Genomic DNA, 115343 nt, shown 5'->3' with positions numbered 1-115343 from the left:
CATGCCTATTTGCCTGGCTTGACTTACTGGTTTTCTCCTACTTGAACTAATCAATTCATCAGTAGAAACTTTAAAGAAATCTGACACTTTATTAATAACTTGTGCTGGAGTAACAACTACTCCAACACTATTCGGATCAAGCATTGGCGCAATTGATTGGACTGTCATTGGCAAGCCTGTTATTGATGCAAATGCAACAGCTCTTGTAAATGCTCCTTCCAACTCTCGAATATTCGAAGTGAATCTTCCTGCTATAAATTGAATTAAATCTCTGGGAAGACTCATCCTCTCTTGTTCTGCCTTTTTCTGAAGAATGGCTGTCCTCGTCTCGAGGTCAGGTGGTTGAATATCTGCAGTCATACCCATTGAAAACCTAGAAATTAATCTCTCTTGAATTCCCGATAATTGATTTGGGGGTCTATCACTTGCAATAACTATTTGACTTCCCGATTCGTGAAGAGCGTTAAAAGTATGGAAGAATTCTTCCTGTGTATACTCTTTGCCTTCTAAGAACTGTATATCGTCTATTAAAATCAAATCTACATTTCTATATTTATCTCGAATAGCTGTCATTCCGTCTCTACGAATACCACTAATAACATCGTTAGTAAAAGTCTCAGTGGATACATATTTAACTTTTGCTTCTGGATCTATTTCTACTCGATAATGGCCGATTGCTTGCATTAAATGAGTCTTCCCAAGACCGACTCCACCACAAATAAATAATGGATTGAATTCTCTCCCAGGAGATTCAGCAACGGCTAAAGCTGCGGCGTGAGCCAACCTACTATTTGGACCTACAACAAATCTTTTAAATACGTAACGTAAATTTAAACCATTAGGATTTTTGAATTGATTTTTTGAAGGATTATTTTGATTAACACTAGAAAAAGATCTTGTTTTATGATTAGAGTTCTGTTCGCTAGGTTTCTCTTCATTTGTTAAATCGCTGTTGATATTTGTTTCAGATTTAAAAACAACTTTTACATCATGGCCGCAGATTTCTTTTGCAGCTTTTTCAATAGTTTCACAATAATTCTTTCTTAACCAATCACTGGAAAATGTATTCGGAGCGATTAAGGTCAATATGCCATTTTCAAAACAGTTAAATTTAGCAGGCCTTATCCATGTCTCAAATGAAGGCTTACTTAAAGTTTTTTGGAGTAATTGTTGAACTTCCGCCCAAATAGGATTTGTTACTTGCAAAGTTTTATTATCTAGATTATTAATCTAGTTGGAATTTAATAATTGGCCATTATCAAATCACAAGATCACGACAAATTTAAAATTACTTAACAAAGCATAAACTAAATTTATAAAGAAAAATTTTATATTTTTTAATAGGCATATAATTATTTTAAATCTCACTAAAGTCTTGGATAAAGCATTACTTGTTATCATGGCAAAATGGCATGGTTTTGGAAGATGCAAAACAAGATTATCAAAAGATATAGGTAAAAGTAATTCTGCAAAAGTACAAAGTGTGATGACCAAACACACTATTTCAGTCGCAAAATTTCTCCAAGAAAATAAACTACTTGATATTTCTATTGCTATATCTGGTTTGGGGGTAGGTAATTGTAAAAGGTGGTCTAGAGAATTAGGCATCAAAAAATTTAATTTACAGGGTAAAGGGTGCTTGGGAGAAAAAATGAAAAGGCAAATAATTATCAACAAAAAATTTTTTGCTAGAAATAAGATCAAAAATATTATTTTTATTGGTACTGACCTTCCAGATTTATGCCATCAAGATTTATTGAATACTCTAAAAGAGCTTCAACAAAATGATCTTATTTTAGGACCATCTAATGATGGAGGATATTGGCTTATTGGTTTATCAAAAAAAATAATGTCATCGCATATATATTTACCTTTTATCAACATTAAGTGGGGGACAGAAAATGTTCTTCAAAATACAATTGATAATTTTGCTTCTACAAAATTGAAATTTAAGTTTTTAGATAAAAAAATAGATATAGATACAATTATTGATATTGAAAATAGAAAGTAATCGACTTGTCTAAAATCTCAATTATCATCCCAACTATCAATGAAGCTAATAATTTGCCATTATTACTTTCAGACTTGTCGACTATTCATAAAGACGGAGAAATTATTATTGTTGACTGTGGTAGTGAAGATAAAACTATTGATATAGCAAATATTTATGGAGCGAAACTATTTATATCCAAAGAAAGGAATCGAGGTTTACAATTAGATATTGGAGCTAGGAATTCAAAAGGAGACTGGCTCATATTTTTGCATGCAGACACAAGATTAACTCATGATTGGTTTAGAAAAACAAATCTACTTTTAAAGGGAAATAAGAATAGTATTTACTATTTTAAATTTAAAATTGATCACAAAAAGAAAATTTATAGAGTCCTCGAAATTCTTGTAAATTTTAGAAGTAAATATTTTAAACAACCTTATGGTGATCAAGGTTTAATAATTCATAGAACTACCTATTTCAAGAATAATGGTTTTAGAAAGATACCTTTGATGGAAGATGTAGATTTTTTAAGGAGATTAAATAATAAAAAAGATTTAAAAGAATTAAATTCACCTATTTTTATAAGTTCAAGGAAATGGGAAAAAACTAATATTTTTCTCCAAGCAATTAAGAACTGGCACTTTAGAAGAAGATGGTTAAAAGGCGAATCATTAAAATCTATATATTTTGACTACTACAAAAAATGATTAATTTGCATACCAAAAAGCGCATTTAGAGCCTCTTGGTTCTAAAACCCAACCTTGTCTTTTATAAAATGAAACCACTTCAGCATCAGCAAAAAGGGTTACTTTAGAAATCCCAACATTTTTTAATTCTTTCAGGATATATTTCATTAGCTCTTTCCCTAATCCAAGTCCTTGATAGACAGGGTTAATAGCCACATCCCAAACTGTTGCTTCTAAAATTCCATCACCAGTGCATCTCGCAAATCCTACTAATCTGGGGAATTTATCATCATGACGCCATAACCCAACCACCAAAATACTGTAATCCAAAGCTCTTTTAACTCTTCTTATAGGTCTTCTACTCCAACCAACAGTTTGCAAAAGTTGATCTAGTTCTATTAGATCTAAATCTTTATTTTTACTACATACAAATATTTCTTCCTTTTTTGTTTGAGTAAACTCATAAGTATTTAAACCATAGAGATCTATCAGCTCTTCGTTTGATATGCTGTTTGATTGTTTTGTTAACGATCCTTGGTTTCTAAAAATCATTAAAAATTGGCGAATCCTTTTTGTTGAAGCTCAGAAAGCTGAAAATACAAACCCTTTTTCATTCTCAATTCACTATGTGTTCCCTCTTCAACTAATGATCCCGCTTTTAAGACTAAAATCTTATCAGAACTTTCAATAGTTGCTAATCTGTGAGCTATTACTAATGCCGTTCTTTTTGACAGAATTCTCTCAAGATCTTTCTGCAATGTAGCCTCTGTAGAGGGATCCATAAACGCTGTTGCTTCATCCATTATTAAAACAATAGGATTTCTTATCGCTACTCTAGCTACTGAAAGAAGTTGTCTCTCTCCAGAAGAGAGATTCCCCCCTCTTTCTCTTAGTAAGGTGTTCAAACCTTCTGGTAATTTTTTCAACAAATTGTCTAATCCTAATTCGTGGCAAATATTTTCTAATTCAAGATTGTCTATGTTGGAATTTAGTTTCAAATTATCAGCAACATTGCCACTAAAGATAAAGGTATCTTGTAGAACTACTCCCAACATATTTCTAAGGGTTGCTATAGGAATATCTTTTATATCTATATCATCGATTAAAATCTGACCTGATTGAGGTTCATATAATCTACATAAAAGTCTTATTATGGTAGTCTTACCTGAACCAGTTGGTCCTACGAAAGCCACATGCTCTCCTGGATTGATCATGAAAGATAAATTTTTTATAATATGTTCTCCCTCGTTGTAGAAAAAATTAACATTCTTGAACTCAATTTTGCCCTTAAATTTCTTATTTACATTTTTAGCATTTTCTAAATAACGTTTTGCAGAAATAGTGTCCTTAATCTGTATTTCTTCATCCAATAATTCATTTATTCTTTCTACAGCTGTTAAACCTCCTTGGATCTGAGTAAATCTTTCTGCAAGCTGCCTTAAAGGTTCAAAAAGTCTTTGGGAATATAAAATAAAAGTTGTTAATGTTCCTAAACCAATATTTCCAGAAGTAACAAGATATCCTCCAACTGCCAAAACCAAGGAAACTGCGGCAAGAGAAATCCATTCTATAAACGCCGAAATACTACTGTCATAAAATATTGTTCCATTTACTGCTTTCTTGTAAGCAACTCCAGTATTGGAAAATTTCTTGCTATTGAAAGCCTCTCTTCTGAACATCTGAACGACTTCTAAACCTTGAAGATTCTCTTGAAAATCAGAGTTGAGTTGAGACAATTCTTCCCTTACTTGATAATTGGCTCTTCTATAACGTTTTTGAAGCCAAATAATAAAATATGAAACTGGGATTTGAGTCAAAAGTAATAAAATGGCAAGCCCTCGATCAATTGACAGCATTGTCAAAGAAATTACTATCAGACTAACGAAGTCAGCAATGACTCCTACTGCCCCACTCCCAAAAACCTCGGCTAAAGCATCAACATCATTTGTTAATCTCGTTAATAATTTACCTACAGGCATTTTATCGTGATACCTAAGAGATAAAGATATTGAATGATCAAAAAGTTCTCTTCTTATTCTCGCTGTCAAACGTTGTCCAACTGCTTGGATATTGTAAGTTTGATATCCCTGCAGAACTAATCTGAATAATACAGTTATAAATAAAGTTAGGATTATGGCATTTATTGACTGCCCAAAGATAGTTCTACTTAGCCAAACATCTGTTGTTTCGTTCTTTAGAAGAGTAATTGCTTGACCAACTAATAATGGTTGAATAGCTCCAGAGAAAGAAACAGGTAACAAAACTATCAAGATTAGATAGATTGTTTTTTTATCTTTAGTTAAATATTTACCTAACTTTTTAATCCTTCTAAAATCTTTAAAAAACATTTAGTTAATCTTTTATAAAGCATTAGTTGATTCTATTGATAAAATTGTATCTCTGAGATGATTATCATCTAACCTCATAGATAAAGGATTTCCAATTAGTCTTGCAGTCGAGTAATAAAGATCATCTATTTTAACTAAACCATTCTCTTTAAGAGTCTTTCCTGTTGCTACCAAATCAACAATTGCCTCTGCCATACCTGTAATAGGACCAAGCTCGACTGATCCTGTCAAATGAACTATTTCTACAGGAATATTTAATTCTTCAAAATAAGATCTTGCTGTTTTTATAAATTTACTTGCTACTTTACAATTCGCTGGAAGATCAGTTGGTTTTGAATAATTGCTATTTTTCTTAACCGCTAACGACATATGACAACCACCAAATCCTAAATCTAATAACTTTGCGACTTTTAATTCAGATTCTCGTAAAACGTCATACCCAACAATACCCAAATCAGCCTGACCATAACTTACATAAACAGGCACATCTCCATTCCTTACTAATAAAGCTTTTGCCCGTTTGCAATTTGATTCAAAGGTTAATGATCTATTATTTTCGTCCAACGCATCAGAGAAATCTAACCCAGCTTTTTTAAAAGTTGAAATTGAATCTTTTAACAGAGCTCCTTTTGGTAAAGCTATAGTAAACATAGATCAATTTCTTCCAAGGATTATTCATTCTAAGTTAACAATGGAATTTAATAAAGCTAGAAAAATAATCGGACTTAAAGTTTTAAGTGATAACGTCATTTGGTTGTTGGTAAAAGATAAATCCGTTGTGGTTGTAGATCCATCTATTCACGAACCAGTTATTAAATACATAAATGAAAACAATTTTCACTTAGAAGCTATTTTGCAAACTCATCATCATTCAGACCATATTGGAGGGACGAAGTCTCTTATTGAAAGATGGCCAAATGTAAAGGTGATTGCTTCCTCCAAAGAAAAAAAGCGAATACCTTTTCAGAATGTATCTGTAGAAGATGAAGAAACTTTGAATATTTTAGGTGAAGAAATAAAAATAATTGAAGTATTAGGACATACAAACTCACATATAGCCTTCTTTTTGAATGGGGAAAATCCCGTTCTTTTTATTGGTGACACATTATTTTCTGGAGGCTGTGGAAGAATTTTTGAGGGAACTTATCAACAAATGTATTCTTCACTAGAAAGAATCAAATCTTTACCAAAAAATACTCTCATATATTGTGCACATGAATATACAAAGGCAAATATATTGTGGGCATTGAATCTCAAGCCAAAAGATCAAGCAATAAAAAATAAACTTTCGGAAGTTGAAAAAAAACTTTCTATTAATGAATTGACAATTCCATTTTTACTTAATGAAGAGATGAAAATAAACCTTTTCTTAAGAGCAAAAAATTTAGAAGAATTTACTTTTTTAAGAGCAAATAAAGATTTATGGGTTTAAATGGATAGGTATCTTTTTAAACAAATGTCCCCAAAACAAGTAATTAAAACATCAAAGGCTCCAGATCCAGTAGGACCTTATAATCAAGCGATAAAAGCTGGGGATTTTATCTATTGTTCTGGTCAAATTGCTATAGACCCAGCTTTAAATGAAATAACATGTTTAGGTGACATAGAGAAGGAAACTATTCAAGTTTTAAAAAATCTCGCAGAGGTTCTTAAAGCTGGTGGAGCAAAAATAGAGGATGTGATAAAAACAACTATTTACTTAACAGACTTAAGTAATTTTCAAATTGTCAATAAAATATATAGTGATTTTTTTAATATAGAGAATCCTCCTGCAAGGGCCTGTGTGGAAGTTTCATCTCTACCAAAAGGAGTTTTAGTTGAAATAGATTGCGTCGCATTTTTAGATTAATTTCTAATTATTGAGAAATTTAAAAAATGAACCAATTGTGCACCATGGTTGTATAGATTATTAGTTGATAATTCATCTTTGATCTATGTCAGCAGCAAAGCTTAATATAGATGAACTAGAAGCAGGTTATCCTTTATTTTGCAAAGCGCTTAGACTATTAATTTTAAAAGGGAACTCAGTGAAAGATATAGAAAAGACAGTGTGTTGGAGTCATCTTGAAACTTTAAATAGATGTCTACCTGGTAGATATAAAGCACCTACATATTTAATGGCTTTAATCAAAAGAGATATTGCAAAGCCAAATAATTATTAAAAAGGACTAATCTTCTAAATAAAATTTATCAATATCCATTGAGAAGTCTTTTTCCTTGTCTGATATTTCTTTATTATCTAAAAATATTGAAAGACTTACAAAATTCTTACCGAAGCTGATATTTGGATAGATATCCCTTTCTTTACATAATTTCTCAATCTCCCCCATGAATTTACTAATTTTTGAGTATTGATCAAATTCAAATCTTTTTTCAATCCTTAAAGGTGATTCTCTTTCATTCCACATTACATTCTTTAATCAAGACTAATTACACTATACCTTCAATAAAGTTTCACAATAAATTTTGAAGTTAAAATTTTTAGTCACTCTCCCAATAATCAATAATACCGCCAATTGTTAAATCGGTTTGAACTTCTGGATTAGGGCATGCAAATCTTGCAGCAGAGCCACTAGAAGTGAAAACCCAGTTACCTTCTCTAGCTCCAACAGGATCAACAGCAACTAATTTCTTTCCTTTATTATTTTCTAAAATTCGTAAATTCATATGACCTAAGCCAGCGACTCTTTGAGTGCATACCATCCTTCCTAATACCTTCATAATTTCCACAATTTATATCCTCCTTTTTTATGACTTGTCAGGATCCCAATGATCAATTATTCCAACAATCGTTAAATCGCTTGGATAAGATTTACTTCCCGCTGCTTCCCTAGCAGCAGAACTTCCTACACAAATAACCCAATCTCCTGGCTTACAGCCAACAGCATCAACTGCAACTTTATTAGAAGAACCATCTAATACAACCTGCAGATGTTTATGTTCAAAACCAGGAATCCTATTGGTAGAAACAAGTGGTTTTACAACCTTGCAAATTAACATAATTAGTGAGCCTCCTCTGTTTTTTTATCTAAAGACATTCCAATAATTTGGGCGGAATGAATATTGTCCCTATCTCTAATAGTAGAGCAAGTATGTACCAACCCTTGATCAACTAAATTTTTATATCTAATTGATATCGCATTATTAACTCTTTCACAATCATTTATTGCCCTCTCTTTTGCGCCAGGTACTTTGCCAGAGTAATCAAATCTTATTACTACTGGAATAGGTAGATCTTGAGAAACATTTAATCCAGTAAAAATCTTCACTCCTACATCTAAATCTGGGGCCCCTTCTTCGACTGTATCTAAATGAGCAAAATAAGTTAAATTTCTGAGATGTACTTCTTTAAAACCTATACCTACTCCAATAAACCTCTCTGCATGTCCAATGTCTTCATAAGAACCATTATGAAAACTCTTAACATAATCAATTTGAGAAATATTATTGACAATTAATTTATACGTAAATTTTTCCAGTCCACTAAGTTTATCTTTTGAAGATTGCTTAGCAATTGTCTGGCAAATTTCTCTTTCCGCATCCTCTTTTGAAAAATTTATTGTTGAATTGTAAATTTCTAATGTAGAAATAGTTTTTTCTAAATCTATACGGCCATCGCTAGTTGATAAATGTATTTTTAATGAATCAGTGTCTGTATCAAGTCCAATTAACATTAAATCCACAGAAGCTCCGCAGCAAAAGCTGTTTTCTACAGCTTCTTTGAAAGCATATAATTTGTTTCTACCTTCTTTTGCAGCTAACTCGTCATTACTCCCATGAGCTGCGCATCCCTGATGCAAAGGATCTACAGAACTAAAATGATAAGTTACAACTTTTAAGTATCTGGTATCTTTATGCGCTTCATTAGGGATATTCTCTCTATATCTTTTATGTTCAGTTTTTACCCAACGATTAACGGTATTTTCAATATCAAACAGTGCTCCAGCATGGGATCTTCTTCTTACTGAACTAAAAGGTATTCTCATTACATAAGCAACTGAATGAGCTAATCGCCCATCTGAACAAGGAGTTATATCAAGTAAATGTATTCCACAATCTAAAAGAAATTTTTCAAAATCTTCCGCACCTCTACTTCCTGAAGCACCCTCAAGTGGATCATTTTTAAAAAAATTATCACTAAGCTTCTCATGTTGTTTAAAAGCACACCATGCATATAGAGCTCTCATATCGAGAGGTTTAACCCAAGATTTATCTAATACATGATGGGGCAGATCTATTCCCAAATTTTTTCTTGATATTATCTGAGCTTTAGTTATAAAATCTTCATGATGTTGTATTCGAGCAATTTCCTTTAGAGTTGGAACAATTTCGTCAAAATCACTTTTTATTTTGCTTTCATACTTATATAAATTCTCATTTTGGATATTATTAGTTAATTTATGAGATTTTCCAGAATTTGCGAAATTATTTGATTCTTTAGTTTGTATATGAATATTTTCCGTAAAAGTTTTCATTGGAGCTGTAGGCCCCAATGTAAAGTTCTTGGCTTTTGCCAGTCCTCTTAAAGGCATTAATTAACCTCGTGCACCACCTGAAAAGGTAACAAGTTGACCTTCACGAGTATTACCACTTGATCCGGTTATCAAGAAATCTGGCTTTTCTGTCTCGTCATTTCTTTTTACTTCCATAGGGGGCATTGCACTCATGAATCCTGCTCTTGATGGATTTCTCTTTCTAGAAGAAGCTCCCTCTGTACCTGTTACCTTATCACCGCGATCCCAATCGTCACCAGTTACGTTTCCCACTGATTGTCCTTCACCAGTAATCCTTGATGCGACTCTTTTTTCTGGTGTCTTTGCAGCCCGGTCTGCCTCTTCAATTTCCATTTTTTGTTTATAAGTAATATTTTTATTCGGTTCAAATCTAAATTTTTCAGTACCAGTGACCTTATCAACTGCCATATCAAAAGGTCCTGTCACCTTCGAACCATTTTCATATTCATTACCAGTAACACCTTGAGTATTTTTTTCAGAGTATTTATCTCTTGATGGTGATTTAACAGAGAATTCCTTCCAAGAGTTACCTGCTGACTTTTCCGGATTCGCATAAGCCGTATCATGTGGAGGATTATCACAAGCTTGTGAGAGCTGATCTCCACCAACATAGGGAGTACCAGTTAGATTTTTACAAGCACCTTTCTTAGCACCTGTCATTACTCCGCCAATTCCTGGCTGCTGTCCTGTAAGTCTGGCATTTGAATTATTTCCAGAATTAACTGTTGATCGGGATTTCATATCTTCAGAAATTTCATTACTACAATTTTCATTAATCTGATCTAAGCCTGCGTATGGTGTTCCTGTTAACACTTTGCATGAACCTGGTTCATCTCCAGTTACTATTTCTGATCTTCCTGTCATAGTGCCGCTTATTAAATTTGACTTTGAAGAAAGACTTAAACCTACTTTTCTAGCTTCTGGTTTTGGTTTTGAACCGCAAAACTTCTCGTATTGTTGAGATCCTATGTACTCATCGCCAGTTACATTCTTACAACTCCCATGTTCATTGCCTGTCATATGGTCTGATCTTCCAACTCCTGTACCAGTTACATTATTCCCATTAAGAGTGTTGTAAGTACCTACTTTTTCAAATGCTTTACCTTTTGGATTTGGCTCAGAGCCAAGATATTGATCTCCAGTTAACTGATGTCCAGAACCTGATTCATCTCCAGTAACTAGGGTTGATCTACCAGGAAGTGATCCAGATACTTTTAATCCATCGGTTGTTGTACTGTGTTTAACCTTTGAAGGATTTTTTGGAACATCACCACAATACTTCTGTGATTGATTAGAAGATACATATTCAGTACCTGTAAGGTTTTTACAAGTCCCTGGCTCATCGCCTGTGACCCTATCAGATCTACCAACTTCATTCCCAGTCACTTTATTTCCTGATGTTGTTGCAGTAACAGTAGATCTAAGTGGCTGTTTATAACTTGGTCTATCTTGACAAAATTGATCAACAACTTCTGCTCCCATGTATTGGGTGCCAGTAACTGTTCTGCATGTACTTGCTTCATTACCAGTAGTTTTTACAGATCTATTAGCTTGTGTTCCAGTCACTATTTGACCTGAATCAGTTTCACTTTTACCAACTTTCCAGCTAGCATCTGCAATATTTTGTTTGGCGCCATTTTTATTTGGACCACATGGTCTACATTTACCATTACCTTTTTTGCCTGTAGCACCAGTTTTACTTCTTAGCTCTCTCACTCTCTGAGAAATTTCTCTACTACTTAAATCTGGGTCTCCCCTTCTAGCTAAAGAAGCGGCACTGGTATTTTGTTTAGTTGCTGATTTACCATGCTTAGATTGAGCTTCTCTTCTCGCTAAAACAATATCTCTGCTTGTATTAGTAATAGGCTTTCTCTTCTGATTAATTCTTCTCTTAACATTGGGTTTTAGAGACTTAGATTCTGTACTAGTTGAATCCTGACTTTCTTGATTTTTATTTATGGTTGATTTAACTATGTTTACAGGACTTTCTTTTTTAACATCAGTACGGGTTCTATCGGATGAAGTTATAGCTGATTTCCCATGGGTAGACATTGCTTTTCTTCTCTCTATTACTAACTCTTTACTAGATAAAGTTGTTGAAGAATTGCTGTTTACCTGAGTTTTTGGAATATGTTTTGTAGCTGTTTTAGAAATATTATTAAGAGAAGACTGAGTCCCAGAAATGTTTATATCTTGAGAAGATCGAACTCTATCTTTGGTAGTTGAAGAATAAGCAGCAGCTTTTTTACCGCTATCACTCATAGCCTTTCTTCTTTCAAGTGCAATCTCTCTACTGGTTTTTTTTGACATAATCTTCAAGTTTGAAATTCTTTAAAAACTTTTTTGAAAAACTTTCTCCAAAAAATTTTTTGGAGAAAGATATTAACTACAATAAGTAGCTTTAACGTCCTTGGAAAACTACAAAAGCTGTTCCTTGACTTTGAGTGTAAGCATCGTATCCGATGATTCTTACATGATGATCAGGGTATGCTCTATGGCATGCCTCTAATTCGCTCACGATCAAGTTAAGATCTTTTTCCCCAAAGAATGGGAGTTTCCAATAAGACCAATAAGTTTGCATACATCCACTTGGATGAACATGCTCAATAACTGGACTCCAACCTTGAGCAATTATGTACGCAATTTGGTCATATATTTCTTCCTGGGTCATCGGTGGTAAAAAACCGAATGTTTCCAGGGTTGCAACTGTTTGATAGTCGCTTACTGTGCTCTGGAAAGGCATAATTAATCAAAATGTGAATGTAATTACTCGTAAAAACGAGATTTTAATAAGTTTGAGGAGAATTAATCTCCTCAACTTCGAAACTTGAGTTAACCCTGAACATCAAGCTTGTCGACAGTGTCAAACTCGAACTTAATTTCCTTCCAAGTTTCTAGAGCAATAGCTAATTCAGGACTATGCTTAGCAGCTTCCATAAGAATGTCTCTACTCTCTTTTTCGATTTCGCGACCAGCATTACGGGCTTTTACACAAGCTTCTAAAGCAACTCTATTAGCTGCAGCTCCAGCAGCTGAACCCCATGGATGACCATGTGTTCCTCCACCGAACTGAAGGCATGAATCATCCCCAAAGATCGCTAGAAGTGCAGGCATATGCCAAACATGGATACCACCTGATGCGACTGCAAATACTCCAGGCATTGAACCCCAATCTTGATCAAAGAAGTTACCTCTAGATCTATCTTCAGGAACAAATGACTCTCTTAAGTTGTCAATATAACCAAGAGTTGTTTGACGATCACCTTCTAGTTTTCCAACCACGGTTCCAGTATGTAATTGGTCTCCTCCAGATAGTCTCAAACATTTTGCAAGAACTCTGAAGTGAATTCCATGCTTTGGATGTCTATCAATAACAGCATGCATAGCTCTGTGAATATGCAGAAGCATGCCATTTTTACGACACCAATTAGCTAATCCAGTATTTGCAGTAAAACCACCAGTTATATAATCATGCATGATGATTGGCATATCTAGCTCTTTTGCAAATTCAGCTCTTTCATAGAGTTCTTCAGGAGTGTTAGCAGTACAATTTAGATAGTGACCTTTAACTTCACCAGTTTCTCGCTGAGCAAGCTTAACTGCTTCTGCAACAAACTCAAATCTTTCTCTCCAACGTTGGAATGGTTGAGAATTAATATTCTCATCATCCTTCGTTAAATCAAGACCGCCTCTAAGACATTCATATACAACTCGACCATAGTTTTTACCAGATAATCCTAATTTAGGTTTGATGGTACAACCAAGTAGAGGTCTTCCATATTTGTTAAGTCGATCTCTTTCAACTACGATTCCGTTTGGTGGACCACCGCAAGTTTTAATGAAAGCAATTGGGAATCTAATATCTTCTAGACGGAGATGTCTTAGAGCTTTAAATCCAAAAACGTTTCCTACAAGAGATGTTAATACGTTTGTAATTGAGCCTTCTTCAAAAAGATCTAAAGGATATGCAATAAAAGCATAGAAAGCTTCAGGATCTCCAGGAACGTCTTCGATTCGATAACAACGTCCTTTATAAAATTCTAAGTCTGTAAGTAACTCGGACCAAACTGTTGACCAAGTACCTGTTGAAGATTCAGCGGCAACAGCTGCTGCAACTTCTTCTCTTGGAACACCTTCCTGACCTGTACATTTGAAACAGGCTAGTAAATCGGTGTCTAGGGGTACATATTCTGGAGTCCAGTAGGTATCTCTGTACTCCTTTACCCCTGCGTCATACTTCTTACTCATAAGGATAAATTTAGGTCTGTATAGGGAAAATAATTATTGTGCAAAATTTATAAATCTTGCTTTAATTAATTAGTCCTTTTGACCAAGAAATTCACCGTTACCTAAAGCAGGTTCAACTTCTCTATGAGGACGAGCAATAATGTGAGCTGCAACTAAACCGTCACCAACTCTTTCACAAGCATCAGCACCAGCTCTTACAGCTGCGTTAACTGCGCCTGTTTCGCCTCTAACTAATACTGTGACATAACCGCCACCAACGAATTCACGACCAATAAGGCGAACTTCTGCTGCCTTTGTCATTGCGTCTGCTGCTTCGATTGCAGGTACAAGTCCGCGTGTCTCGATCATGCCGAGAGCGATACCCATTGTTTCTGTAGCCATTGTCTACTAAATACTAAATGTGGAATGTTCAATTCGAAGAATGCTTCATTAAGTACTTATAAGTCAAGCGTTTTCGACAAAATCTCCATTAATGTTTTTTCTATCATTCATAAGTTAAACTTATCACCCTTGGTACTATTGATATGTCAATACTTATGCGAATTAGTTAGTGCATCAAAACATACTGTTGTGTTAAGAAAAAATTTACATTATGTTATTTCCGTACGAGACAGGCCCTGTCTACACAGGTGTGGAATGTTCAACCTTTCCTGTCTCCGTATCAAGCTTTGAAGTAAGATAATATTCACAATAAATTTTTTATATTATTTTGAACCTTCCAGTTCTAACTATTGCAAGTGGCAACCTAAGAAAGGTATCTGAAATTTCAGAGATGCTGGATGTTTTATCTTTAAAGGTTGAGAAGCAACCAGAATATTTAAATATCGAAGAAACTGGGGAAACATATTTTGAGAATGCACTACTTAAAGCCAAGGCAGCTTCTTTAGAGACAAAAACTTGGGCATTAGCTGATGACTCGGGTCTTGAAGTAGATGTTTTAGATGGTCGACCAGGAATTTATTCTGCTCGATATGCCAAAAATAATGATGAGAAAATTAAAAAATTAATTAATGAACTTTCTGATAGTCCTTATAGGAGTGCAAGATTTATAAGTTGTATGGTTTTGTGCGATCCCTCAGGAAACTTAGTTAAAGATACAACAGGAATATGCTGGGGAGAAATTCTTAAGAACCCCAAATATCCTAATGGGGAATTCGAATCTATTTTTTGGGTTAAGGAAGCTAATTGTGTTTACGGTGAGCTCTCACAATCACAACTAAATAAATTAGGTAGTAGAGGTAAAGCTGCAAAAATTATGTCTCCTTTTTTAAAAAAAGAGATAGGTTTAAGTTAAAAAAGGTTTAAATAAAAAATTCTCAATAATTTGAAATTTCTTCAATTGCTCTTATAGCAGCAGCTGCGGCTTCTTCTACATCTCCTTCTTTCCCGGCGAGAGTTAATCTACCAAAAGCGCCAACTGCCTTTACATCAACAACAGTTATATTAGATGCTTTTTCAGCTTCATTTGCTGCTTTTAAAACATAACCAGCAGGTTCAGTTTCCAATATAAACATACTCATTCCAGATTGAATCATTGATCCACTTCTGTTTTGTCTATTTATTAAAACAGCATGGTCTGGAGTAATCGCGCGAATGACTTCAGTCCAACTTGTTGCAGGTTTTGTTCTTTTTCTAACTTCACTTCCAATAGCATCTAGAACAACATCTCCAGAATGTAAAACAGTGCTTTGATCTTTATGGTACAGAGCAAGTGAACCAAATGCTCTTTCTACAATCATCTGACCAAGTCTTACATTACTTGCTTTTAAGGCAATATCAGTGACTCTATGAACGGCCATCCCAGGCGAAACTTCCATCCAAAGACATGAATCACCAGGAATAGGTAAAAAACCTCTACTAACCGTACCCATATATGCAGCTAATTGAGGTTGAAGAGAATCTAAAAAAACATATGTTCTTAACTCAATTTGCTCAACTTGACTTGCTTGTCTGGATACCAAAGACTTTTCTGAATCAGTTGTAATAAAACAGCTAGCACCACTGGCCTGAGATTGCACCTCAGATCCTGTGACAAGAGAACTCCCTTTTTTTCGGTTCCCTCTGTTTAAACTAGAAGTTGGTTCCATTCACGCGACTATAACTGATAAGGGTTCATTTTTCTATTAAATTTACTTGCATGCTTCCCACAAAACGATAACTTCAAGTATAAAGATATGCATTTTTATGGGAACTTCTCAAAAAAAAGAACCAAATGTTTCTGGGACTGAAAAAGAATTAACTCCTGATCAAACTCTTGGATTAGTTAGCCTAAGTTTAATGCAAAAACTATCTCAGAAAGACCCATCTTTTAGTTGGTTAGAAGAAGATAAAATTGAAAAAGTAAATCTCAAAAACCTTAGAGATAGATTGGAGTTAACGCAATTAGCTATAAATACAGGAGCACCTTTAACTACTTCAGAAGTGACAGCTTTAATTGGAGCAAAACCCGGGAAATCTAAGTTAGAAAGAGCAGGATTATTAGCTACCAAAATAGCTAGAAATGTATGGAAGATTTCAAAAACAAGTCAAGGAAATTCCTTCTACAGAAATTAAAATACGCCCCAAAAGTTTTTTTTTATAATTCTCATTTAAGTATTTAAACATTCATATAAGTTTTTTAAATGTGTACGTTTTGTAAGAGAACTTATTAATTACTTTCTTAAATTTAAAAGTTTATGCAAGCTTGAAATATAAGCTCTTGAAAATTATTAATGAGTAAAGTTGAATTTGATAAGGAAACTGGGCCCAGGGAAGTTTTTTGTGGCTTAACTTCAATAGTTTGGCTCCACCGAAGAATGCCTGATGCTTTTTTTCTGGTAGTAGGCTCGAGGACATGTGCTCATTTAATTCAAAGTGCTGCTGGAGTTATGATTTTTGCTGAACCAAGATTTGGGACGGCTATTCTTGAAGAAAAAGATCTTGCTGGTCTTGCTGACGCTCATGAAGAATTAGATCGAGTGATTAATGATCTTATTTCAAGAAGACCAGAAATAAAAACTCTTTTTCTAGTTGGATCTTGTCCGAGTGAAGTAATTAAACTAGATCTTGCAACAGTCGCAGAGAAATTAAATAAAAGATTTTTGGGCAAAGTAAGATTCGTTAATTACTCTGGCAGTGGGATTGAAACAACTTTTACCCAAGGAGAGGATGGCGCCTTAAAAGCTTTAATTCCATTAATGGAGTCTTCAAATGAGGACAAATTATTATTAGTTGGGACTCTCGCAAATAATGTAGAGGATCGTTTTAAAAAGATTTTTAGAAATTTAGGGATTTCAAATGTTGAGAGCTTTCCACCAAGGCAATCAACAGAATTACCAAAGATTGGCAAAAACACAAAAGTATTATTAACTCAGCCCTATTTAAGTGATACGGTTCGAGACCTTAAACATCGCGGTTGTGAAATAATTTCGGCTCCATTTCCTCTAGGTATCGAAGGAAGTACTAAATGGTTTTTAGCTGCAGCCAAAGCTTTCAAAATTAGTGAACTTAAAGTTCATGAAATTATTTCGCCATTTATCAATAGAGCAAAACTTGCTCTTGAACCTCATAAAGAAATACTTAAGGGGAAAAGATTATTTCTTCTTCCTGAATCGCAACTAGAGATATCTTTGGCAAGATTTTTGCATAATGAATGCGAAATGGATCTTATAGAGGTAGGCACTCCTTACCTAAATAAGGATTTAATGAAAGAGGAGATTAATTTATTACCTGATAATACAAAAATTATTGAAGGGCAACATGTAGAAAAACAATTAGATCGAGTGAGAGAATCTAATCCAGACTTAGTAGTTTGCGGAATGGGTTTAGCTAACCCGCTTGAGGCGGAGGGGATTAGTACTAAGTGGTCAATAGAAATGGTATTCAGTCCAATTCATGGAATTGATCAAGCCGCAGATTTAGCTGGTCTCTTCTCCAAACCTTTAAAAAGGAATCAAATACTAACTTCAAAAACTTTAGTAACGCATTAAAAAAGTATGGAATTAACTCTTTGGACATATGAAGGCCCACCGCATGTAGGTGCGATGAGAATTGCCTCCTCAATGAAAGATATACATTATGTGCTTCATGCCCCTCAAGGAGATACATATGCAGATCTTCTTTTTACAATGATTGAAAGGAGAGGGCAAAGGCCTCCAGTTACATATACAACTTTTCAGGCCAGAGATCTAGGAGGAGATACAGCCGAATTAGTGAAGAAAAATATTAAGGAAGCCGTAGATCGATTCAAACCAAAAACTCTTTTAGTTGGAGAAAGTTGTACAGCAGAACTTATCCAAGACCAACCTGGAGCTCTTGCGAAAGGAATGGGGTTTGATATGCCAATTGTTAATCTTGAATTACCTGCTTATAGCAAGAAAGAAAATTGGGGAGCTTCAGAAACCTTTTATCAATTAACAAGAACTCTTTTAAAAGAGAAAGTAAGTTCTTCAGAAAAAATAAGTGCTCTAAGGTGGAAGAAATTAGGTCGCAGACCAAAAGTCAATATATTGGGTCCTTCATTACTAGGATTTAGATGCAGGGATGATGTTATTGAAATCCAACGTATACTCTCAGAACAAGGAATAGATACAAACGTTGTTGCTCCATTAGGTGCTAGTCCAGATGATATTAAAAGGTTAATTGATGCTGAAATAAATATTTGTCTTTATCAAGAAATTGCTGAAGCATCATGTGAATGGCTTAGACGGAACTTTGGAATGGAATATACAAATATTATTCCAATTGGAATAAAAAATACAATTGAATTTATAAATGAAGTTCATAATAAGTTGGATCTCCCTTTGACAAATAAGGAAGAATTAGAACACAAGTCAAAACTTCCATGGTACTCGAAATCAGTTGATTCTAATTACTTAACTGGCAAAAGAGTTTTTATTTTTGGTGATGGAACACATGCAATTGCGGCTGCAAAAATTGCCAAAGAGGAATTGGGTTTTGAAGTAGTTGGTCTTGGTACATACAGTAGGGAGATGGCAAGGCAAGTAAGAGCTACTGCAAAAGATCTAAATGTAGAAGCTCTAATAACCAACAATTATCTAGAAGTAGAAGATGCCATGAAAAAAGCCGCTCCTGAACTAGTTTTAGGAACCCAAATGGAAAGGCATAGCGCAAAAAGACTCGGTATTCCATGCTCAGTAATTAGTACTCCAATGCATGTACAAGATGTTCCGGCAAGATACAGCCCTCAAATGGGTTGGGAAGGAGCAAATGTGATTTTTGATGACTGGGTACATCCCCTAATGATGGGCTTAGAAGAGCATCTTATTGATATGTTCAAACATGATTTTGAGTTTGTTGATGGTCATCAAAGCCATTTAGGACATACAGCTACGCAAACAAAGGACTTTTTAAATTCTCACGAAAAAAAAGAAAAAAATAGTAAAGAAGGAATTATCTGGACTGAATCTGGTAGAGCTGAATTAACAAAAGTTCCATTTTTTGTAAGAGGTAAAGTCAAAACAAATACTGAAAAATACGCAATCTTGAGAGGAATTCCAGAGATAAGCGATGAAACCCTTTACGACGCCAAAGCATATTTCAGTTAATTTTTACTGATAAATTGTAATTAAGTCATGAGTATTTTCACTCATAATTCAAAAGATTTAATCCTAAAAATCCAGTTATAAGAACATATTTCCCACTTTTAATACAATTAAATACATATTTGTTTAGAAACATATTTCATGTGTATTTACGCTGCAAGAATATAAATAATAATGTGTTTTAAACTTTAAATGACAAGTACTATAAATAGACCTCTTGATGGAGAAGGAAGTGTTCAAGTAAAGCAAGATCCAAAAATAAATATTGAAGAAGGGGCTTTAGTTATTGCCGTGTATGGGAAGGGTGGTATCGGAAAATCAACTACATCATCAAACCTTTCTGCAGCATTCTCAAAATTAGGTAAAAAGGTTCTACAAATTGGATGTGATCCTAAACACGATAGCACTTTCACTTTGACGCACAAAATGGTTCCTACAGTTATCGATATTCTCGAAGAGGTAGATTTTCATAGCGAAGAATTGAGGCCAACCGATTTCATGTTTGAAGGTTTTAATGGCGTAATGTGCGTCGAAAGTGGAGGCCCTCCTGCTGGAACAGGGTGCGGGGGATATGTAACCGGTCAGACAGTTAAACTGTTAAAAGAACATCACTTATTAGAAGATACTGATGTTGTTATTTTTGATGTCCTTGGAGACGTCGTTTGCGGGGGATTTGCAGCTCCATTGCAACATGCAAATTACTGTCTAATTGTTACTGCTAATGACTTTGATTCAATATTCGCTATGAATAGAATAGTCTCTGCAATCAAAGCAAAAGCAAAAAATTATAAAGTCAGATTAGGTGGTGTAGTCGCAAATAGATCAAAAGATACAGACCAAATTGATAAATTCAATGAAAGAACAGGTTTAAAAACTATGGCTCACTTTAAAGATGTCGACGCCATCAGAAGATCAAGACTAAAAAAATGCACCATTTTTGAAATGGAACCAACTGAAGATGTAATTGAAGTTCAAAATGAATATTTATCTCTTGCTAAAAATATGCTTGAGAACGTAGAACCTTTAGAAGGCAATCCACTTAAAGATAGAGAAATTTTTGATTTATTAGGATTTGATTAGTCTAAATTAATCTAATCCTACCAATTGGCTTGTTAAATCATAAGTTTGTTGAGAGGTCTTCGTATCAATTATTCTTTTTGACAACTTTTGAGAAAAAGCTTTTCTGCCAGTTTTTTGACGATTTCCCCAGCTCCAATGGACTGATGGTTTAGCAAATTCTTTATAGGTAGCAACTTGAGCGACCCTCTCTCCTGCCAATCTTTGTGAGACATATCCTTTTGTTATGAATTTTTGAAATATCGGGAAAAGTAATCTAAATAACCAAGGTGTATCTCTAAAAAGTTTTGTATCAGCAACACATCCAGGATATAGAGAATTTACAATAATCCTATCTGCAGGATATCTTTTTGATAATTCCTGAACGGTCACCATATTGCAAAGTTTGCTATCCTTGTAAGCCTTACCAGGTTTAAATTTCTTTCCATTCGCCATACTTATCGGAGATAAAAAACCATTTTTGAATCCAGATAAATCTCCCAAATCAGCTGGGGCAGGGATGGGGATCCTTCCTCCAAGTTCTGAATAATTAGCCGTAACTGTCCCTAATACTGTAATTCTTGGCTTGAATAAAGTTGATTTACCATTTAAAACAATTTCTCTTTCAGAAGATAAAATATTTTCTATAAGAAGGTTTATCATAAGAAAATGGCCAAAATGATTTACTGCCATAGAGTTTTCAAACCCCTGGGGAGACCTTTCAGGTCTCTTTAATCTCGGCTTATAGACTGCTGCATTACAAATAAGAGAATTTATTGGTTTTTTAAATCTTTCTAATATTTCATGGCAACCTTTTCTCACATCGTCCAAGTTAGAAAGATCTACTTCTATAAAATGAACATTTTTAACTTCCTCTTTTGTCAAGAATTCTTCAGCTATTTTTATAGCTCTTTTATTTGATCGATTAACAGCTATAACCTCCCATCCAAATCTTAATAGAGGTTTTAGAGTATTTAATCCAACTCCTGAAGTTGTTCCAGTTATTAGGACTAAACCCTTAATGTTCTTACTCACTAGCAAAAAAGTTAATAGAAAAATGAAAAGTAGAATGATTCTAGATCATCCCTATCAACGCCATATTACTCTGATAATGTCCCTAGAAATTATTTGATCCTGATCCTTCATAAATCTTTGCTCACCTTCAGAAGAAAATAAATCATCAAACTTATTTGTTAAAACATTAAATCTATATTTTTCGTATGAAAATGAGTCTTGAATTTCCCTTAATCTTGTCAACCTGACTTTGGAGCTGTAACCAAGTTTAATCAAGCTTATTATTGCTAAAAGGGAAAAGCAAATTTTTATAATAAAAAAAATTAAAGATACAAAATTGTCCTGTTTTTGTTGTCTTTTTATAAATACAGGACATAAGTATTTTTTGTAAAAATAACTATTTTTATAAAAAGATTTTGACAAATTTAGCACTAGTAATTTTCTGAATCAATCAATTCAGTGTTAATTATATTATTACCTTATAAATTTAAATTTTCTAATAGATTTTAATTCCTACCTAAACTAATTCCTAGTCTTAGGGCTAAAACTCCTGCATGCATAACTACTATGAGGCTTAATGCAATTAGATTTATTGTTTGAGTTGGCTCCATGATAAAAAAAATATTTCCTATATTCTCCACCGAAAAGAGGGGATTTGAAACACTATTACAAAATGATGTTACGTAATTAACAAATTGAAAGAAAAAATTTTTTGAAAATTATTATAAATAAATCTATACAGTTAATTTTGGGAATAAAGAATCAGGCCGTAATTTTTTCGACAAATAATTTATCTGGATTTGATCAAATGGCTTTAGATTTAAATTCTTTAGATCAGACAATTTCCAATCCTGAAATAATTCTCACATTGAGGTTCTACTATTGGACTGGCAATTGGGTTTCAATTGGCTATCACCAAAAGGAAATTCCTGTTCATTGGGAAAATTTATTATCAAATGGGGAAATTAATATTGTCAGGCGTCCTTCTGGAGGGGGAGCTGTTTTGCATTCTGGAGGCATAACATATGCATTAACATTTAAAAAAACTTACTATAAAGTCTTAAGTTATGAAATGGTTAATAATTGGTTAATTAAAAGTTTTAGAGAATTAGGTCTAAACTTAAGATATGGTCATTTACGAAAATCACGCATTAAAACAAATTGTTTTGGGACTTCATTAATTTCTGATTTAGTTGATCAAAATGGATTTAAGAGAATAGGCAGTGCCCAATTTCGTAAAAAAGGGGCATTCCTTCAACATGGTGAGATTCAAACAAACCCTTCAAAAGATTTGTGGTTCAAATTATTCAAAGAAGAAGCTCCTCCAAAAATAAATTTAGGACTAACAAATGATCAAATAATTCAACATTTAAGAAATTCATTCCTTAAGAATAAATCAAATATAAATTTCAAAAATATTGCCATAGATAGTAAAACTATTAGAAAACTTCATGATACGAATTACTAAAGATCTCCTTTCTGCTTCATTGAATTAATTATTCTTGGCAATTCAATTCCTAAGGGATAATGATTTTTAAAGTTTAATTTGTTAACAATTTCTGAAGGCAAATTAAAACCTAATTTATTCAATACAAAGTTTCCAATTTTTGACCTATCAATTATCCCCAAAGGGATGCCTGCAGCATTGAGAACCAATAAAAAACCTTCATTTGTTTCTTCAAGTCTTTCTATAGTTATCCATAATTTATCGTTATAAGATACACTTTCAAAACTATCGATTGGTTTCTTAAAATCTCCAACAAAGTTCCGTTCCCATTTTTTTAAGGAAACAGTTTTTAAAATATTCTCATCAACAAAACCGGTCCATCTACCATTATTCGTAACAAAAAAATATTTATTAGATGCATCATTATTATTTTTAATTAAAGTATTAAATTCTAATAAATTTGAATCGTATTCAATTTTCCTCAAAGGCTTTAGTTTGATCTCAGAAACTTTACTAAATTTAAGTATGTTTTCAATTTTAAAAAATTGACTTTCAGATTTTGAAGAATTAACTCCAAACAAGCCCAAAAAAGAAAGAATAAAACCAAAGTAAAAGTTAAATCTAAATAAACAAACTATCCCAAAAAATAAAACAAAAAAAGATAATAATAAATTAACTTTATTGAGGAAATTTCTTCCTTTATTTTTACTCCCTGAAAAATGCCAAATAATACTTTTTAATAAATTCCCCCCATCTAAAGACCCAATTGGAATCATATTTAAGAAGCCTAAGAATAAATTAAATATACCTACTCTAGAAATTACATTAACTGATATTTGTTCTTGAGATACAATGTTATTACTAATTAAAAGTAGGATAAATGCTGTAGCGAAACATAAAAGAGGTCTAACTATTGCAATTTTTATATTACCTAAGGCAGTTTGACAATGCTTATCTATTTGTAAAATTGCTCCTAAAAAATAAAAAGTAATTTTTTTTATTTTTACACCCTGATTAAGTGAAACAAAAGTACGAAATACCTCATGAACAATAATTGAAAATAATAAGAAAAAAGAAGTAAAAAATCCTATAATCCAAGATTCTTTAATATTATAAATATCACCTGAAGTTAAATTAACCTGGTTACTTATACTCCATGAGAATAAAAAGAGAATAGCAAACCAATAAGGATGAACTTTAAAGGGAATTCCCCATATTTTAAAAATTTGCCAACTTCTCAAAAATAATCTCCGCTATATTTAGCAATATTATTAATTTTACATAAAGGCTAATTATATGCCCAAGAGCAATACTTTAATTAAAATTTGTGGCTTAACGTCAGAAGAACAAGCTCTTCAAGTAGCAAAATTAGGAGCTCATGCTATCGGCATTATTTCCGTGGAAGAGTCACCAAGATATATATCAGCTGAAATTAAGAAAAATATTTTTACAACCTTAGAAAGGTTGTATCCAAAAATCGAGAGGGTATCAGTTGTACAAAATTGTCCAATAGACTTAATTATTAAAAATTTCTTAGGAAATCCAAGTGAAACTATAATACAATTACATGGAGATGAAGATATTGATTATTGCAAAAAAATAAGGGAAAAAATTCCCAATATTGGCCTATGGAAAGCTTTCAGAATAAAAACGGAAAAGGACATAGATAAAATAAAACCTTTTGAGGATTTTGTAGATGCGATACTTCTTGATTCTTGGAATAAAGAAACTTATGGAGGTTCAGGGAAAAAAATAAATTCTATTTATTTAAAGAATTTGCAATTTAGCAAGCCATGGTGGTTGGCAGGTGGAATATCAATTGATTGGATTGATGAAATCCTCACTGACTTCAAACCAGATGGATTAGATATTTCAAGTAGTATTGAAATATCTCCAGGTTTAAAAGATATTAAAAAAACAGAAGATCTTTTTAAGTTTTTAAAAAGAAATTAGTAATTATTAGTAGCGGACTGTTGTTTTACAAGCTCAAAAAATTCTTGTTTTAAACTCAAATCGTGTCTAAAATCCCCTCTAACCACAGAATTAATCATACTTGTATTTGGTTCTTTTACTCCCCTCCACTTCATACAATAATGTTGGGCTTTCACAATAATGCCTAAACCTTTAGGTTCACACAATTTTTCAATTTCATCTGCAAGGATCATTACAGCTTCTTCCTGAATATGAGGTCTTGAAAAAACCCAATCAGCAACTCTCGCAAATTTTGAAAGTCCTATGACTTTATTTCCAGGTTTAATACCTATCCAACACTCTCCTAGAATTGGTACTAAGTGATGTGAACATGCAGATCTGACTGAAATTGGACCAACAGTATAAATTTCATCAAGATTCTTGTCATTAGGGAAACTTGTAACTTTAGGTTGTTCATGATATCTGCCTTTAAAAACTTCATTTAGATACATTTTTGAAACTCTTTCAGCAGTTTCTTGAGTATTATGATCATTTTCAACATCAATTATTAAGGACTTTAGTAAGTCTTTAACTCTTGAGGCAACTTCTTTTTCTAAAATTTCTAATTCACCAGGATTTATAAAGTCAGAAATATTATCGTTAGCACTAAATCTTGTACCAGAATTCTTAATTCTGTCTCTTATAATTTCAGAAATTAGTTTATTAGTAATCTGTTCGTCAAAGTTTCTAATATTATCGTTGGGTAATGTAGAGGTCATAAAATTCTAAACAGAAAATTGTATGCAACTTAATTTACTGTATCTTCCAAAAGCTTAATTACTCATATACTATATCACATTCCCTTGTTCAATCGGGTTCAAATAGCAGTAAAAAAAAATCATTTTTTTAAGATTAAGCAGATAAACAGAATGTTTAAAAGGCTCCGCCAGAAGGCATCAAAGTTAAGTCTTCGATCAATTGTGATTCAGGTTTTTGAGCCATGTAGAGAATAGTTTCTGATACCTCGCTTGAGGAGAGCATAGAAGTTCTATCAAAATCAGAATTGATTGATTCGGAGTCCCAAAGAGGAGTATTTACTGAACCAAGAGTTATTGTGCACGCTCTTATTGAATTAGATCTCTCCTCCTCCCTCAAGCATTTAGTAAACATAGCTAGTGCAGATTTTGAAACACAATAAGCTCCCCATTTGGGGAATGCCTTATAAGAGGCATGACTACTAACATTAATAACTAAACCACCATTTTTTCTCATTTGAGGAATTATTGAACTACAAATTTGAAAAACACTTGTGAGGTTTATTTGAATAGTTTGTTCCCATTGACATAATTCCATTTCAACTAAAGGGCCATTAAATGCACATCCGGCATTATTTATCAATACTGAAGGGCACCCATACTTCTCAATTGCCTCTTCAACACAATGCTCTATTTCTAGAGGATTAGATAAATCACATTTTACTAGGTTAATTTTTGATTTAGTTGTCAACAGTTCGCTCTTTAGTTTCTCCATTAAATCCATATCCCTGGAGAGTAAAATTAAATCCCAGCCAGCATTAGCAAAAGTTATTGTGGTAGATCTACCAATACCTTTCGTAGCACCCGTTATAAAAGCTAGTTTCAAGTTATTCAGTTTTTTGGGGGATTTCACTATAAATCTCCTCAATATTATTTACTTCGATAAATTTACCTAAAACCCTAAACTTTTTGTATCTTTCCTCAATTAATTCGTCTTCAGGCATTTGGAGTAAAGCATTAAGATGTTTCTCAATAGCCTCTTTTAGTGTGTTACCAGCATCTAAAGGAGACCAATTATTCCCACCAGAAGGTTCTGGTAATACCTCATCAATTATACCTAATTTAAGTAAATCTTTACCTGTAATTTTAAGTGCTGATGCAGCTTCTGGTGCCTTCGCAGCATCTCTCCACAAAATTGAAGCACATGCTTCCGGACTAGCAACTGTGTAAACACTGTGTTCAAACATTAGTAACCTATCGGCAACACCTATTCCAAGTGCGCCTCCTGAACCTCCTTCTCCAATTACAGTAGCCACAATTGGAACTTTCAATCCAAACATCTCTCGAAGGTTTCTTGCAATCGCTTCCCCTTGACCCTGTTCTTCAGCTTTTAAACCAGCATAAGCTCCAGGAGTATCAATAAATGTAAGAATTGGCAAAGAAAATCTATTTGCATGCTGCATTAATCTTAGAGCTTTTCTGTAACCTCCTGGTTTTGCCATTCCAAAGTTTCTTACTACGTTTTCTTTTGTGTCCCTTCCTTTCTGATGTCCTAACATCAAAACTGGTCTATTATTTATCGAACCTATCCCCCCAATTAGTGCCATATCATCGCCTCCATTTCTATCTCCATGTAGTTCTATCCAGTCATCACAAAACATTTGAACATAATCTAAAGTGCTAGGCCTTTGAGGATGTCTAGCTACCTGAATCTTTTGTGCAGGAGTGAGAGAGTTGAATATTTCTTCTCTCCTTCTAGCAGCTAAAGTTTCAAGCTGTAGAAGCTGTTGGCTAACATCAACTTCTGAATCTCGAGCTAATTCTTTAATTTGCTCTATCTGTTTCTCTAGTTCAACAAGAGGCTTTTCAAAATCAAGAAGGTAACGTTTCGCCATAATTTAGACAGTTAGTACTTTGGGCTGCTTATCAAGTCCAATCGCAGAAAAACCATGTTTTAAAGAAGCTGCTCCAATAAATTCCATCTTTTCAAGAGAAATGTTATTTCTTCCCCAACTAAAATTTGTATGACAATTTTCAAATTCTAAAATCATAGCTTCTGCAAAGCAAGCAAACATCTCACGCTGAGGGTTTTGCATTTCCGCAAGTTCCATCATATTCCAACCAATATCGTTGAAAAACTCCACTATACCTCCTTTTAAAACATGAATATTTTCACCCTGAAATTTCTCATCAAGATTTTTGGGGTATCCACCATCAATCATTAAACATGGTTTTTTTAAGTTATCAGTATCAATTTCAATAGTTTTAGGCATACTTGCAACCCATACAACAATATCCGCCTGAGGCAATGCCTCATTTAAGCTTGTTACGGTGCCACCATCTAATTCTTTTTGTAACAGCGCTAGTGGTTCTTGTTGTCTTGCTACCATAAGAAGTTCTGAAATCCCAGTTTTATTGATTAGCCATCTACAAACAGCACTACCAATATCACCTGTAGCACCAATTACAGCGACAGTTGCTTTTTTAAGATCTATCCCAATGCGAGGCGCATTTATTTCTAGTTGCTTACAAATAACCCAGGCGGTATGAGTATTGCCAGTAGTAAACCTTTCCCACTCTAATGAAGTATTTCTAATTTGTTTATGCTGTAGAAGATTAAAATTCTCAAAAATAATAGAAGTAAATCCTCCTAAAGCGGTAATGTTAATCCCTTTTTTCTGAGCTAGCTCCATAGCATTTAGTACTTTTCTTCTGGCCGTTTTAAACCTAGAAAGCATTTCAGGAACAAAGCACGAATCTATATAAGAACCTTCAATAGATATTCCAGTAGCACTCTTAACTTCTACATTTTCAACAAGCTGAGGAGGAGCAGTACACCAAACATCCAAGTCGCCATCAGCAATATGATCAAAGCCTAGCATCGAAGCTTTTCTTTTTGCATCTTCAAAACTGGTTGAGTGGCCTATTAACCCAAACATTTAAAATTTATAAATGGTTTCTATACGATGTTATGAACAATAGCATATAGGTAACTCTTAAATAGGATTGATTAATTATAAAAATCCTTAATTTATTATAAATGTAATTAGACGATAGCTGCCATTGCCATTCTCGCAATTTCTCTATTATCTAGACCTATTTCCATCAATGTATCTTGATAAGCAATCATGAATTCTTCCATTAATTCTTCTCTGTCCATAGCTAAAACTGATGCGTCATCTGCTACTTCATCTAACATCTTTTTAATTAACGGAAGATTAACCTTATTAGCTTCCATTAATTCCTCTTTACAAGTAGATAAGTTCTCTTTAAGCCACTCTTGACCATAATTTAAATGAAGATATTCATCTTTAACCACTCCCTCTGTTATTTTTTTTGCGAAAGGATCCGCAACTCTTATGTAGACGTTGTAAGCAGAGATTGCAAATGCTTCAATTAAGATAGCTTGTATTAAAAGACATGTTGTTAAATTTCCTTTTTCAAGAGCAACTTGAAAATTACCATGTAATTTAGAAAAGAATTTTTTAGCAAATTCCATATCAGCAACTACACCTAAATTTCTTCCACATGCAGTAAAGCCTTTTTTATGCTTCATTTCCATTCTCGCCAATTTAGTTAACTCCTCTAACTCATTTGGAATTAACGTTGCTATTGAGATGTAATTATCATGAGCCTCTTGCTCTCCCTCTATAACAATTGCATTTATTCTGCTGTATGCATCCTTATAAGAATCTGTAGTAAAGTCGGGCAAATCTAAAGAAATCGGATTAGTCGATTCTTCAATAGTTTTTTTATTTGATTCTAGAGTTTGCATGTCAGTAATCTTTTGCTCATTATGCATGAATATTACACGATTATAGAGAGTTTATTTAAATATCATGAAAATAGTTTCAATTGTTAAGTCACATTTTTTACTTGAACTTGTTTAAGAATTATTTGGCCAATCTGATTGCATCAGATTCATAATCAATTTGAACCAATGATTAATCAATAATTCCTTTAAATTTTGCCCTAAAGACTCATTCGCTCCTCTACTATCTCCTATAACACCTGATTTACTGAAGTCGTCAGTAAGCCAAGCAGTAGGCGCATTGCCCTCTAAACTCCAGCCTTCTGGGATTTGTCCTTTAATACACTCATTTGGGCGTTCATTACCTACTAATTCTGGTTTTAAAGCCAGCATCAAACTTGTTTCAGCTAAAGAAGCATGGAGCCCATCCTCGATCTCAGTTTTTGTTAACAATTCACTTAATCCATTAATACCGCTCCATAAGAAACAAGGGAAAACTGCCATTTCTGGTGAGAAACTTCTTAGTTCTCTTGCAGCTGTATTTAATAGTGAGATTTGACCTCCATGACCATTAATCAATATCAATCTTTTAAAACCCATTTCAGATAATTGACTTCCGACTTCCTTAATCATTGAGGTTATTAAATTTGAGGAAAGTGAAATTGTCCCAGCAAAACCCTTATGTTCTGGAGAAAAACCAATATATTGAGTTGGAAGTTTTTTTAATGGAAAATCAGCAGGGAATAATTTAAAAACTTCGCTAATAATTTCATCAACAAAAATACTATCTGTAGCAAGAGGCAAATGTGGCCCATGTTGCTCAACAGCACCGAATGGCCAAATCACTGTAGATCTTTTGTTTTTTGCAACACTCTCAATTTCTTGCCAATTTAAATATTCAAATTTATTAGGTATTGGTTTAAAGTTCATTAATTTTAATTTTGAGTACTAACATTTAGAGTATGTTAATAATAAATTATTCTTATTTTACCTACGATGGGAGTCAATAATAAAAATGCCCAAGATAATATCCAGACAAAGGGCAATAAAAAACCTCTTCAGGTACTTCACATAAGCAAGAAAGATACTCAAAAAATAGATAATGAGCAAACTAATTCGCAAGAAGAAATTAAAAAAGAAAATATAGCAATCAAACCTCAAATCATTAAAGATGATTCAGTAAAAGAAAGTGATGACATTAGTGAAAACACTAAAGATTTTGATATTTCTAAACAAGATTTAACTCAACAAGACTTAAATAGACCCCTAAATTTTTCTGACCAAAACACAGAATTTGTAATAGAAAGAACTGTTGATGAATTCGATTTTGATGAAAGTGCTTTTTTGGAGGCTTTAAATGAAAATGAGCCAATTGGGGCTACAGGAGAAACAATTTCCGGTAAGGTTATAGCAATTGAAAGTGATGGACTATATGTTGACATTGGTGGGAAAGCACCTGGATATATGCCTAAAAAAGAATGTGGTTTGGGTGTCATAACTAACTTTAAAGAAAGATTTTCTTTAGGCCTTGAAATGGAAGTTTTGGTTATCAAAGAACAAAATGCTGATGGAATGGTAACAGTGAGTGCTCGGGCATTAATTCTCAGGCAAAGTTGGGAGAAAGTATCAAGTTCGGCAAAAAATGGAGAATTAATTGACGTTTTAGTTAATGGATTTAACCGAGGTGGACTTACATGTGATGTAGATGGATTGAGAGGATTCATCCCAAGATCCCAACTTGAAGATGGTCAAGATTATCAATCTTTTGTTGGCAAAACTTTAAAAGTAGCGTTTCTTGAGGTAAATCCAGAATCTAGAAAATTAGTTCTCTCTGAAAAGAAAGCATCATTAGTCTCTAAACTTACAAGTCTAGAATTAGGCCAATTAATTGAAGGAGAAGTTTTAGCTGTAAAACCATATGGCTTTTTTATAGATTTAGGGGGAGCAAGTGGACTTCTTCATCAATCCTCACTAACAAATGGATCGATTCGTTCTTTACGAGAAGTTTTTAGAGAAGGGGAAATTATAAAAGCTTTAATATCTGAAATTGACCTCGAAAAAGGGCGCATTGGTCTAAATACAGCACTCCTAGAAAACTCTGCGGGAGAATTAATTATTGATAAGCAAAAAGTTATGCAAGAAGCTACAGAGAGAGCACTAAAAACCAAAGCACTTTTCGATAAAAAAGAACAAGATAAATGAACATTAACAAAAAAATGGAGTCAAGTCTTAAATTAAAAATTTCAAATTGGGAATTAGACTTTTACTCAAGACCAATTATTGAATCAAATGGAAAAAAAAGATGGGAGTTAATTATTTGCTCTACAAGAAGTTATAAGACAGAAGATATTTTTCTTTGGAATAAAAAATGTCCTGCCAATGAAGTTAATTCAGTATGGCTTACAAAGGCACTAAATGAAGCAATAAGTGAAGCAAGAAAACAAGGGTGGGCGAAACCTTCAATAGTTCGATTCTGGAGATCGTCAATGAAATCGATCATTAAGAAATCTCTAGAGGCCTTGAGTATTGAGGCTCTTATAAGTAGGAGAACTTACGATTTATTAGATAGAATCGAATTTATTGAAAAAGAAATTTATCCAAAGGAAAAAGGTTATGTAAGAGGTGTATTAGCTCCAACTTTTACTTCTAAAAGTGAAAACCCTGCTCAACCTCTACCAGAAGCAGTAAGGGGTGATGCATTAACTATATCTGAAATATCAATTGGCGAATTAAAATCAGCAGAAAATTGGCCTATGGAATTTGGAGATATTTTCCCAATTCAGCAGGATTTAGATGATAATTACTTAGTTCCAGGATTAAGACTTTTTAGCAAAGATAGATCTTTAGCACTTTCTGCATGGTTCAGTTGTTTAGAACCTATTAAATTAGTCATCAGTAAGAAACAACTCATCCTTGAAGCTTCAGAAGACGATAAGTGGCTGGTGACTGATTTACCAGAAAAAGATGCAAACATTTTGAGTACAAAGTTTTTAGAGAATAAAAAAACTTCTTTTGGTTATCAATTTATTTCCATACAGTCAACGCCATACATCGAAAAATTTGCAGGATTCTGGATCTTGAGAGATATTGAATTAATTTCATAATTTCAGTTTAGGAGCAGGAATTATTCCATACAAAGAAATATATTTCTCAAAAGGTGAAATTTTTATTCAAAACAAAAAATTTGAGTATTATTCATCACCTATCCTTAGTCAAAATAATTTCAAACATGCATACTTTACGAAGTCAAGCTCTGAGGAATTTCTTCAATTATTAGGGAATCACTTTAATGAAAATTATATAAATTGTATTTCCAATCAAATTCACAGTAATTTGATAGTGTCTGGATCACATTTGGAAGAAGGGATTAAGACTGATGCAGATGGTATTGTTGGTGATAAATGCAACCAAAACTTATGGGTTTACACAGCTGATTGTATGCCAATATTTTTTGCCGATAAAAGGACAAGAAATGTAGCAACCTTGCATTGTGGAAGAAAAGGTTTAGAAAAAAAAATAATAAAAAATTTGGTTAAAATTTTCGATAATTTTGGCACATCTAGAGATAACTTACTTGTTGCAATAGGACCAGCGATTTCGAAGGAACATTATCTAGTTGATAAAATGACACTCAAAGAATTTTATAGAAAGGCCGAAAACAAAAACATAACGGTCAATCTGACTAAAGCTGAAAAAAATCTTTGTTTTAGTGATTCAAATCACTTCAAAAAGCAAAACTTAAATCAACTCGATCTTAAAAGATCTGCCTATAAACAACTTTTAAATGAGAACATCCCTAATACAAATATAGATATCTCAAATTTATGCACATACAAATTAAAAAATGAATTTAATTCCTGGAGAAGGAGCAAAACATTCTCGAGACAATGGAATTTTATTTGTTCATAGAGATAGTTAACTTGGACAAATTTCACTAGTTAAGTCTTTAGCGACTAATAATTCGGTCATCTCCTTATTACCTTTAATATTAAAAACTTTGGCTAACAAAACATTCTCTTTGAAACCAAAAGGTTTTATTTTCACTTTACTTCCCCTTGGGAATTCACTCTTAAGTATATTAGTGGCTTCAAACTCATCATTTTCATTTACATCTACACAAAATAGTCCTATCGTTAAATTTCTATTTTGATCCCCCACCAAAATAGTATTTGAACTTTTAATTTGAAGAATTTCAGCCGAGTTAACTATTACAGGATTAAGTACAATCAAGCAGATTATGATAAAAATTTTTGATAATTTTTTCAATTCAGCGATATCTAAGTTTTAAAATTATCTTAAAGTTAAATTTTTAAAATGACGAATTTTTAAAAAAATTAGTCTTCACAATTAACATATCCAACCATTTGAGCATTACTTTTACCAGGAGGAACCATTGGATAACAATTTTCACCTCTTCTGACAAGGATATTAATCAAGGCAGGGCCGTCATGATCAAGCGCATTTTTAAGTTCATTTTGTAATTGTTTTCTATCAGAAATTAAGTATCCTTTAACTCCAAAAGACTCAGCAAGTTTCACAAAATCAGGTTCACCACAACTCATATCAGATGAGGAATATCTTTCATCGTAGAAACTTTCCTGCCATTGTCTTACCATCCCTTGCCAGCGATTATTTATAATAATCACTTTCACCTTTAGACCATATTGAGATAAAGTTCCTAATTCTTGAACATTCATTAAGACACTTGCATCTCCTGCAATACAAATTACATCTGAATTAGGTAAGGCTGCTTTTACTCCAATTGCCGCTGGCAATCCAAAACCCATAGTTCCTAAGCCTGCACTACTAATCCATTTTCTTGGAGAATTCCTAAGATATTGAGCAGCCCACATCTGATGTTGTCCTACATCTGTAGTTACATAAGCTTCTGGTGAAAGTTCCCTCACTTTTAAAAGAACCTCCTGAGGATAAATTTCTCCTTCTTTAGGCGGGTCATATAAAGGGTGCTTATTTTTCCAAAAATCAATTTTTTCTAACCAGTTTTTCGTCTGACAAGTAAATTTGTTATTAAGAGATTGTTCATTAATTTTGAGAACAGCTTTTGAAACATCAGAAACAATTGCAACATCTACACGTCTATTTTTATTAACTTCTGCTGGGTCGATATCTATATGAATTACCTTTGCATTAGGTGCAAAAGTATCTAATTTTCCTGTCACCCTATCATCGAATCTAGCTCCAATAGCAATTAAAAGATCGCATTCTGTAACCGCGAAATTTGCGTAAGCAGTTCCATGCATTCCTAGCATCCCTACTGATAAATTGTCTTTTTCATCAAAAGCGCCTTTCCCCATTAAGGTTGTGGTAACAGGTATTTGATAATTCTTTGCCAAAGTTTTTATTTCATCATGAGCCCCTGAAGATATTGCCCCACCTCCTACGTATAGGAGAGGTTTTTCAGAATCTTCTATTAATTTAATTGCTTTATTGATATCGCAATCATTAATTTCTCCATTCCTTTTAAATCCTTTAGGGATAATCTCACCAGGCAAAACTCTTTGGTAATTAAAGAACTCCTGACCTACATCTTTGGGTATATCAATTAAAACGGGGCCAGGCCTTCCAGATGAGGCTATAAAAAAAGCTTCAGAAACTACTTTCGCGATATCTGAAGGATCTCTTATTACCCATGAATGTTTCACTATTGGAAGAGTTATACCAAAAATATCAGTTTCTTGAAAAGCGTCTGTACCTATGGCAGGTCTTGGGACTTGACCTGTAACTACAACTAGGGGCACTGAATCCATTTGCGCAGTGGCAATTCCAGTTACCAAATTTGTAGCACCTGGGCCTGAGGTCCCAAAACATACTCCTACTTCACCAGTAGATCTTGCATATCCATCAGCCGCATGTGAACCACCTTGTTCATGCCTAACCATATAATGCTTTAACCAACCTTCTTGTTCCGCCTTATGAACAGCATCATATATTGGTAATATGGCTCCTCCTGGATATCCAAATATAACTTTTACCCCATGAATTTTTAAAGAATCCATTAGTGCATCTGCACCAGTTATCCAAACTGGATTTTCATGTTTTGAACTACCCTTTGAAAAGGATCTCGAAGTAAGGGTCACTAAAAAATTCAATATTTAATATAAATATTAAACTTAATTAAATACTTTTGCCTCATTTAGAAATGTAATGTCAGAAATGAATTCAAAAAAATCTTTCAATAAATTTAAAATTTTCAAATAAATTTGAATTGTTCTTTATAAAATGCCTAATTTATGTAGAGGTCCAGAACCTGAAATAAGTTCAATAAAAAGCACAAGAAAAATAATCATTGCAACCCTTCCGTTCCAAACTTCTGAACTATTATTCCAACCCCATTGCCACTTCTCTTGGGGATAAAGTTTAACTTTTTCGGGCAACTGAGAAGCCTCCTCTAGATTAACAAGAGGTCCTTCCAAGCAGGAAATCACTAGATCACTAAGGCCTTCAATAAAAGTAGGATGAGTATTTAAAGCCTTAACTCTCCGAAAGTTTTTAATACCCGCCTTTTCAGCAATTTCTTTATATTCAATATCAATTTCTTGCAATGTTTCGATATGCTCTCCAACGAAACTTATAGGGACAACAATCAGATCATTAACATTTGACCTTCCAAGATCAGCTAACACTTCTTCTGTATAAGGTTTCAACCATTCAACAGGACCAACTCTACTTTGATAAGAGAGTGTATGAGGATTACTATGCCCTAAAAATTTTTCCAGCTCATTTATGATTAACAAAGAACAATCTTCAATTTGTTGTTTATAAGGGTCTCCAGCTTCCTCTACGTAACTCTTGGGAACTCCATGAGCAGTAAAAAATATATGGGCTTTTAAAGGTGATTCACAAAGTGAAATTTGTTCAGAAATTAATTCGACCATAGACTTTAAATAACCTGATTGACTAAACCAACTCCTTACACATCTCATTGGAACCTTCTTAAATTCATTATCAGAATCTCGCAATTTTTTTAATTCCCTAAAGCTCGAACCACTAGTACTTATCGAAAAATGTGGATACAACGGTATTACAACAACTTGATCTATACCATCTGCTTTCATATCAGCAATTGCTGATTCGGTAAAAGGATGCCAATACCTCATAGCGATATAGGTAGTGGCGTTTAATCCTTTGTCCCTTAATTTAGATTGTAATTCTCTTGCTTGTTGTTCAGTTATCCTTCTGATAGGTGAACCTCCACCTATAGAGAGATACGCCTGTTGTGAAGTAGTACTCCTAAGAGTACTAATTAACCAAGCTAGGGGCTTTTGAAAAACAGGGAAGGGAGTCCTGATTATTTCTGGATCAGAGAAGAGATTGTATAAGAATGGGCCGACATCAGTAATGCGTTCAGGCCCTCCTAAATTCATTAGTAAGACGCCTATTTTATCCATTTAAAATTTATGGAGATTGAAAATCAACATTTAAAACGTCATTATATGGACAATTATATAAGTAAATGAACGTAATTCAGGAAATTAATAATGTCAATGATAAATTTGCTACTCAAGGCAGCAAGCTTAAAATTGAGAAAAGAGGAGAGAAATTAAATATCCGTGGTTCACTACCCTCTAAAGAAGATAAAAATAACTTTAAGATTCAAAGAATATCTCTCGGTTTGAAGGCTAATATTTCTGGATTAGAGGAGGCCAAAAAAAAATTACAATTAATCAATTTGCAATTGGAATTGAATCAATTTGATTGGATTAATTGGATAGGCAAACCTTATAAAAAGGAAATAAAAGATGGTTTTGAATTACCAAATAGATTAAATCAATTTGAGGAATTTTTTTTTAAAGAAAATAAAAGTGATTTTCGAACCAGCACTAGAAAAACTACTTGGAAAAGTTCTTACAAGCCATATATGAAAAGACTCCAGAATATTTACAATGATTATGAAAATGAAGCTTTAGAAAAAATATTTCAAAAAACACTTGAAAGTTATAAAGAAGGTACTAGAAGTAGGAAACAATGTGCAACTTCTTTAAGTGTTCTGGCTAAGTTTTTGGACATCAAACTACCTGAAGATTGGAAATTAAATTCTAGAGGATATGGTCTGAACAAAGCAGGCTTTAGGGATCTCCCTAAAGACGAATTAATAGAAAAACTGTGGGAGAAGATACCGAACAAGTCTTGGAAATTTGTTTTTGGTTTGATGGCTACATATGGATTGAGGAATCATGAAGTATTTTTTTGTGATTTAAGTTCTCTTACTAATTCTGGTGACAAAATTATTAGAGTTTTACCTACCACTAAAACTGGGGAACATCAAGTTTGGCCATTTCATCCTGAATGGGTGGAAAAGTTTGAATTATCAAAACTTGGTGAAAATCCAGAACTTCTACCAAATATCAATAGAGACCTTAAAATTACAACCTTACAAAATATTGGAAAAAAAATAACAGACCAGTTTAAGCGTTACTCTTTACAAATAAAACCCTATGATCTAAGGCATGCCTGGGCAGTAAGAACAATTTTTTATGATTTACCTGATACTGTGGCTGCCAGAATGATGGGACATTCGGTTAGTTTACATACTCAAACTTATCACCACTGGATTACTAAAAGAGATCAACAACAAGCGGTAAATAATGCACTTTTAAAAGTTAAAAGAGTTAAAAATATTTAAAGATTTATAATAAATAAATAAAAATAAATGTCATATGCAAGAAAAACCTTCATCTTCCCAGGAAATATTTAACCTTGATAATCAAGCCAATAAACTTGGAATGGGAGGTAAATTATCACCGGATAGCGATGAAAGCTCATATAAAAAAAGAATGCAGCAAAGAAAAGATATTCAAGCAGAAAGACTACAAATTAGAAAAACAAAAAAAGGATTATTGATTGTTTTCACAGGAAATGGGAAGGGCAAGACAACTGCATCTTTAGGTATGGCTTTAAGGACGATAGGGCATGGCTATAAAGTAGCAATAATTCAATTTATCAAAGGAGGCTGGACCACTGGAGAAGAAAAAGCACTTGAGAACTTTTCTTCAAACCTATCTTGGCATTCATTAGGAGAGGGATTTACTTGGGAAACGCAAGACAGAATAAGAGATGAAAAATTAGTTCAAGAGGCGTGGCAATTAGCCAAAAAATACATAAAAAACGAATCTTATAAACTTATCATTCTTGATGAAATTAATATTGCGACAAAACTTGGTTATCTTGCACCCGAAGAAATAATCACTTTTTTAAAAAGCTTAAATAATAGAAAAAATCATATTGTTTTAACTGGAAGGGGAGCATCTGATTCAATTATCAATTACGCTGATCTAGTTACAGAAATGAAACTAATAAGACATCCATTTAAAGAACAAGGAATAAAGGCACAAAAGTGTGTTGAATTTTAGTTGAAGTAAATTATTATTTAAAATTTCCTTTAGGCAGGTTTAGAAATGTTTAAAGACGCAAGCAATATCTGAACAAAAAATTAATTTGGTGCATTTACTTGCTAAGGTCTTAAAAGTACAATTATTGAATGACTTACAAAAGAGTTCTCTTAAAACTTAGTGGTGAAGCACTAATGGGTGAAAAACCTTATGGTATCGATCCAGCTATAGTTCAGTCAATTGCAGAGGATGTTTCAAAAGTAGTCGAAAATAATGTGCAACTTGCAATAGTTGTTGGGGGCGGGAATATTTTTAGGGGGCTTAAAGGGTCTGCAGATGGCATGGATAGAGCGACAGCTGATTATGTTGGGATGCTCGCAACGGTAATGAATGCTATTTCACTTCAAGATGGTTTAGAAAGAGTAGGAGTTGCAACCAGAGTTCAAACTGCAATAGAAATGCAGGAAATTGCCGAACCCTACATTAGAAGAAGAGCAATGAGGCACCTAGAAAAAGGGAGAGTTGTAGTTTTCGGAGGTGGATGCGGAAATCCATTTTTTACAACTGATACTACAGCAGCTTTGAGGGCAGCGGAGATAAACGCTGAAGTTGTTATGAAGGCTACTAAAGTTGATGGAGTATACGATCGAGATCCTAATCAATTTAACGATGCAAAAAAATATTCCTCTCTCAGTTATCAACAAGTTCTTAGTGATGAAATTGCAGTAATGGACAGTACTGCGATCGCACTTTGCAAAGATAATAATATACCAATTATGGTTTTTGATATATTCAAAAAAGGGAACATTTCAAAAGCTGTTGCTGGTAAGCCAATAGGCTCTTTAATTAGTTAAAGATCATTTTATTTTTTTAATTATGAAAGAAAAAGAAATTCAAGAAAATATGAATAAAAGTATTGAAGCCACACAAAGAAACTTTAATACAATTAGAACAGGCAGAGCTAATGCTTCATTGTTAGACAGAGTAAATGTTGAGTACTACGGAGCAGAAACACCAATCAAATCACTTGCCACAATAAGCACTGTTGATTCACAAACAATTTCAATACAACCATTTGATATTTCATGCTTACAAGCGATTGAGAAATCTATTTCTATGAGTGATTTAGGTATTACACCAAATAATGATGGGAAAGTAATAAGAATAAATGTTCCTCCCTTAACAGAAGAAAGAAGAAAAGAATTCTGTAAATTAGCCTCTAAATATGCAGAGGAAGGAAAAGTAGCTTTGAGAAATATCAGAAGAGATGCTGTTGATAAAGAAAAAAAAGACGAAAAAGATGGTCTCATTTCTATTGACGAATCGAGAGATAATCAATCTGAAATTCAGAAAATTACTGATAAATATATTGCCTTAATAGAAACTAAATTATCTGAAAAAGCAAAGGAAATTCTAAAAGTTTGATAGGATTTGACGTCGTAATAATAGGTGGAGGCTTATCAGGATCTGCCACGGCTCTTAACCTATCAAAGAAAGGATATTCAGTTTTAATTATCGAAAAAGAAAATTTCCAAGATTACAAACCATGTGCAGGTGGGATGGCATCTTCAATGCAAAGATTTCTTCCCTTAAATATAAAAGATGCCATGGAATCAAAAATTAAGAATGTTGAATTCAGATGGAAGGCTTCAGATAATGTAACTGCTGATCTGACTGGTGAATCACCATTTTGGATTATTAGAAGAGAGAAGCTTGATCAATTATTACTAGATGAGTCCTTGAGTAATGGAGCTCAGATAATGAGACCATTATTGATAGAAAAAATCATAAAAAAAAATGATAAATGGGAAATTACTTGCAATAACAAAATAAAATATATTACAGAATTTCTTGTGATTGCAGATGGGTCTCAATCGAAATGGGCTGGTTATTTCAATTTAGGGGCAAGAAAACCGAAATTTGCGAACACAATCTCATTAAGATTGAAAGGGTTAGGAGAAATACCTAGAGATACAGTTAGATTTGAGTTTGGATTTATAAAATATGGTTTTGCATGGGCATTTCCTCTAAGAGAAAGCTTAAATATTGGTCTAGGTACTTTTATAAATAATGGTCTCCTAGAAAATCAGGCTATAAATAAACAAGTAATCAGAAGCTTCGGTTTTGATGATTTTCCTAATATAACAATTAGTAAGAAACTGAGAATATGGAATGGCTTCCACTCAATTAATGGTGACAAAGTTCTAGCGGTTGGAGATGCAGCATCTCTATGTGATCCATTTTTAGCGGAAGGAATAAGACCATCTTTAATTAGCAGTTTTTATGCTGCAGAATATATAGATCAGTGCTTAACAGGAAAAGTAGATAATTTAAATCTTTATACGAAAAAAATTAACAACATTTGGGGGAAATCAATGGCTTGGGGGAGGAGAATAGCCCAGGTATTTTATAGATTTCCTAGAACTGGATACCAATTAGGTGTCAAAAGAAAAACAGCACCTAAACGTATTGCTCAAATATTATCAGGAGAAATGAGTTATGAGGATATTGCAAAAAGAGTTATTAGAAGACTTTTAACAAAAAGTGGTACTTAATTCTTTTTTCAATTCAAACTTAAATTTAGTTAGCAGAAATCAATTTATGATTTTTAATTTCTGAATATCTCTTGAGTAGCAGCTCTTCCAATTCTTCTATAGCATTACTGAATCCAGTGATGCCCTCACTGAGCTTTTCACTTGCCATTTGATCTTCTAACATGCTTAATCTGAAATCTTTTTCTTCAAATTTGTAGTCAATAGAATGATTTATTTGGGTACTTACATCTAATTTTCTAACTAACTCTCCTTTCTCTTTCTTCAGTTCCTCAAGAAATTTTGGTGCAATTGTTAAAAGATCGCAACCTGCTAATTCTTTTATTTCATCAAGATTTCTAAAACTCGCTCCCATTACTTCTGTCTTGAATCCCTTTTCTTTAAAGTACTTGTATATTTGTGTAACCGAAATAACACCAGGGTCTTCAGGACCAACAAAGCTAGTTTTACCAGTTTTTGCTTTATGCCAATCCAATATACGGCCAACGAATGGAGAAATTAGAGTTATCTTTGCATTGGCACAAGTTACCGCTTGGCAGAAGTTAAAAAGTAAAGTTAAGTTGCACCTAATACCCTCTTTTTCCAAAATTTCAGCTGCCTTAATTCCCTCCCAAGTTGCAGCAATCTTAATCAAAATTCTTTCCTTTTCAATTCCAAAATTTTTGTAAAGATTGATCAATTTTCTCGCTTTTTCTACCGTAGCTTCGGTGTCAAAGCTCAATCTTGCATCAACTTCTGTAGATACACGCCCTGAAATAATTTTCAATATTTCTTTTCCAAAAAATACTGAAACTTGGTCAACAGTTTCTTTGATTAATTCAATTTCGGAGAATTCTTTGGGCAATACATTTTCTGAACTTTCTAAAGCTTTATCAATTAATTTCACATAATCAGGATTCTTAGCAGCGGCAAGTATTAGCGATGGATTGGTGGTGGCATCCCTTGGTTGAAATTTTTTTATCGAATCTAAATCTCCTGTATCGGCAACAACAACGGTCATTGAGGACAATTGTTCTAAAATTGATTTCATATCTAGATAATCATATATATACATAAACTAGCTTTTATTCCTGATGAAATCATCAGATAATGAACTAAATATCTATAAAATTGGAAAATTTTAGGGTTTTTTAACAATCATTTCATGATCTTTAATCTTTGGAGGTATTTTTTCAATTACTATCAAACTCTCGATAATTTCTTTAGCAACTGGTACAGCAACAGTTGAACCATATGCATAAGATTTAGATGGCTCATCAACGACTACAAGGACAACATATTTCGGATCATTAACTGGTAAGGTCGCCACAAAACTGCAAACTTTTTTACTTGTATAGGAACCATTTAAGGCTTTTTGGGAAGTGCCCGTTTTCCCCGCTATCCTATAACCCTCAATTTTCACTCCAGATCCACTACCTTTATCAACTACGCTCTCCATCCATTCAAGAACAGTTTTAGAGACCTCGTGTGAAAAAAATTGTTTCTTTAGATTTTTATTAACTCTTTCTCTGAAAGTTGAGGTTACATGAGGAGTCACTTCAAAACCACCATTTGCTAGAGCCGCATGAAGTTGAACCAATTTAAGTGGCGAGATTGAGAACCCTTTACCAAAAGAAGTTACGGCAGGCTCAATTGATTGATTTACAAATAAATCTTTTTTCTTTAGTTGGCCAGCAGTTGATTCAAATAAGTCAGTCTCTAAATTTTTGTTAATACCTAAATTTTTTAGCCAATCCCAGTAAATTTTAGGATCTAAATTTTGCATTATTTTTACCATCCCAACATTACTTGAAACCTGCAATACTTTTGGATAGTCGATGTATCCATTACCTTTTTTATCCCAATTAGAAAGTGTCCATCCTCCAACATTAATCTCTCCAATATCTTCAACTAATCCATCTTTCTGGATAATTTTTTCTTCTAAAGCTAAGGCAAGATTAATAGGTTTAAAAGTTGAACCAGGCTCAAATAAATCTTGAGAATACCAACCTCTAAAGAGTTCAGAATCATACTGCCAAAATTTATTTGGATCGTATGACGGAAATGTAACCAAGGAAAGGATCTGACCATTATTAATATCCATAACTATGGCAAATCCCTTCTTTGCTTTCCATTTGCTTACTTGCTTTGATAATGCATTGAATGACGCTTTCTGTAATTTTGAATCTAAAGTTAGGCCTAAACTTTTGTAATCAGAAATAAAATCACCTGGTGCTGAATTATCCGGTAGAGGAGTTCCGTCTCCTCCTCTTTTTATTAAATTACTTTTATTAAAAACTTTAATTTGATTATCTAAATGAAGCTCTAAACCTGCTGAAGCCTTATTCTCATCATTAACAAAACCGACAAGATTAGAGTAAAGCTCCCCTTGTGGATAATATCTCTGCGAATATTTAAACAAATCAAGTCCGCTTATTTGAAGTTTCTTAATCTTTTTTGCCTTTTCTTCAGAAATTTTATCCAAAAGCTTGATGCCATTCATTTTTTTATTAAATTTCCCTAAGATTATTTCTTCATTAATATCCAAGATAGGTGACAATTTTTCTGTAACTTCTTTAATACTGCGAACTCTATTTATTGAATCACCAGGAAAATTAAAGTATTTTGGATGGGCCCATAATTTATAGAGCGGTTTATCGTAAGCAATTAGTCTATTATTTCTATCAACAATTGATCTCCTTTTTTTTAAGGAGTTAGTTTTAGAGGATTGTATTAATCTAGCTTTCCTTTGCAAATCAGAAGCGTTAAAGACTTGCAATTTAACCAACCTACCAAACAAACAAAATATTAATAACAAACTAAAAATATAGAGAAATTTAAATCTTTTTTGATCAAGGGGTATTAGACGAACAATTTTTTTGTATTTTTTCATCAATATCCCCTTTGATATTTACTATCACTAAAACCTTCAATGAAACTATTTAAATTTTTCCTGAATAAACTTTCTTTTTTTTCTACAAGTTTATCTAGATAGATTAAATCTTCAGGTTTAGTTTTTTTATAAATATTGTGAGACTCAAGTTCGCTAATATAAAATTCTTCAATTTTAGAAATATAATCTATGAGGTTATGATTGATAGCTCTTGTTTTAGATAAGGTTTTATATGTATTTGACCATTTCCTTTGGCTATCAAAAGATAAGAAAAATAAGGTGAAAATTAATACCAAAAGAGAGATATTAATGGTGTCGAAAATTTGGTGTATTAATTTGATATTAAGAATGAATATTTTTTCGAAATTTTTTTTACTTTCATTTAAAACTTTTTTTTTTAAATTAAGTTGATTCCCATAAGGTTTCATCTATGATTTATTTTTTAAATGAAAGAGGTGTTATTAATTAAATAAACATCTTTTTGTTTGATTCGCAAGTAAAAAATTAAATTCTTTATGTCCTCAATAAGAACAAATTTAAGAACGTCAATCCATTCCATAAAGAATGCATAATCACTGAAGAGAACAAACTTCCTGAAGCAATTCTTGTAATTCCTAATCCAATCCCTAGAACAAATAATGGTGGCATTTCTCCCAAACTTAAATGAGCTAATGCAAAAATAAAGGCTGAGACTATGATGCCTGAAATTACTCCAAAATCTCTTGAAAGAGTTGGTAGTAAAATACCACGAAATATAATCTCCTCGAATAGAGGAGCTAATAGAGTTGTTGTTACAAATAATAGAAAAAATGATAAGTAATTATTATTATTTAGAACAATTTCCAGCAAAGGGTTACTACCATTCTGATTATCGATCAGACTATTCATAATTAAAGAAATCAATAAAACAAAAGGAACGATAGTTAACCAACCTTTAATTCCCTGAATAATTGCATATTTTATTGGCAAGAAATTGAATTGTAAATAATCCTTTTTGAAAGTAAATTCACCATTCAAAGATTTAATTTGATAGTAAACTATTCCTAATGGAGGAATAGCCATAAAAAGATATCCAAAGAATATTTTTAAAGATTGCGTCAATTCATTAGAGATATTTTTAGAAAAAATTTCAACTAAACCGATAGAAAACAAAGGTGATACCACTTCTCCTAAAACAACAAATCCACCTGCAATTAATAAAACCATATCAATTAATTCCAAATCTAAGGATTTAATTTCTTGCCAACCAAACTTTTTCAAAGATATAGTAGTCCATAATATTTTCAAAGCCAGAATAGAGCCAATAAGTATTGTTAAAAGTGGTATTAGTCTGATGGCTAATATTTTTAAAAACATTTTGTTTGAAAAAGATTTTGTTATTAATGAACTATCGTCAAAATCAAACTTCTGGCTTAAAAGGTGATATAAAAATCTATCCCCTTTAAATAAATCAAATTTATCAGAATTAGGTTTATATGAGTTATTATTGAATTTTTTTTCTATCTCATTAATCAGTAATTTAAAGTTTTTATTTTCAAAATCTTTGGATATATTTTTATAGATCATAGGGTCATTTGATTCTGAAGAAATTATTCGAATTAATTTATTTCTTTCTGTTAGTTCTTCAAATGAAACCTCAGAGAGTGATTTATTTATTTGATCAACAGGATCATTAATGATAAAAAATTTTTTAAGATTTACAGGTATTGATTGGACCGATAATTCAGCAATTTCTTGCTCTTTTTGACTTATATCAAATGAAACAGATGGTCTATTTAAACTATCTCTTAAGCCTTGCTGCCATACAAAAAAAGTTATGACTACAGAAATAAAAGCTAAAGTGAGTTTTGACTTAGAAATATTTTTAAAGTTCATAACTACTTATTATATTGTTGAAAACTATACTTAATTATCATTGAATTTGCTTATATTTATGTATCTATTTTAATCACGCCATGAGATGATTAAATTATCTTAATTTTCAAATTTATATAATGGCTATACGATTAGTTTTAGTTAGGCATGGACTAAGCAGTTTCAATGCAAAAGGATTAATTCAAGGAAGAACAAATGATTCATTATTAACTGATGAAGGATACGAACAAGCCCGAAAAGCAGGAAAAGCATTATCAAAAATAAACTTCGATAAAATCTATTCCTCCCCACTTGTGAGAGCTGCAGAGACTGCAAAAACAATTAAAAAAACCTTCAATAAAGAACAAAATATTGTATTCGATGATAATTTGCTAGAGGTAGATCTTAGTGAATGGTCTGGTCTAAAAATTGATGAAATAAAAAAGAAATTTCCAGAAATTTACCCTATATGGAAAAATGATCCAGAAAAACTAATCTTAAAAAGAAATGCCAATAAATCTTATAAGCCAATTCAAGAGTTATTTTCTCAAGCAACAAATTTTGTAGAGGAAATTTTAAAAATTTATCTAGACAAAGATGATGTAAATATTTTAGTTGTAGGACATAATGCGATTCTCAGATGTTTAATCCTCTCGTTATTAGGAAAGCCTAAGCAAGGTTTTAGGAAAATAAGATTAGAAAATGCTTCTTTTTCGATACTCAATATTTCTAGGAAAGATAACTCTTTTAAGACCCAAATTGAATGCTTAAATCAAACTTCCCATCTTAATAAAAATATTCCAAATCAAATTGGAGATTCCAGAATATTTTTAATAAGGCATGGTGAAACTAACTGGAACAAAGAGGGTAGATTTCAAGGCCAAATTGATATCCCTTTAAATGAAAACGGAAAAGACCAAGCTAGAAAGACTTTTGAATATTTAAGAAATATTTCTTTCAATAAGGCATTTTCAAGTTCAATGCATAGGCCTTATGAGACTGCACAAATAATCCTTCAAAATAGCAATGATTTAAAAATAGAAAAAATAGATTCACTTGTAGAAATTAGTCACGGATTATGGGAAGGTAAACTGGAGGCAGAAATCAGAGAAGAGTGGCCCGTTTTACTAAAAAATTGGCATGATAAACCTGAAGAAGTAATAATGCCCGAAGGTGAATCTATAAAAGATGTATCAGAAAGATCTATAGATGCTTTTGAAAAAATTTGTTTATCTCAAAAGGATAATGATCTAAGCCTTCTGGTCGCGCATGATGCAGTCAATAAAACTCTAATTTGCAACATCCTTGGGATTAATTATTCAAATATTTGGATGATAAAACAAGGCAATGGTGGCATAACTATAATTGACCTTTTTAATGATCCCCAAAAGACCCCTGTGATTAGCGCTCTAAACATTACCACCCACCTAGGTGGAATAATTGATTCAACTGCTTCAGGAGCACTTTAAATTAAAACCCTTTTTGAAAATCTATCTTAATAACGTCAGAGTCAGAAAAAGGTTTTATTTATTAAAAAAGCCAACTTGACTAAGAGGCCAAAACCTGAAATATGCTCTACCAATTATCTCCTTTTTATGAAGAAATTTACTTCCAGGCCAATATCTTCCATCCCAGCTATTTGCCCTATTATCGCCTAAAACTAAAAAATGATCTTCTGGAACTCTAATATTTTCAAATTTACCACAATTGTTAAAGAGGGATAATGAGCACTTATAAGAGAGATAAGGTTCAGAGATTAATTTATTATTTATTATTAATTCACCCTTAGTGTTTACACTTACAATTTCCCCTGGGAGTGCCACCACTCTTTTAATATAAGCATCGCAAGCTTGATCCCTCAAGCCAGGAATAAAAGATATTGGAGGAAAACTCATAAAAAAACAATAACTTTTTTTTGGTAAAGGCTTAGATCTTGATGAAATTAATTTTTTGTCGAAGGAGTAAGGTGAGTTAAAAACAACAATATCTCCTCTTTTTGGTAAAGAGTTTCTTAACGAAAATTTTTCAATAATTAACCTATCATTTATTTTCAATTCTGGGAGCATGGAACCAGAAGGGATATAACGTGGTTCTGCGAGAAATGATCTACAAGAAGAAACAAAAAAAGTTAATAGAATTAGTAGACCCCATTCTTTTAAAAAACTTTTAATAGAAGTAGACATAAAATTAATATAGTCTTGTTTTTTGAAACTTATATAAGTTTTTTGGCATATTCAATTTCGTTAAAACCTAATATTACTTTTTTCCCTTCGTAAATCAAAAATGGTCTTTTTATTAATTTGCCGTCACTTAAAAGGAGTTGAATAATTTCTTCCCTTGATAAATAATCAATATCATGATTAAGATTTTTAAAGGCTTTACCCCTTGTATTAAAAATCCTTTTCTTATCATAAGAGTATTCTTCTAAGGCTAGATTTAAATAATTAACAAGTGGTGGTTTTTTTACAATATCAATTAATTGGAATTCGAAATCTTTGCTTTCAAGCCACTTTGAAGCTTTGCGGCATGTAGAGCATTTTAAATAACTATAAAAAATTATTTTTTTCAATTTAATTTACTAATATTTGACTTCTTGAGTACTTTAAATTTTTTCTTTTTTAGGGGTATACAACTTTTCAATAAATTTTCAACCACATCAAAATCTCTCCAACCATTAATTTGAATTGTTCTTCCATCAAGTCCTTTACTAGTTCTAAAAAATTCAGCAACATCCTCAAGCTGATTAGGAGCAATTTGATTAATACTCACTATATTAGCCTGCCTAGGGTTAGCCATAGGCACACATAAAAGTTTTCCATCATATGCACCACAATCATGCATATCCAAAACTCCAATAGGTCTAGCCTTAATTAGACAACCAGCAAAAGTAGGCTCATCCATTATCACCATTGCATCAAGAGGAGCTCCATCATCAGCAAGAGTATTTGGGATAAAACCATAATCAAAAGGATACCTCACTGAAGAATGCAAAACTCTGTCTAAGGCCATTATTCCTGCATCAGAGCAATATTCATATTTATTCCTACTACCTGCAGGTATTTCAACAACAATATTTACTATTCCCTTCATTGGAGATGGAGGTATTGAACTAAGGTCCATCCTTTTTAAAATCGTGATTATGAATTATCTCATTTCCTTGGGATAAAGGTCTACCAATTAAAATGCTTATTGAAGGTAATAAAATTGTCAAAAAGGCAAAAATAATACCTAAAGATGTTATTGATAAACTCCTTATACTTAAGGGGTCATCATCATCTCTTTCAAAATCACTTCGAGCAGAATCAAGAGAAGATTCTTCGCTTGATTTACTTTGAATAAACTGCTTTGATTTCGTGTAACTCAAGAACTCTTAATTGGAAAAGATTAAGGAGATAATTAAACATAATTATCCTACATTCAAAATGTCAATAAATCAAAACATTGATTGGGAACTTTTTAATTGCTCTTTTCTAGCAAAGACCTAATAGATTTTAGTTCGTCTAATATTTGTACTAGTATATTTTGAGCAGCCGAAGAAGGCGTATTAAAGACCTCTACAGTAACTTCCTTAATTCTTAAAATATCTTTTGCAAATCTTGCTACTTCATTAGGATGGAATTTTAAAGGATCTTTTTGATCAGTTCTAAATTCGGGATTTAATTTTCTTGGATTAAAGCTTGGGTTTAGATTTCTTAAATCTGTATTTGTATACCTATAGACAGAAGCTCTTGATCTGTTTAGGAATTTTTGAACTTCATCAATACCTACTAATTCCTCTTCGCTAGAAATATTGGAATCTATATTTTCCATAAACTTAAGAAAATGTTTTAGTAATAATGAATTTTTAAAAGAATTTGAACTTCATTACTGAAGAAGTTAGCAGAAAGAATATTTTTAGACTAGCCGCGTTGAGGGACTCAAGACACTTTAAATTCTTTTTTCCTCTTAATTGATAAAATTAAATATTATTAAGGATTTTTTTGTATGCGCGTGACAACCTCATTTCCTCTGGGGACACTTCGTGACACACCTTCTGAAGCTGAGATTATTTCACATCAATTACTTTTAAAAGCTGGGTATATTCGCAGAGTTAACAGCGGTATTTATGCATACATGCCCATAATGCTAAGAGTCATTGAAAAAATATCCGCAATAATAGAGAGAGAACTTAATAGTATTGGCTGCACAAAATTACTATTACCCCAACTGCATCCTGCAGATTTATGGAAAAAAAGTGAAAGGTGGGAAGGATATACTGCAGGGGAAGGAATAATGTTTAATCTCAAAGATAGGCAAGGTAAAGAATTTGGTTTGGCTCCAACTCACGAAGAGGTGATCACAAGTATTGCATCCGAGACAATCAACTCTTATAAGCAATTACCTCAATGTTTTTATCAAATTCAGACAAAATTTAGAGATGAAATAAGGCCAAGGTTTGGATTGATGAGAAGTAGGGAATTTATAATGAAAGATGGTTATTCTTTTCATTCTTCAGCAAACGATTTAACTTCTTTCTATGAGAAGGTGGGCAATGCTTATGAAAATATTTTTAAATCTTGTGGACTGCAGACAGTAGGAGTTGAAGCTGATAGTGGAGCAATTGGAGGTGCCTCCTCTAAAGAATTCATGGTCACTGCTGATGCTGGGGAAGATTCCATTTTGTTTACTCAAAGTGGTTCTTATGCTGCAAATATTGAAAAAGCTATTTCTCTACCCTCTCAACCTATTCCACTAAAAGACAATATTGCAGAGTGGTTGGAAACACCTCAACAGAAAACAATCCTCGAAGTTTGCGATAATAATAATTTAGACCCTAGTCAGATTATTAAAGTAGTAGTGTTCCTTGCACAGTTCGAAGGTAAATTTGAGTTCCCAATTCTTGCATGCATAAGAGGCGATCAACACATTAATGAAGTAAAGCTTTTTAACTTAATAAATAAACTTCATAAGTTTAATCTCCTTAATCTTAAAAAGATTGAAGATAAAAATACTATCGAAAAAAATTTAATTAATTTTCCCTTAGGTTTTATCGGGCCAGATTTAGATAATACAACTATTAAAGCTAGTTCTAATTGGGACAAAAAATGGACCAGAGTAATTGACTGTTCTGCAAGTAGCCTTTCAAGGTTTGTAAGTGGTGGAAATAAAGTTAATTTCCATAAAGTTTTTCAAGAGTTTTCTTTTGCTTCGAAAGATTATCTAATTGGGGATATCAGGAATGCCAAAAAAGGAGACAAAATAAGTATTGATAATAATGAGGAACTTAAAGAAAAAAAAGGCATCGAGATTGGACATATTTTCCAACTAGGTCAAAAATATAGTGAAAAATTAAATGCAAAGTTCTCTGATAAGGATGGTCAGTTAAAAAATTTATGGATGGGTTGTTATGGAATTGGAGTGACAAGAATAGCTCAAGCTGCTATCGAACAGAATCATGATCAAAAGGGAATTTGTTGGCCTATCCAGATTTCTCCTTTTGAGGTTGTTATTATTCCAACAAACCTAAAAGATCCTTTTCAAAGTGATCTTACTGAGCAAATCTATAACAACTTTTTAATTAATAAAATTGATGTCCTTCTTGATGATAGAAACGATAGAGCTGGCGTTAAATTTAAAGATGCGGAATTAATTGGTATTCCTTTTCAGATAATTATTGGCAGAGATTCTGTCAATAAAGAAGTAGAACTTTTATGCAGAACAAACAATACTAAGTTTAAAATTAGTACTGATAAATTGTTGGAAACATTTATTTCCGAATCAGAAATAATGTACAATGGAAAATCTTAAGTCTTATTTTTTTGGGAGCTAAGTTATGTTACTGAAATGGACATCAAAATTATTTTTAAAAAATCTTACTAAAACTATATCTTTTTCAATATCCTTAATTGTTGTTTTTACACTATTTAGTTCTCCTTCCATAGCTGCAAAAACCTCTATGACAGGTGACTATACAAAAGATACAATTTCAGTCGTTAAAGTATTACAAACAGCAGTTGATACTCCAAAAGATTCACCAAATAAAGATGAAGTAAGAAGTGAGGCTCTTACACTTATAACTGACTATATCTCCAGATACAGGAATAGAGGGATGGTCAATAAAACTCAATCATTTACCACCATGCAAACAGCATTAAATGCTATGGCAGGTCATTACAAAAACTTTGCAACTAGACCTTTACCAGATAAACTTAAGGAGCGTTTAACGAAAGAATTTTCTCTTGCTGAAAAAATGGTCCTAAGAGAAAGTTGATACAATTCATTTACTTTTTAATAGTAAATCAAGATTTTTGAATATATTAAATATTCGCACAAAAATAATGCTCTTCTAAAATTGGCCAATGTTGTTGTAATCGGAGCCCAATGGGGTGACGAAGGAAAAGGTAAAATAACGGATTTACTTAGTCGTTCGGCAGATGTTGTCGTACGCTACCAAGGGGGAGTAAATGCAGGACATACCATAGTAGTAGATGATAAAGTCTTAAAATTACATTTAATTCCCTCAGGGATACTTTATAAAAATACTTCTTGTCTAATTGGTTCTGGAACTGTTGTAGATCCAAAAATCTTGTTGAAAGAAATTGACATGTTAATTGATAATGGAATTGATATCTCAGGATTAAAAATTTCATCAACATCACATGTAACAATGCCCTACCACCGAATACTAGATGAAGCCATGGAGGCTGATAGAGGTTTAAACAAAATAGGGACTACAGGTCGTGGGATTGGCCCAACTTATGCGGATAAATCACAAAGAAATGGTATTAGAATAAGAGATTTGCTCAATAAGGAAAGGCTAAGTGACGTGATCGAAATTCCATTAAAGGAAAAAAACGGTCTATTAGAAAAAATCTATGGAATTAAACCACTTAAATTAGAAGACATTGTTGAAGAGTATCTTGACTATGGGAAAAGATTATCAAAGCATGTAGTTGATTGCACGAGGACTATACATGCAGCCTCAAAAAACAAGAAGAATATTCTATTCGAAGGTGCTCAAGGTACTCTACTTGACTTAGATCATGGTACTTATCCTTTTGTTACCTCATCAAACCCTATATCAGGAGGGGCATGTATTGGGGCTGGAGTTGGTCCCACATTAATTGATAGAGTCATAGGTGTCGCTAAAGCTTATACAACAAGAGTAGGTGAAGGGCCATTCCCAACGGAACTACAAGGGAGTATTAATGACCAACTCTGTGATAGAGGCAGTGAATTTGGAACCACTACTGGAAGAAGGAGAAGATGTGGTTGGTTTGATGGAGTTATTGGTAAATATGCTGTATCTGTAAATGGTCTCGATTGTTTAGCCGTTACGAAACTAGATGTGTTAGATGAATTAGATGAAATTCAAGTTTGCATTGCATATGATCTCGATGGAGAGGAAATAGACTACTTTCCTACAAATTCAGATGACTTAAAAAAATGTAAGCCAATCTTCAAAAAGTTAAAAGGTTGGCGATGTTCAACTGCAGATTGCAGAAAACTATCTGATCTCCCAGAGAATGCTATGAATTATCTCAGATTTTTAGCTGAATTAATGGAGGTTCCAATTGCTATTGTCTCGTTGGGGGCGAATAGAGATCAAACGATAGTAATTGAAGACCCAATTCATGGTCCTAAAAGAGCACTTCTAAGGTAATTTAGTTTCAAATAAATGAAGGGATCCTTTAGACATTTTGAACATAATAAAAAGTTTGATCTCATTGGTCTGGGCAACGCAATAGTAGATATTATTGTAAATATTGAAGATAAGTTTCTTGAGATAAATAATCTGGATAAAGGATCAATGAATCTCATAAATTCTAATGAATCTCAGAGATTGTTAGAAAATTGCAAAGTGATCAAACAAATATCAGGGGGATCCTCAGCAAATACAGTTGTTTGCTTAGCAGAATTAGGTAATCATGTTCAGTTTATTGGAAGGGTGAAAAATGATCAATTTGGGAATTTTTTTTCTGACGATATTAAAAAAAGTAAAACTATATTCAATACTCCACCAACTATTGAAGGTGCTTCAACAGCTCATTCAATCATTTTGGTTACACCGGATGCACAAAGAACTATGTGCACTTATCTAGGAGCATCTATAGAGTTTGAACCGAAAGACATAGATTTTAGTGTACTCAAAGAAAGTAAATACTTGTATTTAGAAGGGTATTTATGGGACAGCGAATTAGCCAAAAATGCTTTTCTTAAAGCAGCTCAAATTGCAAAACAATCTAATACAAAAATAATTCTTTCATTGTCTGATTCATTTTGTGTAGATAGACACCGAGACAGTTTCTTGGAATTAATTGATAATTATGTAGATATAGTTTTTTGTAATGAATCCGAGGTGTTGAGTCTATTTAAAAAGGATAAATTAGCAAATTGTCAAGGAGACCTGTCTTCCTTATGCGAATTAGTCGTAGTAACTTTAGGTAGCAATGGTTCTCTCATAATTAACAAAAATGATATCGAAGTAATTAAGTCAATTACAAAAGGCAAGATTATTGATACAACCGGGGCGGGAGATATTTATGCAGGAGGATTTATTCATGGATTAATAAAAAATTATCCCCTAAAAAAATGCGGAAAGATAGGTTCAATTTGTGCCGGGCAAATAATTACACAATTAGGATCTAGATCTAATATCGATCTTAGAAAGTTAATAATAGAAATTTAATCAAATAGTCTTGTTGATCCAATCATAATATTTCATCTCAGAATAGTATTTTTTGTAAATAATTTGTGGGACATCATATGTAGAAATTTTATTTAAGAACTCAATTAAATAATCTTTAAATTCTGGTTTACTTTTTATTGTAATTTCAAACTCTTTAGTTTCCTCAATATCATCATCCCACTTATAAATTGAAAAAATTTGCTTTATTGAAACACAAGCTGCAAGTTTATTTTGTATTAGTAATTTAGCCATTCGCAAAGCATTTGCTCTACTTGATTCAGTTGTGATCATAACTAATAGTTCCATAATGAATTAAACATCAATATTTTTTTTTAATTATGTGATTTATCAAATTATGGTATTGATTAAAAGAGTAAGAATAATCATTTTTAACTTTCGGCCTTTTAACCAAAAACAACTTCATTTTACTTCCAGAAACTATACTCTCCCAGTTTTTCTGAGAATAACTTCCAGATTCTCTGCATAGAACATAATCTATCTCCCAAAAATCACAAAGTTTTTTTTCTAAAATGATTTCATTATTTTTACTCGGTTCAAGTATCGCTATATTTGAATTTTTAATACATGATCCAAAAGCTTTAGTTATGCTCTCATAAGTTGGAAGTACCCTTGTAAATACATTTGCTTTACAATTCATATAATATTTAGCTGTATCGTTAAGAAATCGTGATCCTATTGCCAGAAGAATATTCTTATTTTCTAGATCAACGTTATTTATATCCTCTAAATCATCAATATAAAAAAAATTATTATTGTTATTTATTAGAGATTTCCTCTCAAATAGTAATAGAGGTATATTAATCTCCTTACATGCATTATTAAGATTTTTAGAAATTATCACGGCAAACGGATGAGTGGCATCGACAACGCATTTGATTTGATTTTTTTTTATGAAATTAATTATTTCATCTTTATTATTTAATTTACCCGTAATGATATGTAACTTTGGATTTTCAATATAAGCTTGCCCTGCTTTATAAGTTAAAACACTTGCAAAAACTGAGTAATTAAGTTGAAGAAGCTTATTAGCTATTACAGGTCCATCCGAAGTTCCTGATAGGATCCAAACATTTTCGTGGCATTTTTCTTGATTCTGCATCAGTATGTCTTTAATTAAATAGTAAGTAATGAATCATTGTTTAATTCAGGCGGTAATTAATAGCGCTCCCCAAATGAGGTATACCAAAGAAAACCAAACTCCAATTGCAGAAATGATTGTTAATTTTAAAGGATTACGTAGTGAAGATCCAACCAGAGATCTCAAAATCATAGGATGGGGCAATATTGCCCAAGAAATGGTAGATCAACTAAAGGAGGGGCAAAATATTGTTATTGAGGGACGTTTAAAGATGAATTCTGTCACTAGAAAAGACGGAACAAAAGAAAAGCAACCAGAACTAACAGCTTCAAAGATTCATCAAATATCGCCAGTTGACTTTATGAAGTCTGATAAAAAAGAAAATAATGAGTCATTTGAAAATAAAGAAAGCAACAAAAAATCTAGTTGGGATAGTTCACCCTTAGTACCCGAAGTAGACGAAATACCTTTTTAAATCAAATATCAACATTATTTTCTTGAACACTTATAATTAGTTTGCTTATTTTTCTTTCAAGCGCGGCAAGTTCGCTTCTAATTTCTGGCCATTTACCCTTATCAAGATTTTCTAAAAGCCATGCTCTATCTTGATCAAGTTTAAAAATTAAATCTCCTTGATTTGCAGTATTAGGATCTTGCATAATACTTATTAGCACATTTAACTCATTCTACTAAATTAAAATGAAGAAATATTTATCGCCTGGAAACTTAATCGTAACCGCTGGGGGTATATTAGCTTTTGTTGGAATGACTGCTTATTTTACAGACTCAGTAAATTTAAGTGTACCTACCTTTTTTTATGGAGTACCTATTTTTCTTATTGGATTAGGTTTAAAGACTTCCGAAATACCTCCTGTAGAGTTGTGTGACAAGATAAATTTTGCGACAAATAAATTTAACAGACCAAAAGAATTAACAGCACTAGTTAAAGATGTTACAAGATGGAGGTATGGGATAAAAGCTCATCTTGAATCGTCATTAGAATCTTTAAATTTGTGGGACGAGGATAATCCCCCTCAACTAAAAGAAATAGAAGAAATTACAAAAGAAGAAAAAAATGGTCTCAGAATGCGTTTCGAATTAAACGCTGTCCCTCTAGAGAAATGGATTGAAAAACAAGAAAGATTAAACAGGTTTTTTGTCAAAGGTCTTGAATCAGAATTTATTATCGACGATAATAAAAAAGAATTTGATTTTATTCTCTTTTATTGAATATAGGGATATATTTGTAAAAACCTAATTCCCCAATTCAATCAAGTTTTAATGATTTTTAATAATGAATGATTCTCAAAGAGTATCAATATTAAGCGAAGCACTTCCATATATACAAAGTTTCTCAGGTAGAAAAATTGTTATCAAGTATGGTGGTTCTGTTATGGAGGATGATAATTTAAAAAATGCTTTTTTTAGAGACGTAGCACTTTTATCAACCGTGGGGGTTTGTCCGATAGTAATTCATGGAGGTGGACCCGAGATTAATAATTGGTTAAAGAAATTAGAAATATCTCCTAAATTCGAAAATGGATTAAGAATTACTGATCAAAAAACAATGGAAATTGTCGAGATGGTCCTAATGGGTAGAGTTAACAAACAAATTGTAAAAGGCATTAATAAAACTGGATCCTTAGCTGTGGGAATATCAGGTCTTGATAGCAACTTAATTCAATCTAGAGAACTAGGAGATGGGAGCCATGGGTTAGTGGGAGAGGTTACAAAAATCAATCCTGAAATATTAGATCCTCTTATTTCTAAAGGATATATCCCTATTATTTCTAGTATTGGATCAACCTTAGAGGGTATCTCCCATAATATTAATGCTGATTTTGTTGCTGGAGAAATTGCTGCTGCAATAAATGCAGAAAAACTTATTCTTCTTACTGATACTCAAGGGATTTTAAAAGAAAAAGATAACAAAAAAAGTCTTGTTGAAAAAACGAATCTCAAAGAGGCAAGAGATTTTATTGATAAAAAAATTGTGACTGAAGGTATGATTCCAAAGACAGAATGCTGCATAAGAGCTCTAGCACAAGGAGTAAAAGCAGCTCATATAATTGATGGAAGAATAGAACATTCATTACTTCTTGAGATTTTTACAAATTCTGGAATAGGTACAATGATAGTCGCCTAAGCTATGAAAACTTATGAGCAAGTTTTAGAAAAAGTAGAACTTGCTTTAGCTAAAGGTGAGTATCATTACTGTATTGAATTTCTTTTGCCTTTAATCGAATTATTTCCTTTGTCATGTAAAGAGGGAGTGAATTTAAGAACAATCTTAATTACTGCTCTTTGTGGAATCAATAAAAAGGAGGAGGCTAAAAGTTTTTGTAAAGAACTTCTAAAATCTTACGATAATAAGACGAGAGAAAATGCAAAATATTTGATGGAAGTTATAGACTCTCCTGAAATTAAAAAGCCAGAAAATTGGAACGTACAGTTTGAAAGCGCTCCATCACTAAATAGAAAATCTCTTAACTCACTGCGTAAAAAAAGAGAAGTATTGGAGAAAAAGAAATTTATTAATGTAACTGAGACTCCAACTGGTGAAACAAAACCCTTTCAGAAAGGCTTTTCACTGATCATTCTTTTAATACTATTATTATTAATTCCACTTTTAAGTGGCTGCGTTAAAGTTGAGGATACCCTTGATCTTAGTGAACTTGATTCAATAACCAATAATTTAGTAATAGAAAGTAAATACATCAAGAAATTTCCTTGGCAATTAAAATTTGAAGAGAAGATTAAAGATATTTTTCCTGACGCAGAAATTGAACAAGACGAATCAACCTTTTCTTTGATACATAAAAATCTCAATCTAGAAGATACAAAGCGAGTTCTTAAAATTACCCAAAATAAAGCTGGAGAGTTAGCGGGAGGGTCAACAAATATTGAAATTAATACTTCTCAAAAAAACTTCATTTTTTTTAAAAAATACTTTTACAAGTTAGATTTGGACCTAAATTCTATTCAAGGTATTGATAATTTAGAACTCATTTTCAAAATTATTCACCCTAATCGAGCTACCCTTATTGATAAAAATAATTCAAATTTAGAAATCACAAAAAATCTAATAATTTGGAATTTAAATCAAGGGCAGATAAATAGTCTTGAATTTTCTTTCTGGAGCCTCAACAAACTTTTGATTGGGATATCTACTATTTTAATAATTATGTTATTGGCTTATTTATTAAGATTCTATAGATTCAAATTAGGTACAGATTTACCCCAACTTCCATCAAAGTAATTACAACTCTGCTGGATTAACATCAATTGTTAAAAAAACATTTTTTGGAATAAGTTTCCATATTATTGATCTATCAGGTAAAGGTATCTTTGTTCCTTCAGGACCATGAATTAATATCTGCCATCTAAATTTTTTGCCGACTTTAGCAATTAAACTAGGAGCAGGACCAATTAATTTCCAGTTCTTTTTCTCACAAAAATTGAGTAGATATTTTGCTAATTTTATTGCAATTGACTCAGTTAATTCATAATTTTCACCTGATAATTTAAGAAGGCAAATCGTGCAAAATGGAAATAAATTAGCATCTTTTCTCAATCTCGAGTTTTCACTTAAGAATCTTTCATAATCTCTTTTCTGAAGATACGAAATTACTGGATGGTTAGGTTTATACGTTTGAAAAATTACTTTTCCTTTTTTTTGAGCCCTGCCTGCCCTGCCAGCTAATTGCAAAAACAATTGTAATGATTTTTCTTCTGCCGAAATATCTGGGCGATGAAGCAACCCATCTGCTGCAATAACTACTGAAAGAGTAATATTGGGGATATCAATCCCTTTTGCCAACATTTGAGTTCCCACAAGAATATCAGCATCACCTTTAGAAAACTTTGAAAGAATATCTCTATGACCATTCTTCACTGAGGTTGTATCTCTATCAAAGCGCAGTACTCTTAAGTCAGGAAATTCTTCATTTAAAAACTCTATTACCCTTTGTGTACCTATTCCAAAAGGTTTAAAGGCAGTTGAATGACAATCTGGGCAACGATTGATCAATCTCGATTTATGATCACACCAATGACAACTTAACCATTTTTTTCCTTGTGAACCGAGATGCACTGATAAAGGAACGTCACAGTTAGGGCAATTTATTAAATATCCGCAATTTCTACAACTTAAAAACCCACTATGCCCCCTCCTAGGGATCAAAATTATTGCCTGCTCTTTTTTTAAGCGTAGTTGAGGAAGCAATTGTAATAATTCATTGGAAAAAATTTTCATATTTCCCTTCTTGAACTCATCCCGCATATCAATAATGCTTATTTCAGGGATCTCATGACTGGATATCCTTTGAATCATTCTTACCAATTTAAAATTTTTTTCAAAAACACACTTTTTCCAAGTCTTCATTGATGGGGTTGCACTCCCAAAAATTAACTTTGCAGAATTCCTTTTTACTATTTCAATAGCGATCTCTCTTGCGTCATAACAAGGCATAGGACTATCTTGTTTATAAGAATTATCATGTTCTTCATCCATTATTATTAATCCAAGATTTTTAATTGGAAGAAAAACTGCGGACCTTGTTCCTATTACTATTAAAGGTTCATTAGCATTAATAATTGTCTTCCAAACTACAGTTCTATGATTGGGAGAACAGTTACTATGATATTCGTAAACGACATTATTAAATCGCCGACTAAACCTATCAATAAGTTGAGGAATTAATCCAATTTCTGGGGCTAGTATCAAACAACTTTTTTTCTTAAGAAATTGATCTTCAGCAATTCTCATATAAACTTCTGTTTTACCTGAACCTGTTTCTCCCCATAGAAGTAAAGCATCTCCTGGTTTCATTGTTTGAAATTCTTGAAATGCAATTTTTTGCTCATTTGTAAGATTTGGTTTTTTCGTTGGACTATGATCATTTAAAAAGGAATTTAATTTAGTATTTAAATTTTTTTTTCTTTTAGATTTAAGGAGGTAATTTTTACTGACCATTGAGTTAATTAGGGTGTAATTAAAACCAGACTTTATTAATTCACTTTGCCAATTACCTTTTTCAGGCAAAGTATTCATTAAAAAAAATTCTTTTTGAGTTAATCCATTTTTCTTAATATCAAATTCTTTTTTAGTTTCAATCCATATTTGATCTTTTAAACCTTTAGAAAAATGTTTATATTTACCAATCCAGCCAGGAGGAAATGCCGTTTTAAACATTTTCAAATTACTAACCATATAAAAAGAGGCTAGGGACTCTATACATTCTCTCCAAGAGTCATCAATTATTTTTTTCTGCAAAATACTTTCAACAAACAAATATCTTATGCTTTTTACTCCATCAATATTTGATTCATCTTTATTAATTTTCGAAAAGTTTTTTTTGGAGATCACCAACCCATTCAATAATCTCCCTCTTAGTCTCACACTTACAATATCCCCAACATCTGCTCCAAGATTGTATCCATCTAAATAGTAAAAGCTTTCATTACTACTACCTATATCAAGCAAAATTTCCAATTTGTGGGAAATATTTAATAACTGATTACTTGCCGGCTTCAAAACTTTTTCTTAGTATTGGATTGTTGAACATTCCACAAAGTGTTTTTTGCACATTGTAAGTATCCTGCTCTTAAGGGAGACATGAAGCTTTGATCATTGACTGAAAATTCAAAAAATGATCTGCCTGTCTGAGAAATCCCAAGGCTTTTTACTTTAGGTAATCTATAACACTATTTAAATTTTTCAACAGTTTAAAAAACTTTTTTATTCAAATTCCTTAAAAAGTTCTTTTACAAATTAACGGGGAAATTTACTACTAAATGTACAAATTAGCCCTAAATAAAATTTTATCTAGTTAAATTCACCGTAGAAAGGAGTAAATCATGTGTCCAGTAGCAGCTGAATCAAAGAATTCCAACCCCAGCTCAAAAAAAAAGATCAATAAAAAAATTAATACAAACTTAGGAACAGTAGTTGAAGAGGATAGTAATAAAAATGTTCAAAGTTTAGAGACATCTTCTAAATTAAACGAAAGCAGTATTGAAAATACTAATGAATTTAATGATTCTGAAGAAGAAGATAAAGGGCTTGGGAATATTAAGCTTGGCCCAAAAGGTATCTACACTGAAGATTCAATTAGAGTTTATCTCCAAGAAATTGGAAGAATCAGACTTTTAAGACCAGATGAAGAAATTGAACTTGCCAGAAAAATTGCTGACTTACTTCAATTAGAAGAACTGGCAACTCAATATGAATCAGAGAAAGGACATTTCCCATCAGTTAGAGAATGGGCTGAGTTAATAGATATGCCTCTTGCCAAATTTCGAAGAAGACTTCTTTTAGGTAGGAGAGCTAAAGAAAAAATGGTTCAATCAAATTTAAGATTGGTTGTTTCCATTGCTAAAAAATATATGAATAGAGGTTTATCATTTCAAGACTTAATCCAAGAAGGAAGTTTGGGCCTTATTAGGGCAGCGGAAAAATTTGACCATGAGAAAGGTTACAAGTTCTCCACATACGCAACTTGGTGGATTCGCCAAGCCATTACAAGAGCAATTGCAGATCAAAGTAGAACTATTAGACTGCCAGTTCACTTATACGAGACAATATCAAGAATTAAAAAAACTACAAAAGTTCTTAGCCAAGAATTTGGCAGGAAACCTAGTGAAGAAGAAATCGCTGAGAGTATGGAAATGACAATTGAAAAATTAAGATTTATAGCTAAAAGTGCGCAGCTTCCTATTTCTTTAGAAACTCCAATAGGAAAAGAAGAAGACTCAAGACTCGGAGACTTTATAGAGGCTGATATAGAAAATCCAGAACAAGATGTTTCTAAAACTTTATTAAGAGAAGATTTGGAAGGAGTATTGGCCACTCTAAGTCCAAGGGAAAGAGATGTTCTCAGATTGAGATATGGAATTGATGATGGAAGAATGAAAACTCTTGAAGAAATTGGCCAAATTTTTGATGTGACGAGAGAAAGAATTAGACAAATAGAAGCAAAAGCTCTTAGAAAACTTAGACATCCAAATCGAAATGGGGTTTTAAAAGAATATATAAAATAAAAAAAGTTAAGTATAATTTTCAGCTTTAGAAACTTGCTAAAGAATAGCTTAAAATAGATTCGACTTTATTTTAATTTAAACTCAAAATAATATTTAATGACTAATTTTAAGCTGAAAATAGCTAGTAGAAGAAGCAAACTAGCAATGGTTCAAACTTTATGGGTTAAAGATCAACTAGAGAGGAATATTCCCAATTTAGAGGTATCTATAGAAGCCATGGCAACTCAAGGTGACAAAATCCTAGATGTAGCGTTAGCAAAAATAGGCGACAAAGGCTTATTCACAAAAGAACTTGAAGCACAAATGCTCGTAGGCCATGCAGATATAGCAGTACATTCACTGAAAGATTTACCCACCAATTTGCCTAATGGCCTGAAATTAGGATGCATTACAAAAAGGGAAGATCCTGCAGATGCTTTAGTAGTAAGCAAAAAAAATGACAGTTATAAATTAGAAACCTTACCTAAAGGTTCGATTGTAGGAACAAGCTCTCTAAGGAGACTTGCACAATTAAGAAATAAGTACCCACATCTTGTTTTCAAAGATATCAGGGGAAATGTTATTACAAGAATAGAAAAATTAGATGCCGGAGAATTTGATTGTATAATTCTTGCGGCCGCTGGTTTAAAAAGATTAGGCTTTGAATCAAGAATTCACCAGATTATTCCAAGTGAAATTTCCCTTCATGCCGTTGGCCAAGGAGCTCTAGGCATTGAATGTAAATCTGACGATAACAAAATTTTAGAAATCATAAATGTCTTAGAAGATAAACCCACTAGTCAAAGATGTCTTGCAGAAAGAGCTTTTTTAAGAGAACTTGAGGGTGGATGCCAAGTTCCAATAGGAGTTAATAGTAATATTGATAATGGACTACTTTACCTTACTGGTATGGTAGCCTCTCTTGATGGAGAAAGGTTAATAAAAGATCAAGTTATTGGCAATATTAATGCCCCTGAACTAGTAGGCATAGAACTAGCAAAAAAATTAAAGCTCCAAGGTGCCGACAAAATACTCAATGAAATATTTGAGGAATTTAGAGAAAACAAAAATTAGTTAATTTACTAATTTAGGATCAATTTCTTTTTTGTATCTCTCTTCACAATCTTTAATCACTTTAACAGCTTCCTCTATCCCAAAAAAACCATTAACAGTACATGTTCCAGGTTTTTTTAGATCTTTGTAGTGCTCCCAATAATACTTTGTTTCTTTTAACCAATGCTCTCCAAGGTCTTCATAACTAGAGATATGATCCATTCTTTTATCATCTGCGAGAACCGCTATTACCTTATCATCGACCTCTCCACCGTCATCAAATTTCATCACCCCAATAATCCTTGCCTCCACAATAGATCCAGGTATCAATGGCTCAGTTACACTAACAATTTCGACATCAAGTGGATCTCCATCTTCATCCCATGTCCTTGGTATACATCCATAAGCAAAAGGATAAGCAAGTGAAGAATAACCTACCCTATCAAGTTTAAGGTGACCCGTTTCTGTAATTAATTCATATTTATTTATGGTGTTAGAGTTCAATTCAACAATAGTGTTAATTATTGTATTCGAGCTGTCAGTGAAAGCATTTAGTATATGCAATAAATTTGGTATAACCCTACTTGGGGGTTGATTAAGGTTTGCCATCAAGAAATAATTTTTATTTATCCTACATCCTCACGCTAAACCAAATTCTGTAAAGTAATGTTTCATCAAAAATCATTTATTTTAGACCTTAAATGACTAATAAAATACTTTGGTGATAGTTCTTTGTCAGTTACCGTTCTTATCAATTCCATAGAATTAACTGATCTGCCATATTTATGAACATTATTTCGTAACCAAAAGATGATTTTATGATATTCACCATTTTGGATTAAATCATCTATCAAACCAATATCTCTCTCCATTTGAGAAGATATTTGCGCGCTTATAAGATGACCTAGCAAATATGAAGGGAAATATCCAAATGCACCTTCACTCCAATGAACATCTTGAAGACAACCTTCTGAATCATTAGATGGCTTTATTCCTAAAAGTTCACCATATCTTTTATTCCATTCCTCTGGAATATCCTTAGCAGGTAAGCCCCTCTCAATTAAATCTATTTCAAGTTCGGTTCTAATTAGAATGTGTAATCCATAGGTCAATTCATCTGCCTCAACCCTATTTAATCCTGCTTCCAAATGATTAATAGATTTCCAGAGTTCAAAATAATTATTTAATGTACATCCAGCTGAAACAAATTTTTTAAAAAATCTTTTCGAAAAAGATTTGGATTTAACTATTCTATTTTCCCAAAATAATGATTGACTTTCATGTATACCCATAGAAGTTGCTTGACCTAAAGGCCAAGCAAACCATTGATGACTTTGTGATGGCAGACCTTGCTCATAAATCGAATGTCCCCATTCATGTGCAGTTGCTAAAAAACTTGATAATGGTTCACCTTCAACAATTCTTGACGTAATCCTATAATCATTAGGCCCTAATGTAATCGAAAAAGGGTGGGGAGATTTACCAACAACAACTAGATCTTTATCTCTCCCAAACTCATCAAGTAATTTAGAACATAAATTATGTTGAGATTCTGGACTTAAATCCCAGTGAAATTTCTTAGATCTATTAATTCCTCTAATCAACTCTGGGAGAGTGTCTTTCAAAGGCTGAAACATTTTATTCAACCACTTTAAAGTTAATTCAGGCTCAAAGGGTTGGGCTAGAGTTTCCCATGGTGAATATTGATCTGATATTTGTTTTGCCTCTTCAATTCGTAATTTGACTAGTTCTTCAAAGAATGGGAGAAAAACTTTAAAATCTGATTTTTTCTTAGCTTCTTGCCAACTTTCATATCCTTCAGATTTTGCCTTTGCTAAAGCCTCAACTAACTTAGGATCTAAATTTTTCGCTTTATTAAATTCCTTTATTAAAAGATTAATGTTTCTTTTTTTAGCTTTAATAAAGGCTTGATCATCAGAATTTTCATTATCTAATAATTCATTTTTAGCAGATTGTATTAAATTAGATAATTCTTCAGAAGAATTTCTTCTATGCAAGATTTTTGCAATATAGGTAAGTTGTTCAGATCTCCAAGAAGCTCCTTTCTTTGGCATCGTGGTATTCTGATCCCAATAAAGTGTATTTTGGATTGAACCTAATATTTGAGTTTCTTTAAGATAAGCTCCTAGCTTATTCCATTGAATTTCAGCCAAAAATTTATATATAAATTAAATTCATTTTAAGATAAAAATTTTGATGTTTGAATAAAACGTACATTGTTTATCCATAATAGAATATTAATTAATTTAGTTTTAACTTATATGGAACAAATATTTTCAAAATTAGAATTTATTACTCATGGTGAGGGTTTTATTGACATAACAAATGAATTAAATTTATTTATAGAAAAAAATAATTTTGATTCAGGAATTTTAAATTTAACTTCACTTCATACCAGTTGCAGCTTAACTATTAATGAGAATGCTGATCCAAACGTTCTAAAAGACTTAAAAAAATATATGCAATCCATAGTCCCATATAATTCCTACTTAACATTATCAAAAAATAGAGAAGAAATTTCTTATAAACATTATCAAGAAGGAGCTGACGATATGCCTGCACATATAAAAACATCCTTAACCAATACTTGTTTATCTCTAAGTTTTCAGGATGGCAATATTATGCTTGGTACATGGCAAGCAATATATTTATGGGAACATAGATTTGATCAAAAAAAAAGGATATTAAATGTACATATAATTGGTGAGAAAAGACAAAATATTTATAATGTAATTAATTAAAACTAATACCAAACATCTAATGGAACCTTACCTATTGCAAGATGAAGAATTGAAGGAATTAGTTGTCAAAATACCCGGCTGGGAAATTAACGATGGACAAATTCAAAAAGAATTTAAATTTTCAAATTTTATTGAAGCCTTCTCATTTATGACTAAAATCGCTTTAATCTGCGAAAAATATAACCATCATCCTGCCTGGGAAAACGTTTATTCAAAAGTAATAATTAGGTTAAGTACACATGATTTGGGTGGCTTAACAAATCTCGATCAAACATTAGCTTTAGAAATAAATAAAGTTTTCGATCAATAAAATTAAAAATTTAAATTTATTAATTAAAAAAAATTCGTCAAAATGTCTAAAAAGTTATTACCTGTTACGATTATTAGTGGATTTTTAGGTTCTGGCAAAACTACACTTTTAAATCATATTTTAAAAAATCAAGTTGGTCTTAAAACAGCTGTTTTGGTTAATGAATTTGGAGAGATAGGAATAGATAATGACTTAATAATAGAAGGCTCAGAAGATATGATCGAATTAAATAATGGCTGTATATGTTGCTCAATTAATGGTGAATTATTAAATACTGTATCCAAAGTTTTAGAAAGATCTGAAAAAATAGACTATTTGATTGTTGAGACTACTGGGCTAGCAGATCCGCTACCAGTAGCCATGACTTTTGCAGCTGGAGATCTTCGAGAAAAAGTAAGATTAGATTCAATTATCACTGTTATTGATGGAGAAAATTTTGATTTTGAAATTAATAATACGAGTGTCGCCTATGCTCAGATTTTATACGGAGACATCCTTCTCCTAAATAAATGTGATTTAGTCAACGAAGAACAATTAAAGAAAGTCGAAAAATTTATAAATAATATAAAAAAAGAACCAAGAATATTGAGATCAACAAATAGTGAAGTTGGATTACAAACAATAATGAGTGTAGGTCTATTTGAAACAGATACTTTTAAATACGATAAGGATAAAGAAGATGTAAAAGACAATTTACACGATCACTCTTCTCATTCACACGATCACTCTTCTCATTCACACGATCACTCTTCTCATTCACACAATCACTCTTCACATTCACACGATCACTCTTCACATTCACACGATCACTCTTCTCATTCACACGATTTGGTCAATAATATAGAAGGGTTTACATCAGTTTCTTATGAGACATTTGAACCATTTTCCTTGAGGAAGTTTCAATATTTCTTAGATAATCAAATCTCACAAAATGTATTTAGGGCGAAAGGAATATTATGGTTTATGGAAAGTGAAAGGAAACATATTTTTCACCTATCTGGAAAACGATTTTCTCTAGATGATGAAGAATGGACAAAAGAAAAATCTAACAAGATAGTATTAATAGGGAAAAACTTAGATCATCAAACTATTAAGAATCAACTTTCATCGTGTAGATTTAGTACAGATTAGAGTAAACATTTTAGGGTTTAATTAATTTTTGAAAATACTTATTAAAGGATTCAAAAAAGCAGTAACCGAATTAAAACTTTTTTATTTTACTTCGTTTATTTTTGCACTCTTAGTAATCATTCCAATTTCCAATTTTCTTCTTGAAGGAGTCCAATATGTTTTAAGTGGGAATTTTTCATTAGGTATTGCTGGAGGAGAAGAGGTATTAGAAACTTTAAAAGTTTTAGTTCTCACTAGTTTGTTTGGGGGAGGATTAGGCACTTTGAATGGATGGTTACTTTCAAATTGTGATTTTAAGTTCAGAAAAGTTCTCCGAATTTGCCAGCTAATTCCACTAGCCGCCCCAGCATACTTAATTACAGCTATTTTGCAGGATTTAGGAAGTATTTTTGGGTATCAAGTAACAGGATTATGGTGGGGAGTATTAATACTTTCAATTTCTACTTATCCATATGTATTCATTCTTGCCAACGAAAGTTTTAATAAATTTGGAGTTAACCAAATCAACGCTAGTAGAGGATTAGGAGTTGGGCCATGGTGGAGCTTCTTTAAAATCGCTTTCCCAATGGCGTTACCAGCACTAATAACAGGAATAAGTTTAATGTGTATGGAAATAATGAATGAGTTAGGTACATTTGCATTATTAAATATTCCAAGTATTTCTACAGGTATAGCCGAAAATTGGATAATTGAGGGAAACCCAAAAAGTGCTATTGGACTATCTTTGGTAGCCTTAATAATAATTTTCACTTTAATTATTTTTGAAAAATTTTCGAGAAGAAAATCAAAGAGGTGGAGTGAAAATCCTGCATCAAAAGATTCTCAAGGGTGGGAATTAAAAAGAACTAGAGCTCTTTTAGCAATAACCATATCTTTATTTCCTCCAATTTTCTCTTTTGGAATTCCATGTTTATGGGTTCTGCTCAATATCGATCAAATTGAAAAAGGGTTATCTGCAGAATTATTTACTCTATCATTCAGGACAATTAGTCTAGGATTTTTTACTGCATTAATAACGATGCTATTCTCCTTAATAATTTCATTAGCCAGACGCCCAAATAAAAGCTTTTTGCTAGGACTAATAACAAACATTGCTGGAATAGGTTACGCAATTCCAGGCACTGTATTAGCTTTATCTTTAATAAGCATTGCTTCTTCAAAATTTAATTTCATTGCAATTTGCTTACTTATTTGGGGTTATCTTGTCAGATTTCTAACTATTTCTAAGGGTTCTATTGATTCAAGCCTTGAGAGAATCTCTCCTAGTCTTGATGAAGCAGCACTTGGATTAGGAGAGGATTGGCTGGGAATCATCAAAAGAATTCATCTCCCTCTTCTACAGGGTCCAATATTCGTAGGCTCACTTTTAGTCTTTGTAGACACGATAAAAGAATTACCCATAACCTTTATTTTAAGACCATTCGATTTTGATACATTATCCGTGAGAATATATCAATATGCTGGAGATGAAAGAATGGTAGAGGCAATATTACCAGCCATTCTTATCATGACTTTAGGCCTTATTGCATCAATTACATTGATACCAAGTTTGGAGAAAAAAAACTAAATTCTTTTAGAAAGTTTTCTTATTAAAAAAGGGAAGCTTAACAACAAATCTGCCGAGGTTGATATAATCCTAAAATAAATTAAGGTAATGAGAATTATATTTTGAGGAATACTTTTGCCAACCAAAAATAGGAGGCAAGCTTCAAAAACTCCAACTCCTCCTGGAGCTGTTGGGACTACTAAGCCTAAAGACCATGATAAAGAAAAGATAACTAATAAAAATATGCTGTTCAGAGTGTTACTTGTATAAAAAGTATTTAAGCAAATATAAAAACCAAAAAATTTAGATAAAACAAAACCAATTTCAAGTAATAAAGCTCGAGTAGGGAAAAAAGAAATTATATTTATTCTCTCTTCAAATTGGTCCTTTGAATTTGGAAGTCTCAAAACCTTAAATAATTTGCCCTTAAGAGACCCTATTCTTTTTAATACAAGATAAATTAATTTCCTATTTAAGAATACTAAAGGAAAAATTAAAAAAAAATAAAGTGGTGAATAAATCAATCCCATTGTTGCCAAGAGAAAAGATGCACTCAACATAAAATAAGGTTCTATAAGTGTCGAATACAAAGCAATCTGGGGATTACTTATTTTTTTTATAAAATTAAATCTTTCAACAAAATGCCAAACCCCTCCTGGAACGTATTTAAGAATATTGGTTAAAACATAAAAAGAGACTAGGTTATTACTTTTAAATTCTTTCCCGAACCATTTAACTATATATTTCCATGCACAAGCGTTAAGATAGACACTTAAAACACAACATAAAAATGATAAAAAGAAATCAATTCCATTTTTTTCTAAATTGATAACAAAAGAAATTTGATCAATATTATAAAAAAAATAAATGCAAAAATATAAAAGGCTTAAAATAAAAAAAATACTCTTCAAACCACCAAAATTAATTTTTTTAAGAAATTTCCAATATGTTTGATTACTTTTATTAAATCTCATTTCCAGTTTTCAAATGCTTTAAAGTTCTTACTTGACTCTTTTATTATTTTTCTTATTTCGTAAGTTGATATTTTATGCTTTAATTTCAATCTCAAAACCTCATCATTTTCTGGTTTCAAGGTTATAGATCCATCTGGTTTCAAAGTTTGTTTAACTTTTATATTTCCAAAAGTAGTTGAACATTCTCCTCTGCGTCTAAGTAATATCCACCTAGATTGGGTCCTTTCACGAACCCCAATAGTGTTGGAATAATCAAACCATAATCGCCTAAAAAATTCTTTTTTCTCTATGGGCAAGATTGCTTGAATAGAAAAACCAATTCTATTTTTTTTCATATTGATAGCTTGATAAGAAACGTCGTAAGCTCCCTCAATTCTTAGTTTTTCTACAAAATTAGATATATCTTCGGGTGTTTGGTCATCAATCCATGCTTCTTGAACAGATATATCTTCACACTTTGGATTAATCTGTTCATTAAAAGAAGAAACCTCAAATGAAGTAACTTTATAAACTCTTACCAAATTAGGGAATGGAAATTTTAGGTTACCAATTCCTACTCCATAAGAGTTAATAGAATATTTTGATGGGACTTCTAGAGAGTCGACTAAATTAGCAATCAAAGCAATGCCAGTAGGTGTTGAGAGTTCGCCCTCTATTGAGTCACGGTTTGATAAAACCTTAATATTTTTTTGTCTTACTAGCTCTATTACAGCAGGAGGTGGTACAGATAATTTTCCATGTTCAGTCTGAACAAAACCTTTCCCCAACATTGGTTCATTACAATAAACCTTCTTTGGATTTAAATACTTTAATGCAGCACATACTCCAATGATATCCACCAATGAATCTATAGCTCCAATTTCATGAAAATGAACATCCTCAGACTTGATACCATGTACTTTTCCTTCGGCAATTGCTAAAGATTCAAAAACTTCATAAATTAATTTTTTTAATTTATCCTCTAAGTGGCCATTTAAAATAAGTTCTTTAATACTTCTCCAATTTCTTTTGATAGTACTACCATCAATATTCTCAACCTTTGCCTTGACACCTCTTATTGAACAACTTTTTGATTCTTTAAACTCTAGTTGATATAGATCCTTTAATCCAAGATCAATAAGTGGTTGTTCAATGACTTTTTTAGGCACCCCTAAATCATAAAAAGCTCCTAACAACATATCTCCAGAGATACCAGGAGAACATTCAATTAAAACATCTTCCATAAATCAAAGATTTCTTATTTGGTAAAATTGCGGTGGAATCAACCTTTCATTCTAGTTATTTTAAGAAAGATTTTTTTCAATCACTTCGTACTTTATTAATTCCAAAGAATTTCCATTTCTGTTGATATCTAAACTTACAAAACTATGAAGAAGTTCAAGAGAAAGCTCTCCTTTTATAACCAATTTAAAATTTTTGTTTTTTAAATTTTTTGACTTTATAGCTGAGCAAACTTTAATAACAATTTCTTTCTTTTTAGTGTTAACAAAAACTAATTCTCCTCTAACAGAAAAATAATTGTCTTTTAGATCTAATTCTTCTAATAATTTAGAGAAGTTAGTGTTTGAAGAATCATTTGGGAAATCATTCAATTGATAAGGATCCCAGATGCCTGCAACCTGTAAATGTAAGTTTTCAGTATTTTTATTCTTTGGATAAACAATCCAATAATAATTTTTCTTTAAATCAATATGCTTTTTTAAAAGTGATAATGCTTTACCTAGTACTACTGTTTCAATTTTTTCGCCTTTATTATCAATTAAAAAGCCCCTATTTAATTGTTCAATACCATGGGGAGTAAATTTACCATTAATAATTCCGATTGCTCTGTGCTGCAATTGGTTAGTAACTTTTGGGATAGGGTTTTTTAACATATTAAAAATTTGAAAATAACAATTTATCGTATTAAATTTCTTGTTTTCCCTCCAGACTATTAAAAGACTTTAACGCATCATCAATAGCATCAGAAGGATTAGTCGCATCATTCATACTATTTTGTCTTCGAATCATTTCCACAAGTTCAAAAGGATTGGTCGGAATAACTGAACTATCATCTTCTGTTTTAGTTGAGGTATCAATTTCTAATTCTTTAAATAAATATTCAGCATTTAGGTAATTACCTTTTAAGGAATTTAACAAAATAAAAAAAATTACAAAAGTTATTGGTTTAGGAAGGCTTTTGCAAAAATAATTTTTCATTTTATTTAATTTCAAAATTCTTTAACACCAAAATTCTTTGCTAACTTAATTTTACATATTTTAGTAGAAATTTGTTAATAGCAACTTGGAATGTTAACTCTATAAGAACCAGACTTTCACAAATAATAGATTGGATTAATCAGGTTAATCCAGATATTCTGTGTTTGCAGGAAACAAAAGTGATGGATAATAGTTTCCCTGTTGAACCTTTTGAAAAATTAGGATACTCCGTAGAGGTCTACGGACAAAAGTCATACAATGGTGTGGCTATTGTCTCTAAAATAAAGCCAGAAAATGTTAAAAAAGGATTCTATGGTTGTACCGAATCTAATCAAAATATCGAAATTTTCCTAGATCAAAAAAGATTAATTTCTGCAGATATTAATGGTATTAAAATCATAAATGTCTATGTGCCAAACGGATCTTCTTTAGAATCTAGTAAGTTCGAATACAAAATTAATTGGTTAAATTGTTTAGCTTCATTTCTGGATGAGCAAGAACAAAAAGGAGAATTAATTTGTCTAATGGGTGATTTTAATGTTGCTCCATCTAACTTGGATATTCATGATCCAATGAAATATGAAGGCGGAATAATGGCATCTGAGATAGAGAGAAATGCACTAAATAATGTTCTGAAAAAAAGATTAATAGATTCTTTCAGGATTTTTGAACAAAATACTGGCCATTGGAGTTGGTGGGATTACCGTAATAATGCATTTGAATTAAATAAAGGTTGGAGAATAGACCACATTTATATCAGCAAAGAACTGTCATCAAAACTTAAAAGTTCTGTTATAGACAGCTCACCTAGAGGAAATTTGCGTCCAAGTGATCATGCCCCAGTAATGATAGATCTTAACTTAAACGAAATAAATGAAAATTTTTTTGAGGATGAGGATAATTTCTTCGAAATATAAATAAAATAAATTAAATTTCTTTAGTGCCTGAAAACGCTTATAAATAAAGAGTTATCCAAAATAGAATTGTTTTTTATCATTATTTCTTTAAAATTAATAATTTACAATCCAAACTATCGCAATAAAAATATCATAATGTAGAATTTCAATCTAATTGACAAAATTTTTACTTATTTCTAATTTAGAACATGACAAAATTTTTCTCAAAACATCATTTATCTAAATTGTGACTGACATATTAAAATACACCAAATCAGAAGAGATTTTCTCCGCCGCCCAACAACTAATGCCAGGAGGAGTAAGCTCTCCAGTAAGAGCTTTTAAGTCAGTAGGAGGCCAGCCAATAGTTTTTGATAGAGTCAAAGGTCCTTTTGCTTGGGATATTGATGGAAATAGATATATTGACTATATAGGAAGTTGGGGGCCAGCTATATGTGGACATGCCCACCCTGAAGTTACAACAGCATTACAGGAAGCAATTGAGAAAGGCACGAGCTTTGGTGCTCCATGCGTTCTAGAGAATAAACTTGCTGAAATGGTAATTGATGCAGTCCCATCTGTAGAAATGGTTAGATTCGTTAATAGTGGAACTGAAGCATGCATGGCTGTTTTGAGACTTATGCGAGCATTTACTGGAAGAGATAAAGTTATTAAATTTGACGGTTGCTATCACGGTCATGCAGATATGTTTTTAGTGAAAGCAGGATCAGGTGTGGCTACTCTAGGTTTGCCAGATTCTCCAGGTGTTCCACGGACGACAACTGCCAACACACTTACTGCTCCCTACAATGACCTTGAAGCAGTAAAAAAATTATTTTCTGAAAACCCTGATGCCATTTCGGGAGTTATTCTTGAGCCTATCGTTGGCAATGCTGGATTTATTACTCCAGAACCTGGTTTCTTGGAAGGATTAAGAGAATTAACAACTGAGAATGGATCCCTATTAGTTTTTGACGAAGTAATGACTGGATTCAGAATAAGTTATGGAGGCGCACAAGAAAAGTTTGGAGTAACTCCTGATTTAACCACCCTTGGGAAAGTAATTGGTGGAGGCCTACCTGTTGGAGCCTATGGAGGCAAGAAAGAAATAATGTCCATGGTAGCTCCTTCAGGACCTGTTTACCAAGCGGGCACTTTGAGCGGTAATCCACTCGCAATGACTGCTGGAATAAAAACTCTTGAACTGCTCAAACAAGATGGTACATACGATAAACTTGATGCAACAACTTCTAGATTAATTGAAGGGATAATTCAGTCTGCAGAAAATAACGGTATAGCTATTAATGGTGGAAGTGTAAGCGCTATGTTTGGATTTTTCTTATGTGATGGGCCAGTAAGGAACTTTGATGAAGCCAAAACAAATGATGCCGAACTTTTTGGTAAGTTGCATAGAGAAATGCTTCGACGAGGAATTTATTTAGCCCCAAGTCCTTTTGAAGCCGGTTTCACATCGCTAGCTCACAACGAAGAAGAAATTGATAAAACTATCGAGGCTTTTGACGAATCTTTTAATGCAATAAAGAAATAATCATTTACTGTTAATTTCCTTAAAGAAAAATTAGTAAATGATTAAACTTTTAGAAATATTAATTTAAATAATTATCTTCTACCGCCAACTATTACTGGGGGGCCACTTCCTTCAGAGCCCGGCAGGCCAGGTACAACTTGTGTACTACCATCCCATTTGTCGAGAAATAATTTGAAAAGGACCTGATCGTCGAGACTTCTATTTAATGTCTCATATCTAAGTGCTTCTTGTTCAGCAATTTCAACTTCTGTTTTTGCTCTTAGTAATTGCTGACCGGCTATTTGCTTTTGTTCGATCGCAGCTCTATATTCTTCAGCAATCTCTAATCCAGTAAGATCTAAACTTTTAACATCTACATAATCAAATGAGTTAAGTTCTTGTGCAACAGTGTCACCTACTTTTTCAGAAATTACTGCGAATTCAGTAGCAATTGTTTCTAGCTCATATTGAGAAAAGACTGATTTTAAAGCTTTTAGCAAAGATGGCTGAACAATTTTTTGATAAACATCACTATTTCTACTTGCAATCGTTGCGAAGATCCTTCCTGCTTCGTTAGGTTTTACTGAATACTTAACAGTAGCTGTAGCCCTAATCACTTGCAGATCTTTAGTTAAAGTTTCAAATTTTTCGGGTTGAACTTGGGTTTTTATATCGAATGGATATACAGACTGAACAAATGGAATTTTAAAGTTTAAACCAGCTCTCCTAGAGGGGCCACTGACTTTCCCTAGTGTTGTAATAACTGCAACTTGTCCAGAAGGAACAACAAAGAGAGATTGGGTGAGCAAAAGAAAACCAGTAAAAGACAAAACAATCAATAATGTTGCTGTTCCACCAGGACCTGTTGGCGTGACATTTTTAAAGGATGTAGACATTAAATTTTTTCTTTTAATTAATCATATTTAAATAGACTAATTAGTGCATTAATAAGGCATTTAATTAAAATATTTTTTTAATAATTGTAAAATCTAATATAGAAATTATTTACTTGATATTTGATTTAAATTCTTGCAAAAGTTCTAAATAAAGTTCCTCATCTATCTCCCTAATGTCATATTCAGAAGGTAAAACTCCATGCTTATACTCATGTACCGCCATCCAACAAAATTTCTCTATTTCTTTGTTTGAAAAACGAGGATATTCTTTTACTTTATTAATCAATGATTTAATGAGAGATTCTGAATAATCTGACATACTTTAAAATAATCTTATTAAAGATCTTATCTAAAGTTATTTGCTTTTAGAGGAATATTAAAAGACTCTTCCAACTCACAAACAAGCTTAATTGCTAATTGAAGATCATTTTTGCTCTTACTAGCAACTCTGAGTGTTTCTCCATTGATGCTGACATTAATTTTTTTTATTTGATCTCTAATGTTTTTACTGATTTTTTTTGCAATTTCTTGCTTAATTCCTTGCTTTAATAAAATTGTCTGTTTTATTCTATTACCACTAACAATTTCAATTTCACCGTAGTCAAATATTTTTAAAGATAAGTTTCTTTTTATTGCCTTTTGTCTAATTATGTCATTAACAGCATTTAAGGTTAACTCGCTGTTAGTGATTATTATAATATTTTCTTTATCTAAATCAACTGAAGTGTCTGTACCCTTCAGATCATAACGTTGTGAAATTTCTCTTTTTACTTGATCCAAAGTGTTGACTAATTCCTGTCTATCAAAATCAGAAACTACATCAAATGAAAAACTTTCTGCCATAGTAAATTTGTTTAACGCTAAATATTATTAGCATAAATCATCTTTTAATAAGGGAAAATGGATTAATTTAATCAAAAAATAACAAACTAACCACTTTCCCCATTTCTTCCGCGCATCTACAACTATTTAGCAAAGTTTCACTATCGTGAAAGGCAAAGCATATTAATTGATCGCACCTAGTAATTATTTCCTGATTGCAAAGACTGCTTGCAAGTGGCAAAGGTAATTCATCATTTTCACTTTTTTCAACCAAATGCATAACCCTCTCAAGTTGTTCCTTTATTTCCGGTATTTGTCTATCAAGACTTTGTGGCAATAAGACAGTTAATAATGATGGATTAATATCTAAGACAGCTCGAATAACCGCTGCATTGACACCTTGAGATCCAGAAGTAAGGATATTATGTCCTTCCTCTGCTAAAGACCTTGCTATCAGCTCAATTAAGTGGATATCAACAACCGGTACATGTCTAGTACCTAAAAAAGCAATTCTCCTTTTCCCATTATCTTGGAGTTTTGCAAGTTCTTGAGCTAAGGCATCAACACCTTCAGTTGCTGGTAGATCTAGAGAGCGACTCAAAATAATAAAGTTCCTATATTTGAAATTAGCATTTATCTGAAAAATTGCAGGGAAAATCTATCTTTTCGAGAATTCTTTTTAGATTTACATGCTCTTGAACTAATTGAATAGCATAAGACGCTTTAATTGATTCATGAATCCTGACATGACCAAAAGCTTGTTCAATAATTTCTACTGTGGAAAGAGTATCTAATTCCACCTTTAAAATTGGGACCTCCAATTCCTCCGCTCTATGAATTAATTGTGACAAAGGGTCTCCTAAGCCAGTTAGGATCAGGCATTGAGTCGAAGCCTCCAAAGCAGCGAGTTGGATATCAGTTCTATCAGCTCCAGTAACTACAGCCATATTTCGTCTTCTCCTAAAAAATTCCATTGCAGAATTCACCCCCATTGCACCAATACTTAATGTCTCAACAAGTAATTGATCTTTTTCAGGACAACAAATCACTTGGGCATCTAGTCTTCTTACAAGCTCACCGACGGTGACACTTCTTAGAAGTGGTGATTTAGGCATCACCCCAAAAACTTCAATATCAAGATCTTTAAGAGAAGGGACTATTTCATTTTTAACTTTTTCGACTTCTTGCGGCAAAACTCCGTTCAATACAACTCCAGCCAATTTCTCACCCAATTGTTTTTTCGCATCAAGTAATGCATCCACACTTTTACAATCTTCCCATAAATTCACAATTAAAACTTTCGCATCTAAATCCTTTGCTAGTTGTTGCAGACTTAAGCCATAAATCATACCTTCATGAAGACTTCCAGCTGCCTCTAAAATATTCAGGCCTTCAAAATCATCATTAACCAATTCTTCAATCTGATCAAAACCTTTTCCTGGGAGTAAGTCTTTATTGAAGATTCTTTTTTCAGCTGAAATATTATCCAATAATCCTACTGAAGAAATTAAATTCTCCTCTTCGATATTTAAAGTTGATCCAATAAACTTGACATCATCATCTATTAATCCTTCATAAGACATTGAAGGAAGATTAGTAAGTTCAATACATGTTGCTAGCGGTTTTCCTATACGTACTTTTTTTTTCTTCTGTAAAAGTTTTTTTGCTATCCCAAGAACCATTGCAGACTTACCACTAAATGGCTCACATGAACCAATTAATAATATATCGCTCATAATTAGTAAAATTATTTATCAATAGGTTCAAGATAATATTTTTTTCAGAACTAAACAAATATTTATTTATGAGTTTTAACCAAATAAAAAAATAAATATTCTTTTTTTTGGTAAATTTATTTTAATTCTTTGGTATCTCATAAAAAATCAAGCAAAATGATAAATTCACCCAACAACGAAAAAACTATAGGAATTACTGGAGCCTCAGGTGCGCTAGGGAAAGAATTAACAAAGTTGTTTCGTCAAAAAGGATATAAAGTGATTGGATTTACTCATAGTAAAACTAATTATGAAATAAATCTTGAATCTCCAAACGAATGGATTAAATGGGAATGTGGGAAAGAGGCTTTATTAAAAAAACAATTAGAAAAGATAGACATTTTAATTTTGAACCATGGTATCTATGATTTGAGTAGAGCAAATTCCAATTATGAAAACTCAATAGAGATAAATGCATTAAGCAAATTCAAATTTTTAAATTTATTTGAAGATATTGCTCTAACCAATGATTCATTAATAAAAAAAGAGATTTGGATAAACACATCTGAAGCAGAAATATTCCCAGCCCTAAATCCTTCATATGAGATTAGTAAATCCCTTATTGGTCAATTAGTTTCTTTCAAAAAAAATCTTCTGGATCAAAATACAAAGAACAAATTAATAATAAAAAAAATCATCTTAGGGCCTTTTAAATCAGAACTAAATCCCATCGGAATAATGAGTCCCAAATTTGTTTCTAAAAAAATTTATAATTTAGCCAATTCAAAAAAATATTTAATAATAGTTAGTCCTAACCCTCTTACCTACATAGTTTTTCCATTGAAAGAGTTTTTTAATTTTTTGTATTGTCAAATTATCTACAAGTACAAATCATAGTGTCTAGAAATCTCTATCTGTCAATATTTCAATACCATCTTTTAAAACAACTATTGTATGCTCCCATTGAGCCGATAATTTTCCATCTTTTGTTATTACGGTCCATTTATCATTTAATGTTTTGCAAAATTTAGTCCCTTCATTAACAATAGGTTCCACAGCTAATGTCATTCCTTCACGAAGGACGACGTTGGGCAATTCTTTGGTCCGAAAATTAAATACAGATGGTTCTTCATGAAGATTTCTTCCTACTCCATGACCTGTATAGTCTTCCACAACACTAAAACCATTTTTTAAAACAATATCTTCGATTTCCCCAGCTACATCTAAAAGTGTATTCCCTGCTCTGATTTTCGAAAGCCCTGCATACAATGCTTTATAGGCTACATCACTAAGATTTTGAGCCTTTGGACTAACTTCTCCCACACAAATTGATATACAACTATCTCCATGGAAGCCATCTAAATATGCTCCTGTATCAATTTTAACTAAGTCACCATTTTTAATTATTTTATTTTTATTTGGTATTCCATGAACTACCTCATTATTGATACTTGAACAAATACTTGAAGGGAAACCATGGTAGCCCTTAAAACTTGGCACAGCTCCAAAACTTCTTATCCTCTTTTCTGCAAAATCATCTAAATCTTTAGTACTCATTCCAGGTTTAATTAAGTCATTAATTTCCCTCAAAACAGTTGCTACAATCCTGCTAGATTTTTTCATCAAATTTATTTCACGTGAAGACTTTATTTCAATTCCTCTTCTTCTCTGAATAAAAGGAACTTGATCATTACCCTTGGAATTATTTTTATTTAACAAAAGATCTGCAAAATGTCTCATTGGAATAAATAATAATAGTAGAAAAATATCTTCAAAATAGCCATTATTCTCTTGGCTATCTTAAATCTATCAGTAACAATAGGAAAGAAACAAAAATGAAAAATTTATTTAATTCTAGGCAATTTCATAAGGCTTTGGCGCCCTGGGTTTTTCTTCCATTATTTATATCCTCAATTACCGGTCTTCTTTATAGGGTTTCAAAAGATTTATTAGGGTACTCTAGAGAACAAGTTCATTGGTTAATGTCTCTCCATGAGGGCGAATGGCTTGGAGATAATGGAGAACTTATATACGTAATATTGAATTCCCTTGGAGTTTTATGGATGCTCATAACGGGATTCCAAATGTTTTCAAAAACAATTTCATTTACCAAAAAGGTTACTAAAGGCGAGTCAAAAGGTTAAGATATAGAACTTGTAGGATAAAAAAGACCCAAATGGCCAAAGAGAAACAAGAGAAGGAATTAGAAACCGGTATTGAGGCTGACGCATCGGTTGATGTAGCAGTTGAACAAGAAGGGGGGGAAATGGTTTCTGAAACTACCCTAACCTTAAGCCCGTCCAATCTAATTAAGGAATTTGAGAACGAACAATTAAAAAAAGAATTACCTGAAATTTATGTTGGGGATACTGTTAAAGTTGGAGTAAAAATTACAGAAGGTAATAAAGAAAGAGTTCAACCTTATGAAGGTGTTGTCATAGCAAAAAGGCATGGAGGTATTAACCAGACTATTACAGTTAGAAGAATTTTTCAGGGTATAGGTGTTGAAAGAGTATTTATGCTACATAGTCCACAGGTTGCCTCTCTAAAAGTTGAACGTAGAGGTAAAGTAAGAAGAGCTAAGTTATTCTATCTGAGAGATAGAGTAGGAAAAGCTACTCGCGTAAAACAACGCTTTGATCGATAAAGTTGTAATCTAATCAACTATTGGTCACAAAGGCGCTTATAATCATCTAAATGCGTCGTTAGTTCAGTTGGTAGAACGCAGGTCTCCAAAACCTGATGTCGGGGGTTCAAGTCCTCCACGACGCGTTTGATCAACAATATGTAAATCATTTTTCATAAGATGGAGTTAGACCTTCAACCCGGGGACGTAGTTAAAGTCCTAGAATCAGCAGCTTTAGGATGGGTTCGTGCAAGAGTCATCAGAGTTAAGTCTGGTGGGAGAGTTGTGGTACAAAGTGACCAAGGAAGAGAATTTACCGCTAGAGGCAATCAAGTTAGGTTGATAGAACCTGCTGGTTTTAGACCTCAAAAATAAATAGTTTTTTATACTAAGGTAGCTGTAAAACCAACTATTTCTGTAAATCCTCAAATTAATAAATTTTTTTTATTACAACACCATAAATTAAGTATTATGATCTGATAATTTTAAGAATGAAGTTCTAAATAAATTTAGAACAAAACTCTGGGACCGTAGTTCAACTGGTTAGAGCACCGCCCTGTCACGGCGGAAGTTGCGGGTTCGAATCCCGTCGGTCCCGTTTTTTCTAAAAGAAATTTGGAAAAACGTTTAAGACTAGCCCCCAGTCCAACGGGTTTATTTCATATTGGGACAGCGCGAACAGCTTTATTTAACTGGTTGTATGCTCAAAAAATAGGCGGAAAATTTCTTATCAGAATAGAAGATACAGATTTTCTTCGATCTAAATCTAAATATACAAAAAATATATTAGAGGGCTTAAAATGGCTTGGACTTAAATGGGATGAAGAACCTATAAAGCAAAGTGAACGAATTTCGATTCACAAAAGTTTCATTAAAAAGCTATTAGATTCTGGAGCTGCATATAGGTGCTTTACAACGGAAGATGAAATTTCTAAATTAAGAGAAGAACAAAAAAAGAAAGGTTTACCTCCAAGGCACGATAATAGACACAGAAGTCTTTCAAAAGAAGAAATAGAAACATTAATATCCCAAGGGAGGACTTCAGTAATAAGGTTTAAGATTGATGAAAAAATAGAAATTAAATGGGCAGATCAAATAAGAGGCGAAATCAAATGGCAAGGTAAAGACTTGGGTGGTGATTTGGTTTTATCAAGAAGGGCAAAGGGATATGAGATTGGAGATCCTTTATATAATCTTGCAGTTGTAGTTGATGATAATTTCATGAATATTACTCATGTTGTAAGGGGTGAAGACCATATCTCGAACACTGCAAAACAAATATTGATTTATAAAGCATTGAATTTTAATTTGCCAACTTTTTCACATACACCCCTAATCCTAAATAGTGCAGGAAAAAAATTATCTAAGAGAGATTGCGTTACTTCAATCGATGAATTTAGAGATATGGGATATTTACCAGAGGCCTTATCGAACTATATGGCCTTTTTAGGTTGGTCTCCAAAATCTGCTGACAGAGAAATACTTTCACTTGATGAGATATCTGAAATTTTTGACTTATCAGACATAAATAAAGCTGGAGCTAAATTCAGTTGGGAAAAACTTAATTGGATTAATTCTCAATATATAAAAAATATGGAATCAATAAAATTAACTGAGATCATTAAAAAATACTGGGATGATAATGGTTGGTTGCCGCCGTCTCAAGATTGGGCTTATAAATTAGCAATTTTGCTTAGAGACTCTATGACTCTTTTAAAAGATGCCATTGATCAATCAAAACCATTTTTCTTAATACCTCCAATTCAAAAAGAAGGTCAAGATTTTCTGAAAAATAATGATAGCAAACAATCTCTAAAATTAATCTTAAATTATTTAATTGAGCAAAATACTATAAAACTAGATAAAGATAAAGCAAAAGAAATAATAAATGAAATCTCAAAAATCCATAATGTTAAAAAAGGTATATTAATGAAATCATTAAGAGTAGCCTTTTTTGGATCTCTATGTGGGCCGGATTTAATTCAAAGCTGGGAGCTTTTCTCAGAGAATAAAACTGATATATCTAGAATTGAAAGATGTCTTAAATCAACCTAAATTATTTTTTTTGCCTAATTCAAGCCTATTCGCCAAAGGTTTAGCTGAAAGGCCTTGAATTCCTACTGTCATCAATATAGTAAGAAAAACTAAACCTTGGAGACGGCCAGCCCCTAGGATACCAGCCTGCTCCAATCTGATAGAAAAAAGAGAAGCTACCGCTGCAGTAACAATACCTCTTGGGGCTAACCAGGCTAAAAATATTTTTTCTTTTAAGTTCAATTCTCTTCCAATTGTTGCTATCGATATAGAAATAGGACGAACAATTACCATCAACATAAAAACGCAAACAAACCCTCCCCAGCCAAGCGGACTTAATTCACCCCAAGAAACGTCAGCAGCCAAAAGAGGGAAAAGAACTGTTATTGCTAATTGAGCTAATTCACCTATTAGATTATCCAATCTCTCCTTATCTATAACTTCTCTTTTACCTACAATAAAACCTGCCGCGACAGAGGCCGGCAAACCTGATTCTGGTAAAAAATATTCGCAAATTCCATACACAAGGAAAATAAATCCAAGGGTAACTTGAAGCTCTATACCAAATGAGGCTTCATTTTTTATTTTTTTTAAAATTTCTGATAGTAACCATCCTGCACTTAATCCAATTAAGACTCCTCCCCCTAATCTTTGCATTAATGCTATAAATACATCGTTAATCCCGCGTAGGTCCCCTAAAGTCAGTTCTAAAAGAAGTAATGCCAGCACTGCACCAATTGGTTCGAGCAACAAGCCCTCAGCTTTTAAAACTTCCGAGAGAGGGGAAGCTAATTTTATTTGTTCCACTAATGGAGAGACAACTGTTGGCCCAGTAGCTAGAACGATGGCGCTATATATTCCTGCAACTTGCCATGAGAGTCCTGCAAACCAATGAGCAATAAAAATTCCAGCTGATAATGAAATAAAAAGTCTTACTAATGAAATTTTCAAAACAGTATTTCTTATATTCCCCTCAGGCAGTTTTAAATTTAGTCCCCCTTCAAATAGAACCAAACAGACTAAAAGCCCCACAATAGTTTCAAGCCCTTGCCCGAGATCTAAAGGCTCAACTAGTCCTAAACCTGATCTTCCAATGAATAATCCAGAAAGCAATAAAATAACAACACTTGGGAATCCTGTAAAAGAAGAAAATAATCGAGCACAAGCACCTGCAAATACAGTTATTCCCCAAAGTAATCCGAGCCTTTCAGGCGTCATATAAAATTATAAATAATAAAAATATTAATTATTTTGATTAAATCAATAATCTTATCTCAAGTCCATTAAATACAATAACTTTTTAATTTAATTAATATGCTGAATAAAACTGAATCCAATCAAATCTCTCAAAACTACTTTTAATTAAAAGAAATTTGATTTCTATTAAGAAAATTGACTTATTAAAGCAAGAATAATAAAAATTACTCCTATACCAACAGTCGCCATCCTTCCATTCCATATCTCAGCTTGAGGGGTAAAACCTCTTTTCCATAAATTTAGTTCATTTTTGTCCACGAAGTTTTTTGTTTCTTTAATCTCGATTTTAGGTTGTTTGTTCATTGAAGTTAAAAAGGAGGATTTTCTTCGTAAAGGGTATTTGTTTGTTCAATTGATAGTCTTCCTGCGACACCTAATTTAAGTGAACTTAAATGATCCTTAAATTTGATTCTGAACAAAGCCGCTGCTCCAATCATCGCCGCATTATCGGTACAAAGATTAAGGGGGGCTAAATGAACTTTAATAGATTTTTTACTAGCTTCACTAATCATCATCTTTCTTAATGTATTATTAGCGGCAACTCCTCCAACAACAACAATATTATCCAAGCAATGATCTTTTGCACATCTTATAGTTCTCTCTACCAAAACCTCTGCGACTACTCTCTCAAAACTGGCAGCAATGTCAGGAACTGGAACGGCCTTCCCATCTAAATTTATTTTCTCAACTAATCTTAATACAGCAGTTTTAAGACCACTAAAAGAGAAATCGTATTTAAGAAATCCACCTTTTTTATCAGAAATCCTACATTTTGGTAAATTGAATTTCATTGGGTCCCCATTTTTAGCAATCTTTTCAATTGCCGGACCTCCTGGATAACTAAGGCCTAATAGTCTGCCAACCTTATCAAAGGCTTCTCCAGCAGCATCATCAAAACTTTTCCCAAGTCTTTGCATTCCCATTCTATCGTCAACCTTGATCAATTCAGTATGCCCGCCGCTAACAAGTAATGTAAGAAAAGATTTCTTTGGATAGTTTTCTGAAAATAGAATTGAAGACAAATGTCCCTCCAAATGATGAATTCCCAAAAATGGTTTTGAATGTAACATGCAAAGTGATCTTGCAGTTATAGAGCCAACTCGTAAACAACCAACTAATCCAGGAGCTACAGTTGATGCAATATAATCGACTTCCTCAATTTTGATTTTTGATTCTTCTAAAGCCTTATCTAAAACAAAAGGTAATAACTCTAAATGCTTTCTAGCTGCTAGTTCAGGCACAACTCCTCCCCATTTTGAATGATCTTCAATTTGAGAGGCAATTATATTTGAATGTATTCTGAAAGTATCCCCAGTATTAGAAACTATTGAGACAGATGTCTCATCACAACTTGTTTCAATAGCTAAAACTTTGTGCATATTTGATTCAACTTGTTCTATTTTAATATTAATTTCTTACTTATCACACTATAAGGAATTAAAGATTGCAACCTATGAAATTCTTTTTTTCAATCATAACCTCAGTTTTTCTGTTCCTCGGAATTACTCCAATTGCTCTAGCTGCCAATGGGCCTGCCTTAAACGAAGATAGAGCTAGCACAGAATATACAGCTTCAGCCCTCACAAAATGCTCTGAAAATCCTAAATTCATTGAGAGAGCAAATTCTGCAACTACTCAAAAAGACATCGCAAGATTTGAGAGATACGGAAAAGCATCATGCGGAGATGATGGTCTTCCACATTTAATAATTGGACCTCCTCTTGAGCCATGGGGAGCCCTTTTAAATAGAGGTCATGAAGGAGATTTACTTATTCCCGGAGTATTGTTTATTTATATTGCTGGAATTATAGGTTGGTCAGGGAGAGAGTATCTGATTGAATCAAAAAAGACTAAGAATCCAGCAGATCTTGAGATCATTATTGACCTAGACTTAGCCAGAAAATGTCTTGTAAAAGGAGCCCAATGGCCTCTTCTAGCTAATAAACAAGGTAGAAATGGAGATTTAAGAGAAAAAGATAACAATATTACACTCAATGGTCCTCGCTAAACATCTTTAAAAAAACTTTCATAAAACAAATGTTCAAAATTCTAAACACAAAATTTGTCAGATCTGCCCCAGTGGTAGCAGCAATTTGGCTAAGCCTTACGGCTGGAATAATTATTGAATTTAATAGGTTTTTCCCAGATTTATTATTTCATCCAATGAGCTGATAAAGAGAAAATAATCAAGTTTTTATGAACTTGATTATTTTTTTTGCTGTTTCATCAACATTGTGATTTATTAATGCAAAATCAAATTGATTTGATACTGCAATCTCATAATTAGCCCTTGAGAGTCTTTTTTCAATTGCCTCTTCTTTTTCTGTACCTCTACTTCTTATTCTTCTTTCTAACTCTTCTTTATCTGGAGGAAGTAAAAATATTGACAGTGAATTAGGAAACTTATTTTTTATTTGCCTTGCACCCTCTACTTCAATTTCAAGTAGTACGGTAAATCCTTTTTTTATTTTCTCATTAACAGAAGACAAAGGCGTTCCATAGTAGTTTCCAGCGAATTGAGCCCATTCAAGGAACATTTTTTGTTCAATCATTTCTTTAAACTTATCTTGATTTAAAAAGTAGTAATTTTCTCCGTCCTTCTCTCCCTCTCTAGGTTCTCTAGTGGTTGCAGATATTGATAGCCAAAAATTTTTTTCTTTCCCTAATATTTCTTTAACAATTGTTCCTTTACCCACCCCGCTTGGTCCAGTAAGGATAATAAGTTTTTTTTGATTTTTCATATTAAATTTTTTACAGTAAAATAGACGTCTTGTGAATTAAATAGGAATAATGCAAAAAGGTGTTCCACAGATAATGGATATTACATCTATTAGGTCTGTCTTGCATTATTTAGCAAAGAACATCTTACCTACAAAGTTCGAAACTGCCCAACAACCTGAGCCTAATACAATTCAATTATGTTTCAGAGGAATTGATTCTCAAACATGGTTAGAAGTTTCATGGAATGGAGACTCTCCTAGAATACTAAAGATAAACAAGCCAGTAAAGATTGGAAGAGAAAGCACACTTTCTAAACAAATAAGATACGGATTAAAATATATGGCTTTAATTTCGATTGATCAAGATGATTTCGAGAGAGTTATAAAATTTAGTTTTGCAAAAAAACCTGGAGAAGAAATTGATAAGTATTTAATTTTTGAATTAATGGGAAAACATAGCAATATTTTTTATTTGGATAATAAACATAAGATAATTGCAGTTGGCAAACAAATTAAATCAAGTCAATCTAGTTTTAGAACAATTTCAACAGGATCAATTTATTCTGGCCCTCCAGTCAATCTCAAAAAACAACCTAGAGAAGATGAGTCTTTTCGATCATGGAAAGACTCAATTTCAATAGTTCCTGAGTCTTTGAAATACTGCTTAATAAATACCTATCAAGGAGTTAGCCCTATCCTCACAAAACAATTAGAGGTTTTTAGCAAAACTAGCAATTCGGAAATAATGGAAAAAAATATCGATTTCATTAACAATTCAGACTTAAAGGAGATATTTAAAAATTGGAAGATTTGGATAAATAGTTTTAAAAACAATAACTTTAACTTTTCCATGTTTAATAAAGATTTTTATTGCGTTTGGTTTGTTGATCAAGAAATTAATTGCAAAAATAAAATAGATTTATGCACCAGTTTAGAGAATTATTATGATTATCATCTAAAACAAAAAAAAATTGAATTATTGGAAAAGAAAATTGAAGGGATAATTTTTAAACAGACCAATACTGAGAAAAAGAATTTAAATATTCAATATGATCTTCTTTCAAAATCAGAAAACTACGAGGTATACAAAGAAAAAGCTGACAATATATTCACTTCAAATGAAATTAAAAAACGAGATGTTATTAAAGGACAAAAACTATATAAAAAGTCAAAAAAACTTAAGAGATCAAGAGAATTGATAAAAGAAAGATTAAGCATTTACAAAACAAATATAAAAAGATTAGATGAATTTACTACACTTCTAGAAAATCTAAATTCTTTAAATCATGAAAAACTTTTAACTAGAATCAAACTACTCGAAGAAATTATGGAAGAAATTTGTAACGAATTTAATATCAATATCAAGAGGCAAAGAGAAGATAACAAAAGTACATCTGAGATACAATCTTCACCAATTCAAGTTGACACTCCAACAGGATTGAAGCTTCAGATAGGGAGAAACATGAGGCAAAATGACTTAATTAGCTTTAAGTTCTCAAAAAAAGGCGATTTATGGTTTCATGCACAGGAATCACCAGGCAGTCATGTAGTTTTGAAGTCTTCATCTCAGGTAGCATCTGAACAAGATCTTCAAATAGCTGCAGATTTAGCTGCTTTATTTAGTAAGGCAAAAAGAAACATTAAAGTTCCAATTAATTTAGTAAAGATTAAAGATTTGCAGAAAATCAAAAAAGGAGGGCCGGGTTGCGTTTCCTTTAAAGATGGAGAAATTATTTGGGGAAATCCTACAAGAGGAGAAGATTACATTAAAAAAAATCTTAAAAGAGTAATTTAGTTTATAATAAAAAAAATTTTAAATTTAAATGTTTGATTTTCTTTTGGGCACTCATGAATTTTTAGGAAATCATAGTTTTCCAGAATTTATTGTTGGATATCTATTTGGTGCTGCATTAATAATAGGAGCTCCTACTGTTTTCTTACTACTTGCATTCGTAAGCGCATTAATGAAAACAAATGGGAAAATGGGTGGATATAGAGAATATGAAACATATGGTGAATCATCCCTAAATGATGCCCCTCCTTTCTTATTACCAGATCCAACTAATCCTAAATTAGGCAAATAATTAAATTTATCGAAAAATAAATTTGAATTTGATGGTAGTAATTTTAAACCCCTTTTTTTACAAAATCTTTATCAAATAATAATGAGTGGTATAGGTCAAAGTGAAAATAAACTGTCAGATTCTATGACTTTTAGCGATCATTTAGACGAGCTTCGTCAAAGGATACTAAACTCAATTTACTCAATACTTATTTCAATATTTTTTAGTTTTCTCATCATCAAGCCATTAATATCTTTTTTGGAAATCCCAGCAGGCGATATTCATTTACTCCAACTTGCTCCAGGAGAGTTTTTATTCGTTGCTATTAAAGTTGCAGGTTACAGCGGATTGATAGTTTCAATGCCTTATATTTTTTATCAAATAATACTATTCATTTCTCCTGGCTTAACAAAACAAGAAAAAAGCCTTATCTTGCCAGCGGTTTTTGGTTCAGGTCTTCTGTTTTTTTTAGGATTAATTTTTTCATGGTGGTTATTAGTCCCTGCAGCAATAAATTTCTTTATTACTTTCGGTGCTGATATTGTTGAACCAACTTGGTCTATAGAAAGATATTTTGATTTTGTTCTCTTATTAATGTCTAGCACTGCAATAGCTTTTCAATTACCAGTATTACAATTTATTCTTGGTTCTCTTGGAATAATTACAACAGAAAAAATGATTTCGAATTGGAAGATAGTTGTAATCTCCTCCGCAATCTTATCTGCAGTGATTACCCCTTCAACAGACCCATTGACAATGTCGTTGCTATCTATATCGATTGTGTTTTTATTTTTTGTGGGTACTGGATTAACTTACTTATCAGAAAATCTTAAGTCAAAAACTCTTTCATCTTCTCATTAAGATTTAATTGCAAGCTGACAGCTCTGCCTAACCTTGGCTTAGAATTGACTTTCTTTAGCCATTCCCTTACTTCTTCTGAATATCCACTTCTATTTAAAATCTCGATTTTATCAGCTATCGATTTTTTATATTCATCTTCACTTAAAGGAAATGATTCCTGACCAAGAAATCCCCACATCATTTGAAAATAAACAAATTTTCCTCTTCTAAAGAGTCTAAAATCATATTTCTTTCCCCAACGATGAATCAAATAATGGATAACTTCATCTACTAGTAATGGGTTCATTTAAATCGATTAATTAAGACTTCCTAAACTTTTACTTTAAATTATTAAAAGTCCTATCTATTTGCAACAGAAATTGAACAATTTGATTCATAATAACTAATAAATAACAGAACCAAGTAGCGAATGACTCAATTAAGTTCCAATGATGTCCCTTCAATGGGTCGAAGGCAATTTATGAATCTTCTTACATTTGGTACTGCAACTGGTGTAGCTTTAGGAGCCCTTTACCCCGTCGCAAATTATTTCATGCCTTTAAGAGCAGGTGGTGGTGGTGGTGGAACTTCTGCTAAAGATGAATTAGGGAATCCAATAACTAAGACAGGTTGGTTAGCTACCCATCAAGCAGGAGATAGAAGCCTAGTGCAGGGTCTCAAGGGAGATCCAACTTATTTAATAGTTAATGAGGGTGGTGAAATAGGAGAATTTGGTTTAAATGCAATTTGTACTCATTTAGGTTGCGTTGTCCCATGGGATAGTGGTGCTAATAAATTTATATGTCCTTGTCATGGCAGTCAGTACGATACAAATGGGAAGGTAGTCAGAGGGCCAGCTCCTTTATCTTTAGCCCTAGCTCATGTTGATATTGAAGATGATGCTGTACTCGTTAAGCAATGGTCAGAAACTGACTTTAGAACTAATGAAAATCCATGGTGGGCATAAAAAAATGAAAGGTCTTAAAAATCAAATCATGAAAAAAACAAGTCTATTTATCTGTACGCTGCTTTTCATTTCGAGCATTGTATTTTATCCAAGTATCACTTTTGCTTATCCATTTTGGGCTCAGCAAAACTACGAATCCCCAAGAGAAGCCACAGGAAAGATAGTCTGTGCAAATTGTCATCTAGCTCAGATGCCTACAATTGCAGAGGTTCCTCAATCTGTTGGAGCAGACAGTGTCTTCAAAGCTGTAGTCAAAATACCCTACAAAAATGACTTAAAAGAGATCGGTGCTGATGGTTCTGAAGTTCCATTACAAGTTGGTGCTGTTGTAATGCTGCCTGATGGTTTTAAACTTGCCCCACAAGAAAGATGGACCGAAGAAATTAAAGAGGAGACAGAAGGGGTTTATTTCACTAATTACAGTGAAGAGAAAGATAATATCATTATTGTCGGACCTTTACCTGGCGATACCAACAAAGAAATCGTTTTCCCTGTGCTTTCCCCTGATCCATCCACTAATAAAGAATATCACTATGGAAAATACTCGTTACATATCGGGGGCAACAGAGGAAGAGGACAGGTATACCCAACTGGAGACAAAAGCAATAATGTAGTTTTCACTTCTTCCACCTCGGGAACTATAAATTCAATAGAAACAATTGAAGATGGTAGCTATAAGGTCAATATAGAAAACGAGAATGGCGAGATAACTACTGAAGCAGTTCCTATTGGTCCTCAACTTATCGTAAAAGCACAAGACAAGATTAATGCAGGTGACCCCCTTACTAATGATCCCAACGTTGGCGGCTTTGGGCAATTAGATGCTGAGGTTGTACTTCAGAGCCCTTATAGAGTAATTGGATTGATTGCATTCTTTATTGGTGTAGGTCTAACCCAAATACTTCTAGTATTAAAGAAAAAACAAGTAGAAAAAGTGCAAGCAGCAGAGGGTATCTAACTTTCTTTAAATGCTTATATTTCAAGCTTTTATACAATCTCCAGGAGAAACTTTTTTAAATTTAGGATTTCTAACTATTAGATGGTATGGATTGCTTATTTCGGTTTCAGTTTTAATAGGCCTATTTATCTCTAAAAAACTAGCAAAAGCAAGAAATATTAACCCAGAGTATATTAGTGAAATACTTCCATCATTAATAATCTTTTCAATAATTGGAGCTAGAGCTTATTACGTAATTTTTGAGTGGAGACAATATAGTGGAGAGAGCTTTTTTACTTCTTTAGAATTATTCAATAAGATCATTAAAATACCTTCTTTTCTTGCAGTTTGGGAAGGAGGAATAGCAATTCATGGAGGTCTAATTGGAGGATTAATATCTATAATCTTTTTCTGTAGATCGAAAAAAATTAATTTAAAAACTTTTATAGATATATTAATACCCTCGATTATTCTTGGACAATCAATAGGAAGGTGGGGAAATTTTTTTAATAATGAAGCCTTTGGAGTTCCTACAAATTTGCCTTGGAAATTATTTATACCTATTCAAAATAGGCCTTTAGAATTTCTTAATTATGAATTTTTTCATCCTACATTTCTCTATGAGTCATTTTGGAATCTTTTTATTTTCATACTCCTCATCATTACCTTTAATAAACAAACTAAAACAGATTTTTTCAGGCCTGGCTTAATTAGCTGTCTTTATTTAATAAGTTATAGCTTTGGAAGATTCTGGATTGAAGGTTTAAGAACTGATCCACTATGCATTGGTGGACTTCCACCTTTCTGTGATGGAGGTATAAGAATGGCTCAATTTATAAGTATTTTTCTATTTTCTTCTGGATTAATTGGAATATTTTTTTTAAGATTGAGAACATACACTGGGAAAAATAGAAAGAATGGATAAAAAAATATCCTTTATAGGTGTTGGTCCAGGCGATCCAGAATTATTAACTGTAAAAGCATTAAAAAAGATAAAAATTGCAGATGTCATTATTTGGACTGATTCTCTAATTCCTGAAAAGATTTTAGATTTTTCTAAAGAAGGTTCTGAAAAAATAAAAACGAGTTCTCTCAACTTAGAGCAAATCACCTCAATTATGATAGAAAAATTTAAGGCAGGGAAAACTGTTGTAAGATTGCATGATGGAGACCCTTGCCTTTTTGGAGCAATTAGAGAACAAATCGAAATTTTAAAAAACGAAAAAATTAAAATCGAAATTGTTCCTGGAGTAAGTGCTTTTCAAGTTGCTGCAGCATATCATGAAGCTGAGTTAACTATCCCTGACGTAACGCAAACAATAATTTTAACTAGAGCAGGAGGGAGAACAGGGATGCCCGAAAAAGAATCTCTGAAAGATCTTGCGAAACACAACTCCTCTATATGTCTTTATCTAAGTGCTAGACATGTGAAAAGGTCTCAAGAAACTCTACTAGAGTTCTACCCTCCAGAGACTAAAGTGATTGTTGGATTCAGAGTATCTTGGGATGATGGTTGGACGTCATTAATAGAATTAAAAGATATGGAAAATTTTTCTATTGAGAAAAGACTAATTAGAACAACTATTTACATAATTAGCCCAGCAATTAGTAATTCTCAAAAAAGATCTAATCTTTATAATCCATCTTATAGACATCTCTTTAGGAATAAATAATCTTTAAGTTGTTAGAAAAATATTAATTACTATAATTAGTAAAAATTTACTTGCTTTGAAAGAAATAAAATCTGTTTCGGAAATCAACAATAAAGGAGGAGATTCCTCTTTAAAGAGAATCGGAAATTTCATTAAAGAGGCTAGATTAAGTAAAAATCAATCTATTGAAGAATTGGCCTCTGATTTAAAAATCGGCGCTCATCAACTTGAAGCCATAGAAGAAGGTAATGAAGAAAAACTACCTGAAAAAGTATTTGTCAAAGCAATGATTAGACGGATTTCACAAAAACTCAAAGTTGATACAGAATTTTTAATGGATGAATTCAAGACAGAGAGGAAAGAAGTCAAAATTGAAGAAATAGTTGAAGAAGTTTCCAAAAAAAATTACAAATCTAGGCAATCTAAAAATTTCAATCCATTAGGATTCCTAATATTTATTTTAATTTCAGGCTTTCTGGGACTAATCGCCTCGTCCTTAATTTTCAATTTATTTTCAGACTCTTCTCAGAATCAAACTCCAAAACAAGAACTTATTAAAAAAACTAAATAACTTTTAAATCCAAATTCTTTAGTTCTTTTATTACATTACGGCATAATCCTAAGTTCCATTTTTCAAGAAGAAGATCATGGTTTCTATTTAAAGGTAAAAGTTCAAAAGTAAGAATATTTTTCTGCAATTTTATTTGAACTGAGGAGATCACCTTGTCAGGTCTTTGATCAAGAGATGCTGCTAGTCTCAGGATTAATGACATTTCAAGAACTAATGTTTTATCTTCTTTGGATATTAAATTTTGCCAAGACTCATGTCTTTTCTTGGGTAGACTCTTTCTATGGTACCTAGCAATTGAAGCAATAATATTTGTTTCTGCTTCAGAATATCCCAACAACTCACAATTTTTTATTAAGTACCAAGAGTGTTTGTGATATGAACCAACATTCACGTATCTACCACAATTATAAAGATTCGAAGCTGCCCAAAGAAGTTCTTTGGCTTTAGGGGCATTATCGCTATAAAAGATATTTTTAGTCTGATCATAGATTTGAAAGGCAATATCAATAACTTTCTCAGCTCTTGTATTATCTACTCCAAACTTTCTAGCCTGATGAACTATAGTCGTTTTTCTAATATTACTTTGAATATTAAACTCGCTTTTAATTATCCCTTTACGAAGCATCCAATCTACAACCAAACCCTCTCGAAGCGCCCTCTCACTTATTATTAATTCATTAAAGTTCAACATCTCCATTGCGGTTTTTAATATCAATGCTCCTGGAATAATTATTTCTGCTCTTCTCTCACTTAATGAAGGTATTTTCTTGATTTCCGAAACTGGCAATTTAATTAATTTTTCCAATACATTTTGTAAATTTTCCCTTTTAAATTTATAACCATGCAACTTTTGTTTAGATTCTCCCAAATCATCTGAAATCAAATTTCCTAATGAGGTTGCAGTGCCACTGGTTGCAATCATAGATAAATTCTTATCTCCCTTAGATCTACTCTTTATTTTTCGAACAGATGGTTCTAAAGATCCTTTAATAAAAGTTGTTAGAAAACTTGATCTTTCTGAATTTATAGACTCTTTATTTAAAAAATCATTTTTAAGTCTTACAGCACCAATTCTCGAACTGGTAAGAGCTTTAGCATCTTTTTTATCTGCAAGTATTAATTCTGTAGATCCTCCTCCAATATCTATAATTACAAAAGACTTATCTTCAAAAGCCATACCAGAAAGAACACCAAGGTAAATTAATCTTGCTTCCTCAGATCCACTTATCATTTCTATTTGAATATCAGTTTCATCAAGAACTCTTCTAATAAAATCTTGACCGTTTGGAGCTTCCCTAACTGCACTTGTTGCTGCTGTTACTATTTGTTTTACTCCATTACTTTTACAATATTCCTTAAATCGCTTAAGAGTAACTAATGCTCTTTGGATTGATTCTTCAGTGAGATTACCCTCCTCATCTCTTTCTCCAAGACGAGTGGTTGATTTATCAGTGAATTTTATTGAAAATGATTTTAATTCTAGATTAATTTCTGCCACCAAGAGATGTATAGAGTTAGTTCCAATATCTATAGAAGCTACTAAAATTTGCTTTTCTTGAAAATATCTTAAATCTTGTTTCTGTATCATTTCTTTTTATGAGATGCAGATATCTTTAATCCATTAATAAATATACCCAAGATTGATTATTAAATAATAGAAATCATTTAATCCTAGTAAGATTATTTAAAGTTATGAAATATACAATAGGTCATATGCAAAATAAAAATCAACAACTTAAATTAAGTACTTTTTTTGAATTATTAAGGTGGAATAAGCCGACTGGAAGAATGATCTTACTTATTCCTGCTGGATGGAGTTTATATTTGACCCCAGATGCTAATCCAACATTTTTAATGTTGCTAAGAATTATTCTGGGAGGACTACTAGTAAGTGGATTAGGCTGCGTGGTTAATGATATTTGGGACAAAAAAATTGATCAAAAAGTTTTTAGGACAAAAAATAGACCTTTAGCTGCAAATAAAATAGGTCTTAACACAGCTTATTCAATTCTTTTCTTTTTAATTTTATGTAGCTTCTTTTTAACTTTGTCAATCCCTCAACCTGGAAGAATCCTTTCCATTTCACTTGCTTTTTTAGCATTACCTATTATTTTAATTTATCCTTCTGCCAAAAGATGGTTTAAATATCCTCAATTAATCTTATCCATATGCTGGGGTTTTGCTGTCTTAATTCCCTGGGCCGCAAATGAAGGCAATTTAAATAGTATTGTTTTATTGTTTTGCTGGCTAGCCACCATTTTTTGGACTTTTGGCTTTGACACTATTTATGCTTTAGCAGATAAAAAATATGATATCAAAATTGGAATAAATAGTTCCGCTGTTAACCTCCAGAACAATACGAGAATAACTATTCAAATTTGTTATTTTTTAACTTCTAGTTTTCTCGCATTATGCGGATTTATTAATCAAATGAATTTTATTTTTTGGCCAATTTGGCTCACAACGTCAATCTTAATGCAGAGAGATATAATAAAAGTATTTCCTGAGGAAAAGCAATCAATAAAAAATATTGGGAATCACTTCAAAAATCAATCAATTTATGGAGGAGTCCTTTTATTAGGAATTATTATTGCCTCATAAATTCTAAATATGGTTTTTAGATTAAAAAAAGGAGATCTAATAGATATTTTAGCTCCAGGCTCCTTTATTGATGAAGACGAAAATTTTCAAAAAGGCATAGAAATTTTAAAAAACTGGGGCTTGGAAATTAATGAAAATAATTCTCTATCAAAAAAATTTGGTTATTTTGCAGGTGATGATCTAACTAGATATGAAGAACTGGAAAAAGCACAAAATAGTAAGCTAATCATTTTTGCAAAAGGGGGCTGGGGTTCAGCAAGAATATTAGAAAAAGAACCTTCTTGGCAGCATGGTTTAATGCTTGGATTCTCAGATACATGTTCTTTATTACTATCTAAATATTCTCAAGGATTTATAGGTTCTATTCATGGCCCCATGGTTACTGGCCTTTCCAAAGAGCCCGAGTGGAGTCTTGAGAGATTAAGAAATTTACTTTTTAAGGGATATGTTGAGGACATAAGAGGAATTCCTTTAAGGGGTGGGAAAGCTAAAGGAGAAATTATCGTTTCTAACTTAACTATTGCTACTTTTTTAATTGGTACTAATCACTTTCCAGATTGCAAAGGAAAAATAATAATTTTTGAAGATATTAATGAAGATATTTATAAAATTGATCGAATGTTGACTTACCTCAGAATGACTAAAACACTTACTGAAATTGCTGGCATTGGATTCGGAAGTTTTTCTAATGATTCCTGCGATCTTGAATGGAAAGATTTGTTAAAAAAATGCATTATTGAAAGACTCCAAGAGTTTGATTTTCCTATTCTTTTTGACCTCCCAATAGGCCACATATTTGGAAATGCTTGCATTCCTTTAGGATACGAAGCCACCTTAAATGGTGATGATGGCATTCTTAGTATCGATACACCTTTTTAACTAGGGGTTCTTCACAAAAAGTTTTGCTATTTTCAAATCTATAGGGGATGTAATTTTTATATTTGAATAAGTTCCTTCAATAATCTTCACTTTCCAATTAAGCATTTCGAATAGTGAGGCATCATCTGTGACATTCCAGTTTTTATCAATTGCCATCTTATGAGCTTTTTTTAATCTATCTACTAAAAAGCCCTGAGGAGTTTGCGCTGCCCATAAATAATTTCTATCTGGTGTTTCTTTAATAAAACCTTTATTATCAACAATCTTTATTGTGTCAGTTATCTTAGTAGCCAAAATTACAGCTTCATTTTCATCTAATTCCTTGGCACAAAGGTCTATCAATTCAGGATTAATTAGACATCTAGCACCATCATGTATTAAAACTTTTTCAGCATCTTTTGGTAGCGCATTTAAACCATTAAAAACTGACTGCTGTCTTGTATTACCACCATTAATCCAATGAACTTTAGGGGCAAAATCCTTTACTGAATTTAATAATAAATTTTTATCTTTCGGCTGCCCAATTATTCCAACCCAATTTGTTGAGCTTGCAGAAAATACAGATTTTAGTGTCCAAAAAATCAAAGACTCTCCCTCTAAATCAATAAGTAATTTATTTTTTCCAGCTTTCATTCTGCTACCGCTCCCTGCAGCTGGTATTAAAAAGTGCACAATAGAAGGTCTTAATATTTTCTAGACAATTATAAATAAAAGCAATATCTTTACACAAATAGTACTACGATTGAACATTATAAAATTTCATAATGTCCAATAAAGATTCATTATCAGGCAAAGTTGCTTTAATCACTGGAGCTAGCAGAGGAATTGGTAAAGAAATTGCTTTAGAACTAAGCCGCTTAGGAGCAGAAGTTTTTATTAATTACTCTTCTTCTGATGAAAAAGCTGAAGAAGTTGTAAATTCAATAAAAAATTCGGGAGGTAAAGCTCATAAATTAAAATTTGATGTTTCAAAAGAGGATTCTGTCAGTTTAGCTTTTGAAGAAATAATCAAAATTAATGGCACCATTGATATCCTCATTAACAATGCTGGCATTACGAGAGATGGACTATTGATGAGAATGAAATCGGAACAATGGGATGACGTACTCAATACGAACTTAAAAGGAGTTTTTCTTTGTACAAAATATGCTTCAAAATTTATGATGAAAAAAAGAAGTGGTAGCATCGTAAATATTTCATCTGTTGTTGGAATAATTGGTAATCCAGGGCAAGCAAATTATTCTGCTGCCAAAGCTGGAGTTATTGGATTTACCAAAACTTGCGCTAAAGAATTTGCTTCAAGAGGTATAAACGTAAATGCAATAGCTCCTGGTTTCATAGAAACAGAGATGACTGAAAAACTTAATACTGAAGAGATTCTTAAAGTTATTCCTTTAGGGAAATTAGGAAGTTGTACTCAAATTGCAAACTTAGTGGCATTCTTAGTTTCAAGTGATGCAGGGAGCTACATTACAGGGCAAACAATCAGTATTGACGGGGGTATGAGTATTTAATTATGTACTTTGATAAGGCTGACCCAATTCATCTCTTAATCTTCTAATTTTTTGTAAAAGTTTTAGTCTTCGACTTCTAGCTGTTAATGTCAAGAAAAATCTTAAAGGAAAATATATTAGTGTCATAGCAATCGCGAGGATTGCGGTAAGAGTAAAAATAAGATTATTTGTTTCTTCCATAATTTAAAGATACTCTTATTTGAGTTAATTTGTATGTCTAATTAAAAGAAATTCGGCTTTCCCCACTTAATTAAATATCCCTAAAAAATGATTCTATGGGAGATTAGAATAAGGTTAAAGATCAAATAAACATGGCTAAACAGTTAAGTTTTTCTAATGAATCAAGAGAAGCTCTAGAAAAAGGTGTAAATTTCGTAGCTAATGCAGTAAAGGTTACTATTGGGCCAAAAGCAAAAAACGTTGTAATAGAAAAGAAATTTGGTTCGCCAGACATAGTAAGAGATGGATCTACAGTCGCTAAAGAGATCGAGATTGAAAACCCTATTTCTAATTTAGGTGCGAAATTAATAGAACAAGTCGCATCCAAGACAAAAGAGAGTGCTGGTGATGGAACAACAACAGCAACCATTCTGACTCAGAAGATGGTTCAGGAAGGATTAAAAAATATTGCTTCTGGCGCCAACCCTATTGAGTTAAAAAAAGGTATGGAGGCAGGCCTAGCTTTTGTCTTAGAAAAATTAAGTTCCAAAAGTATTTCATTGAGTGGTTCTGATATCCAAAAAGTTGCGACAGTCAGTGCTGGAGGTGATGAAGAAATTGGATCTATAATTTCGAAAGCAATGGATATTGTTACTTCAGATGGTGTAATAACTGTTGAAGAATCTCAATCACTAGAAACAGAATTAGATATAACTGAAGGGATGTCTTTTGATAGAGGTTATAGTTCTCCATATTTCGTAACAGACCAAGAGAGACAAGTTTGTGAACTTGAAAACCCTAAAATATTAATAACTGATCAAAAAATCTCAACTTTAGTTGATCTAGTTCCAATACTTGAAGAAATTCAGAAGTCAGGCTCACCTTTTCTAATTCTTGCTGAAGATATCGAGGGAGAGGCTTTAACCACTCTGGTTTTAAATAAAAATAGTGGGGTTTTAAATGTTGCTTCAGTAAGAGCTCCGTTATTTGGTGAGAGAAGAAAAGCTGCCCTTGAAGATATTGCAATTCTTACAGGGGCTAAGTTAATTAGTGAAGATAAATCAATGACACTTGATAAAGTATCGATTAATGATTTAGGAAAAGCAAAAAAAATAACTATCACAAAGGATAAAACTACAATTGTTGCCTTCGAAGACACTAAAGATTTAGTTAAAGAACGAGTAGAGAAATTAAAGAGAGAAGTCAATATAACTGAATCAGAGTATGATCAAGATAAAATCAATGAAAGGATAGCCAAACTAGCTGGAGGAGTAGCTCTTATCAAAGTAGGAGCTGCTACAGAAACAGAGATGAAGTATAAAAAATTGAGAATCGAAGATTCCCTTAATGCTACTAAAGCTGCTATTGAAGAGGGTGTTGTTTCTGGAGGAGGACAAACTTTAATTGAAATATCAGATGACCTTTTAAATTTAAGTCAAACATCTTCCGATGATTTAAGAACAGGGATAAATATAATTAAAGAAGCCCTTTTGGAACCAACCAAACAAATAGCAAAAAATGCTGGTTTTAATGGTGATGTAGTTGTCTCTGAAATTAAAAGACTTAACAAAGGCTTTAATGCTAATTCCGGAAAATATGAAGATTTAAAAGATTCAGGGATATTAGATCCAACCAAAGTAATAAGATTAGCCCTTCAAGATTCAGTATCTATTGCAGCTATGCTCCTCACAACAGAAGTTGCTATGGCAGATATTCCAGAGCCTGAAGTCGCAGCCCCTGGAGGGCCAGGTGGAGATCCAATGGGAGGAATGGGTGGCATGGGCATGCCAGGAATGGGTGGCATGGGTATGCCAGGAATGGGTGGCATGGGTATGCCAGGAATGGGTGGCATGGGTATGCCAGGAATGGGTGGCATGGGTATGCCAGGAATGATGTAAAAATTTAACTTGCTTTTTTATCGTCATTAATCCACTTTCTTAAATTTCTAATATTGGGTAGTGGCAATTTTGGGGTTTTAATATATTGATTTATTTGATTAGAATTTTGTTTAATATTAAAGACTTGATTATTGTTAGAAATTTTTAAGTGATTTGATTCGCAATTTTTTTCTTCTATATTTTCAACAGTTTTTGATAATTCAAGTTTAATTTGTTCTTGATTTTCTTCTTCATGATTTTCATCAATTAAAGTTATTTGTTCTTGATTTTCTTCTTCATGATTTTCATCAATTAAAGTTATTTGTTCTTGATTTTCTTCTTCATGATTTTCCTCAATTAAAGTTATTTGTTCTTGATTTTCTTCTTCATGATTTTCCTCAATTAAAGTTATTTGTTCTTGATTTTCTTCTTCATGATTTTCCTTTTGTACTGGACTATGGATTAATAAATCACTTAAAGAATCAATCCCAAATCTATGGACCCACTTAAGAACAATATTTTCTTTAAGCAAAAAATTATTTTCTGAAGAGGCTTTTTTAAAAACTTCTATTAGATGATTTTTTAAAAGCATAAATTTATTAATTTAACTTCTTATTTAACAGAGGCCTTATGATAATCAAGGATAAAACTGTTAAAGAAAATAAAATTGATATACAACTCTTACAAGTTAAATCACCATATGGGGCATGTAAAGCCACTAATTCTAAATTCATAGTTTCTGTATAAGCAGTCCTAATAGGTTCAATAGCAAAAGTTAATGGATTTAATGAGGCTAACCAGCCAAGCCAATTTGGCATGAAAGAGATTGGAGCTAAAGCAGTGCTTGCGAAAAGAAGAGGTAAGTTTACTACAAATATAAGAGCAATTAATTCAATATGTCCTGGCAAGACAAACGCTAAACATAAACTTATTGATGTAACAAAAAGAACCAATAGAATTAGTGTTGTAAAAACAATTCCTAAACCATATAAGTTAGGCCATCCATAACCCAAAATGTATGAAACAACCATTATTACAATACTCTGAACAAAGCTCAGGATTGTTATGTAAAAAAAAGAAGATAAAACTATGGATAATCTACTGGTTAAAGGAGCTACAAGTAATCTATTAAGAAATCCAAACTCTCTATCAAACATTAAAGGAAGACCAGAATTTAGGGCTCCGCTAAAAGCAGTGAAGACAATAAGTCCTGCTCCTAAAAAATTCCCATAAGAATCAACTCCTGGTAAAAAACCTTCAGGAGCTTTAGAGAATAATGCCCCAAATAAAAAAAGCCAAATTATAGGTTGTAATATTCCAGCTAAAAGAGTTGATGGTCTTCTTTTTAATTGAATAAATAATCTCTTTGTTAAGGCAAATGTTTCTTGATATAAAAAAGACAAATTATACTGTTGTAATTCCATAATTTGCAGTAATTAATTTCATTATAGTTAGTTAACCAGAATTTTTTTTATCGCATTGATTGCTTTGATTCTTTTTTAAGGTCTCTTTTCCCTGCCATAGAAATTTCGGCATCCAATAATGTTTTCCCTGTTGCCTGAAGATATACATCATCCAAGCTTGGCTGACTTTGGGTAAGAGAAAAAATTTCAAACTTTGAGAAGGCCAATTCCACTTTGAGCTTCGTAAGTAAATCTTTTTCCTTATCTGCTACAAAATTTATCGAGAAACCTTGAGATTCATTTATTATAGTCTGACTAATTCCATCTATTGAAGATAAAATTTGGCATATATTTTTTGCTTCTTCCTGATTACTAAATTCTCTTACTTTCAAAGTTACTCTATCTCCTCCTAATTTATTTTTCAGTTCTGTAGGAGCCCCTTGTGCTATGACTCTTCCATCATCAATTATCACTAATTTGTCTGCCAATTTATCTATTTCATCAAGATAGTGACTGCTTAAAATAATAGTCATTCCATTATTTCTCAAATCTTTCAAAAGTTGCCATATGATATTTCTACTTTCAATATCTAAACCAACTGTAGGTTCATCCAATATTAATACTTGGGGCAAATGTAAAAGTCCGGCTGCAAGATCTATTCTTCTTTTCATTCCCCCTGAATAAGTTCCGCACTTACGATCAATCCAATCATTCATTTCTAATTGATCTATTAATTTCTTTATCCTTTCAAATTTTTTGTTTTTATTGATGTGATATAAATCTGCTTGAAAATCCAAAAGCTCTCGTCCAGTTAATATTTTATCAAGTGCAATATCCTGGGCAACATAACCAATTAATTCTCTAATTTTCCTTGAATTTTTTATCAGATTAATATTATTTATTAAAACTTCTCCACCATCAGGCTCTATTAAAGTAGCGAGTATTTTTATAAGTGTTGATTTACCAGCACCATTTGGACCTAGTATTCCGAATAATGTTCCAGCTTCAATTTCCATTGATAAATTTTTTAAAGCCTTGATTTCTGAATAAGATTTTGAGAGCCCTTTAACTTTTATATAATTCATCAAACTTACTATTTCTTAAAAACATTTTACATCTAATTTAATTACTAAGCAGGGATACTATAGATAAAAATATTTGCATAGATTGCTGCTCAAATTCTACGGATTGTTGGGTTCTGGAAATTAATAACAAAAGACAAATACCAAACATATAGAGAATAGACCACCTAAAAAGAGACTTTGCTCTTGAAAGATCATCAGGAGATTTCTTTAATTCATTTATTAATTGCAAAAGTCTTCCATTAAATGGCAATAACATAATGCCGTATAATAAGCCCCCTTCAGGTAAAGCAAAGACTCCCATAATACTCATTAAAACTGTTGCCCATCCATAACGAGAAATCGCTTTAGCAGTAAAAACAGATCCTTTAACAGAAGGGAGCATAGGAATACCAACAGATGCGTAATCATCCTTCAACAAAATTGCAAGTGCCCAAAAATGAGCTGGGGTCCATAACATTACTAAACCAAACAACCACCAACCACTAAGACCTACATGCCCTGTAGCAGCAGATGCTCCAACTAAAGGTGGTATCGCACCAGCAACTCCTCCGAAAACAATATTTTTTGTTGTACGAGGTTTCAAAATAACTGTATATAAAATTACGTAGCTAAATAAACCAAGAAGAGTTAATCCCGCAGCCAAATAATTTACACCACTTACTAAAAGCATCAAAGCTGCCAAAGTACATGATACGGCAGCTAAAAATACAGTCTCAGAAGACAACTTTCCTGCTGGCAAGGCTCTTTTGCTAGTTCTTATCATCTTCTTGTCTAATTCCATTTCCCACAAGCAATTAAGAGCTCCTGCTGCTGCTGCTGCCAAAGCACCGCCTCCTAAAGTACAGATAAGTTTCGGTGAAGACAAAGGCCATTCTTCTGTTAGAGCCATTCCTCCCAAAGTTGTTGCCAATAAAAGTGGGATTAATCTAGGTTTTGCGACTTCAAGCCAAGGCGGCAAAGTTAATCTTTTTCTTGAAGGTACAACTTCATCTCTAATTGATGATTTATAGTTCAAGTTTTCTAAGTTACTACTGTTCATGAATTGATACCCACCATTTGAGAATTTAGGGAGTGGTTTAGGCCTTTTTTGGTAAAAGGATTTCTAAAAATTAATGTTGTTAATATCGCAATAAATAAAGAGGCGTTAAGTTGATGACCAATAATAAAAATAGGTTCATTCAAATTTGTTTTAAGACTTAAAACACCCAAAGCAATTTGGAAAAAAAATAGAAAGATGAGTGCTAAGAGATATTTCCAATTTTTATTAAGCAAACTTCTCTTATAAATTGCAGTAGCAATAACTAATAGAATTGAAAAAGCAATTGGGAAAGCAAATAATTTATGAGTATTTAGAATTAGACATTGTTTATTAAAAGATAAGCAAAGATGTGCTGACCAGGTTGATGAAAGCCTTACTCCAATAAAAGATTGAATCAGAGTAAATAAAAGAGGAACTAACAATAATAATCTCCACCAAATTAATGGCTCTTCTAGTTGATCATTTTCTAAATTTTGATTTATTGAAATTGTTGTGATGAGAAGTAGAAAAGCTATTAAAAGATGACCAGTAACAGTATATGAATCAAGCAGGTTTATAACTGTTAAAGCTCCAAAAGATCCTTGGACAATAACAAGAAAAAGTAATAATGAATAAGTTTTAGGTAACCAATTTGGAATTTCATTTTTCCAAAGAATTGAAAGGGCAAATTTAAAAAGAATTAATATTCCAACCAGAAAAGCATCTAGACGATGAAACCACTCTAGAAATACTCTTAGGTTCATATGATTAAAAGGCAAAAAAGATCCGTAACATAATGGCCAATCTGGGCATGCAAGCCCTGCCTCCATGACTCTCGTAGCACCACCAATTACGATTAGTGCGATAAGTGCAAGTACACTATGACTTCCCAACCTTTTAAAAATTGTCAGATATTTTGATTTATATAATTGACTATTAATCAAATGGATAAAACCTATTATTTTGCATAATAAATTAGATTCAAATACCAAACATTAATTAAAAATTAATATGTTTAATTTAAAAAATAATTTACTAATTTAATCTTTTTTCCCTGACAATTAACTCTAAAAAGTTATTAATAATACGCCTTTTATTTCATAAATCTTAAGAAGTTGTGAATTTAAATGTTTTTCTTTTAACAAAGGATGCAGGATTAAAAAAATTGAATATCTTGAGAATATAAATACAAATTTTTAGAGATCAATTGTTAAATAAAAACATTTATTTAATACTAATTATTTCACTCGTTTTTGCTATATCTTTTTGGATTGGTTTTAATGTAAATTTGCTCCCAGCTGAAGCAAGTATTAATGCCCCAATTTACGATGAACTTTTTAAAATTCTTTTCATCATTGGATTAATTATTTTTATAGGAATGACAATAGCTGTTATTTATAGCTTATTTAAGTTTAGAAAAAGAAATGATCAGATAGGCGACGGTATAGCTTTAGAGGGAAATTTAAGCTTAGAAATTGTATGGACAATTATCCCTTCAATAATTGTTTTATTAATAGGTTTATATAGCTACAACATCTACGATCGAATGGGAGGGATGAAAGAACTAAATCATAATCACGGAATGATGACTTCTAACACTGAAAAAATATGGGCTGGCATAAGTCAAACTTCTGATAATGAAATAGCAATAAATAATTTATCAATTGAGGTGTCAGCTATGCAATTTGCATTTCTATTCAATTATCCCAAGGGCAATTTCATATCAGGAGAACTACACGTTCCTGTTGATCAAAAAGTATCAATGAAAATGGAATCTAAAGATGTAATTCATGCTTTTTGGGTTCCAGAGTTCAGAATAAAACAGGACATTATTCCTGGACAACCTACTATTCTAAATTTCACTCCTACAAAAGTAGGAAAATATCCAATAATTTGTGCAGAATTATGCGGTCCATATCATGGAGGAATGAGAGCCTCCATAATTGTTGAAGAAGAATCAGATTACAACGAATGGTTTAACAAAAATAAAAAACCAGAGGTAAATTTATGACAATATCAATTGATCCACAAAAAACTAATAATGAAAGCCTTCAACCTAAAGGCTGGCTTAGATACTTTAGTTTTAGCCTTGATCATAAAGTAATTGGGATACAGTACTTAGTTTGCGGTTTTCTTTTCTATTTAATAGGAGGAACCTTAGCGAGCGCTATAAGAATTGAACTAGCTAGTCCAATGTCTGATTTTATGCCAAGAGATGTTTATAACCAAGTTTTAACTTTACACGGAACAATAATGATATTTCTATGGATAGTGCCTGTAGTAAACGGTGCTTTTGGAAATTATTTAATACCATTTTATGTAGGTGCGAGAGATATGGCATTCCCAAGATTAAATGCCGTAGCGTTTTGGTTAATTCCTCCTTCAGGTTTGATGCTAGTAGCAAGCTATTTTGTTGAGGGTGCTGCTCAGGCTGGATGGACGGCTTATCCACCTTTGAGCATAACTACTCCTCAATCGGGACAAATTATTTGGATTCTTAGCGTTCTATTACTTGGAGGCAGTTCTATATTTGGTGGAATAAACTTTATCGCGACCATTATAAAATTAAGAAGGCCAGGATTAAAACTTATGCAATTGCCAATGTATTGTTGGGCAATGCTTGGGACAAGTCTATTAGTTGTTTTGTCAACTCCTGTTTTAGCAGGAACTTTAATTCTACTTAGCTTCGATATCATCGCTAATACAGGTTTTTTCAATCCTGTTTTAGGTGGCAATGTCGTAGTTTATCAGCATTTATTTTGGTTTTATTCTCATCCAGCTGTATACATCATGGTCCTTCCTGCCTTTGGTTTAGTTAGTGAAATACTTCCTGTACATGCTAGAAAACCACTTTTTGGATATACAACAATGGTTTTTTCAATAATGGGGATAGTAGTTTTAGGTTTAGTTGTTTGGGCGCATCACATGTTTACGAGTGGAACGCCCCCTTGGATGAGATTGTTCTTTACTATTGCCACAGCATTTATTGCTGTTCCAACAGGTATAAAATTTTTCAATTGGGTTGCAACATTATGGGGAGGTAAAATTTCCATCAATAGTGCAATGCTATTCTCTTGCGGATTTATTATAAATTTTGTTTTTGGAGGTATTACAGGAGTTGCTTTGGCACAGGTACCTTTCGATATTCACGTACATGATACCTATTTCGTTGTAGCCCATTTTCATTACATAGTTTATGGAGGGACTGTTTTTATTATTTTCTCTTCAATTTATCATTGGTTCCCCAAAGTAACTGGGAAAATGCTCAATGAAAACTTAGGAATTTTACATTTTATCATTACCTTTATTGGATTTAACTTGTGCTTTGCTCCTCAACATTGGCTTGGTTTAAATGGAATGCCAAGAAGAGTTGCAGAATATGATCCTCAATTCCAGTTCGTTAATCAAATTAGTAGCCTTGGGGCTCTTTTGATGGCTATAAGTACAATTCCTTTTTTAATCAATGTGTTCCTCAGCGTAAGAAATGGGAAAGATGCTGGCGATAACCCTTGGGATGCTCTTACACCTGAATGGTTAACATCCTCTCCACCTCCAGTTGAAAATTGGGAAGGAGAAGCTCCATTAGTTGAAGAACCTTATGGTTATGGTAAAGAAATTTCTGAACAACAATAAAAACATATGACAACTCTAGATAGCTCAAAAGAAATTCAAAAAAATAATTCTGAAGTTAATGAAATGCATGAAGACTTCAGAATGTTTGGTCTTATAACTTTCCTAATTGCGGACGGAATGACTTTTGCTGGATTCTTTGCTGCTTATTTAACTTATAAAGCAGTAAATCCATTACCAGATGGTGCTATTTATGAATTAGAACTACCAATACCTACTCTCAATACAATTTTGTTACTTGTTAGTAGTGCAACTTTCCATAAAGCAGGCAAAGCACTTTTAAAAGATAAAAACTCAGATTCCCAAAAATGGTTATTTTTTACTGCTTTTCTTGGAATTATATTTTTAATATGTCAATTATTTGAATATTTTCATTTACCTTTTGGATTAACCGATAATTTATTTGCAAGTACTTTTTATGCTCTTACTGGTTTTCATGGATTACATGTCACTTTAGGCACTTTAATGATTTTAATTATTGCTTGGCAATCGAGAATCAATGGGGGAAGATTAACTAGTCAAAATATGTTCCCATTGGAAGCTGTTGAATTGTACTGGCATTTTGTAGATGGAATATGGGTTGTTTTATTTATTATTTTGTATCTTTTATAAAAAACTAAATTTCAAAAAATTAAATATATTTTTTATTAATTTATATTGCCACAGTTCTCCTTTTTAGTAAGAATATATAATTATGATTTTGTCAGATAATGCTTGAAGGAAAAGAACTTCTTGAAAAAGCAAAGTTATTAAGCAAAAAATCTGAAGATGAGATAGCAAAAGGTTGTGGGTACGTAGGTCCAAGTGGAAGAATCTTAAGAAAAAGTTTTTATAGGGCGCTTATCGAAGCTAAGGGTTACAAAATAGGAAATGGTCGTCTGGGGAAAAATGGTAATAGAGCTTCAAGAGGCAGACAGACAGAATTCAAAACTAAAGTTCATGGCAATGGGAACCTATTAATTGGTCATGCCTACACCAAAAAATTAGGTCTACAACCTGGTCAGGAATTTAAAATCGATCTTAAAAAAGAGTCAAAAACAATTTATCTGATTCCATTAAATTAAAAAATATATTTTACCAACCGTTTTCTTTAAGCCACTCGGAAGAAATATTATTTGAAGATAAATCTTGATTACTATTTTTATTAAATAAAAGTAATTTCTCTACATATTTAATTAATGCATCTGCCTCAAGGTTTACGCTGTCACCGATATTTAATTTATTCAGATTTGTGTTATGCCAAGTATGAGGAATTATCGCAATAGTAAATATTTCTCCTTCCTGCTCATATTTTGCAATCGTAAGACTTATACCATTTACACAAATACTCCCTTTATTAACTACATATTTTGAAAAATTATTATTTTTCCACTTTATTGATAAAAGCCAAGATTTCTCTAATTTTTCTATATTCTCAACTGTTCCAAGGCCATCAACATGTCCGCTGACTATATGCCCTCCTAGACGGTCAGACACCCGAAGAGCGGGCTCCAAATTAACAATCTGATTCAGGTTCGACTTTACTCCTAAAGTTGTTTTTTTTAATGTCTCCTCACTAACATCAACAGTAAATTTATTTTGAAAAATCTCTTTAACTGTCAAACAAATTCCATCAACAGCTATGCTGTCACCGATTGCCATATCAAATAAATTATCTAGAATTTCAATTTCTAAAATATTTTTTTCTTGTCTTAGTTTTCCAACTGATTGAATTATTCCTGTAAACATAGCTTTAAGAAAAATATTTTTGCAAAATTTTGTATTTACTCTAATTTACTTTAAATGATTTTCAACTATAAATAAATTAAAGAGTCAATAAAAAGAAATTGATAATATTTAGATGATTATTAATTCACAAAAAAGATCATTTGGTAGAGGGCCGAAAGTGAGCTTATTCACTTTAGGAACAATGCGAGCAACTGAAAGTCTCGAAAAAATGTATAGCATAATAAAAAATGCATATTATGTAGGAATTAACCACATAGAAACAGCACCCTCTTATGGTGATGCTGAATCACTTATTGGAAATTCAATAAAAAAATTAGCAATAGAGGAGAATATAAAAGAAAAAAATTGGGTGATTACTTCCAAAGTTTTACCAAAGGGTGATTTTGACTTTTTAAAAAATAATTTTAAAAAGTCTCTTAAAAATTTAAATCGAGAGAAAATTAATAATCTTGCAATTCACGGACTCAACTTAAAAGAACATCTAGATTGGGTTCTTGCTGGAGAGGGTAAGAAATTCATATCTTGGATACTTGAGAAGGAACTAGTTGATCAAGTTGGTTTTAGTTCTCACGGAAGTTATTCACTAATTAAAGATGCAATTAACTCTGAAGTTTTTACTTTTTGTAGTCTTCATTTACATTATTTAGATCAATCTAAGATTGCTTTAGCAGAGGAAGCTATAAAAAAAGGTATGGGAGTTTTAGCAATATCACCTGCTGATAAAGGCGGTAGATTGTATTCTCCAAGTGATATTTTGATAGAGGCCTCTAAGCCTTTTCATCCATTAGAATTAGCGTATCGATTTCTGCTGGCAAAAGGCATTACAACTTTATCCTTGGGGGCGTCAAACAAAAAAGATTTTGAATTTGCCCATAAACTTAGAAACTCATTCGAGAAGCTTACAAAACTTGAAAAAAGCGCCCTGAATAAAATTGAGGAAGTTTCTAATGAAAGATTAAACTCAACCAAATGTGAACAATGTAGATCTTGTCTTCCATGTCCAAATGAAGTCCCTATTCCAGAAATACTTCGTTTAAGAAATATATCTATTGGTTATGGCCAATTAGAATTTTCAAAAGAAAGATACAATTTAATAGGAAAAGCTGGCCACTGGTGGGAAGAAAAAAATTCCTCATTTTGTCAAGAATGTAATGAATGTGTTCCTAAATGTCCTAGTAAATTAGATATACCAAATTTATTAAAGGAAACTCATAACTTATTAATTGAAAATCCTACAAAAAGATTATGGGGATAAGGACTCATTCCAAATATTTTTAAGATTAATTTTTTGTTCATTTGTTAAGACAGGGAAAGACCAACTATTTTCCCAACATTTCTCAGAAGGTCCTGAGATGGGGAGCATTTCAGATTTATATTTACTTTGCAAATAATCACTATTGAATGGAAGATACCAACCCTGGCTTACTAATTTATCTACTATTGATTTATTTTCTAAAAATTTAATCCATTTAATTAATATTGCATTATTTAGATTTGATCGACTAAGTAGAAAATGCCACATCAAAGGTACGCCTTGGCTTGGGAAAACTAAAGAAAGCCTTGGATCTATTTTTAAATATTTTGAACAAAGACTATAAGGAACTATTGCGACAATAGCATCCGAATTAATCAACCAATTGAGCATATTTTTATCATCAAATAACATTGCTTGGCTTTTGAGTTTTTTTAAAGAATTAGATGAATTAATTTTTTGAGCAATTGACAATATTATTCTGGGACTTTGTGGAAAAATAATTTTCCCATTTAATTTTTTAGAAAGAAGAAAATCCCAAGATGTTCTGGCTGAACTTATTAATTCTTTATTATTCTTAATGATAATTGTATAGGGTACTACGCCAATAGGAAATAATTTACTCCTCTGATTTTGATTGAAGCTTCCCAAAAAATCTATCGATCTCTTATCCAAATTTTCGAACAGTGCATATTCATTTATTTTTTCAAATTCTGAAAAATCTATACTAGAAATCCATCCATCATTTATTAAAGTAAAGTCAGAATTGAAAATTGTGTTTCTATTTTTTTGTAGCCGAATATTTTCAAAATTAATTTTTTCCTGCTTCCAATCTTTTGGAATCGTATCTTTAAAAGATTCTGGATAAAAAGAATTTTGTAATGCAATTTTTACTTTATTAGGTAGATTACTGCAAGAGTTTAAGAAAAATAAAAGCGAAAGCTTACCACAATTTAAAAATTCTCTTCTGGTTACAAATTTTGAAAACATTCAGCAATCCTTCTCTAAAGAAATTTGACCTAGGCCCTTCATCATTTCCAGATTTTGTTGACACAATGAAACTATTTCTTCATTTTTAAATCCATCTAAAAAAGCAAGCAATGATATTCCACCAGCACCTACACCTTCTTTTACATGACCTAATTCATAATCCTTCAATTCTTTGTAATTTGAAGATTTGAAATTCAAAGGACTTGCTAAACCTAATAATTTGACATCATATTTTTCATTAATTAGATTTACTAAATCATTTAGAGAATTATCTTTCAAAAGCCACCCAGTTGTCGCAATAAAAACATCTTCAATGAATTCATCTTTATTTTTTTCATCTAAAAATTCTAATACAAGCAAAATGACCGCTAACATCTGACTTCCTCCAGACAATATTACAGGTTGTTTTGCTAACCTGGCACCAATTAATAGACCCATTGAGAAAGCTTGGAAAGGATCACCTACCGCCGCGACAACATCAAAAGAGTCAAAATCAGCCTTGAAATTTGCATTGAAAAGTCCTCTTTTAACAACTTGTCTTCTTAGTTCTCTTGGAGCTTTAAATAAACTACTCCCTACTAAATTAGATACCTGCAAACCAAAAGCTTCCATTACTGCCTGAGCAGTTGTGGTGCCCCCCGGTACAGATTCAGAAATTAAAACTGGTTGTGTTAATGATTTTCCTATTGCAAGACCTTTTTCATAGAGATCTAAAACTCTCTCTTTAGTCATCGATTTACCAGTAGTAAGACAATTTGATGGGCCCAAATTTCTATCTTCTACAACCAAATGATTAAAGTAAGGCTTTGCTCCTATTCCCAGAGGAACAATCACTGGATAAATATTTATAAGCTTTGAACAAACATGACTTATTAGGGCCGGAGTTACACCTGCATTGAGAAGAGGTAATTTATATTTATGATCTTTTGAAGCACCCTCAAGCAAAAATTCGGCATCTGCGAGCGCAGTTTTTCTCCTTGATTTTGCATTAATACCTGCTGCGGAAATTCCTGGAATTTGTGATGTATTAGTACCAGCAATTATAAGAAATATTTTTAAATTTTTAATATTCTTTTTCAGTATTTCTATCTTATTATGTTGTCTTTTTTTATTGGATTCATTACCAAAAAAATTTATCCCTAATTCTGTACTGTACATTCTTAATTTATTTTAATTATTAAAATCAACTAAGCAATTTAATAATCTTGGAGGATCTGGGATTGTTAATTTAAATCTAGGAAACAGAGAATAGGCAACTACATGTACAGTTAAAACATAAACTATTTCTTGAAAAATTATTAATAAAATTGCACCTAATTGTATACTCAAAATTGAGGGATATAAAGGTAGATTAAATAATCCAAAGAACTTTTCTATTAGACCATAACTCGCTCTAGTAATTAAAACCCAAAGATTATCTCCAACCAACGTAGATAATGCTATTACTCTTAGTAAGAAGCCAAGGGTTCCAATAATAACTCCCCCAGTTAAACTAAGTTTCCAACTCTTTTCTTTAAACCAACACCAACCTAACCAAAAAGCCAAGATCCCATAAGGAAATAAAAATAATGTTCCTCTAACAGGACCCATAATTATAAATAAAAGTAGAAATTGTATCAAAAGTCCTTCCAATGCAATTTTAGTTCCTCTTCTCAAGTGCAACAAGATCATTGGGAGGGGTAAAATCAACCTTAATAAAGCACCCCCAATTGGCAGATAATATAATGCAATCCATAATAAAGACGAAAGAGATGCTAAATAAGAGGTCTCGACAATATTTAATGCTTCAGTTTTTGTTGTTATTTTCATTTTTTGTTGAATATTTTTAATTAATTTTTATTCATACTTTTATTTTTTGAATCTAAGATACGTTCAATCTTTTCTATTTCAAAATTTACCTCAGAATTACTCAATATGGAACTTAACTCTTCCGTGGGATCTTTTGGATCTACATCTTTTAAGATAAATATTATTTTGTAAGATTGAAGCTCAATTTTTCTTTTTTTTAAAAGATTCTTAATTTTTTTATTTTTTTTATCATCAAATTTTTTGTTTTCTTTTTCTAAATTTATATCGTTTTTATTTTCTGGAATATTTTTTGGCTTTTTTTCTTTTTTAATTTTTTTATTTTTTTTATCATCAAATTTTTTGTTTTCTTTTTCTAAATTTATATCGTTTTTATTTAATAAGTTATTTTGTAAATTTTCATTTTTGCTTGTTTTTTCTAAATCATTAAAACTACTTTCAAGAAAATTTCCAATCCTCCCTCCAGAGCATGATTGCAAGAAAATTAAAAAAATTAATAAAAAAAATTCTTTTTTTTTAAAAATCATATTTTTTCTAACTTTTCTTTTTCCTTGTAGTTTTTTTATTACTAATCTTTGTTTTTTTTAAAATTGCGCCTTTTTTATCTTTTAGTTTTTCTTCTAAAAGAGATACTGCTTCATCTATAGTAAATTTTTCTATATCAGTATCTTTTGCAATAGAAATATTAGTTTTGCCACATTTTAAATAGACGCCATATCTACCATTTAATATTTGAATATTTTCTTTAAATTCTTTCGGTTTTCCGAAGTCTTTAAGTACCTCTTGACCACCTCTACCCATTTTTGGCATCGCAAGAATTTCTAATGCTCTTTTTATATCAACAGTAAAAACATCATCCTCTTTCTTTAAGGATCTATTTTCAGATTCAGATTCATTTTTAATCCATTTGATATAAGGGCCAAATCTTCCTCTATCAGCTTCAACAACTCCTCCTTCAGGATGAACTCCTAACAATCTAGGCAAACTTAAAAGTACAAGAGCCTCATCTAGAGTAAGATCATCAGTTTTCAACTCTTTGGGTAATGAAGCTCTTCTTGGTTTAGCTTTATCTTGATCATTATTTCCCAATTGTACGTAAGGTCCATAAGGGCCAAATCTTAAAAAGACTTTTTCCCCAGTTTTTGGATCAGTTCCAAGATCTGATGGGCCACTTAAAATTTGATCAACTTGCTTTATGTCTAAATCTCCAGGAGTAATATC

General features: G+C 32.3%; 131 protein-coding genes and 2 tRNA genes (2 of these 133 running past the window's edge). 63 read left to right on the top strand and 70 right to left on the bottom strand.

From position 1 onward, the window contains the following. On the bottom strand, positions 1-1206 hold the 5' portion of the coding sequence (dnaA, locus tag HA149_RS02950) for a chromosomal replication initiator protein DnaA (RefSeq protein ID WP_209112863.1). Its footprint begins 189 nt before the window's first position; only the first 1206 of its 1395 coding nucleotides appear in the window; the start codon lies at positions 1204-1206; its stop codon lies off the left edge, out of view. A gap of 193 nt (positions 1207-1399) precedes the next feature. Here dnaA and HA149_RS02945 point away from each other — a divergent pair, with 193 nt between their 5' ends. Further along, the gene (locus tag HA149_RS02945; protein ID WP_209113920.1) at positions 1400-2011 is read left to right on the top strand and encodes a TIGR04282 family arsenosugar biosynthesis glycosyltransferase; all 612 of its coding nucleotides are present in this window, start codon (positions 1400-1402) and stop codon (positions 2009-2011) included. Positions 2012-2016: 5 nt separating this feature from the next. Continuing rightward, the gene (locus tag HA149_RS02940; RefSeq protein WP_209112861.1) at positions 2017-2700 is read left to right on the top strand and encodes a TIGR04283 family arsenosugar biosynthesis glycosyltransferase; all 684 of its coding nucleotides are present in this window, start codon (positions 2017-2019) and stop codon (positions 2698-2700) included. On the opposite strand, the gene HA149_RS02935 is transcribed toward HA149_RS02940, so the two are convergent. From HA149_RS02935 to hisG, 3 genes are read right to left on the bottom strand one after another with little or no spacing between them, the layout of a single operon-like run. Beyond that, on the bottom strand, positions 2701-3231 hold the full coding sequence (locus HA149_RS02935; RefSeq protein ID WP_209112859.1) for a GNAT family N-acetyltransferase: 531 nt from the start codon (positions 3229-3231) through the stop codon (positions 2701-2703). Beyond that, positions 3231-5027: an ABC transporter ATP-binding protein gene (locus tag HA149_RS02930; protein ID WP_209112857.1), complete on the bottom strand. Its 1797-nt coding sequence runs from the start codon at positions 5025-5027 to the stop codon at positions 3231-3233. The genes HA149_RS02935 and HA149_RS02930 overlap by 1 nt, the downstream gene beginning before the upstream one ends. Positions 5028-5039: 12 nt before the next feature. After that, positions 5040-5678, bottom strand: a complete 639-nt coding sequence (hisG, locus tag HA149_RS02925) for an ATP phosphoribosyltransferase (protein WP_209112855.1) — start codon at positions 5676-5678, stop codon at positions 5040-5042. 40 nt (positions 5679-5718) lie between these two features. On the opposite strand from hisG, the gene gloB reads away from it, so the two are divergent. The 3 genes from gloB to HA149_RS02910 all read left to right on the top strand — a co-directional run bounded on the left by gloB (position 5719) and on the right by HA149_RS02910 (position 7189). Further along, positions 5719-6459, top strand: coding sequence for a hydroxyacylglutathione hydrolase (gene gloB / locus HA149_RS02920; RefSeq protein ID WP_209112853.1), 741 nt, complete (start codon positions 5719-5721; stop codon positions 6457-6459). A gap of 24 nt (positions 6460-6483) precedes the next feature. Beyond that, positions 6484-6876 carry a Rid family detoxifying hydrolase gene (locus HA149_RS02915; protein WP_209113918.1) on the top strand — a complete coding sequence of 131 codons (393 nt, stop codon included), beginning with the start codon at positions 6484-6486 and terminating at the stop codon, positions 6874-6876. Between the two features lie 85 nt (positions 6877-6961). Then, on the top strand, positions 6962-7189 hold the full coding sequence (locus tag HA149_RS02910; RefSeq protein WP_011862573.1) for a DUF3136 domain-containing protein: 228 nt from the start codon (positions 6962-6964) through the stop codon (positions 7187-7189). A 6-nt stretch (positions 7190-7195) separates the two neighbouring features. Here HA149_RS02910 and HA149_RS02905 read toward each other — a convergent pair whose 3' ends face one another. The 8 genes from HA149_RS02905 to HA149_RS02870 all read right to left on the bottom strand — a co-directional run bounded on the left by HA149_RS02905 (position 7196) and on the right by HA149_RS02870 (position 14170). Then, complete coding sequence (locus tag HA149_RS02905) at positions 7196-7435, bottom strand: 4a-hydroxytetrahydrobiopterin dehydratase (RefSeq protein WP_209112850.1); 240 nt, start codon at positions 7433-7435, stop codon at positions 7196-7198. A 73-nt stretch (positions 7436-7508) separates the two neighbouring features. After that, entirely contained in the window at positions 7509-7757 is a 249-nt protein-coding gene (locus HA149_RS02900) for a carboxysome peptide B (protein WP_025969106.1), read from the bottom strand. Positions 7758-7775: 18 nt separating this feature from the next. Further along, positions 7776-8027: a carboxysome peptide A gene (locus tag HA149_RS02895; protein ID WP_002805244.1), complete on the bottom strand. Its 252-nt coding sequence runs from the start codon at positions 8025-8027 to the stop codon at positions 7776-7778. Positions 8028-8029: 2 nt separating this feature from the next. Further along, positions 8030-9559, bottom strand: coding sequence for a carboxysome shell carbonic anhydrase (locus tag HA149_RS02890; protein WP_209112848.1), 1530 nt, complete (start codon positions 9557-9559; stop codon positions 8030-8032). A 3-nt stretch (positions 9560-9562) separates the two neighbouring features. Continuing rightward, positions 9563-11851, bottom strand: a complete 2289-nt coding sequence (gene csoS2 / locus HA149_RS02885; protein ID WP_209112846.1) for a carboxysome assembly protein CsoS2 — start codon at positions 11849-11851, stop codon at positions 9563-9565. Between the two features lie 91 nt (positions 11852-11942). Further along, positions 11943-12284: a ribulose bisphosphate carboxylase small subunit gene (locus HA149_RS02880; RefSeq protein ID WP_011862568.1), complete on the bottom strand. Its 342-nt coding sequence runs from the start codon at positions 12282-12284 to the stop codon at positions 11943-11945. A gap of 89 nt (positions 12285-12373) precedes the next feature. Then, positions 12374-13789 (bottom strand): form I ribulose bisphosphate carboxylase large subunit, encoded by a 1416-nt coding sequence (locus tag HA149_RS02875; protein WP_011862567.1) that lies wholly within the window; start codon positions 13787-13789, stop codon positions 12374-12376. Between the two features lie 69 nt (positions 13790-13858). Continuing rightward, on the bottom strand, positions 13859-14170 hold the full coding sequence (locus HA149_RS02870) for a BMC domain-containing protein (protein ID WP_002807869.1): 312 nt from the start codon (positions 14168-14170) through the stop codon (positions 13859-13861). A 328-nt stretch (positions 14171-14498) separates the two neighbouring features. On the opposite strand from HA149_RS02870, the gene HA149_RS02865 reads away from it, so the two are divergent. Continuing rightward, the gene (locus HA149_RS02865; RefSeq protein WP_209112844.1) at positions 14499-15083 is read left to right on the top strand and encodes a non-canonical purine NTP pyrophosphatase; all 585 of its coding nucleotides are present in this window, start codon (positions 14499-14501) and stop codon (positions 15081-15083) included. Between the two features lie 22 nt (positions 15084-15105). Here HA149_RS02865 and HA149_RS02860 read toward each other — a convergent pair whose 3' ends face one another. Next, positions 15106-15876 (bottom strand): BMC domain-containing protein, encoded by a 771-nt coding sequence (locus tag HA149_RS02860; protein ID WP_209112842.1) that lies wholly within the window; start codon positions 15874-15876, stop codon positions 15106-15108. A 97-nt stretch (positions 15877-15973) separates the two neighbouring features. Between HA149_RS02860 and HA149_RS02855 the strand changes: the two genes are divergently transcribed. From HA149_RS02855 to bchL, 4 genes are all read left to right on the top strand, one after another. After that, positions 15974-16342, top strand: a complete 369-nt coding sequence (locus HA149_RS02855; protein WP_011862565.1) for a hypothetical protein — start codon at positions 15974-15976, stop codon at positions 16340-16342. Positions 16343-16500: 158 nt separating this feature from the next. After that, on the top strand, positions 16501-17757 hold the full coding sequence (locus HA149_RS02850) for a ferredoxin:protochlorophyllide reductase (ATP-dependent) subunit N (protein WP_209112840.1): 1257 nt from the start codon (positions 16501-16503) through the stop codon (positions 17755-17757). 6 nt (positions 17758-17763) lie between these two features. Continuing rightward, a complete protein-coding gene (locus HA149_RS02845; protein WP_209112838.1) occupies positions 17764-19335 on the top strand; it encodes a ferredoxin:protochlorophyllide reductase (ATP-dependent) subunit B in 1572 nt (523 codons plus the stop codon). A gap of 189 nt (positions 19336-19524) precedes the next feature. Then, positions 19525-20412, top strand: coding sequence for a ferredoxin:protochlorophyllide reductase (ATP-dependent) iron-sulfur ATP-binding protein (bchL, locus tag HA149_RS02840; RefSeq protein WP_011818051.1), 888 nt, complete (start codon positions 19525-19527; stop codon positions 20410-20412). Between the two features lie 6 nt (positions 20413-20418). Here the strand turns inward: bchL and HA149_RS02835 are convergent, their stop codons facing one another. The 3 genes from HA149_RS02835 to psaM form a co-directional block, all read right to left on the bottom strand. Then, positions 20419-21423 (bottom strand): protochlorophyllide reductase, encoded by a 1005-nt coding sequence (locus HA149_RS02835; protein WP_209112836.1) that lies wholly within the window; start codon positions 21421-21423, stop codon positions 20419-20421. Between the two features lie 54 nt (positions 21424-21477). Next, on the bottom strand, positions 21478-21825 hold the full coding sequence (locus HA149_RS09640; protein ID WP_209112835.1) for a hypothetical protein: 348 nt from the start codon (positions 21823-21825) through the stop codon (positions 21478-21480). A gap of 83 nt (positions 21826-21908) precedes the next feature. Further along, positions 21909-22013 (bottom strand): photosystem I reaction center subunit XII, encoded by a 105-nt coding sequence (gene psaM, locus HA149_RS02825; RefSeq protein WP_025887817.1) that lies wholly within the window; start codon positions 22011-22013, stop codon positions 21909-21911. Positions 22014-22114: 101 nt separating this feature from the next. On the opposite strand from psaM, the gene HA149_RS02820 reads away from it, so the two are divergent. Beyond that, positions 22115-22870, top strand: coding sequence for a lipoyl protein ligase domain-containing protein (locus HA149_RS02820; RefSeq protein ID WP_209112831.1), 756 nt, complete (start codon positions 22115-22117; stop codon positions 22868-22870). Here HA149_RS02820 and HA149_RS02815 read toward each other — a convergent pair. Next, positions 22867-24090 carry a site-2 protease family protein gene (locus HA149_RS02815; protein WP_209112829.1) on the bottom strand — a complete coding sequence of 408 codons (1224 nt, stop codon included), beginning with the start codon at positions 24088-24090 and terminating at the stop codon, positions 22867-22869. The two genes, HA149_RS02820 and HA149_RS02815, sit on opposite strands and share 4 nt — an antisense overlap. A gap of 55 nt (positions 24091-24145) precedes the next feature. Here HA149_RS02815 and HA149_RS02810 point away from each other — a divergent pair, with 55 nt between their 5' ends. Beyond that, complete coding sequence (locus HA149_RS02810) at positions 24146-24802, top strand: phosphoribosylanthranilate isomerase (protein ID WP_209112827.1); 657 nt, start codon at positions 24146-24148, stop codon at positions 24800-24802. Here the strand turns inward: HA149_RS02810 and folE are convergent. The 6 genes from folE to HA149_RS02780 all read right to left on the bottom strand — a co-directional run bounded on the left by folE (position 24799) and on the right by HA149_RS02780 (position 30196). Further along, entirely contained in the window at positions 24799-25539 is a 741-nt protein-coding gene (gene folE, locus HA149_RS02805) for a GTP cyclohydrolase I (protein WP_209112825.1), read from the bottom strand. The genes HA149_RS02810 and folE overlap by 4 nt on opposite strands. Positions 25540-25693: 154 nt before the next feature. Next, positions 25694-26428, bottom strand: a complete 735-nt coding sequence (locus HA149_RS02800) for an SDR family oxidoreductase (RefSeq protein ID WP_209112823.1) — start codon at positions 26426-26428, stop codon at positions 25694-25696. Beyond that, positions 26403-27410, bottom strand: coding sequence for an acetyl-CoA carboxylase carboxyltransferase subunit alpha (locus tag HA149_RS02795; protein ID WP_209112821.1), 1008 nt, complete (start codon positions 27408-27410; stop codon positions 26403-26405). Before HA149_RS02795 ends, HA149_RS02800 begins: the two co-directional genes overlap by 26 nt. Positions 27411-27413: 3 nt before the next feature. Further along, entirely contained in the window at positions 27414-28454 is a 1041-nt protein-coding gene (locus HA149_RS02790; protein WP_209112819.1) for a long-chain acyl-[acyl-carrier-protein] reductase, read from the bottom strand. Positions 28455-28561: 107 nt separating this feature from the next. Then, the gene (locus HA149_RS02785; protein WP_025945786.1) at positions 28562-29290 is read right to left on the bottom strand and encodes an aldehyde oxygenase (deformylating); all 729 of its coding nucleotides are present in this window, start codon (positions 29288-29290) and stop codon (positions 28562-28564) included. A gap of 111 nt (positions 29291-29401) precedes the next feature. Then, complete coding sequence (locus HA149_RS02780; RefSeq protein WP_209112817.1) at positions 29402-30196, bottom strand: creatininase family protein; 795 nt, start codon at positions 30194-30196, stop codon at positions 29402-29404. A 66-nt stretch (positions 30197-30262) separates the two neighbouring features. Here HA149_RS02780 and HA149_RS02775 point away from each other — a divergent pair, with 66 nt between their 5' ends. The 3 genes from HA149_RS02775 to pgeF are packed head-to-tail and all read left to right on the top strand — an operon-like array spanning position 30263 to position 33175. Then, positions 30263-31468, top strand: a complete 1206-nt coding sequence (locus HA149_RS02775; RefSeq protein ID WP_209112815.1) for a S1 RNA-binding domain-containing protein — start codon at positions 30263-30265, stop codon at positions 31466-31468. Beyond that, entirely contained in the window at positions 31465-32370 is a 906-nt protein-coding gene (locus HA149_RS02770; RefSeq protein WP_209112813.1) for a Tab2 family RNA-binding protein, read from the top strand. The genes HA149_RS02775 and HA149_RS02770 overlap by 4 nt, the downstream gene beginning before the upstream one ends. Positions 32371-32389: 19 nt before the next feature. Further along, positions 32390-33175 (top strand): peptidoglycan editing factor PgeF, encoded by a 786-nt coding sequence (gene pgeF / locus HA149_RS02765; protein WP_348535638.1) that lies wholly within the window; start codon positions 32390-32392, stop codon positions 33173-33175. A gap of 6 nt (positions 33176-33181) precedes the next feature. Here pgeF and HA149_RS02760 read toward each other — a convergent pair whose 3' ends face one another. From HA149_RS02760 to hemH, 3 genes are all read right to left on the bottom strand, one after another. After that, positions 33182-33532, bottom strand: a complete 351-nt coding sequence (locus HA149_RS02760; RefSeq protein WP_209112811.1) for a hypothetical protein — start codon at positions 33530-33532, stop codon at positions 33182-33184. Positions 33533-33600: 68 nt separating this feature from the next. Next, positions 33601-35364, bottom strand: a complete 1764-nt coding sequence (gene ilvB, locus HA149_RS02755; protein WP_209112809.1) for a biosynthetic-type acetolactate synthase large subunit — start codon at positions 35362-35364, stop codon at positions 33601-33603. Positions 35365-35499: 135 nt separating this feature from the next. Further along, positions 35500-36675 (bottom strand): ferrochelatase, encoded by a 1176-nt coding sequence (gene hemH / locus HA149_RS02750; RefSeq protein WP_209112807.1) that lies wholly within the window; start codon positions 36673-36675, stop codon positions 35500-35502. A 65-nt stretch (positions 36676-36740) separates the two neighbouring features. On the opposite strand from hemH, the gene HA149_RS02745 reads away from it, so the two are divergent. From HA149_RS02745 to HA149_RS02725, 5 genes are all read left to right on the top strand, one after another. Then, positions 36741-37910 carry a site-specific integrase gene (locus HA149_RS02745; RefSeq protein WP_209112804.1) on the top strand — a complete coding sequence of 390 codons (1170 nt, stop codon included), beginning with the start codon at positions 36741-36743 and terminating at the stop codon, positions 37908-37910. Between the two features lie 34 nt (positions 37911-37944). Further along, on the top strand, positions 37945-38637 hold the full coding sequence (gene cobO / locus HA149_RS02740; protein WP_209112802.1) for a cob(I)yrinic acid a,c-diamide adenosyltransferase: 693 nt from the start codon (positions 37945-37947) through the stop codon (positions 38635-38637). Positions 38638-38765: 128 nt separating this feature from the next. Further along, the gene (gene pyrH, locus HA149_RS02735) at positions 38766-39470 is read left to right on the top strand and encodes a UMP kinase (protein WP_209112800.1); all 705 of its coding nucleotides are present in this window, start codon (positions 38766-38768) and stop codon (positions 39468-39470) included. Between the two features lie 22 nt (positions 39471-39492). Further along, positions 39493-40041, top strand: a complete 549-nt coding sequence (gene frr, locus HA149_RS02730; RefSeq protein ID WP_209112798.1) for a ribosome recycling factor — start codon at positions 39493-39495, stop codon at positions 40039-40041. Further along, positions 40038-41171 (top strand): NAD(P)/FAD-dependent oxidoreductase, encoded by a 1134-nt coding sequence (locus HA149_RS02725; protein WP_209112796.1) that lies wholly within the window; start codon positions 40038-40040, stop codon positions 41169-41171. Before frr ends, HA149_RS02725 begins: the two co-directional genes overlap by 4 nt. Before the next feature lie 25 nt (positions 41172-41196). Here the strand turns inward: HA149_RS02725 and tal are convergent, their stop codons facing one another. The 4 genes from tal to HA149_RS02705 all read right to left on the bottom strand — a co-directional run bounded on the left by tal (position 41197) and on the right by HA149_RS02705 (position 45915). Further along, entirely contained in the window at positions 41197-42198 is a 1002-nt protein-coding gene (gene tal, locus HA149_RS02720; protein WP_209112794.1) for a transaldolase, read from the bottom strand. A 90-nt stretch (positions 42199-42288) separates the two neighbouring features. Then, on the bottom strand, positions 42289-44040 hold the full coding sequence (locus tag HA149_RS02715) for a peptidoglycan D,D-transpeptidase FtsI family protein (protein WP_209112792.1): 1752 nt from the start codon (positions 44038-44040) through the stop codon (positions 42289-42291). Next, positions 44040-44468, bottom strand: coding sequence for a hypothetical protein (locus tag HA149_RS02710; RefSeq protein WP_209112790.1), 429 nt, complete (start codon positions 44466-44468; stop codon positions 44040-44042). Before HA149_RS02710 ends, HA149_RS02715 begins: the two co-directional genes overlap by 1 nt. 85 nt (positions 44469-44553) lie before the next feature. After that, positions 44554-45915, bottom strand: a complete 1362-nt coding sequence (locus HA149_RS02705; RefSeq protein ID WP_209112788.1) for a CPBP family intramembrane glutamic endopeptidase — start codon at positions 45913-45915, stop codon at positions 44554-44556. Between the two features lie 119 nt (positions 45916-46034). On the opposite strand from HA149_RS02705, the gene HA149_RS02700 reads away from it, so the two are divergent. Beyond that, entirely contained in the window at positions 46035-47363 is a 1329-nt protein-coding gene (locus tag HA149_RS02700) for a histidine phosphatase family protein (protein WP_209112786.1), read from the top strand. Positions 47364-47417: 54 nt separating this feature from the next. Here the strand turns inward: HA149_RS02700 and lepB are convergent, their stop codons facing one another. From lepB to HA149_RS02675, 5 genes are all read right to left on the bottom strand, one after another. Continuing rightward, positions 47418-48077 carry a signal peptidase I gene (gene lepB, locus HA149_RS02695; protein WP_209112784.1) on the bottom strand — a complete coding sequence of 220 codons (660 nt, stop codon included), beginning with the start codon at positions 48075-48077 and terminating at the stop codon, positions 47418-47420. Positions 48078-48106: 29 nt separating this feature from the next. Beyond that, positions 48107-48463, bottom strand: coding sequence for a Spx/MgsR family RNA polymerase-binding regulatory protein (locus tag HA149_RS02690; RefSeq protein ID WP_209112782.1), 357 nt, complete (start codon positions 48461-48463; stop codon positions 48107-48109). Further along, positions 48460-49014, bottom strand: coding sequence for an inorganic diphosphatase (locus tag HA149_RS02685; RefSeq protein WP_209112780.1), 555 nt, complete (start codon positions 49012-49014; stop codon positions 48460-48462). The genes HA149_RS02690 and HA149_RS02685 overlap by 4 nt, the downstream gene beginning before the upstream one ends. Further along, complete coding sequence (locus HA149_RS02680; RefSeq protein ID WP_209112778.1) at positions 49004-49258, bottom strand: hypothetical protein; 255 nt, start codon at positions 49256-49258, stop codon at positions 49004-49006. The genes HA149_RS02685 and HA149_RS02680 overlap by 11 nt, the downstream gene beginning before the upstream one ends. A gap of 92 nt (positions 49259-49350) precedes the next feature. After that, positions 49351-49704 (bottom strand): resolvase, encoded by a 354-nt coding sequence (locus HA149_RS02675; protein ID WP_209112776.1) that lies wholly within the window; start codon positions 49702-49704, stop codon positions 49351-49353. Positions 49705-49878: 174 nt separating this feature from the next. Between HA149_RS02675 and HA149_RS02670 the strand changes: the two genes are divergently transcribed. The 4 genes from HA149_RS02670 (at position 49879) to HA149_RS02655 (ending at position 54562) form a co-directional block, all read left to right on the top strand. After that, positions 49879-51681, top strand: coding sequence for a proline--tRNA ligase (locus tag HA149_RS02670; protein WP_209112774.1), 1803 nt, complete (start codon positions 49879-49881; stop codon positions 51679-51681). A 25-nt stretch (positions 51682-51706) separates the two neighbouring features. Then, positions 51707-52144, top strand: coding sequence for a photosystem II protein Psb27 (gene psb27 / locus HA149_RS02665; protein ID WP_209112772.1), 438 nt, complete (start codon positions 51707-51709; stop codon positions 52142-52144). Between the two features lie 81 nt (positions 52145-52225). Next, positions 52226-53536, top strand: a complete 1311-nt coding sequence (locus HA149_RS02660) for an adenylosuccinate synthase (RefSeq protein WP_209112770.1) — start codon at positions 52226-52228, stop codon at positions 53534-53536. Positions 53537-53551: 15 nt separating this feature from the next. Beyond that, positions 53552-54562: an adenosine kinase gene (locus HA149_RS02655; RefSeq protein WP_209112768.1), complete on the top strand. Its 1011-nt coding sequence runs from the start codon at positions 53552-53554 to the stop codon at positions 54560-54562. Here the strand turns inward: HA149_RS02655 and cutA are convergent, their stop codons facing one another. Together cutA and cobK are read right to left on the bottom strand one after the other, a co-directional pair. Next, positions 54563-54868, bottom strand: a complete 306-nt coding sequence (gene cutA / locus HA149_RS02650; RefSeq protein ID WP_209112766.1) for a divalent-cation tolerance protein CutA — start codon at positions 54866-54868, stop codon at positions 54563-54565. 13 nt (positions 54869-54881) lie between these two features. Beyond that, positions 54882-55682: a precorrin-6A reductase gene (gene cobK / locus HA149_RS02645; RefSeq protein ID WP_209112764.1), complete on the bottom strand. Its 801-nt coding sequence runs from the start codon at positions 55680-55682 to the stop codon at positions 54882-54884. A 28-nt stretch (positions 55683-55710) separates the two neighbouring features. Here cobK and HA149_RS02640 point away from each other — a divergent pair, with 28 nt between their 5' ends. After that, positions 55711-56136, top strand: a complete 426-nt coding sequence (locus tag HA149_RS02640) for a single-stranded DNA-binding protein (RefSeq protein ID WP_209112762.1) — start codon at positions 55711-55713, stop codon at positions 56134-56136. 1 nt (position 56137) lies between these two features. Here the strand turns inward: HA149_RS02640 and HA149_RS02635 are convergent, their stop codons facing one another. Continuing rightward, positions 56138-56320, bottom strand: a complete 183-nt coding sequence (locus HA149_RS02635) for a hypothetical protein (RefSeq protein WP_075440528.1) — start codon at positions 56318-56320, stop codon at positions 56138-56140. Positions 56321-56360: 40 nt separating this feature from the next. Between HA149_RS02635 and HA149_RS02630 the strand changes: the two genes are divergently transcribed. The 3 genes from HA149_RS02630 (at position 56361) to HA149_RS02620 (ending at position 58920) form a co-directional block, all read left to right on the top strand. Further along, complete coding sequence (locus HA149_RS02630) at positions 56361-56891, top strand: DUF2854 domain-containing protein (RefSeq protein ID WP_209112760.1); 531 nt, start codon at positions 56361-56363, stop codon at positions 56889-56891. A gap of 64 nt (positions 56892-56955) precedes the next feature. Next, positions 56956-57807 carry an acetylglutamate kinase gene (argB, locus tag HA149_RS02625; RefSeq protein WP_209112758.1) on the top strand — a complete coding sequence of 284 codons (852 nt, stop codon included), beginning with the start codon at positions 56956-56958 and terminating at the stop codon, positions 57805-57807. Between the two features lie 3 nt (positions 57808-57810). After that, positions 57811-58920: a DUF3153 domain-containing protein gene (locus HA149_RS02620; protein ID WP_209112756.1), complete on the top strand. Its 1110-nt coding sequence runs from the start codon at positions 57811-57813 to the stop codon at positions 58918-58920. Here the strand turns inward: HA149_RS02620 and priA are convergent, their stop codons facing one another. After that, positions 58921-61197: a replication restart helicase PriA gene (gene priA / locus HA149_RS02615; RefSeq protein WP_209112753.1), complete on the bottom strand. Its 2277-nt coding sequence runs from the start codon at positions 61195-61197 to the stop codon at positions 58921-58923. Between the two features lie 323 nt (positions 61198-61520). Between priA and rpoD the strand changes: the two genes are divergently transcribed. Next, positions 61521-62702 carry an RNA polymerase sigma factor RpoD gene (rpoD, locus tag HA149_RS02610; RefSeq protein WP_209112750.1) on the top strand — a complete coding sequence of 394 codons (1182 nt, stop codon included), beginning with the start codon at positions 61521-61523 and terminating at the stop codon, positions 62700-62702. A 96-nt stretch (positions 62703-62798) separates the two neighbouring features. Continuing rightward, entirely contained in the window at positions 62799-63755 is a 957-nt protein-coding gene (hemC, locus tag HA149_RS02605; protein WP_209112748.1) for a hydroxymethylbilane synthase, read from the top strand. Here hemC and HA149_RS02600 read toward each other — a convergent pair whose 3' ends face one another. After that, complete coding sequence (locus tag HA149_RS02600; RefSeq protein WP_209112746.1) at positions 63756-64343, bottom strand: inorganic diphosphatase; 588 nt, start codon at positions 64341-64343, stop codon at positions 63756-63758. A gap of 65 nt (positions 64344-64408) precedes the next feature. Continuing rightward, complete coding sequence (locus HA149_RS02595) at positions 64409-65908, bottom strand: carboxypeptidase M32 (RefSeq protein WP_209112744.1); 1500 nt, start codon at positions 65906-65908, stop codon at positions 64409-64411. Positions 65909-66016: 108 nt separating this feature from the next. Between HA149_RS02595 and HA149_RS02590 the strand changes: the two genes are divergently transcribed. Genes HA149_RS02590 through HA149_RS02575 form a run of 4 tightly spaced genes read left to right on the top strand, consistent with a single transcriptional unit; the run spans position 66017 to position 69504 of the window. Then, the gene (locus HA149_RS02590; protein ID WP_209112742.1) at positions 66017-66496 is read left to right on the top strand and encodes a secondary thiamine-phosphate synthase enzyme YjbQ; all 480 of its coding nucleotides are present in this window, start codon (positions 66017-66019) and stop codon (positions 66494-66496) included. A gap of 19 nt (positions 66497-66515) precedes the next feature. Further along, the gene (locus HA149_RS02585; RefSeq protein ID WP_209112741.1) at positions 66516-66806 is read left to right on the top strand and encodes a 4a-hydroxytetrahydrobiopterin dehydratase; all 291 of its coding nucleotides are present in this window, start codon (positions 66516-66518) and stop codon (positions 66804-66806) included. A 42-nt stretch (positions 66807-66848) separates the two neighbouring features. After that, complete coding sequence (locus HA149_RS02580) at positions 66849-67937, top strand: CobW family GTP-binding protein (protein WP_209112739.1); 1089 nt, start codon at positions 66849-66851, stop codon at positions 67935-67937. A gap of 28 nt (positions 67938-67965) precedes the next feature. Then, positions 67966-69504: an ABC transporter permease gene (locus tag HA149_RS02575; protein WP_209112737.1), complete on the top strand. Its 1539-nt coding sequence runs from the start codon at positions 67966-67968 to the stop codon at positions 69502-69504. On the opposite strand, the gene HA149_RS02570 is transcribed toward HA149_RS02575, so the two are convergent. From HA149_RS02570 to HA149_RS02555, 4 genes are read right to left on the bottom strand one after another with little or no spacing between them, the layout of a single operon-like run. Next, the gene (locus HA149_RS02570) at positions 69501-70457 is read right to left on the bottom strand and encodes a lysylphosphatidylglycerol synthase domain-containing protein (protein WP_209112735.1); all 957 of its coding nucleotides are present in this window, start codon (positions 70455-70457) and stop codon (positions 69501-69503) included. The two genes, HA149_RS02575 and HA149_RS02570, sit on opposite strands and share 4 nt — an antisense overlap. After that, a complete protein-coding gene (gene larC / locus HA149_RS02565) occupies positions 70454-71680 on the bottom strand; it encodes a nickel pincer cofactor biosynthesis protein LarC (protein ID WP_209112733.1) in 1227 nt (408 codons plus the stop codon). Before larC ends, HA149_RS02570 begins: the two co-directional genes overlap by 4 nt. A gap of 60 nt (positions 71681-71740) precedes the next feature. Next, the gene (locus HA149_RS02560; protein WP_209112730.1) at positions 71741-72331 is read right to left on the bottom strand and encodes a hypothetical protein; all 591 of its coding nucleotides are present in this window, start codon (positions 72329-72331) and stop codon (positions 71741-71743) included. Between the two features lie 31 nt (positions 72332-72362). Beyond that, a complete protein-coding gene (locus tag HA149_RS02555) occupies positions 72363-72656 on the bottom strand; it encodes a hypothetical protein (protein ID WP_209112728.1) in 294 nt (97 codons plus the stop codon). A gap of 71 nt (positions 72657-72727) precedes the next feature. Here HA149_RS02555 and xth point away from each other — a divergent pair, with 71 nt between their 5' ends. Both xth and hemL read left to right on the top strand, forming a co-directional pair. After that, entirely contained in the window at positions 72728-73573 is an 846-nt protein-coding gene (xth, locus tag HA149_RS02550; protein ID WP_209112726.1) for an exodeoxyribonuclease III, read from the top strand. Between the two features lie 226 nt (positions 73574-73799). Beyond that, a complete protein-coding gene (gene hemL, locus HA149_RS02545) occupies positions 73800-75101 on the top strand; it encodes a glutamate-1-semialdehyde 2,1-aminomutase (protein WP_209112724.1) in 1302 nt (433 codons plus the stop codon). A gap of 71 nt (positions 75102-75172) precedes the next feature. Here hemL and HA149_RS02540 read toward each other — a convergent pair whose 3' ends face one another. The 5 genes from HA149_RS02540 to HA149_RS02520 all read right to left on the bottom strand — a co-directional run bounded on the left by HA149_RS02540 (position 75173) and on the right by HA149_RS02520 (position 78534). Further along, complete coding sequence (locus HA149_RS02540; RefSeq protein ID WP_209112722.1) at positions 75173-75976, bottom strand: prohibitin family protein; 804 nt, start codon at positions 75974-75976, stop codon at positions 75173-75175. A gap of 109 nt (positions 75977-76085) precedes the next feature. Then, positions 76086-76295, bottom strand: a complete 210-nt coding sequence (locus HA149_RS02535; protein ID WP_209112720.1) for a hypothetical protein — start codon at positions 76293-76295, stop codon at positions 76086-76088. Between the two features lie 26 nt (positions 76296-76321). Beyond that, entirely contained in the window at positions 76322-76819 is a 498-nt protein-coding gene (locus HA149_RS02530; protein ID WP_209112718.1) for a YajQ family cyclic di-GMP-binding protein, read from the bottom strand. Positions 76820-76886: 67 nt separating this feature from the next. Continuing rightward, the gene (locus tag HA149_RS02525; protein ID WP_209112716.1) at positions 76887-77399 is read right to left on the bottom strand and encodes a DNA recombination-mediator protein A; all 513 of its coding nucleotides are present in this window, start codon (positions 77397-77399) and stop codon (positions 76887-76889) included. Between the two features lie 25 nt (positions 77400-77424). Beyond that, positions 77425-78534 carry a phosphotransacetylase family protein gene (locus tag HA149_RS02520; protein ID WP_209112714.1) on the bottom strand — a complete coding sequence of 370 codons (1110 nt, stop codon included), beginning with the start codon at positions 78532-78534 and terminating at the stop codon, positions 77425-77427. Between the two features lie 156 nt (positions 78535-78690). On the opposite strand from HA149_RS02520, the gene HA149_RS02515 reads away from it, so the two are divergent. Next, a complete protein-coding gene (locus HA149_RS02515) occupies positions 78691-79410 on the top strand; it encodes an SDR family oxidoreductase (RefSeq protein ID WP_209112712.1) in 720 nt (239 codons plus the stop codon). Between the two features lie 3 nt (positions 79411-79413). On the opposite strand, the gene map is transcribed toward HA149_RS02515, so the two are convergent. Then, the gene (map, locus tag HA149_RS02510; RefSeq protein WP_209112710.1) at positions 79414-80253 is read right to left on the bottom strand and encodes a type I methionyl aminopeptidase; all 840 of its coding nucleotides are present in this window, start codon (positions 80251-80253) and stop codon (positions 79414-79416) included. Between the two features lie 95 nt (positions 80254-80348). Here map and HA149_RS02505 point away from each other — a divergent pair, with 95 nt between their 5' ends. The 6 genes from HA149_RS02505 (at position 80349) to gltX (ending at position 83194) form a co-directional block, all read left to right on the top strand. Continuing rightward, positions 80349-80657 carry a PepSY domain-containing protein gene (locus HA149_RS02505; RefSeq protein ID WP_209112708.1) on the top strand — a complete coding sequence of 103 codons (309 nt, stop codon included), beginning with the start codon at positions 80349-80351 and terminating at the stop codon, positions 80655-80657. 32 nt (positions 80658-80689) lie between these two features. Continuing rightward, positions 80690-81160, top strand: a complete 471-nt coding sequence (gene rplS / locus HA149_RS02500) for a 50S ribosomal protein L19 (protein ID WP_245154653.1) — start codon at positions 80690-80692, stop codon at positions 81158-81160. Between the two features lie 52 nt (positions 81161-81212). Next, positions 81213-81285 (top strand) — tRNA-Trp (locus HA149_RS02495). A gap of 34 nt (positions 81286-81319) precedes the next feature. Then, a complete protein-coding gene (locus HA149_RS02490) occupies positions 81320-81514 on the top strand; it encodes a hypothetical protein (RefSeq protein WP_002807701.1) in 195 nt (64 codons plus the stop codon). A 149-nt stretch (positions 81515-81663) separates the two neighbouring features. Then, positions 81664-81737 (top strand) — tRNA-Asp (locus HA149_RS02485). Between the two features lie 17 nt (positions 81738-81754). Beyond that, positions 81755-83194 carry a glutamate--tRNA ligase gene (gltX, locus tag HA149_RS02480; RefSeq protein ID WP_209112706.1) on the top strand — a complete coding sequence of 480 codons (1440 nt, stop codon included), beginning with the start codon at positions 81755-81757 and terminating at the stop codon, positions 83192-83194. On the opposite strand, the gene HA149_RS02475 is transcribed toward gltX, so the two are convergent. The 3 genes from HA149_RS02475 to tsaD all read right to left on the bottom strand — a co-directional run bounded on the left by HA149_RS02475 (position 83186) and on the right by tsaD (position 85809). Further along, a complete protein-coding gene (locus HA149_RS02475) occupies positions 83186-84391 on the bottom strand; it encodes a cation:proton antiporter (protein WP_209112704.1) in 1206 nt (401 codons plus the stop codon). The two genes, gltX and HA149_RS02475, sit on opposite strands and share 9 nt — an antisense overlap. Before the next feature lie 165 nt (positions 84392-84556). After that, positions 84557-84733 (bottom strand): high light inducible protein, encoded by a 177-nt coding sequence (locus HA149_RS02470; protein ID WP_209112702.1) that lies wholly within the window; start codon positions 84731-84733, stop codon positions 84557-84559. Positions 84734-84738: 5 nt separating this feature from the next. Continuing rightward, positions 84739-85809, bottom strand: coding sequence for a tRNA (adenosine(37)-N6)-threonylcarbamoyltransferase complex transferase subunit TsaD (gene tsaD, locus HA149_RS02465; RefSeq protein ID WP_209112700.1), 1071 nt, complete (start codon positions 85807-85809; stop codon positions 84739-84741). A gap of 74 nt (positions 85810-85883) precedes the next feature. Between tsaD and HA149_RS02460 the strand changes: the two genes are divergently transcribed. Both HA149_RS02460 and psaJ read left to right on the top strand, forming a co-directional pair. Further along, positions 85884-86438, top strand: a complete 555-nt coding sequence (locus HA149_RS02460) for a Photosystem I reaction center subunit III (protein ID WP_209112698.1) — start codon at positions 85884-85886, stop codon at positions 86436-86438. A gap of 29 nt (positions 86439-86467) precedes the next feature. Next, entirely contained in the window at positions 86468-86602 is a 135-nt protein-coding gene (gene psaJ, locus HA149_RS02455; protein WP_011862490.1) for a photosystem I reaction center subunit IX, read from the top strand. A gap of 14 nt (positions 86603-86616) precedes the next feature. Here psaJ and gmk read toward each other — a convergent pair whose 3' ends face one another. Then, on the bottom strand, positions 86617-87171 hold the full coding sequence (gene gmk / locus HA149_RS02450; protein ID WP_209112696.1) for a guanylate kinase: 555 nt from the start codon (positions 87169-87171) through the stop codon (positions 86617-86619). A gap of 73 nt (positions 87172-87244) precedes the next feature. Between gmk and HA149_RS02445 the strand changes: the two genes are divergently transcribed. The 3 genes from HA149_RS02445 (at position 87245) to tatC (ending at position 90074) form a co-directional block, all read left to right on the top strand. Next, positions 87245-88945, top strand: a complete 1701-nt coding sequence (locus HA149_RS02445; RefSeq protein ID WP_209113913.1) for an NFACT RNA binding domain-containing protein — start codon at positions 87245-87247, stop codon at positions 88943-88945. A 28-nt stretch (positions 88946-88973) separates the two neighbouring features. Then, on the top strand, positions 88974-89234 hold the full coding sequence (locus HA149_RS02440; RefSeq protein ID WP_079293330.1) for a hypothetical protein: 261 nt from the start codon (positions 88974-88976) through the stop codon (positions 89232-89234). A gap of 81 nt (positions 89235-89315) precedes the next feature. After that, positions 89316-90074 (top strand): twin-arginine translocase subunit TatC, encoded by a 759-nt coding sequence (gene tatC / locus HA149_RS02435; RefSeq protein WP_209112694.1) that lies wholly within the window; start codon positions 89316-89318, stop codon positions 90072-90074. Here tatC and HA149_RS02430 read toward each other — a convergent pair. Continuing rightward, on the bottom strand, positions 90043-90360 hold the full coding sequence (locus HA149_RS02430; protein ID WP_209112692.1) for a DUF3067 family protein: 318 nt from the start codon (positions 90358-90360) through the stop codon (positions 90043-90045). The genes tatC and HA149_RS02430 overlap by 32 nt on opposite strands. Positions 90361-90483: 123 nt before the next feature. On the opposite strand from HA149_RS02430, the gene petC reads away from it, so the two are divergent. The 5 genes from petC to HA149_RS02405 are packed head-to-tail and all read left to right on the top strand — an operon-like array spanning position 90484 to position 94180. Beyond that, positions 90484-91020, top strand: a complete 537-nt coding sequence (gene petC, locus HA149_RS02425) for a cytochrome b6-f complex iron-sulfur subunit (protein WP_011817974.1) — start codon at positions 90484-90486, stop codon at positions 91018-91020. A gap of 25 nt (positions 91021-91045) precedes the next feature. Continuing rightward, entirely contained in the window at positions 91046-91978 is a 933-nt protein-coding gene (petA, locus tag HA149_RS02420) for a cytochrome f (protein ID WP_432421769.1), read from the top strand. Positions 91979-91988: 10 nt separating this feature from the next. Further along, positions 91989-92882, top strand: a complete 894-nt coding sequence (lgt, locus tag HA149_RS02415) for a prolipoprotein diacylglyceryl transferase (protein WP_209112688.1) — start codon at positions 91989-91991, stop codon at positions 92880-92882. After that, a complete protein-coding gene (cobM, locus tag HA149_RS02410; protein WP_209112686.1) occupies positions 92875-93630 on the top strand; it encodes a precorrin-4 C(11)-methyltransferase in 756 nt (251 codons plus the stop codon). Before lgt ends, cobM begins: the two co-directional genes overlap by 8 nt. A gap of 55 nt (positions 93631-93685) precedes the next feature. Beyond that, the gene (locus HA149_RS02405) at positions 93686-94180 is read left to right on the top strand and encodes a helix-turn-helix domain-containing protein (RefSeq protein WP_209112685.1); all 495 of its coding nucleotides are present in this window, start codon (positions 93686-93688) and stop codon (positions 94178-94180) included. Here HA149_RS02405 and HA149_RS02400 read toward each other — a convergent pair. Continuing rightward, positions 94173-95768 (bottom strand): Ppx/GppA phosphatase family protein, encoded by a 1596-nt coding sequence (locus tag HA149_RS02400; RefSeq protein ID WP_209112683.1) that lies wholly within the window; start codon positions 95766-95768, stop codon positions 94173-94175. The genes HA149_RS02405 and HA149_RS02400 overlap by 8 nt on opposite strands. Before the next feature lie 104 nt (positions 95769-95872). Here HA149_RS02400 and HA149_RS02395 point away from each other — a divergent pair, with 104 nt between their 5' ends. Continuing rightward, entirely contained in the window at positions 95873-96781 is a 909-nt protein-coding gene (locus HA149_RS02395; protein WP_432421768.1) for a 4-hydroxybenzoate polyprenyltransferase, read from the top strand. Positions 96782-96790: 9 nt separating this feature from the next. Next, the gene (locus tag HA149_RS02390) at positions 96791-97660 is read left to right on the top strand and encodes an LD-carboxypeptidase (protein WP_209112681.1); all 870 of its coding nucleotides are present in this window, start codon (positions 96791-96793) and stop codon (positions 97658-97660) included. Here the strand turns inward: HA149_RS02390 and ispD are convergent, their stop codons facing one another. Then, positions 97661-98332 (bottom strand): 2-C-methyl-D-erythritol 4-phosphate cytidylyltransferase, encoded by a 672-nt coding sequence (ispD, locus tag HA149_RS02385; RefSeq protein ID WP_209112679.1) that lies wholly within the window; start codon positions 98330-98332, stop codon positions 97661-97663. Between the two features lie 92 nt (positions 98333-98424). On the opposite strand from ispD, the gene fabG reads away from it, so the two are divergent. Next, positions 98425-99174, top strand: coding sequence for a 3-oxoacyl-[acyl-carrier-protein] reductase (fabG, locus tag HA149_RS02380; protein ID WP_209112676.1), 750 nt, complete (start codon positions 98425-98427; stop codon positions 99172-99174). Here fabG and HA149_RS02375 read toward each other — a convergent pair whose 3' ends face one another. After that, positions 99175-99354, bottom strand: a complete 180-nt coding sequence (locus HA149_RS02375) for a hypothetical protein (protein WP_075487712.1) — start codon at positions 99352-99354, stop codon at positions 99175-99177. A 131-nt stretch (positions 99355-99485) separates the two neighbouring features. On the opposite strand from HA149_RS02375, the gene groL reads away from it, so the two are divergent. Next, on the top strand, positions 99486-101231 hold the full coding sequence (groL, locus tag HA149_RS02370) for a chaperonin GroEL (protein WP_209112673.1): 1746 nt from the start codon (positions 99486-99488) through the stop codon (positions 101229-101231). A gap of 4 nt (positions 101232-101235) precedes the next feature. On the opposite strand, the gene HA149_RS02365 is transcribed toward groL, so the two are convergent. The 5 genes from HA149_RS02365 to HA149_RS02345 are packed head-to-tail and all read right to left on the bottom strand — an operon-like array spanning position 101236 to position 105660. After that, positions 101236-101802 carry a glycoprotein gene (locus HA149_RS02365; protein ID WP_209112671.1) on the bottom strand — a complete coding sequence of 189 codons (567 nt, stop codon included), beginning with the start codon at positions 101800-101802 and terminating at the stop codon, positions 101236-101238. Between the two features lie 7 nt (positions 101803-101809). Continuing rightward, positions 101810-102634: an ABC transporter permease gene (locus tag HA149_RS02360; RefSeq protein ID WP_209112669.1), complete on the bottom strand. Its 825-nt coding sequence runs from the start codon at positions 102632-102634 to the stop codon at positions 101810-101812. Between the two features lie 47 nt (positions 102635-102681). Next, a complete protein-coding gene (locus HA149_RS02355) occupies positions 102682-103698 on the bottom strand; it encodes an ABC transporter ATP-binding protein (RefSeq protein ID WP_209112667.1) in 1017 nt (338 codons plus the stop codon). Between the two features lie 37 nt (positions 103699-103735). After that, positions 103736-104737, bottom strand: coding sequence for a heme o synthase (locus tag HA149_RS02350; protein WP_209112664.1), 1002 nt, complete (start codon positions 104735-104737; stop codon positions 103736-103738). Beyond that, positions 104734-105660 (bottom strand): COX15/CtaA family protein, encoded by a 927-nt coding sequence (locus HA149_RS02345; protein WP_209113909.1) that lies wholly within the window; start codon positions 105658-105660, stop codon positions 104734-104736. Before HA149_RS02345 ends, HA149_RS02350 begins: the two co-directional genes overlap by 4 nt. A gap of 263 nt (positions 105661-105923) precedes the next feature. Here HA149_RS02345 and coxB point away from each other — a divergent pair, with 263 nt between their 5' ends. The 4 genes from coxB to HA149_RS02325 all read left to right on the top strand — a co-directional run bounded on the left by coxB (position 105924) and on the right by HA149_RS02325 (position 109410). Then, positions 105924-106727 carry a cytochrome c oxidase subunit II gene (coxB, locus tag HA149_RS02340; RefSeq protein WP_209112662.1) on the top strand — a complete coding sequence of 268 codons (804 nt, stop codon included), beginning with the start codon at positions 105924-105926 and terminating at the stop codon, positions 106725-106727. After that, positions 106724-108349 (top strand): cytochrome c oxidase subunit I, encoded by a 1626-nt coding sequence (gene ctaD / locus HA149_RS02335; RefSeq protein WP_209112659.1) that lies wholly within the window; start codon positions 106724-106726, stop codon positions 108347-108349. The genes coxB and ctaD overlap by 4 nt, the downstream gene beginning before the upstream one ends. A gap of 6 nt (positions 108350-108355) precedes the next feature. Beyond that, positions 108356-108958, top strand: coding sequence for a cytochrome c oxidase subunit 3 (locus HA149_RS02330; protein WP_209112657.1), 603 nt, complete (start codon positions 108356-108358; stop codon positions 108956-108958). Between the two features lie 98 nt (positions 108959-109056). Beyond that, positions 109057-109410: an AbrB family transcriptional regulator gene (locus tag HA149_RS02325; RefSeq protein ID WP_209112655.1), complete on the top strand. Its 354-nt coding sequence runs from the start codon at positions 109057-109059 to the stop codon at positions 109408-109410. A 10-nt stretch (positions 109411-109420) separates the two neighbouring features. On the opposite strand, the gene HA149_RS02320 is transcribed toward HA149_RS02325, so the two are convergent. Next, the gene (locus tag HA149_RS02320; protein ID WP_209112653.1) at positions 109421-110074 is read right to left on the bottom strand and encodes a riboflavin synthase; all 654 of its coding nucleotides are present in this window, start codon (positions 110072-110074) and stop codon (positions 109421-109423) included. A 112-nt stretch (positions 110075-110186) separates the two neighbouring features. Here HA149_RS02320 and HA149_RS02315 point away from each other — a divergent pair, with 112 nt between their 5' ends. Next, on the top strand, positions 110187-111329 hold the full coding sequence (locus HA149_RS02315; protein WP_209112651.1) for an aldo/keto reductase: 1143 nt from the start codon (positions 110187-110189) through the stop codon (positions 111327-111329). On the opposite strand, the gene HA149_RS02310 is transcribed toward HA149_RS02315, so the two are convergent. The 5 genes in view from HA149_RS02310 to topA are tightly spaced (at most 20 nt apart) and all read right to left on the bottom strand, a layout consistent with a single transcriptional unit that may run on beyond the window. Next, positions 111318-112316, bottom strand: a complete 999-nt coding sequence (locus HA149_RS02310) for a hypothetical protein (RefSeq protein WP_209112649.1) — start codon at positions 112314-112316, stop codon at positions 111318-111320. The two genes, HA149_RS02315 and HA149_RS02310, sit on opposite strands and share 12 nt — an antisense overlap. Then, positions 112317-113474: a nicotinate mononucleotide-dependent phosphoribosyltransferase CobT gene (gene cobT / locus HA149_RS02305; protein WP_209112647.1), complete on the bottom strand. Its 1158-nt coding sequence runs from the start codon at positions 113472-113474 to the stop codon at positions 112317-112319. Positions 113475-113486: 12 nt separating this feature from the next. Next, positions 113487-114125, bottom strand: coding sequence for a DUF2232 domain-containing protein (locus HA149_RS02300; RefSeq protein WP_209112645.1), 639 nt, complete (start codon positions 114123-114125; stop codon positions 113487-113489). A gap of 20 nt (positions 114126-114145) precedes the next feature. Continuing rightward, positions 114146-114649 carry a hypothetical protein gene (locus HA149_RS02295; RefSeq protein WP_209112643.1) on the bottom strand — a complete coding sequence of 168 codons (504 nt, stop codon included), beginning with the start codon at positions 114647-114649 and terminating at the stop codon, positions 114146-114148. 7 nt (positions 114650-114656) lie between these two features. Next, positions 114657-115343, bottom strand: partial view of a type I DNA topoisomerase gene (gene topA, locus HA149_RS02290; RefSeq protein ID WP_209112641.1) — the 3' portion only. Its footprint extends 1920 nt past the window's final position; only the last 687 of its 2607 coding nucleotides appear in the window; the start codon falls outside the window, past its right edge; the stop codon is at positions 114657-114659.

The organism is Prochlorococcus marinus XMU1406, from assembly GCF_017696055.1.
Classification (GTDB): Bacteria; Cyanobacteriota; Cyanobacteriia; order PCC-6307; family Cyanobiaceae; genus Prochlorococcus_A; species Prochlorococcus_A marinus_W.
The sequence above is the reverse complement of the archived record's forward strand: the minus strand, read 5'-3'. Positions and strand labels throughout refer to the sequence as shown.

Coding starts and splice junctions, on each gene's coding strand:
- HA149_RS02945 (WP_209113920.1), top strand. CDS start 1,400: ATGGCAAAATGGCATGGTTTTGGAAGATGCAAAACAAGATTATCAAAA.
- HA149_RS02935 (WP_209112859.1), bottom strand. CDS start 3,231: ATGATTTTTAGAAACCAAGGATCGTTAACAAAACAATCAAACAGCATA.
- HA149_RS02930 (WP_209112857.1), bottom strand. CDS start 5,027: ATGTTTTTTAAAGATTTTAGAAGGATTAAAAAGTTAGGTAAATATTTA.
- hisG (WP_209112855.1), bottom strand. CDS start 5,678: ATGTTTACTATAGCTTTACCAAAAGGAGCTCTGTTAAAAGATTCAATT.
- gloB (WP_209112853.1), top strand. CDS start 5,719: ATGGAATTTAATAAAGCTAGAAAAATAATCGGACTTAAAGTTTTAAGT.
- HA149_RS02915 (WP_209113918.1), top strand. CDS start 6,484: ATGTCCCCAAAACAAGTAATTAAAACATCAAAGGCTCCAGATCCAGTA.
- HA149_RS02910 (WP_011862573.1), top strand. CDS start 6,962: ATGTCAGCAGCAAAGCTTAATATAGATGAACTAGAAGCAGGTTATCCT.
- HA149_RS02905 (WP_209112850.1), bottom strand. CDS start 7,435: ATGTGGAATGAAAGAGAATCACCTTTAAGGATTGAAAAAAGATTTGAA.
- HA149_RS02895 (WP_002805244.1), bottom strand. CDS start 8,027: ATGTTAATTTGCAAGGTTGTAAAACCACTTGTTTCTACCAATAGGATT.
- HA149_RS02890 (WP_209112848.1), bottom strand. CDS start 9,559: ATGCCTTTAAGAGGACTGGCAAAAGCCAAGAACTTTACATTGGGGCCT.
- csoS2 (WP_209112846.1), bottom strand. CDS start 11,851: ATGTCAAAAAAAACCAGTAGAGAGATTGCACTTGAAAGAAGAAAGGCT.
- HA149_RS02880 (WP_011862568.1), bottom strand. CDS start 12,284: ATGCCTTTCCAGAGCACAGTAAGCGACTATCAAACAGTTGCAACCCTG.
- HA149_RS02875 (WP_011862567.1), bottom strand. CDS start 13,789: ATGAGTAAGAAGTATGACGCAGGGGTAAAGGAGTACAGAGATACCTAC.
- HA149_RS02870 (WP_002807869.1), bottom strand. CDS start 14,170: ATGGCTACAGAAACAATGGGTATCGCTCTCGGCATGATCGAGACACGC.
- HA149_RS02860 (WP_209112842.1), bottom strand. CDS start 15,876: ATGGAACCAACTTCTAGTTTAAACAGAGGGAACCGAAAAAAAGGGAGT.
- HA149_RS02855 (WP_011862565.1), top strand. CDS start 15,974: ATGGGAACTTCTCAAAAAAAAGAACCAAATGTTTCTGGGACTGAAAAA.
- HA149_RS02850 (WP_209112840.1), top strand. CDS start 16,501: ATGAGTAAAGTTGAATTTGATAAGGAAACTGGGCCCAGGGAAGTTTTT.
- HA149_RS02845 (WP_209112838.1), top strand. CDS start 17,764: ATGGAATTAACTCTTTGGACATATGAAGGCCCACCGCATGTAGGTGCG.
- bchL (WP_011818051.1), top strand. CDS start 19,525: ATGACAAGTACTATAAATAGACCTCTTGATGGAGAAGGAAGTGTTCAA.
- psaM (WP_025887817.1), bottom strand. CDS start 22,013: ATGGAGCCAACTCAAACAATAAATCTAATTGCATTAAGCCTCATAGTA.
- HA149_RS02810 (WP_209112827.1), top strand. CDS start 24,146: ATGCCCAAGAGCAATACTTTAATTAAAATTTGTGGCTTAACGTCAGAA.
- folE (WP_209112825.1), bottom strand. CDS start 25,539: ATGACCTCTACATTACCCAACGATAATATTAGAAACTTTGACGAACAG.
- HA149_RS02795 (WP_209112821.1), bottom strand. CDS start 27,410: ATGGCGAAACGTTACCTTCTTGATTTTGAAAAGCCTCTTGTTGAACTA.
- HA149_RS02790 (WP_209112819.1), bottom strand. CDS start 28,454: ATGTTTGGGTTAATAGGCCACTCAACCAGTTTTGAAGATGCAAAAAGA.
- HA149_RS02785 (WP_025945786.1), bottom strand. CDS start 29,290: ATGCAAACTCTAGAATCAAATAAAAAAACTATTGAAGAATCGACTAAT.
- HA149_RS02780 (WP_209112817.1), bottom strand. CDS start 30,196: ATGAACTTTAAACCAATACCTAATAAATTTGAATATTTAAATTGGCAA.
- HA149_RS02775 (WP_209112815.1), top strand. CDS start 30,263: ATGGGAGTCAATAATAAAAATGCCCAAGATAATATCCAGACAAAGGGC.
- HA149_RS02770 (WP_209112813.1), top strand. CDS start 31,465: ATGAACATTAACAAAAAAATGGAGTCAAGTCTTAAATTAAAAATTTCA.
- hemH (WP_209112807.1), bottom strand. CDS start 36,675: ATGGATAAAATAGGCGTCTTACTAATGAATTTAGGAGGGCCTGAACGC.
- HA149_RS02745 (WP_209112804.1), top strand. CDS start 36,741: ATGAACGTAATTCAGGAAATTAATAATGTCAATGATAAATTTGCTACT.
- cobO (WP_209112802.1), top strand. CDS start 37,945: ATGCAAGAAAAACCTTCATCTTCCCAGGAAATATTTAACCTTGATAAT.
- pyrH (WP_209112800.1), top strand. CDS start 38,766: ATGACTTACAAAAGAGTTCTCTTAAAACTTAGTGGTGAAGCACTAATG.
- frr (WP_209112798.1), top strand. CDS start 39,493: ATGAAAGAAAAAGAAATTCAAGAAAATATGAATAAAAGTATTGAAGCC.
- tal (WP_209112794.1), bottom strand. CDS start 42,198: ATGAAATCAATTTTAGAACAATTGTCCTCAATGACCGTTGTTGTTGCC.
- HA149_RS02715 (WP_209112792.1), bottom strand. CDS start 44,040: ATGAAAAAATACAAAAAAATTGTTCGTCTAATACCCCTTGATCAAAAA.
- HA149_RS02710 (WP_209112790.1), bottom strand. CDS start 44,468: ATGAAACCTTATGGGAATCAACTTAATTTAAAAAAAAAAGTTTTAAAT.
- HA149_RS02705 (WP_209112788.1), bottom strand. CDS start 45,915: ATGAACTTTAAAAATATTTCTAAGTCAAAACTCACTTTAGCTTTTATT.
- HA149_RS02700 (WP_209112786.1), top strand. CDS start 46,035: ATGGCTATACGATTAGTTTTAGTTAGGCATGGACTAAGCAGTTTCAAT.
- lepB (WP_209112784.1), bottom strand. CDS start 48,077: ATGTCTACTTCTATTAAAAGTTTTTTAAAAGAATGGGGTCTACTAATT.
- HA149_RS02685 (WP_209112780.1), bottom strand. CDS start 49,014: ATGGACCTTAGTTCAATACCTCCATCTCCAATGAAGGGAATAGTAAAT.
- HA149_RS02675 (WP_209112776.1), bottom strand. CDS start 49,704: ATGGAAAATATAGATTCCAATATTTCTAGCGAAGAGGAATTAGTAGGT.
- HA149_RS02670 (WP_209112774.1), top strand. CDS start 49,879: ATGCGCGTGACAACCTCATTTCCTCTGGGGACACTTCGTGACACACCT.
- psb27 (WP_209112772.1), top strand. CDS start 51,707: ATGTTACTGAAATGGACATCAAAATTATTTTTAAAAAATCTTACTAAA.
- HA149_RS02655 (WP_209112768.1), top strand. CDS start 53,552: ATGAAGGGATCCTTTAGACATTTTGAACATAATAAAAAGTTTGATCTC.
- cutA (WP_209112766.1), bottom strand. CDS start 54,868: ATGGAACTATTAGTTATGATCACAACTGAATCAAGTAGAGCAAATGCT.
- cobK (WP_209112764.1), bottom strand. CDS start 55,682: ATGCAGAATCAAGAAAAATGCCACGAAAATGTTTGGATCCTATCAGGA.
- HA149_RS02640 (WP_209112762.1), top strand. CDS start 55,711: ATGAATCATTGTTTAATTCAGGCGGTAATTAATAGCGCTCCCCAAATG.
- HA149_RS02635 (WP_075440528.1), bottom strand. CDS start 56,320: ATGCAAGATCCTAATACTGCAAATCAAGGAGATTTAATTTTTAAACTT.
- HA149_RS02630 (WP_209112760.1), top strand. CDS start 56,361: ATGAAGAAATATTTATCGCCTGGAAACTTAATCGTAACCGCTGGGGGT.
- argB (WP_209112758.1), top strand. CDS start 56,956: ATGAATGATTCTCAAAGAGTATCAATATTAAGCGAAGCACTTCCATAT.
- HA149_RS02620 (WP_209112756.1), top strand. CDS start 57,811: ATGAAAACTTATGAGCAAGTTTTAGAAAAAGTAGAACTTGCTTTAGCT.
- rpoD (WP_209112750.1), top strand. CDS start 61,521: ATGTGTCCAGTAGCAGCTGAATCAAAGAATTCCAACCCCAGCTCAAAA.
- hemC (WP_209112748.1), top strand. CDS start 62,799: ATGACTAATTTTAAGCTGAAAATAGCTAGTAGAAGAAGCAAACTAGCA.
- HA149_RS02600 (WP_209112746.1), bottom strand. CDS start 64,343: ATGGCAAACCTTAATCAACCCCCAAGTAGGGTTATACCAAATTTATTG.
- HA149_RS02590 (WP_209112742.1), top strand. CDS start 66,017: ATGGAACAAATATTTTCAAAATTAGAATTTATTACTCATGGTGAGGGT.
- HA149_RS02585 (WP_209112741.1), top strand. CDS start 66,516: ATGGAACCTTACCTATTGCAAGATGAAGAATTGAAGGAATTAGTTGTC.
- HA149_RS02580 (WP_209112739.1), top strand. CDS start 66,849: ATGTCTAAAAAGTTATTACCTGTTACGATTATTAGTGGATTTTTAGGT.
- HA149_RS02570 (WP_209112735.1), bottom strand. CDS start 70,457: ATGAGATTTAATAAAAGTAATCAAACATATTGGAAATTTCTTAAAAAA.
- larC (WP_209112733.1), bottom strand. CDS start 71,680: ATGGAAGATGTTTTAATTGAATGTTCTCCTGGTATCTCTGGAGATATG.
- HA149_RS02560 (WP_209112730.1), bottom strand. CDS start 72,331: ATGTTAAAAAACCCTATCCCAAAAGTTACTAACCAATTGCAGCACAGA.
- HA149_RS02555 (WP_209112728.1), bottom strand. CDS start 72,656: ATGAAAAATTATTTTTGCAAAAGCCTTCCTAAACCAATAACTTTTGTA.
- HA149_RS02540 (WP_209112722.1), bottom strand. CDS start 75,976: ATGTCTACATCCTTTAAAAATGTCACGCCAACAGGTCCTGGTGGAACA.
- HA149_RS02535 (WP_209112720.1), bottom strand. CDS start 76,295: ATGTCAGATTATTCAGAATCTCTCATTAAATCATTGATTAATAAAGTA.
- HA149_RS02530 (WP_209112718.1), bottom strand. CDS start 76,819: ATGGCAGAAAGTTTTTCATTTGATGTAGTTTCTGATTTTGATAGACAG.
- HA149_RS02520 (WP_209112714.1), bottom strand. CDS start 78,534: ATGAGCGATATATTATTAATTGGTTCATGTGAGCCATTTAGTGGTAAG.
- HA149_RS02515 (WP_209112712.1), top strand. CDS start 78,691: ATGATAAATTCACCCAACAACGAAAAAACTATAGGAATTACTGGAGCC.
- map (WP_209112710.1), bottom strand. CDS start 80,253: ATGAGACATTTTGCAGATCTTTTGTTAAATAAAAATAATTCCAAGGGT.
- HA149_RS02505 (WP_209112708.1), top strand. CDS start 80,349: ATGAAAAATTTATTTAATTCTAGGCAATTTCATAAGGCTTTGGCGCCC.
- rplS (WP_245154653.1), top strand. CDS start 80,690: ATGGCCAAAGAGAAACAAGAGAAGGAATTAGAAACCGGTATTGAGGCT.
- HA149_RS02490 (WP_002807701.1), top strand. CDS start 81,320: ATGGAGTTAGACCTTCAACCCGGGGACGTAGTTAAAGTCCTAGAATCA.
- HA149_RS02475 (WP_209112704.1), bottom strand. CDS start 84,391: ATGACGCCTGAAAGGCTCGGATTACTTTGGGGAATAACTGTATTTGCA.
- HA149_RS02470 (WP_209112702.1), bottom strand. CDS start 84,733: ATGAACAAACAACCTAAAATCGAGATTAAAGAAACAAAAAACTTCGTG.
- tsaD (WP_209112700.1), bottom strand. CDS start 85,809: ATGCACAAAGTTTTAGCTATTGAAACAAGTTGTGATGAGACATCTGTC.
- HA149_RS02460 (WP_209112698.1), top strand. CDS start 85,884: ATGAAATTCTTTTTTTCAATCATAACCTCAGTTTTTCTGTTCCTCGGA.
- psaJ (WP_011862490.1), top strand. CDS start 86,468: ATGTTCAAAATTCTAAACACAAAATTTGTCAGATCTGCCCCAGTGGTA.
- gmk (WP_209112696.1), bottom strand. CDS start 87,171: ATGAAAAATCAAAAAAAACTTATTATCCTTACTGGACCAAGCGGGGTG.
- HA149_RS02445 (WP_209113913.1), top strand. CDS start 87,245: ATGGATATTACATCTATTAGGTCTGTCTTGCATTATTTAGCAAAGAAC.
- HA149_RS02440 (WP_079293330.1), top strand. CDS start 88,974: ATGTTTGATTTTCTTTTGGGCACTCATGAATTTTTAGGAAATCATAGT.
- tatC (WP_209112694.1), top strand. CDS start 89,316: ATGAGTGGTATAGGTCAAAGTGAAAATAAACTGTCAGATTCTATGACT.
- HA149_RS02430 (WP_209112692.1), bottom strand. CDS start 90,360: ATGAACCCATTACTAGTAGATGAAGTTATCCATTATTTGATTCATCGT.
- petC (WP_011817974.1), top strand. CDS start 90,484: ATGACTCAATTAAGTTCCAATGATGTCCCTTCAATGGGTCGAAGGCAA.
- lgt (WP_209112688.1), top strand. CDS start 91,989: ATGCTTATATTTCAAGCTTTTATACAATCTCCAGGAGAAACTTTTTTA.
- cobM (WP_209112686.1), top strand. CDS start 92,875: ATGGATAAAAAAATATCCTTTATAGGTGTTGGTCCAGGCGATCCAGAA.
- HA149_RS02400 (WP_209112683.1), bottom strand. CDS start 95,768: ATGATACAGAAACAAGATTTAAGATATTTTCAAGAAAAGCAAATTTTA.
- HA149_RS02395 (WP_432421768.1), top strand. CDS start 95,873: ATGAAATATACAATAGGTCATATGCAAAATAAAAATCAACAACTTAAA.
- HA149_RS02390 (WP_209112681.1), top strand. CDS start 96,791: ATGGTTTTTAGATTAAAAAAAGGAGATCTAATAGATATTTTAGCTCCA.
- fabG (WP_209112676.1), top strand. CDS start 98,425: ATGTCCAATAAAGATTCATTATCAGGCAAAGTTGCTTTAATCACTGGA.
- HA149_RS02375 (WP_075487712.1), bottom strand. CDS start 99,354: ATGGAAGAAACAAATAATCTTATTTTTACTCTTACCGCAATCCTCGCG.
- groL (WP_209112673.1), top strand. CDS start 99,486: ATGGCTAAACAGTTAAGTTTTTCTAATGAATCAAGAGAAGCTCTAGAA.
- HA149_RS02365 (WP_209112671.1), bottom strand. CDS start 101,802: ATGCTTTTAAAAAATCATCTAATAGAAGTTTTTAAAAAAGCCTCTTCA.
- HA149_RS02360 (WP_209112669.1), bottom strand. CDS start 102,634: ATGGAATTACAACAGTATAATTTGTCTTTTTTATATCAAGAAACATTT.
- HA149_RS02355 (WP_209112667.1), bottom strand. CDS start 103,698: ATGAATTATATAAAAGTTAAAGGGCTCTCAAAATCTTATTCAGAAATC.
- HA149_RS02350 (WP_209112664.1), bottom strand. CDS start 104,737: ATGAACAGTAGTAACTTAGAAAACTTGAACTATAAATCATCAATTAGA.
- ctaD (WP_209112659.1), top strand. CDS start 106,724: ATGACAATATCAATTGATCCACAAAAAACTAATAATGAAAGCCTTCAA.
- HA149_RS02330 (WP_209112657.1), top strand. CDS start 108,356: ATGACAACTCTAGATAGCTCAAAAGAAATTCAAAAAAATAATTCTGAA.
- HA149_RS02325 (WP_209112655.1), top strand. CDS start 109,057: ATGCTTGAAGGAAAAGAACTTCTTGAAAAAGCAAAGTTATTAAGCAAA.
- HA149_RS02320 (WP_209112653.1), bottom strand. CDS start 110,074: ATGTTTACAGGAATAATTCAATCAGTTGGAAAACTAAGACAAGAAAAA.
- HA149_RS02315 (WP_209112651.1), top strand. CDS start 110,187: ATGATTATTAATTCACAAAAAAGATCATTTGGTAGAGGGCCGAAAGTG.
- HA149_RS02310 (WP_209112649.1), bottom strand. CDS start 112,316: ATGTTTTCAAAATTTGTAACCAGAAGAGAATTTTTAAATTGTGGTAAG.
- cobT (WP_209112647.1), bottom strand. CDS start 113,474: ATGTACAGTACAGAATTAGGGATAAATTTTTTTGGTAATGAATCCAAT.
- HA149_RS02300 (WP_209112645.1), bottom strand. CDS start 114,125: ATGAAAATAACAACAAAAACTGAAGCATTAAATATTGTCGAGACCTCT.
- HA149_RS02295 (WP_209112643.1), bottom strand. CDS start 114,649: ATGATTTTTAAAAAAAAAGAATTTTTTTTATTAATTTTTTTAATTTTC.